The 111,268-nt window shown below is 64.0% G+C and carries 114 protein-coding genes, 1 other RNA gene and 1 pseudogene (2 of these 116 running past the window's edge); 61 read left to right on the top strand and 55 right to left on the bottom strand.

Annotated features, from left to right (window positions below; all coding sequences use genetic code 11):
- From IB235_RS02020 to cysE, 7 genes are all read left to right on the top strand, one after another.
- Positions 1-512 carry the 3' portion of a phage tail tape measure protein gene (locus IB235_RS02020; RefSeq protein ID WP_225612059.1) on the top strand. 127 nt of this gene lie to the left of the window's left edge, so 512 of the gene's 639 nt are visible here — the last part of the coding sequence; the start codon falls outside the window, past its left edge; it ends in the stop codon at positions 510-512.
- Positions 513-515: 3 nt separating this feature from the next.
- A complete protein-coding gene (locus IB235_RS02015) occupies positions 516-1,148 on the top strand; it encodes a DUF2460 domain-containing protein (protein ID WP_192335206.1) in 633 nt (210 codons plus the stop codon).
- Positions 1,145-1,969, top strand: coding sequence for a DUF2163 domain-containing protein (locus IB235_RS02010; protein ID WP_192335203.1), 825 nt, complete (start codon positions 1,145-1,147; stop codon positions 1,967-1,969). Before IB235_RS02015 ends, IB235_RS02010 begins: the two co-directional genes overlap by 4 nt.
- A complete protein-coding gene (locus tag IB235_RS02005; RefSeq protein ID WP_192335200.1) occupies positions 1,966-2,394 on the top strand; it encodes an NlpC/P60 family protein in 429 nt (142 codons plus the stop codon). The genes IB235_RS02010 and IB235_RS02005 overlap by 4 nt, the downstream gene beginning before the upstream one ends.
- 15 nt (positions 2,395-2,409) lie before the next feature.
- On the top strand, positions 2,410-6,300 hold the full coding sequence (locus tag IB235_RS02000; protein ID WP_192335196.1) for a glycoside hydrolase TIM-barrel-like domain-containing protein: 3,891 nt from the start codon (positions 2,410-2,412) through the stop codon (positions 6,298-6,300).
- Entirely contained in the window at positions 6,293-7,006 is a 714-nt protein-coding gene (locus IB235_RS01995) for a DUF2793 domain-containing protein (RefSeq protein ID WP_192335193.1), read from the top strand. Before IB235_RS02000 ends, IB235_RS01995 begins: the two co-directional genes overlap by 8 nt.
- Positions 7,007-7,092: 86 nt before the next feature.
- Positions 7,093-7,917 (top strand): serine O-acetyltransferase, encoded by an 825-nt coding sequence (cysE, locus tag IB235_RS01990; protein ID WP_370576828.1) that lies wholly within the window; start codon positions 7,093-7,095, stop codon positions 7,915-7,917.
- Positions 7,918-7,929: 12 nt separating this feature from the next.
- Here the strand turns inward: cysE and IB235_RS01985 are convergent, their stop codons facing one another.
- Positions 7,930-9,000, bottom strand: coding sequence for a quinone-dependent dihydroorotate dehydrogenase (locus tag IB235_RS01985; RefSeq protein ID WP_192335190.1), 1,071 nt, complete (start codon positions 8,998-9,000; stop codon positions 7,930-7,932).
- The gene (locus tag IB235_RS01980) at positions 8,997-9,341 is read right to left on the bottom strand and encodes a DUF952 domain-containing protein (RefSeq protein WP_370576800.1); all 345 of its coding nucleotides are present in this window, start codon (positions 9,339-9,341) and stop codon (positions 8,997-8,999) included. Before IB235_RS01980 ends, IB235_RS01985 begins: the two co-directional genes overlap by 4 nt.
- A gap of 111 nt (positions 9,342-9,452) precedes the next feature.
- On the opposite strand from IB235_RS01980, the gene IB235_RS01975 reads away from it, so the two are divergent.
- Positions 9,453-11,051 carry a bifunctional UDP-sugar hydrolase/5'-nucleotidase gene (locus IB235_RS01975; RefSeq protein WP_192335187.1) on the top strand — a complete coding sequence of 533 codons (1,599 nt, stop codon included), beginning with the start codon at positions 9,453-9,455 and terminating at the stop codon, positions 11,049-11,051.
- Between the two features lie 6 nt (positions 11,052-11,057).
- Here the strand turns inward: IB235_RS01975 and IB235_RS01970 are convergent, their stop codons facing one another.
- Positions 11,058-11,417, bottom strand: a complete 360-nt coding sequence (locus IB235_RS01970; protein ID WP_192335184.1) for a metalloregulator ArsR/SmtB family transcription factor — start codon at positions 11,415-11,417, stop codon at positions 11,058-11,060.
- Positions 11,418-11,603: 186 nt separating this feature from the next.
- Here IB235_RS01970 and IB235_RS01965 point away from each other — a divergent pair, with 186 nt between their 5' ends.
- The 5 genes from IB235_RS01965 (at position 11,604) to IB235_RS01945 (ending at position 14,267) form a co-directional block, all read left to right on the top strand.
- Positions 11,604-11,948: an AtpZ/AtpI family protein gene (locus IB235_RS01965; protein WP_155037931.1), complete on the top strand. Its 345-nt coding sequence runs from the start codon at positions 11,604-11,606 to the stop codon at positions 11,946-11,948.
- A 2-nt stretch (positions 11,949-11,950) separates the two neighbouring features.
- On the top strand, positions 11,951-12,700 hold the full coding sequence (locus IB235_RS01960; RefSeq protein ID WP_170297605.1) for a F0F1 ATP synthase subunit A: 750 nt from the start codon (positions 11,951-11,953) through the stop codon (positions 12,698-12,700).
- A gap of 60 nt (positions 12,701-12,760) precedes the next feature.
- Entirely contained in the window at positions 12,761-12,994 is a 234-nt protein-coding gene (locus IB235_RS01955; RefSeq protein ID WP_114348568.1) for a F0F1 ATP synthase subunit C, read from the top strand.
- Positions 12,995-13,071: 77 nt separating this feature from the next.
- A complete protein-coding gene (locus IB235_RS01950; RefSeq protein ID WP_192335181.1) occupies positions 13,072-13,716 on the top strand; it encodes a F0F1 ATP synthase subunit B' in 645 nt (214 codons plus the stop codon).
- Positions 13,713-14,267: a F0F1 ATP synthase subunit B gene (locus IB235_RS01945; protein ID WP_155037928.1), complete on the top strand. Its 555-nt coding sequence runs from the start codon at positions 13,713-13,715 to the stop codon at positions 14,265-14,267. The genes IB235_RS01950 and IB235_RS01945 overlap by 4 nt, the downstream gene beginning before the upstream one ends.
- 142 nt (positions 14,268-14,409) lie before the next feature.
- Here the strand turns inward: IB235_RS01945 and IB235_RS01940 are convergent, their stop codons facing one another.
- On the bottom strand, positions 14,410-15,066 hold the full coding sequence (locus tag IB235_RS01940) for an OmpA family protein (protein WP_155037927.1): 657 nt from the start codon (positions 15,064-15,066) through the stop codon (positions 14,410-14,412).
- A 267-nt stretch (positions 15,067-15,333) separates the two neighbouring features.
- Between IB235_RS01940 and nth the strand changes: the two genes are divergently transcribed.
- Complete coding sequence (gene nth / locus IB235_RS01935) at positions 15,334-15,978, top strand: endonuclease III (protein ID WP_192335178.1); 645 nt, start codon at positions 15,334-15,336, stop codon at positions 15,976-15,978.
- Complete coding sequence (locus IB235_RS01930) at positions 15,975-16,982, top strand: adenosine kinase (RefSeq protein ID WP_192335175.1); 1,008 nt, start codon at positions 15,975-15,977, stop codon at positions 16,980-16,982. The genes nth and IB235_RS01930 overlap by 4 nt, the downstream gene beginning before the upstream one ends.
- A gap of 59 nt (positions 16,983-17,041) precedes the next feature.
- Here the strand turns inward: IB235_RS01930 and IB235_RS01925 are convergent, their stop codons facing one another.
- From IB235_RS01925 to IB235_RS01895, 7 genes are all read right to left on the bottom strand, one after another.
- Positions 17,042-19,225 (bottom strand): 3-hydroxyacyl-CoA dehydrogenase NAD-binding domain-containing protein, encoded by a 2,184-nt coding sequence (locus IB235_RS01925; RefSeq protein WP_192335172.1) that lies wholly within the window; start codon positions 19,223-19,225, stop codon positions 17,042-17,044.
- Positions 19,222-19,719, bottom strand: coding sequence for a cupin domain-containing protein (locus tag IB235_RS01920; protein WP_155037923.1), 498 nt, complete (start codon positions 19,717-19,719; stop codon positions 19,222-19,224). The genes IB235_RS01925 and IB235_RS01920 overlap by 4 nt, the downstream gene beginning before the upstream one ends.
- Complete coding sequence (locus IB235_RS01915) at positions 19,719-20,930, bottom strand: acetyl-CoA C-acetyltransferase (RefSeq protein WP_192335169.1); 1,212 nt, start codon at positions 20,928-20,930, stop codon at positions 19,719-19,721. Before IB235_RS01915 ends, IB235_RS01920 begins: the two co-directional genes overlap by 1 nt.
- Positions 20,927-21,568 carry a glutathione S-transferase family protein gene (locus tag IB235_RS01910; RefSeq protein WP_192335166.1) on the bottom strand — a complete coding sequence of 214 codons (642 nt, stop codon included), beginning with the start codon at positions 21,566-21,568 and terminating at the stop codon, positions 20,927-20,929. The genes IB235_RS01915 and IB235_RS01910 overlap by 4 nt, the downstream gene beginning before the upstream one ends.
- Positions 21,569-21,819: 251 nt before the next feature.
- Positions 21,820-23,598 carry an acyl-CoA dehydrogenase C-terminal domain-containing protein gene (locus tag IB235_RS01905; RefSeq protein WP_192335162.1) on the bottom strand — a complete coding sequence of 593 codons (1,779 nt, stop codon included), beginning with the start codon at positions 23,596-23,598 and terminating at the stop codon, positions 21,820-21,822.
- Between the two features lie 15 nt (positions 23,599-23,613).
- The gene (locus tag IB235_RS01900) at positions 23,614-24,015 is read right to left on the bottom strand and encodes a MerR family DNA-binding transcriptional regulator (protein WP_192335159.1); all 402 of its coding nucleotides are present in this window, start codon (positions 24,013-24,015) and stop codon (positions 23,614-23,616) included.
- Positions 24,016-24,195: 180 nt separating this feature from the next.
- Positions 24,196-24,597: a MerR family DNA-binding transcriptional regulator gene (locus IB235_RS01895; protein ID WP_155037918.1), complete on the bottom strand. Its 402-nt coding sequence runs from the start codon at positions 24,595-24,597 to the stop codon at positions 24,196-24,198.
- A 134-nt stretch (positions 24,598-24,731) separates the two neighbouring features.
- On the opposite strand from IB235_RS01895, the gene IB235_RS01890 reads away from it, so the two are divergent.
- Genes IB235_RS01890 through IB235_RS01880 form a run of 3 tightly spaced genes read left to right on the top strand, consistent with a single transcriptional unit; the run spans position 24,732 to position 26,992 of the window.
- Positions 24,732-25,166 carry a PaaI family thioesterase gene (locus IB235_RS01890; protein ID WP_155037917.1) on the top strand — a complete coding sequence of 145 codons (435 nt, stop codon included), beginning with the start codon at positions 24,732-24,734 and terminating at the stop codon, positions 25,164-25,166.
- A gap of 1 nt (position 25,167) precedes the next feature.
- Positions 25,168-25,671, top strand: coding sequence for a PaaI family thioesterase (locus IB235_RS01885; protein ID WP_155037916.1), 504 nt, complete (start codon positions 25,168-25,170; stop codon positions 25,669-25,671).
- A 4-nt stretch (positions 25,672-25,675) separates the two neighbouring features.
- Positions 25,676-26,992 (top strand): MATE family efflux transporter, encoded by a 1,317-nt coding sequence (locus IB235_RS01880; RefSeq protein ID WP_192335156.1) that lies wholly within the window; start codon positions 25,676-25,678, stop codon positions 26,990-26,992.
- Between the two features lie 53 nt (positions 26,993-27,045).
- On the opposite strand, the gene IB235_RS01875 is transcribed toward IB235_RS01880, so the two are convergent.
- Entirely contained in the window at positions 27,046-27,360 is a 315-nt protein-coding gene (locus tag IB235_RS01875) for a DUF1476 domain-containing protein (protein ID WP_155037914.1), read from the bottom strand.
- Positions 27,361-27,509: 149 nt separating this feature from the next.
- Between IB235_RS01875 and purC the strand changes: the two genes are divergently transcribed.
- The 9 genes from purC (at position 27,510) to rnr (ending at position 37,803) form a co-directional block, all read left to right on the top strand.
- Complete coding sequence (gene purC / locus IB235_RS01870; protein ID WP_155037913.1) at positions 27,510-28,274, top strand: phosphoribosylaminoimidazolesuccinocarboxamide synthase; 765 nt, start codon at positions 27,510-27,512, stop codon at positions 28,272-28,274.
- An 11-nt stretch (positions 28,275-28,285) separates the two neighbouring features.
- Positions 28,286-28,525 (top strand): phosphoribosylformylglycinamidine synthase subunit PurS, encoded by a 240-nt coding sequence (gene purS / locus IB235_RS01865; RefSeq protein WP_155037912.1) that lies wholly within the window; start codon positions 28,286-28,288, stop codon positions 28,523-28,525.
- A gap of 92 nt (positions 28,526-28,617) precedes the next feature.
- Positions 28,618-29,490, top strand: a complete 873-nt coding sequence (locus tag IB235_RS01860; RefSeq protein WP_192335153.1) for a LysR family transcriptional regulator — start codon at positions 28,618-28,620, stop codon at positions 29,488-29,490.
- A 79-nt stretch (positions 29,491-29,569) separates the two neighbouring features.
- Entirely contained in the window at positions 29,570-30,049 is a 480-nt protein-coding gene (locus IB235_RS01855) for a formate dehydrogenase subunit gamma (protein WP_192335150.1), read from the top strand.
- Entirely contained in the window at positions 30,046-31,572 is a 1,527-nt protein-coding gene (locus IB235_RS01850; RefSeq protein ID WP_192335147.1) for an NADH-quinone oxidoreductase subunit NuoF, read from the top strand. Before IB235_RS01855 ends, IB235_RS01850 begins: the two co-directional genes overlap by 4 nt.
- Entirely contained in the window at positions 31,569-34,448 is a 2,880-nt protein-coding gene (gene fdhF, locus IB235_RS01845; RefSeq protein WP_192335144.1) for a formate dehydrogenase subunit alpha, read from the top strand. Before IB235_RS01850 ends, fdhF begins: the two co-directional genes overlap by 4 nt.
- 7 nt (positions 34,449-34,455) lie before the next feature.
- Positions 34,456-35,274 (top strand): formate dehydrogenase accessory sulfurtransferase FdhD, encoded by an 819-nt coding sequence (fdhD, locus tag IB235_RS01840; protein ID WP_192335141.1) that lies wholly within the window; start codon positions 34,456-34,458, stop codon positions 35,272-35,274.
- Positions 35,264-35,497, top strand: a complete 234-nt coding sequence (locus tag IB235_RS01835) for a formate dehydrogenase subunit delta (RefSeq protein WP_192335138.1) — start codon at positions 35,264-35,266, stop codon at positions 35,495-35,497. The genes fdhD and IB235_RS01835 overlap by 11 nt, the downstream gene beginning before the upstream one ends.
- 44 nt (positions 35,498-35,541) lie before the next feature.
- The gene (rnr, locus tag IB235_RS01830; protein ID WP_192335135.1) at positions 35,542-37,803 is read left to right on the top strand and encodes a ribonuclease R; all 2,262 of its coding nucleotides are present in this window, start codon (positions 35,542-35,544) and stop codon (positions 37,801-37,803) included.
- Between the two features lie 242 nt (positions 37,804-38,045).
- Here rnr and IB235_RS01825 read toward each other — a convergent pair whose 3' ends face one another.
- Positions 38,046-39,644, bottom strand: coding sequence for a phosphoenolpyruvate carboxykinase (locus IB235_RS01825; RefSeq protein ID WP_155037905.1), 1,599 nt, complete (start codon positions 39,642-39,644; stop codon positions 38,046-38,048).
- 209 nt (positions 39,645-39,853) lie between these two features.
- On the opposite strand from IB235_RS01825, the gene IB235_RS01820 reads away from it, so the two are divergent.
- From IB235_RS01820 to IB235_RS01795, 6 genes are all read left to right on the top strand, one after another.
- Positions 39,854-40,294: an HPr kinase/phosphorylase gene (locus IB235_RS01820; RefSeq protein ID WP_192335132.1), complete on the top strand. Its 441-nt coding sequence runs from the start codon at positions 39,854-39,856 to the stop codon at positions 40,292-40,294.
- A gap of 63 nt (positions 40,295-40,357) precedes the next feature.
- On the top strand, positions 40,358-41,302 hold the full coding sequence (gene rapZ, locus IB235_RS01815; protein ID WP_155037903.1) for an RNase adapter RapZ: 945 nt from the start codon (positions 40,358-40,360) through the stop codon (positions 41,300-41,302).
- Positions 41,303-41,327: 25 nt separating this feature from the next.
- Positions 41,328-41,753 (top strand): PTS sugar transporter subunit IIA, encoded by a 426-nt coding sequence (locus IB235_RS01810; protein WP_155037902.1) that lies wholly within the window; start codon positions 41,328-41,330, stop codon positions 41,751-41,753.
- Entirely contained in the window at positions 41,750-42,040 is a 291-nt protein-coding gene (locus tag IB235_RS01805) for an HPr family phosphocarrier protein (protein WP_155037901.1), read from the top strand. Before IB235_RS01810 ends, IB235_RS01805 begins: the two co-directional genes overlap by 4 nt.
- Before the next feature lie 7 nt (positions 42,041-42,047).
- Positions 42,048-42,656, top strand: coding sequence for a TetR/AcrR family transcriptional regulator (locus IB235_RS01800; protein ID WP_192335128.1), 609 nt, complete (start codon positions 42,048-42,050; stop codon positions 42,654-42,656).
- A gap of 84 nt (positions 42,657-42,740) precedes the next feature.
- The gene (locus tag IB235_RS01795; RefSeq protein ID WP_192335125.1) at positions 42,741-43,157 is read left to right on the top strand and encodes a DUF2852 domain-containing protein; all 417 of its coding nucleotides are present in this window, start codon (positions 42,741-42,743) and stop codon (positions 43,155-43,157) included.
- A gap of 37 nt (positions 43,158-43,194) precedes the next feature.
- Here the strand turns inward: IB235_RS01795 and IB235_RS01790 are convergent, their stop codons facing one another.
- Genes IB235_RS01790 through IB235_RS01770 form a run of 5 tightly spaced genes read right to left on the bottom strand, consistent with a single transcriptional unit; the run spans position 43,195 to position 47,501 of the window.
- Positions 43,195-44,574 (bottom strand): glutamate--cysteine ligase, encoded by a 1,380-nt coding sequence (locus tag IB235_RS01790; RefSeq protein WP_192335122.1) that lies wholly within the window; start codon positions 44,572-44,574, stop codon positions 43,195-43,197.
- Positions 44,575-44,622: 48 nt separating this feature from the next.
- Positions 44,623-45,138: a hypothetical protein gene (locus tag IB235_RS01785; protein WP_192335119.1), complete on the bottom strand. Its 516-nt coding sequence runs from the start codon at positions 45,136-45,138 to the stop codon at positions 44,623-44,625.
- Positions 45,139-45,555 carry a GNAT family N-acetyltransferase gene (locus IB235_RS01780; RefSeq protein ID WP_192335116.1) on the bottom strand — a complete coding sequence of 139 codons (417 nt, stop codon included), beginning with the start codon at positions 45,553-45,555 and terminating at the stop codon, positions 45,139-45,141. It abuts the gene before it with no gap.
- The gene (gene dapE / locus IB235_RS01775) at positions 45,552-46,700 is read right to left on the bottom strand and encodes a succinyl-diaminopimelate desuccinylase (protein WP_192335113.1); all 1,149 of its coding nucleotides are present in this window, start codon (positions 46,698-46,700) and stop codon (positions 45,552-45,554) included. Before dapE ends, IB235_RS01780 begins: the two co-directional genes overlap by 4 nt.
- Positions 46,701-46,727: 27 nt before the next feature.
- Complete coding sequence (locus IB235_RS01770) at positions 46,728-47,501, bottom strand: sulfite exporter TauE/SafE family protein (protein WP_192335110.1); 774 nt, start codon at positions 47,499-47,501, stop codon at positions 46,728-46,730.
- A gap of 174 nt (positions 47,502-47,675) precedes the next feature.
- Here IB235_RS01770 and IB235_RS01765 point away from each other — a divergent pair, with 174 nt between their 5' ends.
- Positions 47,676-48,101, top strand: coding sequence for an META domain-containing protein (locus tag IB235_RS01765; protein ID WP_192335107.1), 426 nt, complete (start codon positions 47,676-47,678; stop codon positions 48,099-48,101).
- 3 nt (positions 48,102-48,104) lie between these two features.
- Complete coding sequence (locus IB235_RS01760; protein WP_155037893.1) at positions 48,105-48,521, top strand: META domain-containing protein; 417 nt, start codon at positions 48,105-48,107, stop codon at positions 48,519-48,521.
- Here the strand turns inward: IB235_RS01760 and recO are convergent.
- Entirely contained in the window at positions 48,518-49,231 is a 714-nt protein-coding gene (recO, locus tag IB235_RS01755; protein ID WP_192335902.1) for a DNA repair protein RecO, read from the bottom strand. The genes IB235_RS01760 and recO overlap by 4 nt on opposite strands.
- A 63-nt stretch (positions 49,232-49,294) precedes the next feature.
- On the opposite strand from recO, the gene IB235_RS01750 reads away from it, so the two are divergent.
- Positions 49,295-51,070: an adenine deaminase gene (locus IB235_RS01750; protein WP_192335104.1), complete on the top strand. Its 1,776-nt coding sequence runs from the start codon at positions 49,295-49,297 to the stop codon at positions 51,068-51,070.
- On the opposite strand, the gene recF is transcribed toward IB235_RS01750, so the two are convergent.
- The 6 genes from recF to mutM all read right to left on the bottom strand — a co-directional run bounded on the left by recF (position 51,067) and on the right by mutM (position 57,416).
- A complete protein-coding gene (recF, locus tag IB235_RS01745; RefSeq protein ID WP_192335101.1) occupies positions 51,067-52,137 on the bottom strand; it encodes a DNA replication/repair protein RecF in 1,071 nt (356 codons plus the stop codon). The genes IB235_RS01750 and recF overlap by 4 nt on opposite strands.
- Complete coding sequence (gene dnaN / locus IB235_RS01740; RefSeq protein WP_192335098.1) at positions 52,134-53,252, bottom strand: DNA polymerase III subunit beta; 1,119 nt, start codon at positions 53,250-53,252, stop codon at positions 52,134-52,136. The genes recF and dnaN overlap by 4 nt, the downstream gene beginning before the upstream one ends.
- A 106-nt stretch (positions 53,253-53,358) precedes the next feature.
- Positions 53,359-54,735 carry a chromosomal replication initiator protein DnaA gene (gene dnaA / locus IB235_RS01735; protein WP_225612018.1) on the bottom strand — a complete coding sequence of 459 codons (1,377 nt, stop codon included), beginning with the start codon at positions 54,733-54,735 and terminating at the stop codon, positions 53,359-53,361.
- A 509-nt stretch (positions 54,736-55,244) separates the two neighbouring features.
- Positions 55,245-55,511: a 30S ribosomal protein S20 gene (gene rpsT, locus IB235_RS01730; protein WP_155037889.1), complete on the bottom strand. Its 267-nt coding sequence runs from the start codon at positions 55,509-55,511 to the stop codon at positions 55,245-55,247.
- Between the two features lie 153 nt (positions 55,512-55,664).
- Positions 55,665-56,441, bottom strand: coding sequence for an enoyl-CoA hydratase (locus tag IB235_RS01725; protein ID WP_192335092.1), 777 nt, complete (start codon positions 56,439-56,441; stop codon positions 55,665-55,667).
- Between the two features lie 129 nt (positions 56,442-56,570).
- Positions 56,571-57,416: a bifunctional DNA-formamidopyrimidine glycosylase/DNA-(apurinic or apyrimidinic site) lyase gene (gene mutM / locus IB235_RS01720; RefSeq protein WP_155037887.1), complete on the bottom strand. Its 846-nt coding sequence runs from the start codon at positions 57,414-57,416 to the stop codon at positions 56,571-56,573.
- A 76-nt stretch (positions 57,417-57,492) separates the two neighbouring features.
- On the opposite strand from mutM, the gene ubiE reads away from it, so the two are divergent.
- The 4 genes from ubiE to IB235_RS01700 all read left to right on the top strand — a co-directional run bounded on the left by ubiE (position 57,493) and on the right by IB235_RS01700 (position 62,548).
- Entirely contained in the window at positions 57,493-58,245 is a 753-nt protein-coding gene (ubiE, locus tag IB235_RS01715; protein WP_192335089.1) for a bifunctional demethylmenaquinone methyltransferase/2-methoxy-6-polyprenyl-1,4-benzoquinol methylase UbiE, read from the top strand.
- A 3-nt stretch (positions 58,246-58,248) separates the two neighbouring features.
- Entirely contained in the window at positions 58,249-59,787 is a 1,539-nt protein-coding gene (ubiB, locus tag IB235_RS01710; RefSeq protein WP_192335086.1) for a 2-polyprenylphenol 6-hydroxylase, read from the top strand.
- 51 nt (positions 59,788-59,838) lie between these two features.
- Positions 59,839-60,669, top strand: coding sequence for a TIGR00282 family metallophosphoesterase (locus IB235_RS01705; RefSeq protein ID WP_192335083.1), 831 nt, complete (start codon positions 59,839-59,841; stop codon positions 60,667-60,669).
- Positions 60,670-60,769: 100 nt separating this feature from the next.
- Positions 60,770-62,548 carry an SLC13 family permease gene (locus tag IB235_RS01700; RefSeq protein WP_192335080.1) on the top strand — a complete coding sequence of 593 codons (1,779 nt, stop codon included), beginning with the start codon at positions 60,770-60,772 and terminating at the stop codon, positions 62,546-62,548.
- Positions 62,549-62,569: 21 nt separating this feature from the next.
- Here the strand turns inward: IB235_RS01700 and IB235_RS01695 are convergent, their stop codons facing one another.
- From IB235_RS01695 to IB235_RS01685, 3 genes are all read right to left on the bottom strand, one after another.
- Entirely contained in the window at positions 62,570-63,424 is an 855-nt protein-coding gene (locus IB235_RS01695) for a 1-acyl-sn-glycerol-3-phosphate acyltransferase (protein ID WP_155037882.1), read from the bottom strand.
- A complete protein-coding gene (locus IB235_RS01690; protein ID WP_192335901.1) occupies positions 63,421-64,203 on the bottom strand; it encodes a GNAT family N-acetyltransferase in 783 nt (260 codons plus the stop codon). The genes IB235_RS01695 and IB235_RS01690 overlap by 4 nt, the downstream gene beginning before the upstream one ends.
- Before the next feature lie 145 nt (positions 64,204-64,348).
- On the bottom strand, positions 64,349-64,525 hold the full coding sequence (locus IB235_RS01685) for a DUF3553 domain-containing protein (protein WP_155037881.1): 177 nt from the start codon (positions 64,523-64,525) through the stop codon (positions 64,349-64,351).
- Between the two features lie 42 nt (positions 64,526-64,567).
- Here IB235_RS01685 and IB235_RS01680 point away from each other — a divergent pair, with 42 nt between their 5' ends.
- The gene (locus tag IB235_RS01680) at positions 64,568-65,224 is read left to right on the top strand and encodes a histidine phosphotransferase family protein (protein ID WP_192335077.1); all 657 of its coding nucleotides are present in this window, start codon (positions 64,568-64,570) and stop codon (positions 65,222-65,224) included.
- On the opposite strand, the gene IB235_RS01675 is transcribed toward IB235_RS01680, so the two are convergent.
- From IB235_RS01675 to IB235_RS01640, 8 genes are all read right to left on the bottom strand, one after another.
- The gene (locus IB235_RS01675; protein WP_192335074.1) at positions 65,221-66,165 is read right to left on the bottom strand and encodes a hypothetical protein; all 945 of its coding nucleotides are present in this window, start codon (positions 66,163-66,165) and stop codon (positions 65,221-65,223) included. The genes IB235_RS01680 and IB235_RS01675 overlap by 4 nt on opposite strands.
- A 9-nt stretch (positions 66,166-66,174) precedes the next feature.
- The gene (locus tag IB235_RS01670; RefSeq protein WP_192335071.1) at positions 66,175-67,446 is read right to left on the bottom strand and encodes a glutamate-5-semialdehyde dehydrogenase; all 1,272 of its coding nucleotides are present in this window, start codon (positions 67,444-67,446) and stop codon (positions 66,175-66,177) included.
- Between the two features lie 67 nt (positions 67,447-67,513).
- Positions 67,514-67,867, bottom strand: a transfer-messenger RNA (tmRNA) gene (ssrA, locus tag IB235_RS01665).
- A 187-nt stretch (positions 67,868-68,054) separates the two neighbouring features.
- Positions 68,055-69,104, bottom strand: coding sequence for a PotD/PotF family extracellular solute-binding protein (locus IB235_RS01660; protein ID WP_192335069.1), 1,050 nt, complete (start codon positions 69,102-69,104; stop codon positions 68,055-68,057).
- A 123-nt stretch (positions 69,105-69,227) separates the two neighbouring features.
- Positions 69,228-70,133, bottom strand: a complete 906-nt coding sequence (locus tag IB235_RS01655) for a YgcG family protein (protein WP_192335066.1) — start codon at positions 70,131-70,133, stop codon at positions 69,228-69,230.
- Complete coding sequence (gene ppk2 / locus IB235_RS01650; protein WP_192335063.1) at positions 70,133-71,044, bottom strand: polyphosphate kinase 2; 912 nt, start codon at positions 71,042-71,044, stop codon at positions 70,133-70,135. Before ppk2 ends, IB235_RS01655 begins: the two co-directional genes overlap by 1 nt.
- A 3-nt stretch (positions 71,045-71,047) precedes the next feature.
- Positions 71,048-71,974, bottom strand: a complete 927-nt coding sequence (gene metA / locus IB235_RS01645; protein WP_155037875.1) for a homoserine O-succinyltransferase — start codon at positions 71,972-71,974, stop codon at positions 71,048-71,050.
- Positions 71,974-72,837, bottom strand: coding sequence for an ATPase (locus IB235_RS01640; RefSeq protein ID WP_192335060.1), 864 nt, complete (start codon positions 72,835-72,837; stop codon positions 71,974-71,976). The genes metA and IB235_RS01640 overlap by 1 nt, the downstream gene beginning before the upstream one ends.
- Before the next feature lie 217 nt (positions 72,838-73,054).
- On the opposite strand from IB235_RS01640, the gene IB235_RS01635 reads away from it, so the two are divergent.
- The 12 genes from IB235_RS01635 to recN all read left to right on the top strand — a co-directional run bounded on the left by IB235_RS01635 (position 73,055) and on the right by recN (position 87,155).
- Entirely contained in the window at positions 73,055-74,224 is a 1,170-nt protein-coding gene (locus tag IB235_RS01635; RefSeq protein ID WP_155037873.1) for a putative peptidoglycan glycosyltransferase FtsW, read from the top strand.
- On the top strand, positions 74,221-75,312 hold the full coding sequence (murG, locus tag IB235_RS01630) for an undecaprenyldiphospho-muramoylpentapeptide beta-N-acetylglucosaminyltransferase (protein WP_225612017.1): 1,092 nt from the start codon (positions 74,221-74,223) through the stop codon (positions 75,310-75,312). The genes IB235_RS01635 and murG overlap by 4 nt, the downstream gene beginning before the upstream one ends.
- The gene (gene murC, locus IB235_RS01625) at positions 75,309-76,736 is read left to right on the top strand and encodes a UDP-N-acetylmuramate--L-alanine ligase (protein ID WP_155037872.1); all 1,428 of its coding nucleotides are present in this window, start codon (positions 75,309-75,311) and stop codon (positions 76,734-76,736) included. Before murG ends, murC begins: the two co-directional genes overlap by 4 nt.
- Entirely contained in the window at positions 76,733-77,011 is a 279-nt protein-coding gene (locus IB235_RS01620) for a DUF2484 family protein (RefSeq protein ID WP_192335057.1), read from the top strand. The genes murC and IB235_RS01620 overlap by 4 nt, the downstream gene beginning before the upstream one ends.
- A 64-nt stretch (positions 77,012-77,075) precedes the next feature.
- On the top strand, positions 77,076-78,014 hold the full coding sequence (gene murB / locus IB235_RS01615; protein ID WP_192335054.1) for a UDP-N-acetylmuramate dehydrogenase: 939 nt from the start codon (positions 77,076-77,078) through the stop codon (positions 78,012-78,014).
- Positions 78,015-78,120: 106 nt separating this feature from the next.
- A complete protein-coding gene (locus tag IB235_RS01610) occupies positions 78,121-79,056 on the top strand; it encodes a D-alanine--D-alanine ligase (protein WP_192335051.1) in 936 nt (311 codons plus the stop codon).
- Entirely contained in the window at positions 79,044-80,093 is a 1,050-nt protein-coding gene (locus IB235_RS01605; protein WP_192335048.1) for a cell division protein FtsQ/DivIB, read from the top strand. Before IB235_RS01610 ends, IB235_RS01605 begins: the two co-directional genes overlap by 13 nt.
- 22 nt (positions 80,094-80,115) lie before the next feature.
- Complete coding sequence (gene ftsA, locus IB235_RS01600) at positions 80,116-81,450, top strand: cell division protein FtsA (RefSeq protein ID WP_155037867.1); 1,335 nt, start codon at positions 80,116-80,118, stop codon at positions 81,448-81,450.
- Between the two features lie 217 nt (positions 81,451-81,667).
- Positions 81,668-83,302 carry a cell division protein FtsZ gene (gene ftsZ / locus IB235_RS01595; RefSeq protein ID WP_192335045.1) on the top strand — a complete coding sequence of 545 codons (1,635 nt, stop codon included), beginning with the start codon at positions 81,668-81,670 and terminating at the stop codon, positions 83,300-83,302.
- A 228-nt stretch (positions 83,303-83,530) separates the two neighbouring features.
- Complete coding sequence (lpxC, locus tag IB235_RS01590) at positions 83,531-84,472, top strand: UDP-3-O-acyl-N-acetylglucosamine deacetylase (protein ID WP_192335042.1); 942 nt, start codon at positions 83,531-83,533, stop codon at positions 84,470-84,472.
- 155 nt (positions 84,473-84,627) lie between these two features.
- Positions 84,628-85,479, top strand: a complete 852-nt coding sequence (locus IB235_RS01585; RefSeq protein WP_155037864.1) for an outer membrane protein assembly factor BamD — start codon at positions 84,628-84,630, stop codon at positions 85,477-85,479.
- A gap of 32 nt (positions 85,480-85,511) precedes the next feature.
- Entirely contained in the window at positions 85,512-87,155 is a 1,644-nt protein-coding gene (gene recN, locus IB235_RS01580) for a DNA repair protein RecN (protein WP_192335039.1), read from the top strand.
- Here recN and IB235_RS01575 read toward each other — a convergent pair whose 3' ends face one another.
- The 5 genes from IB235_RS01575 to IB235_RS01555 all read right to left on the bottom strand — a co-directional run bounded on the left by IB235_RS01575 (position 87,156) and on the right by IB235_RS01555 (position 92,271).
- Complete coding sequence (locus tag IB235_RS01575) at positions 87,156-87,479, bottom strand: hypothetical protein (protein WP_155037862.1); 324 nt, start codon at positions 87,477-87,479, stop codon at positions 87,156-87,158. It lies immediately after the preceding gene.
- A 153-nt stretch (positions 87,480-87,632) separates the two neighbouring features.
- The gene (gene mmsB / locus IB235_RS01570) at positions 87,633-88,508 is read right to left on the bottom strand and encodes a 3-hydroxyisobutyrate dehydrogenase (RefSeq protein ID WP_192335036.1); all 876 of its coding nucleotides are present in this window, start codon (positions 88,506-88,508) and stop codon (positions 87,633-87,635) included.
- Positions 88,505-89,512, bottom strand: coding sequence for an enoyl-CoA hydratase/isomerase family protein (locus tag IB235_RS01565; RefSeq protein WP_192335033.1), 1,008 nt, complete (start codon positions 89,510-89,512; stop codon positions 88,505-88,507). The genes mmsB and IB235_RS01565 overlap by 4 nt, the downstream gene beginning before the upstream one ends.
- Positions 89,512-90,657, bottom strand: a complete 1,146-nt coding sequence (locus IB235_RS01560) for an acyl-CoA dehydrogenase family protein (protein WP_192335030.1) — start codon at positions 90,655-90,657, stop codon at positions 89,512-89,514. Before IB235_RS01560 ends, IB235_RS01565 begins: the two co-directional genes overlap by 1 nt.
- A 114-nt stretch (positions 90,658-90,771) precedes the next feature.
- Positions 90,772-92,271 carry a CoA-acylating methylmalonate-semialdehyde dehydrogenase gene (locus IB235_RS01555; protein WP_192335027.1) on the bottom strand — a complete coding sequence of 500 codons (1,500 nt, stop codon included), beginning with the start codon at positions 92,269-92,271 and terminating at the stop codon, positions 90,772-90,774.
- 108 nt (positions 92,272-92,379) lie between these two features.
- Here IB235_RS01555 and IB235_RS01550 point away from each other — a divergent pair, with 108 nt between their 5' ends.
- From IB235_RS01550 to coaD, 3 genes are all read left to right on the top strand, one after another.
- Positions 92,380-93,297, top strand: coding sequence for a LysR family transcriptional regulator (locus IB235_RS01550; RefSeq protein ID WP_192335024.1), 918 nt, complete (start codon positions 92,380-92,382; stop codon positions 93,295-93,297).
- 59 nt (positions 93,298-93,356) lie between these two features.
- Positions 93,357-93,794, top strand: a complete 438-nt coding sequence (locus IB235_RS01545; protein WP_155037856.1) for a CBS domain-containing protein — start codon at positions 93,357-93,359, stop codon at positions 93,792-93,794.
- Between the two features lie 96 nt (positions 93,795-93,890).
- Complete coding sequence (coaD, locus tag IB235_RS01540; protein ID WP_155037855.1) at positions 93,891-94,385, top strand: pantetheine-phosphate adenylyltransferase; 495 nt, start codon at positions 93,891-93,893, stop codon at positions 94,383-94,385.
- A gap of 185 nt (positions 94,386-94,570) precedes the next feature.
- Here the strand turns inward: coaD and IB235_RS01535 are convergent, their stop codons facing one another.
- The 7 genes and pseudogenes from IB235_RS01535 to pyrC all read right to left on the bottom strand — a co-directional run bounded on the left by IB235_RS01535 (position 94,571) and on the right by pyrC (position 101,853).
- Complete coding sequence (locus IB235_RS01535; protein ID WP_155037854.1) at positions 94,571-95,083, bottom strand: polymer-forming cytoskeletal protein; 513 nt, start codon at positions 95,081-95,083, stop codon at positions 94,571-94,573.
- Complete coding sequence (locus tag IB235_RS01530; RefSeq protein WP_155037853.1) at positions 95,073-96,365, bottom strand: M23 family metallopeptidase; 1,293 nt, start codon at positions 96,363-96,365, stop codon at positions 95,073-95,075. The genes IB235_RS01535 and IB235_RS01530 overlap by 11 nt, the downstream gene beginning before the upstream one ends.
- A gap of 415 nt (positions 96,366-96,780) precedes the next feature.
- The gene (locus tag IB235_RS01525) at positions 96,781-97,989 is read right to left on the bottom strand and encodes a multidrug effflux MFS transporter (RefSeq protein WP_192335022.1); all 1,209 of its coding nucleotides are present in this window, start codon (positions 97,987-97,989) and stop codon (positions 96,781-96,783) included.
- Positions 97,990-98,070: 81 nt separating this feature from the next.
- A pseudogene (locus IB235_RS01520) lies at positions 98,071-98,415 on the bottom strand (DMT family protein); the annotation flags it as partial.
- The gene (locus IB235_RS01515; RefSeq protein ID WP_155037850.1) at positions 98,412-99,911 is read right to left on the bottom strand and encodes a replicative DNA helicase; all 1,500 of its coding nucleotides are present in this window, start codon (positions 99,909-99,911) and stop codon (positions 98,412-98,414) included. The gene IB235_RS01515 and the pseudogene IB235_RS01520, both read right to left, overlap by 4 nt.
- A gap of 230 nt (positions 99,912-100,141) precedes the next feature.
- Positions 100,142-100,813 (bottom strand): orotate phosphoribosyltransferase, encoded by a 672-nt coding sequence (locus tag IB235_RS01510; RefSeq protein ID WP_155037849.1) that lies wholly within the window; start codon positions 100,811-100,813, stop codon positions 100,142-100,144.
- Positions 100,810-101,853 carry a dihydroorotase gene (gene pyrC, locus IB235_RS01505; RefSeq protein ID WP_155037848.1) on the bottom strand — a complete coding sequence of 348 codons (1,044 nt, stop codon included), beginning with the start codon at positions 101,851-101,853 and terminating at the stop codon, positions 100,810-100,812. Before pyrC ends, IB235_RS01510 begins: the two co-directional genes overlap by 4 nt.
- A gap of 127 nt (positions 101,854-101,980) precedes the next feature.
- Between pyrC and IB235_RS01500 the strand changes: the two genes are divergently transcribed.
- Positions 101,981-102,295: an antibiotic ABC transporter gene (locus tag IB235_RS01500; protein ID WP_155037847.1), complete on the top strand. Its 315-nt coding sequence runs from the start codon at positions 101,981-101,983 to the stop codon at positions 102,293-102,295.
- A 63-nt stretch (positions 102,296-102,358) separates the two neighbouring features.
- Here the strand turns inward: IB235_RS01500 and gap are convergent, their stop codons facing one another.
- The 4 genes from gap to purB form a co-directional block, all read right to left on the bottom strand.
- Positions 102,359-103,360: a type I glyceraldehyde-3-phosphate dehydrogenase gene (gap, locus tag IB235_RS01495; protein WP_155037846.1), complete on the bottom strand. Its 1,002-nt coding sequence runs from the start codon at positions 103,358-103,360 to the stop codon at positions 102,359-102,361.
- 153 nt (positions 103,361-103,513) lie between these two features.
- Positions 103,514-103,657 carry a hypothetical protein gene (locus tag IB235_RS01490; RefSeq protein ID WP_170297586.1) on the bottom strand — a complete coding sequence of 48 codons (144 nt, stop codon included), beginning with the start codon at positions 103,655-103,657 and terminating at the stop codon, positions 103,514-103,516.
- A gap of 63 nt (positions 103,658-103,720) precedes the next feature.
- A complete protein-coding gene (locus IB235_RS01485; protein WP_192335018.1) occupies positions 103,721-104,758 on the bottom strand; it encodes a FliG C-terminal domain-containing protein in 1,038 nt (345 codons plus the stop codon).
- Positions 104,759-104,818: 60 nt separating this feature from the next.
- Complete coding sequence (gene purB / locus IB235_RS01480; protein ID WP_155037844.1) at positions 104,819-106,135, bottom strand: adenylosuccinate lyase; 1,317 nt, start codon at positions 106,133-106,135, stop codon at positions 104,819-104,821.
- A gap of 76 nt (positions 106,136-106,211) precedes the next feature.
- Here purB and IB235_RS01475 point away from each other — a divergent pair, with 76 nt between their 5' ends.
- The 3 genes from IB235_RS01475 (at position 106,212) to IB235_RS01465 (ending at position 108,755) form a co-directional block, all read left to right on the top strand.
- Positions 106,212-106,997 carry a DUF3445 domain-containing protein gene (locus IB235_RS01475; protein ID WP_192335015.1) on the top strand — a complete coding sequence of 262 codons (786 nt, stop codon included), beginning with the start codon at positions 106,212-106,214 and terminating at the stop codon, positions 106,995-106,997.
- A 107-nt stretch (positions 106,998-107,104) separates the two neighbouring features.
- Positions 107,105-108,169, top strand: coding sequence for an alkene reductase (locus IB235_RS01470; RefSeq protein ID WP_225612016.1), 1,065 nt, complete (start codon positions 107,105-107,107; stop codon positions 108,167-108,169).
- Between the two features lie 175 nt (positions 108,170-108,344).
- On the top strand, positions 108,345-108,755 hold the full coding sequence (locus IB235_RS01465; RefSeq protein ID WP_192335012.1) for an ester cyclase: 411 nt from the start codon (positions 108,345-108,347) through the stop codon (positions 108,753-108,755).
- Between the two features lie 8 nt (positions 108,756-108,763).
- Here IB235_RS01465 and IB235_RS01460 read toward each other — a convergent pair whose 3' ends face one another.
- The 3 genes from IB235_RS01460 to IB235_RS01450 form a co-directional block, all read right to left on the bottom strand.
- Positions 108,764-109,240: a MarR family winged helix-turn-helix transcriptional regulator gene (locus IB235_RS01460; protein ID WP_192335010.1), complete on the bottom strand. Its 477-nt coding sequence runs from the start codon at positions 109,238-109,240 to the stop codon at positions 108,764-108,766.
- 116 nt (positions 109,241-109,356) lie between these two features.
- Positions 109,357-110,088, bottom strand: a complete 732-nt coding sequence (locus IB235_RS01455) for a FadR/GntR family transcriptional regulator (RefSeq protein WP_192335007.1) — start codon at positions 110,086-110,088, stop codon at positions 109,357-109,359.
- 34 nt (positions 110,089-110,122) lie between these two features.
- Complete coding sequence (locus IB235_RS01450; RefSeq protein WP_225612015.1) at positions 110,123-110,926, bottom strand: NAD(P)-dependent oxidoreductase; 804 nt, start codon at positions 110,924-110,926, stop codon at positions 110,123-110,125.
- Positions 110,927-111,100: 174 nt separating this feature from the next.
- Here IB235_RS01450 and kduI point away from each other — a divergent pair, with 174 nt between their 5' ends.
- On the top strand, positions 111,101-111,268 hold the 5' end (the start) of the coding sequence (gene kduI / locus IB235_RS01445) for a 5-dehydro-4-deoxy-D-glucuronate isomerase (RefSeq protein ID WP_192335005.1). The gene runs 657 nt beyond the window's last position; only the first 168 of its 825 coding nucleotides appear in the window; it begins with the start codon at positions 111,101-111,103; its stop codon lies off the right edge, out of view.

Here is a 111,268-nt window from a genome sequence, read left to right as displayed (position 1 = left end):
CGCTGAGTTCGGGGATCAGCAGCGGGTTGCGCAGGGCCTTTGCCGGTCTGGTGCTGGACGGGGCGAAGCTGTCCGATGCCTTGCAGACCGTCGCGCGTAGCATGGTGGACACGGCCTTTTCGCTGGCGATGAAGCCGGTCAATCAGGCGCTGGCCGGGGCAATCTCGGAAGGGGTGACGGGGCTGGTTTCGGGCGCGATGCCCTTTGCCGATGGCGGGGCCTTTACGCAGGGGCGGGTGATGCCCTTTGCCAAGGGCGGTGTGGTCGGTTCGCCGACCTATTTCCCGATGCGCGGCGCGACCGGGCTGATGGGTGAGGCCGGGCCCGAGGCGATTATGCCGCTGCGTCGAGGTGCGGATGGCAAGCTGGGCGTCGCATCGGCGGGGGGCGGTCGGCCCGTGAACGTCACATTCAACATCTCGACCCCCGATGTCGCGGGCTTTCAGCGGTCGCAATCGCAGATGGCGGCACAGCTTGGCCGTGTGCTGGCGCAGGGCGAAAGGAACAGGTGAGACATGGCATTTCACGAGGTGAGTTTTCCGGCCAACCTGTCATTCGGCTCGTTGGGTGGACCAGAACGGCGCACCGAGATTGTCGCGCTGACGAATGGCCACGAGGAGCGCAGCACACCTTGGGCCCATTCCCGACGGCGCTATGACGCGGGGATGGGGCTGCGGTCGCTGGACGACGTGGCAAGACTGATTGCGTTTTTCGAAGCGCGTGCGGGTCAGTTGCACGGATTTCGCTGGAAGGATTGGGCGGACTTCAAATCTTCGACCCCCAGCGCGGCGCCGGGTCCGCAGGATCAGCAGATCGGACGCGGTGACGGGGTGCGGAGGAGCTTCGCGCTACGCAAATCCTATCAGTCCGGGCCGGCCCGCTACTGGCGACCTATCGTGAAGCCGGTGGCGGGGACAGTGCTGATGGCTGTCGGTGGCATCGAATTGCGCGACACGGTGGACTTCAATGTCGACCCCGCGACCGGCACGCTGACCTTCAGCGCGCCGCCCGAGGACGGGGCCGAAATCACTGCGGGTTTCGAGTTCGAAGTGCCGGTGCGCTTCGATACAGACCGCATCGCGGTCTCGGTGTCGTCGTTTCAGGCGGGTGAGTTGCCTCAGGTCCCGGTGATCGAGGTGCGGATATGAAGGGCGAGACAATCGCACGCGCATGGGGCGTGACCCGTCAGGACGGCCTTGTTCTGGGCTTTACCGATCACGACCGGGTGCTGGAATTCGAGGGGATTTCATTTCGTCCTGAAAGCGGGCTGAGCGCCAAGGCGGTAGTCCAGTCCTCGGGGCTTTCGGTCGACAATACCGAAGCGGTCGGCGTCCTGTCGGACGGGGCCATCACCGAGGTTGATCTGCTGGCAGGACGCTGGGACAGCGCCGATGTGCGGCTGTGGGATGTCGATTGGAGCAATCCCTCGAACCGCAGGCTGATCTTTCGCGGCAGATTGGGAGAAGTGTCGCGAAGCGGCGGCGCCTTTAAGGCGGAATTGCGTGGGCTGTCCGAGCCGTTGAACCGTACGCAGGGCCGCGTTTATCATCCGCGTTGTTCGGCAGAATTGGGTGACGGGCGTTGCTGCTTTCAAACTGAAAAGCCAGGTTACTGGGCCGAGGGCGTGATCCACAGCCATGATGAGGGACAGAGTTTCAGGCTGACGGGCATTGCCGGGCATGAGGCGCGGTGGTTTGAGCGCGGCGAGTTGATCGTCCAGTCTGGCGCTGCAGAGGGCCTGCGCGGTGTGGTCAAGCTGGATCTGCCTCAATCCGGAGGGCCGCGTGAGGTTGAGCTTTGGAGCGGGCTTGGGCTGCATCCGCAGCCCGGTGACCGTGTCAGGTTGATCACCGGCTGTGACAAACGCGCCGAAACGTGCCGTCTGAAATTTTTGAATTTCATGAATTTCAGGGGCTTTCCTCATTTGCCGCCCGAGGATTGGCTGATCGCGCCGCAGGTGAACCGATGAGTGCAGCGATCGTGGCTGCGGCCCGTTCGTGGATCGGCACGCCCTATGTCCATCAGGCCTCGGCCAAAGGGGCAGGCACGGATTGTCTGGGCCTGATCCGGGGCATCTGGCGCGAGTTTCACGGTGCCGAGCCGATGGTGCTGCCAGCCTATACGCCCGACTGGGGCGAAACGGATGATGAGGAATTGCTGATCGGCGGGGCGCTGCGTTTTCTGCGTCCCACCTCTGACGAAGCCCCTGGCGACGTGCTGATCTTTCGCATGCGATCGGGGGCCATCGCGAAGCATATGGGAATTCTGGCGCATACCGGAGCCGAGGCCAGCTTCATCCATGCCTATGACCGGCATGGCGTGGTGGAAAGCCCGCTATCGGCACCCTGGCGGTCACGGATCGCCGGAAGGTTCAGGTTCCCGCCAACGATCTAAGCGGAGATAAGCGCAATGGCGACGTTACTGCTGGCTGCCGCCGGTGCCTCTTTGGGTGCGGGTTTCGGTGGCACTGTCCTTGGCCTGTCGGGGGCCGTTATCGGCCGTGCGGTCGGCGCGACCATTGGCCGGGCGCTGGATCAACGGCTGCTCGGATCGGGATCAAAGGCGGTCGAAACGGGTAGGGTTGATCGCATGCGGATTCAGACCGCGGGCGAGGGCACACCCATTCCGCGGATCTGGGGACAGATGCGCGTACCGGGTCACACGATCTGGGCCGGACCGTTGGTCGAGGTGCGCAGCAAACAGGGTGGCGGCAAAGGCTCGTCGCCCAGCGTGACCGAGATCGGCTACCGCTTGAGCTTTGCCTTGGCCCTATGTGAGGGGCCGATCCTTGGCGTGGGACGGGTGTGGGCGGACGGCGAGGAGGTCGCGCCGGATGAGCTGAACATGCGTGTCTATCGAGGCGATGAACAGCAACTGCCCGATCCGGCCATCCGCGCGCAGGAAGGTGACGACGCCCCGGCCTATCGCGGTATCGCCTATGTCGTGCTGGAGGATCTGGGGCTTGAGCGCTGGGGAAACCGCGTGCCGCAGTTGTCCTTCGAAGTGACGCGTGCCGCACGTGAGGGACGCGGGCTTTCGCGTGAGGTCAGGGCGGTTGCGATCATCCCCGGCACGGGCGAGTATTCGCTGGCCACGACTCCGGTCAGCCATGATTTCGGTCTGGGTGAAACGCAGGTGGTCAACCGCAACACGCCTCTGGCACCGACCGATTTTGAAGCGTCGATGCGCACGCTGGGTCGAGAGCTGCCGAATGTCGGCTCGGTGTCGCTGGTTGTGTCCTGGTTTGGCGATGATCTGCGTGTTGGTCAGTGCCAAATCCGACCCAAGGTCGAGGACGTGACCCGCGATGGTCGCGAAATGGGCTGGCGTGCAGGCGGGATTGACCGCGATGACGCGATGGAGGTCGCCCGACTCGACGGACGGCCTGTCTATGGCGGAACACCTTCGGACGGATCGGTGATCGAGGCCTTGCGGGCGATTGCGGGGGATGGCCGCAAGGCAGTTTTTTATCCTTTCATTCTGATGGAACAGCTATCCGGCAACGGTAAGCCTGACCCGTGGAGCGGGGCCTCCGATCAGCCGGTCATGCCATGGCGTGGCCGGATGACCAGCAGCATTGCGGCGGGTCGGCCCGGTAGCCCTGCGAAAACCAAGGCTGCAACCGAAGAAGTCTTGCGGTTTTTCGGGACCGCGCGGGCGGTCGATTTCACGCGCTCGGGTGATCGGATCAGCTATTCGGGGCCGGATGAATGGTCCTATCGCCGCTTCATTCTGCATTACGCTCATCTATGTGCGGCTGCGGGCGGGATCGACGCATTCCTGATTGGCTCGGAGATGATCGGGCTGACCCAGATCCAAGGCGAGGGGGCAAGCTTTCCCGCTGTTGCGGAGTTGCGCAGACTGGCCGCTGATGTGCGCGGCATTCTTGGGGATGCGGTCAAGATCGGCTATGCGGCTGATTGGTCCGAATATTTCGGATACCACCCGGCGAATGGCGATGTGTTCTTTCACCTCGACCCGCTTTGGGCGGACGCGAACATCGATTTCATCGGCATCGACAATTACATGCCGCTGTCGGACTGGCGCGAGGGCGAAGACCATCTGGACGCCCATTGGGAGCGCATCGACAATCCCGCCTATCTGAAAAGCAATATCCTCGGCGGTGAAGGCTACGACTGGTATTATGCGCGGGACGAGGACCGGCAGGCGCAGGTCAGAAGCCCGATCCGGGACGGGCAGTTCCACGAACATTGGTTGTGGCGTTTCAAGGATATCCGGAACTGGTGGCTGAACGAGCACCATGACCGGGTGGGTGGTCGACGCCTGACGCAGCCCAGTGATTGGGTGCCCGGTTCGAAACCGGTCTGGTTCACCGAGATGGGCTGTGCGGCGATCGACAAGGGCACGAACCAGCCCAACAAATTCCTTGATGCGATGAGTTCGGAATCGTCGTTGCCCTGGTTTTCGACTGGGCGGCGCGATGATCTGGTCCAGGCAGCCTATGTCCGCGCCATGACCGAGTTCTGGTCGGATCCGGCAAATAACCCGGCCCGTGCTGCCCGCGGGCGGACGACTGCGGGTCGGATGATCGACATGGATCGCGCGCATGTCTGGTGCTGGGATGCCCGGCCGTTTCCTGCCTTTCCGGCGCGTCGAGATGTCTGGTCAGACGGCCCCGCATGGGAGCGTGGTCACTGGCTGAATGGCCGTGCGGGGGCCGTGCCCTTGACTGATGTCGTTGCCGAAATCTGCGCCGAGGCAGGTGTCGCCGCATTTGATGCCGAGGGGCTTTCGGGACTGGTGCGCGGCTATGCGATCAGCGGTGCGGAAAGCGGGCGTGCCGCGTTGCAACCGCTGATGCTCGCGCATGGTTTCGATGCGGTCGAAAGGGACGGCGTCCTGCGTTTCATGATGCGCGATGCCCGCATCGACGCCAAGCTGACGATAAATGATACGGCTGAGGCTGACGATGTGTCAGGTATCGAGCTTGCTCGATCGGGCGACGCCGAGCAGCCCGGTCGTGTCCGACTGACCCATGTCGAGGCCGAAAGCGACTATTCCACGCGGACGGCCGAGACACTGGTTCCCGGCGCTGAGTTCCTTGCCGTGTCGGATAGCGAATTGCCGATGGCAATGACGCGGGCCGATGGACAGGCGATGACCGATCGTTGGTTGTCGGAAACGCTGGTGGCGAGGGATACGATGCGCTTTGCCCTGCCGCCTTCAAAGGGGCATCTGGGGCCGGGGGATGTCGTGTTGATGGAGGATCGGCGGGGTAATACTCGTCGATGGCGCATTGACCGGCTTGAGCGAGCAGGCGCGCTGACGGTCGACGCAGTTCGTGTCGAGCCGGCAGTTTATCGCCCCTCAGTCTCTGTCGAAAGCGATAGCCGTGCGCGTGCCTTCGTGCCCCCCGTTCCGGTTCTGCCGGTGTTTCTGGACCTGCCGCTGCTCAGGGGCGACGAGAAGCCTCATGCACCACATCTGGCTGTCACTGCAACGCCTTGGCCAGGTTCGGTGGCGGTCTGGGTCGCGCCAGAAAGTACGGGCGGTTATGCCCGCAACATCGTGGTTCCCACGCCGTCTGTCATCGGGGTGACGCTGTCGCCGCTTGCCGCCGCGCGTCCCGGTGTGTGGGACAGGGGTGCGCCGCTGCGGGTAAAGGTCAAGGGCGGCACGCTGGAGGCTGCGACCGAAACCGCGTTGCGCAGTGGCGCAAACCTGCTGGCCATTGGCGACGGCTCGCCCGAAGGGTGGGAGTTGTTGCAGTTTCGCGATGCAACGCTGATCTCGGCGGGCACGTGGGAGATATCGACCCGATTGCGCGGGCAGGCAGGCACCGATGCGTTCATGCCAAATGTCTGGCCCTCGGGCAGCATGGTCGTGCTGCTGGACGGTGCGGCTGAGCAGGTTGAACTGGCCCCCAGCTCGCGCAATCAGATGCGCTATTGGCGGGTGGGTCCGGCGACGCGCAGTCCCGACGACCCTAGCTACCGTTCCGTGGCTGGGGCATTTCGAGGCGCGGGCCTGCGACCCCTGTCGCCCTGCCATCTGGCGGTCTCAGGGACGACCATCAGTTGGATCCGCCGTACGAGGATCGACGGCGACGGCTGGGACGGTCCCGATGTGCCCCTGGGTGAGGCCGAAGAACGCTACTCGGTCAGGCTGGTGCGCGATGGGGCCGTGCTTGCGCAATCGCTGACCGACGCCGCCCGTTGGACCGTACCTGCCGCGACATGGGCTGCGGCCCGCGCTGGCGGGAATTTTGTCGTGGAAGTCGCTCAACTCTCCGATGCCTTCGGGCCGGGACCCTTTGCGAGGATGCCGATCAATGTCTGATAACTCGACCACCAATCTGGGCTTGCCTCTGCTGCAACCGGCACAGGCACAAAAGCATGTCACGGTGAACGACGCGCTGATGCGTCTGGACGGGATGATGGACTTGGTTCTGCAAAGCACGACGCGCAATATGCCGCCGACCGTTGTTGTGGACGGGCAATGCTGGGCCGTACCTGCTGGCGCCATCAACGCATGGGAGGGGCAGGGCGGCAATGTCGCCATTGGCTCAAACGGCGGCTGGGTATTCGTGAAACCCGTTTTCGGGCGACGTGCCCTTATCGCCGATAAGGGTGTGATTGCGATCCATGACGGAACCGCCTGGGTTTTGGGTGCCGTCAGTCTGGGCCAGCACGGTTCGGGCATGATCGCGAACCAGTTGTCCGAAGACCTGACGCTGGGCACCGGCACCTCGACCACGACCAGTATCAGTATCCCGGCAGGGGCCATGGTGATCGGAGCAACAGCGCGGGTTCTGACGGCAATTACCGGCACGCTGAGCACATGGCAGCTTGGCAATGCGGATTCCACAAACCGTTTCGGAGAGGGGCTGGGCAAAGGCGTGGGTTCCTGGTCGCGGGGCATCCTCTCGGCCCCGATGACCTTCTGGAACGCGACTCCCCTGCGGTTGACCGCGACAGGGGGGCAATTCACCGGTGGAGTGGTCCGTATCGTCATCCATTGGTGGGAGTTGCGCCTGCCCAATTGAGCGGGTCTTTCGGCTGCCGCGGGTTTAAGCTAAAATCTTGTCCTGAACTCATGGACGGACGGCCCGCGATGAACCTGCATAACGAGATGGTCGAACCGCTTTCAGACGAGACGGGCGAGGGATCGCGCGTCTCGGTCTGGGCGCGGATCCAGCGCGAAGCACGGATCGCCGTTAGGGACGAGCCGCTGCTGGGTGCCTTGATCCATGCCGGATTGCTGCACCATTCAACCTTCGAGGCGGCGCTGGCCTATCGTTTCTCGCTCAAGCTTGCCTCACGCGAGATGAGCGAACAGATCCTGCGGGAAATCGCGGATGACGCGTTTTCCTGCGCGCCCGAACTGGGATTGGCCGCGAAGGCCGACCTGCTTGCGGTCTATGACCGCGATCCGGCAACGCATCGGCTGATGCAGCCGATCCTGTTCTTCAAGGGTTATCAGGCCCTGCAATCCTACCGGATCGGGCATTGGTTGTGGCAGCAAGGCCGTCACGACATGGCTTATTTCGTGCAGATGCGCTGCTCGGAGGTGTTTGGCGTCGATATTCACCCGGCGGCTCGTATCGGAACCGGCGTGATGATCGACCACGCGCATTCCATCGTCATTGGCGAAACCGCGGTTGTCGGCAATGATGTGTCCATGCTGCATTCGGTTACGCTGGGTGGAACCGGCAAGGAGGATGGCGACCGTCATCCCAAGATCGGCAACGGCGTGATGATCGGGGCAGGGGCCAAGGTTCTGGGCAACCTGCAGATCGGACACCATTCGCGGATCGCTGCGGGATCGGTCGTCCTGATGGATGTGCCGCCCTGCAAGACCGTAGCAGGCGTTCCCGCCCGCATCGTGGGCGATGCGGGCTGCGCCGATCCCTCGAACAGCATGAACCAGCTTCTGGGTCGCGAGGACCTTTTCTAGGGCGGTACCGCCCTAGAGCCAATCCTTGATGCCGCTGCCGGTCAGCTCGGGCAGGGTGATCTTTTCGCGAGCCAGCCGGTCGTCAAGTTCACGCGCGATCCGGTCGGCCAGCGAGAAGCCCTGATAGATCAGCGCCGAATAGATCTGCACCGCCGAGGCCCCTGCGCGCAACTTCTGCCATGCGTCCTCGGCCGACGAAATCCCCCCTACACCGATGATCGGCAGGCGTCCGGCGACCAGTTGGCTAAGCTTGGCCAAGACATGCGTCGAGGGACGCATCAGCGGTGTACCGGAGAGACCGCCGGTTTGCGGTGCGTGAGCCGACATCAGTCCTTCACGCGATAGCGTCGTGTTGGTCGCGATAATGCCATCGACCGGCGCAGCCAAGGCGACTGCCGCGATGTCGGCCAATCCCGCATCGTCCAGATCGGGAGCAATCTTGACGAAGACGGGCGGGCGGTTCGGCAGCGTGTCGCGCGCCTTGATGACCCCATCCAGCAAAGCGGCCAGTGCCTCCGGCCCCTGAAGATCGCGAAGCTTTTCGGTGTTGGGCGATGAGACGTTCACCGTCAGGAAGTCGGCGGTTTCCCCGGCCACGCGGACCACGGCGGCGAAATCGGCGCTTTTGTCAGCGCTGTCCTTGTTCGCTCCGATGTTCAGGCCGACCGGAATGCCGGCCGGATAGGCATTGGGGCGGCGCGCCATCCGCTCGGCGATGCGCTCGGCACCTTCATTGTTGAAGCCGAAACGGTTGATGATCGCGCGGTCCTCGGTCAACCGGAACAGGCGCGGCTTGGGATTGCCGGGCTGCGGGCGCGGGGTAGCCGCGCCGACCTCGACAAAGCCAAATCCTGCACGCATCAGCGCCGGCAGGGTGCGGGCGTTCTTGTCATAGCCGGCGGCCAGCCCGACCGGGTTTGCAAGCTCCAACCCCGCCAGTCGCAACCGTAGACGATCCGAGGTCGCAGGCTTGCCGGGCAGCGGCACAAGTCCGCGCTCCAGTGCCATGATCGACAAGTCATGCGCCTTTTCGGGGTCCAGCAAATGCAGCGAGGACAGGCCGATCCGCTCGATCAGGTTCATGCGAGGTCTCCGGTTTCGTGACCGTTTGGGCCAAGGGCGATAGGGCGCGACCAGATCACGTCATCGGCGCGCAGCTCTCGGTATAGATGCGGGAACAGGTCGCCGCCGCGCGAGGGCTCCCATCGGATACTATCCAACTCCTCGGATTCCAACGCCAGCAGGTGCAACCCGTCTTCGGCCGCGAAGTGCTTGGCCAATGTTCCGGGCAGTTGCTGTGCCGTGGACAGGTGGATGTAGCCGTCGGTCAGATCGACCGGGGCACCATGAGTGTGACCGTCGCGACGAAAGGCCGCGAACTCGGGTTCTCGAAGGACTTTATAGATCAGCATGGCGCGGTTCATGCGCCCCGTCCGCCGCCTCGTCAAGCGTCAAGCGCGTGCCGTTCCATGGTTGACGCATGACGACCCATCCCTAAGCTCGGCCCGAACAATTATCGGCGACGAGAGGGAATGATGAAACGCGCATTTCTGGTATCTGTGGCAAGCCTTGCCCTGAATGCGGGCGCAGCGCAGGCGGATTACACGCTGCATGTCCTGCATATCAATGACTTCCACAGTCGGATCGAGTCGATCAACAAATATGACGCGACTTGCGACGCCGAGACCTTGGCCAAGAACGAATGCTTTGGAGGCGTGGCGCGGCTGGCGACCAAGATCAACGAGCTGCGCAACCAGTTGAAATCCGAGGGGCAGAACGTGGTCGTCCTTGATGCGGGCGATCAGTATCAGGGCAGCCTGTTCTATACGACCTACAAGGGCAAGGACACGGTCGAGTTCATGAACGCGATCGGGTTTGACGCGATGGCGGTCGGTAACCACGAGTTCGATGACGGACCTGCCGGGCTGCAACTGCTGGCCGAGGGCGTCAAGTTTCCGGTTATCTCGGGCAATCTCGACCTGTCGCAGTCGCCGGAACTGAAGGGCAAGGTTGGTGACAAGCTGACGCTAGAGGTCGGTGGCGAAAAGATCGGCATCGTTTCGGCTTTGGCGATGGACACGCCCGAAACTGCCTCGCCCGGCGATAAGGTGATTTTCCAGGACGACATCGACAGCCTCAAGGCCAATGTGCAGGAGCTGACCGATGCCGGTGTCAGCAAGATCCTTGCGTTGACCCATGAGGGCTACAAGCGCGATCAGGAAATCGTTGCCGAGGTCGGCGGCATTGACGCGTTGATTGGCGGTCACAGCCATACGCTTCTGGGCGATATGGACGGAGCGGAAGGTCCCTATCCGACGGTTGCCAAGGGGCCGGATGGAGAAGTGCCGATCGTGACAGCCTATGCCTACGGCAAATATCTAGGCCATCTGACGCTGACCTGGGATGACACTGGCACGCTGGTCAAGGCCGAGGGGCAGCCGATCCTGCTGGACGGCTCAATCGCCGAGGATCCGACCCTCGCCGCCCGCGTCAAGGAAATGGCCGCTCCTATCGAAAAGCTGAAGCAGAAGCTGGTCGCCGAAACCAAGGCCCCCATCGACGGCAGTCGCGAGACCTGTCGTCAGAAGGAATGCGAGATGGGCGTGGTCGTCGCCGACGCCATGCTGGATCGCGTCAAGGCGCAGGGCGTGACGGTTGCCATCGCGAATGGCGGCGGCTTGCGCGCGTCGATTGATGCCGGGCCGGTGACCATGGGCGAAGTCCTGTCGGTCCTGCCTTTCCAGAACACGCTGTCGACCTTCAAGTTGAAGGGCGCGGATATCGTCGCGGCGCTGGAAAACGGGGCGAGCCAGTATGACGACCAAGCGGGCCGTTTCGCGCAGGTTGCAGGGTTGAAATATACGGTCGATCCCAAGGCCGAAGTCGGCAAGCGGATTTCTGATGTGCAGGTCCGCGACGGCGATGCCTGGAAGCCGATCGACCTGGCCGCCAGTTATGGCGTGGTGTCCAACAATTACATGCGCGGCGGCGGAGACGGCTACAAGATCTTTGCGACCAATGCGACCGAGGCCTATGACTTCGGTCCGGACCTTGCGGATGTACTTGCCGAGTACCTGGCCAAATCCGGACCGGGCTTTGTGCCCGAGCTTGACGGGCGCATTACCGTTAAATGATCCCGCTCAGGGCTGCTCCTTCCGTTCGGAAGGGGCGCCCTCCAGTTCGGCCAGCAGAAAGCGTTCGAAATCGTCCAGATCCACGGGCTCGAACTGGCCGAAGCCCTGCATCCAGACCGAGGCGCTGCGCAGCCCTTCGGGTTCCAGCTTGCACCAGATGATCCGCCCGCGCCGCTCTTGCCGGATCAGTCCCGCCGTCACCAGCACGGCAAGGTGCTTCGAGATCGCAGCCAAGCTGACCTCGAATGGCGCGGCCACATCCGTCACCGCCATGTCATCCTCCAGCAACATGCCAAGGATCGCCCGCCGCGTCGGATCGGCTAGGGCGGCGAAAATTATGTCCAGACTGGGGTTTTGCGGGGCCATCTATGCTTACTTAACTGCTGGGTTGAATATGGACCCTTGCACCTCCGGCCCGCAACCCTTGGAAACCGTTCAGCACCGGTGACGCTAAACATAACAAAGTCAGATAGTTGCGCAAAACCTCTGCTTGCTTGACTTAAACCCCTCCAGCACCTATCACCGCGCCAACCGATAACGGGGGTGTGAGCCATGGCCGAAGATGACGACCATGAAGCTGCGCGTGCCCGAGACGCGGAGCGACTGCGCCAGCTGGAAGCCAAATTGGGCGACAAGGTGGTGCGGGAAGCGGGCTCGCGCGGAGAGGAACATTTCAGTCAGGCCAATATGGCTTGGCGCATGGTGACCGAACTTGTAGCCGGACTGGGCATCGGGTTCGGGATCGGATTTGGGCTGGACACCTTGTTCGGCACGACGCCGCTCCTGATGGTCGTCTTCGTGCTTCTGGGCCTTGCGGCCGGGATCAAGACGATGATGCGGACGGCGAAAGAGATTGGCAAGGAGCCGGGGCACGCCGGCGACGACGAGGGTAAATGACGATGGCGACAGAAGAACACAGTGAAGGTCTGGTTTTCCACCCGATGGACCAGTTCACCGTCAAGCCGCTATTCGGCGGCACCGACGTGCATTGGTACACGCCGACCAACGCCACGCTGTGGATGGGTCTGGCCGCGCTGTGCATCATCGGTCTGCTGGTCTTCGGGACCCGTGGTCGCGCCATCATCCCGAACCGTATCCAGTCCATCGCCGAGCTGATGTACGGCATGGTCCGCAAGATGGTCGAGGATATCACCGGCAAGGAAGGCCTGAAGTACTTCCCGTACATCATGACGCTGTTCTGCTTCATCCTGTTCGCTAACGCTCTGGCCCTGCTGCCGATGTCCTTCTCGCCGACCTCGCAGATCGCCGTCACCGCCGTCCTTGCGCTGTTGGTCTTTGTTGGCGTCACCGTTCTGGGCTTCGTCAAGAACGGCACTCATTTCCTCGGCCTGTTCTGGGTCAGCTCGGCTCCGGCGCTGATGCGCCCCGTGCTGGCGGTGATCGAACTGATCTCGTACTTTGTGCGCCCGGTCAGCCATTCCATTCGTCTTGCCGGCAACATCATGGCAGGCCACGCCGTCATGAAAGTGTTCGCGGCCTTCGCCGGCGCGGCCCTGCTTGCGCCCGTGTCGATCCTGGCGATCGTCGGCGTCTATGCGCTGGAGGTGCTTGTCGTCACCATCCAAGCCTATGTCTTCACTATCCTGACCTGCGTCTATCTGAAGGACGCCCTGCATCCGTCGCACTAAGCGCCGGACCCGCAAATCAGGAAAATCGAAACCCTTTCCAAAGCCTCAAGGAGCATGAATATGGAAAATCTGGGTCAACTGGGACAGTACCTCGGCGCCGGTCTGGCTTGCATCGGTATGGCCGGCGCTGCCATGGGTGTGGGCAACGTTGCTGGCAACTACCTGGCCGGCGCTCTGCGTAACCCTTCGGCTGCTGCTTCGCAAACCGCCACGCTGTTCATCGGCATGGCCTTCGCTGAAGCCCTGGGCATCTTCTCGTTCCTGGTCGCGCTGCTGCTGCTGTTCGCAGTCTGATCCTTTTGCCATCCTTGCGGTTGGGTGGGGGCGTTGCGCGCCCACCCGATTGTGAAACGACCGGCATGGGGTAGGAAATGTTCAGCCTGTTGCAACAGACCGCGCCTGTCGTGGTCGAACACTCAGAAACGGTGGTCTCCACCGAGACCGCCCAGGTGGCGGCGCACGGTGCCGACGCGGCCCATGTCGCTACCGCTGCGGATGCGGCACATGGCGCCAGCAGCGCCGGCATGCCGCAGCTGGATATCAGCACCTTCGGCAACCAGATCGTCTGGCTGCTGCTCGTGCTGGCCGCGATCTACTGGGTCCTGTCGCGCGTGGCCCTGCCGCGCATCGGCGGGATCATCAGCGACCGTCAGGGCGCCATTACCGGCGATCTGATGGCGGCCGAGGAATTCAAGCAAAAAGCCAAGGACGCGGAAGCGGCCTATGACAAGGCGCTTGCCGACGCCCGCGCAGAAGCCAACAAGATCATCGCGGCGAACAAGGCCGAGATGCACAAGGAACTGGATGCCGCCATCGCTCACGCGGATGCGGAAATCGCAGCGCGCTCGGCCGAGTCCGAGAAGCGTATCGGTGAAATCCGCGCAACCGCTGTCGAGGATGCTCGTGCCGTCGCCCGCGACGTGACCGAGTCCCTCGTGCAGAATTTCGGTGGCTCGGTTGACCAGAACCTGATCAACGATGCCGTCGATCAGCGGCTGAAGGGGGCGCTGCAATGAAACGTCTGAGCCTTCTTTTCGTCCTGATGGCCAGCCCGGCCTTCGCGGCTTCGGGTCCGTTCTTCTCGCTGCGGAACACGGATTTCGTCGTTCTGCTGGCCTTCCTGCTGTTCGTCGGCATCCTGGTTTACTACCGGGTGCCGCAACTGATCGGTGGGCTTCTGGACAAGCGCGCCGAAGGCATTCGCAATGATCTGGCCGAGGCCCGTCGCCTGCGCGAGGAAGCCCAGGAGATCTATGCAAGCTACGAGCGTCGTCAGCGCGAGGTGAAAACCCAGGCCGCCGACATCGTCGCCAATGCGAAACGCGAAGCCACGCTCGAGGCCGAAAAGGCCAAGAACGCGTTGAAAGTCTCGATCGAACGTCGCCTGAAGGCGGCCGAAGACCAGATCTCCAGCGCCGAGGCTGATGCCGTTCGCGCCGTGCGTGACCGTGCGATCCAGACGGCCATCGCGGCTGCGGCCGAGATCCTTGGCAAGCAGGGCTCTGCTGCTCAGCGTAGCGCCGGCATCGACAAGGCGATCGACGACGTGGCGAGCCGCCTGAACTGAATGAACGAACAGGGCCGTTAAGGCTCGTCGGGACTGTGGTCTGACCCCGGATGGCAACATCCGGGGTTTTTCCATGTCCAAGCCCCACCCATGAAAAAAGGGCCGGTGCAGACCGGCCCTTTCGGAATGTCGCCGTTCCGCCTTAGCGGTTCGGGATGATCAGGATCTCGACGCGGCGGTTCTGCGCGCGACCCGAAGCGGTGTCGTTCGACGTGACCGGGGCGCTTGCGCCGCGACCAGTGGTCGTCAGGCGCGAGCCAGATACGCCGCCCGCCGACAGGATGCCCGAGACCGAACGTGCACGACGCTCGGACAGGTCTTGGTTGTAGGCAGCCGAACCGGTGCTGTCGGTATGGCCGATGACCTGCACGCGGCTGTTCGGGTATTGGTTCAGGTTCTGCGCGATCGTGTACAGGTCGTTCTGGCCCTGCGCACCGACGGCAGCCGAATCCGTCGCGAACAGCGTCGATTCCGGCATCACCACGGTCAGGTAGCTGCCATTGTTGACGATGCGGATATTGGGGTTGTTCAGCGACTGCTGCAGGGCTTTTTGCTGCTGGTCAAGGATCGAGCCGCCGACCGCGCCGGCCGTGGCGCCGATGACCGCGCCCTTGATGGCATTTTCACGGCTTTCGCCGGCGCCGACCAGTCCGCCGACGACCGCGCCTGCGATCGCGCCCTGCTGGGCCTTGCTCATGCCCCCGGTCGTGGGATTCCCATAAGGATCGGTGGTGGTGGCACAGGCGCCAAGCGCCAGCACACCCGACGCAGCCAGAAGCAGCGAGATACGTGTTTTCATTTTTATAGCCTTTCCTTCAGGGGCGATCCGCCGTCGCCTGTCCTAACGACTGCCGGCCTCTCCCAAGGCCGGGCTGATGCCCAAACGTGGGGAACATGACACGGGTTCCGGGCCAACTCCACAGGAATGCATGATAAATCCGTGATCTTGCCGAAAAATCGGGCCGTGTTCCGGGTGCCAGCTTTCGCTGCGTTCCACCGTTCGGCGCTTGAACTGTGAAGCGGCTCGGGGCATCTGGTCGCTATGGCCCGCTCAGCTTCATCCCGCATGTCCCAAGCCCTGCCTTATTCGACGCAGGTCGAGATCTTTTCCCGCTTCCGCGAGGCGAACCCCGCCCCGGTGACCGAGTTGGAATATGTGAACGCCTTCACCCTGCTGGTCGCCGTGGCGCTGTCGGCGCAGGCGACCGATGTGGGGGTGAACAAGGCGACCAAGAACTTGTTTCGCCGGGTGACGACACCGCAGCAGATGCTGGAACTGGGCGTCGAGGCGCTGACCGAGGAAATCAAGACCATTGGCCTGTTCCGCCAGAAGGCCAAGAACGTCATCGCCCTGTCGAAGCGTCTGGTCGAGGAATATGGCGGCGAGGTTCCCCAGTCCCGCGCCGCGCTGATGACCCTGCCGGGCGTCGGTCGCAAGACCGCGAATGTGGTCCTGAACAGCACCTTCAATTTTCCGGCGCAGGCGGTCGACACGCATATCTTCCGCGTCGGCAACCGCACCCGCATCGCACCGGGCCGCGATGTCGATACTGTGGAACGCGCCATCGAGGACAATGTCCCCGTCATGTTTCAGCAGAACTGCCATCACTGGCTCATCCTGCATGGCCGCTACGTCTGCCAGGCGCGGCGTCCCCGCTGCATGATCTGCCCCATCCAAGACCTTTGTCCCTATGAGGAGAAGACCGAATGACGACCCCCTATGTGATCGGGATCGGCAATGCCATCATGGACGTGATCGCGCCGACCTCTGATGCCAGCCTTGGCCGTCTGGCCATCGAAAAGGGGATCATGCAGCTGATCGACCGCGAACGGTCCGAGTTCCTGATGGCCGCGCAATCCGCCGATGCCGAGGCGTCCAAGGCCCGGCTGGTTCCCGGCGGTTCGGTCGCGAACACGCTGGCGGGGATCGGCATGATGGGTCTGCGCACCGCCTTTATCGGGCGCGTCGCGGGCGATCCCTTGGGTCTTTCCTATGCCGAGCAGACCGAGGCCGCTGGCACGGTCTTCGTCAATCCGCCGCTGGCCGGAGAGGTGCTGCCGACCTCGCGTTCGATCATCTTCGTCACGCCCGATGGCGAGCGGTCGATGAACACCTATCTCGGGATTTCCGCCGAGCTTGGGGCCGAGGATGTGAACCCGGCCACTTTCAGCGGCGCGGATTGGCTGTTCCTTGAAGGCTATCTGTTCGACAAGGACATGGGCAAGGCCGCGTTCCTGAAGGCTGCTGACGCCTGCCACAAGGCGGGCGGTCAGGCTGGGATTGCGCTCTCGGACCCGTTCTGCGTCGACCGCCACCGCGACGGCTTCCGTCGTCTGATTGCCGGGCCGATGGACTATGTCATCGGCAATGTCCATGAATGGACTTCGCTTTATCAGGTCACCGATCTGGACGAGGCGCTTCGTCTGGCATCGGCGGATTGCGGCACGGTGATCTGCACCCGCTCGGGCGAGGATGCGATCCTGATCCGTGGGGATGAGCGGGTGACGGCTCCGGTTCACCGGGTCGTGCCAGTCGATGCGACCGGGGCGGGGGACCAGTTCGCGGCGGGGCTGATCTATGGCTTAGCGACCGGGGTGCCGCTGGCCGTGGCCGGGCGGATGGGCTGCATCGCTGCGGCCGAGGTCATCAGCCATGTCGGCGCACGTCCGGAAGGCGACCTGAAGGCGGCCTTCCGCGCGGAAGGGCTGATCTGATCCGCCGCCTTCCGTGATGGAATTGGGACAGAGGTTCGCACCTCTGCCCCTTTCTTTTGTCAGGCGGCGACTTTGCCTGCGCCGAACTTGCCGTAGAAGCTTTCGCCCTTGGCGGCCATGTCGCTCAGCAGCTTGGGCGTGGCAAAACGCGGGCCGAATTTCGCGGCAAGCCCATCGGTGATTTCCGCCGAACGCGCCGCGCCCATGATGTCGAGCCAGCTGAACGGGCCGCCCGACCACGGCGCGAAGCCCCAGCCAAGGATCGCCCCGACATCGCCTTCGCGGATGTCTTCCAGCACGCCTTCCTCAAGCGCGCGGACGGCTTCCAGCGACTGGATGTACATCAGGCGGTGCTGGATCTCGGTCAGCTCGGGCTGGGTATCGGCCTCGGGCCATGCCTGCGCGATCCCGGACCACAGACCCTGCCGCTTGCCCGCTTCGTCATAGTCATAGAAGCCGGCCTTGGATTTGCGGCCCAACCGGCCCGCATCGGCCAGTTTGAAGATCACCTCATCGACCGCGCCATCGGGATAGGCATCGCCCATTGCCGCGCGCGTCGCCTTGGCGATCTTGACGCCCAGATCGATCGAAGTCTCATCCACCAGTTGCAGCGGACCCAGCGGCATCCCCATCATCTTGGCGGCATTTTCGATCAGCGTGGGGCTGACGCCCTCGGCCACCATGCGGATGCCTTCGTTGATATAGGGGATGATGCAGCGGTTGGCGTAGAAGAAGCGCGCGTCATTGACGACGATGGGCGTCTTCTTGATCTGGCGGACGAAATCCAGCGCCTTGGCGACGGCGCGGGGGCCGGTCTGCTTGCCCTTGATGATTTCGACCAGCAGCATCTTGTCCACGGGGCTGAAGAAGTGGATGCCGATGAACTGCTCGGGGCGCGCGCTGGCCTTTGCAAGCCCGCTGATCGGCAGGGTCGAGGTATTGGTGGCAAAGATCGCGTCCTCGGGGATCACCGCCTCGGCGCGCTTGGTGACCTCGGCCTTGACCGAGGGGTCCTCGAACACGGCCTCGACGATCAGGTCGCAGCCTTGCAGCGCCGCGTAATCGGTCGTGGCGGTGATGCGGGCCAGAACCTCGGCCTTCTTCTCTTCGCTGGCTTTCTTGCGGCTAATTGCCTTGTCCAAAAGCCCGGTCGAGTAGGACTTGCCACGATCGGCGGCCTCTTGGGCATTGTCGATCAGAACGACCTCGATGCCCGCCATGGCGCTGACATAGGCGATGCCCGCACCCATCATGCCCGCACCGATAATGCCGACCTTTTTCACCGTCTGGTCGGGGGCTTCGGGACGGTTCGCGCCTTTTTCCAGCGCTTCCTTGTTGATGAACAGGCTGCGGATCATCGCCGAGGAGCTGGGGTTCATCAGCAGGTTGGTGAACCAGCGCGCCTCGATCTTGAGGGCAGTGTCAAAGGGCACCAGCGCGCCTTCATAAACCGCCGACAACAGGGCCTTTGCCGCCGGATAGACACCCATGGTCTTGCCATGGATCATCGCACTTGCGCCGACGAAGGTCATGAAGCCCGCCGGGTGATAGGGCTCGCCGCCGGGCATCTTGTAGCCCTTGGCGTCCCACGGTTTCACCAGATCGGCATCGGTGGCCTTCAGCACCCATTCGCGGGCGGCGGCCACAGGATCGGCCGCGACCTCATCGATCAGGCCAGCGGCCTTGGCCTTGGCGGGGTCCGACAGCTTGCCTTCCAGCAGGAAGGGGGCCGCGGCCATCGCGCCAAGTTTGCGGCTCAGGCGGGTGGTGCCGCCGCCGCCGGGGAAGATGCCGACCATGATCTCGGGCAGGCCGATCTTGGCCTTCGGGTTCTCGGCGGCAAAGATGCGATGCGTGGCCAGCGGCAGTTCCAGACCGATCCCCAAAGCGGTTCCGGGCAGGGCGGTGGCGATCGGCTTGCCGCCCTTCTTGGTCTTGAAGTCCATGCCGGCCAGTTCGATCTTGCGCAGCAGATGGTGCAGGCCCATCACGCCGTCGAACACGCCCTGTGCGCCGCCCTGCTTCATGCCGGCGATGACGTTCAGGTCCATCCCCCCGGCAAAATCCTTCTTGCCCGAGGTGAGGACCACGCCCTTGACATCAGCGTCGGCCAGCGCGTCGTCGATCAGCGCGTTCAGCTCCGCCGCGCCCTTCATGGTCAGCACGTTCATCGACTTGCCCGGCAGGTCCCAAGTGATGATCGCGACGCCCTCGGCGTCCTTCTGCATGGTGAAATCGGTCATTCTGTCTCTCCCTTCGGCGCGAGGTCACGGGGTCCGGTCCAGTCGCTGCCGTCATGATAGGTGAAGCGGGGCTTTTCGCCCTCAAGCACGAGTTTCAGGTCCACGTCGGAATAGGTGCAGACCTCATCCGCGGCCTTGCTTCCGACGATCAGGAAGCTGGCCGGGGCGTCCGAGCGGTTGATGAAGCGGTGGCCATTGGGCGCACCCGCTTTCCACGCGGCGCAATCGCCGGGAGCCATGGCAGTCTCACCCTCATCCTCGACCAGCACCAGTGCGCCGGTCAGGACGATGGCGAATTCGTCCTCGCGCAGGTGCCAATGGCGCAGCGAGGCGACCGCCTTGGGTTCCAGCGTCACGATATTGACCCCGAACTGGGTCAGCCCGGCAAGCTGGCCCAGCCGCAGGGATGAGCGCCCCTCCATCTGGGCGGCATAGGGCTCGGGATAGATCGAGCCCGTCTTGCGCGGGGCCTGACCAAGATCGAGCTTGGGCATCACACCCTCTCGATGATGGTGGCGGCACCCATGCCGGACGCGATGCAGAGCGTCGCAAGGCCGATGTTCTTGTCCTGACGTTCCAGTTCATCCAGCAGCGTGCCGATGATGATCGCGCCTGTCGCGCCCAAGGGATGGCCCATCGCGATCGAGCCGCCATTGGGGTTGATCAGCGCCGGATCGACTTGGAAGGCCTGCTGGAAGCGCAAGACGACCGAGGCAAAGGCCTCATTGACCTCGAACAGGTCGATGTCGCTGATCGACATGCCGCTGTCCTTGAGGATCTTTTCCGTCACCGGAACCGGGCCGGTCAGCATGATGGTCGGATCGGTGCCGATCTTGGCAGTAGCGCGGATGCGCGCGCGGGGCTTCAACCCGTAGGCCTTGCCGAACTCGGCATTCCCGATCAGCACGGCGGCGGCCCCGTCCACGATGCCCGAAGAGTTCCCGGCATGGTGGATATGGTTGATGTGATCCAGATGCGGGTATTTCAGCATCGCCACCTTGTCGAAGCCGGGCATCATCTCGCCCATGTCCTTGAAGCTGGCCTTCAGCTTGGCAAGGTCTTCGATGCTGGTGCCGGGGCGCATATATTCGTCGCGGTCCAGAATGGTCAGGCCGTTCTGATCCAGCACCGGCACGATTGACTTGGCGAAACGGTTGTCGGCCCAAGCGGCAGCGGCGCGGCGCTGCGATTCCACGGCCAGCGCATCGGCATCCTCGCGCGAGAAGCCGTATTCGGTGGCGATAATGTCGGCCGAAATGCCCTGGGGCACGAAATAGGTGCCAAAGGTCAGGCTGGGGTCGACGGCAATTGCCGCGCCGTCGCTGCCCATGGCCACGCGGCCCATCATCTCGACGCCGCCCGCGATATAGGCCTGACCCGCGCCGCCTTTCACTTGGTTCGCGGCGAGGTTCACGGCCTCCATGCCAGAGGCGCAGAAGCGGTTGATGGCAAGGCCAGGGATGGATTCGTCGAGATTGGACGCCAGCACCGCCGAGCGCGCCAGACAGCCGCCCTGCTCCTTGACTTGGGTGACATTGCCCCAGATCACGTCCTCGACGGCATGGCCTTCCAGCCCGTTTCGTTCCTTGACGGCGTTCAGAAGCCGGGCAGAAAGCGCGACCGAGGTGACTTCGTGCAGGCTGCCGTCGGGGCGGCCCTTGCCGCGCGGTGTCCGGGCGGCGTCATAGATATAAGCGTCGGTCATGCGTCCTCCTTCGCGGCCCGGTCGGCAGGATTGCCGGGCATCAGGTCATAGGGGTGTTTCCAGCCGGGCTGCGTCTGAATGCGCATCAGCCAGGCATCGAGATTGGGCCATTCGGCACGGTCGAAACCGAACGGCTCGGTATAGAAAAGATAGCCGCAGCAGGACAGGTCGGCGACGGTCAGGGCATCGCCCGCCAGCCAGTCGCGGCCTGAAAGATGGGTATCGAGGGTCTTCAGCGCCGCGCGTACGCGGCCCTGCATGAAGGCGATCACTTCGGCGGGGCGCTTTTCTGGCGGCAGAAAGTTCATCAGGAAGCGCAGCGTCCCGAATTGGCCCGACCCCTTATGGTTGTCCCAGAACAGCCAGCGCAGGATCTCGTTGCGGTCGCCATCAAGGAAGCGTCCGGTCCTTTCGGCCAGATGCAGCAGGATGACGCCCGATTGGGTCAGCGCCTGGCCGTCCTCGATAAAAACCGGGGCCTCGCCCATCGCGTTCAGCGCGCGGTATTCCGTGCTGCGGGTCGCGCCGCCGAAGAAATCCACAAAGATCGGCCGCCAGTCATAACCGGCAAGCTGCATGAACAGCGCCACTTTGTAGGAATGGCCGGATTCTCCGAAACAATGAAGCTCTGCCGTCATTGGCCCTCTTTCGCAGGTATCGCGGATGTCGCGGTTGCAGTTGGGTATTTTTGAAACGGAGAAATCGTTAGGCGTTTGTTAACCGACCGGCGCTAGCGTGGGCGTCGCGGTACAGGCTGGGGAGCCGATGACCGCAAACGGAGAAGTCGCCCCGGATATCCGGCAGTGTCTGCCCGATGATCCGGGGTCGACACCTCACGACTTCTTCGTTTCTTAAATACCCATGCTGCGCCTTCAGTTGGCGTTACGGTTCAGAACTGGTCCTCGGCCAGTGCCATGACCGGCTCGCTGCCGGTACGGATCCGCGCCAGATGGGTTGCGGTGGCCGGAAGCTGGCGGCTCATGTAGTAGCGTCCCGTCGCGATCTTGCTTTGATAGAAGTCGCGGTCGGATGCGCCGGATGCAAGGGCCTGACGGGCGGCAGCCGCCATGCGGGTCCAGACCAGGCCAAAGGCGACATGACCGAACAGGTGCATGAAATCGTAAGACCCGGAGAGTGCCGCGTTCGGATTTTTCATCCCTTGTTCGACGAAATACATCGTCGCCGTCTGCAGGTCCTTCGACGCGGCCTTGAGCGGTTCAAGGAAGCCCGCGCGCAGGTCCTCATCGGCTTCATGGGCCTTGATCGTGCCTTTGACCAGTTCAAAGAAGGCCATCATCGGCTTGCCGCCATCGGCAGCCAGCTTGCGCCCGACAAGGTCAAGGGCCTGCACGCCATTCGCGCCTTCGTAGATCATGGTGATACGGGCGTCGCGGACGAACTGCGACATGCCGTGTTCCTCGATATAGCCATGGCCGCCAAAGACCTGCTGGGCCTGAACAGCGGTGTCGAAGCCCTTGTCGGTCAGGAAACCCTTGACCACCGGGATCAGCAGCGAGACCAGCGCCTCGGCCTCGGCGTCACCTGCCAGATGGCTGCGGTCGATCAGATGGGCGCACCATGCGATCAGGGCGCGGGCACCTTCGACGAAGCTTTTCTGATCCATCAGGTTGCGACGGATGTCGGGATGGACGATCAGCGGATCAGCCGGCGCATCGGGGCGGGCGGCACCGGTAATCGCGCGCCCTTGCAGGCGGTCGCAAGCATAGGCGACGGCGTTCTGATAGGCGGCATCGGCGACCGCGAGACCTTGCAGGCCGACGCCCAGACGGGCCTCGTTCATCATGGTGAACATGGCGCGCATGCCTTTGTGCAGGTCGCCCAGCAGCCAGCCCTTGGCACCGTCATAGTTCATCACGCAGGTCGAGTTGCCGTGGATGCCCATCTTGTGCTCAAGGCTGCCGACGGAAAGCGCGTTGCGGTCGCCCAGCGACCCATCCGCGTTCACAAGGAATTTCGGCACGACGAACAGCGAGATGCCCTTGGTGCTTTCGCCGCCGCCCGGTGCCTTCGCAAGGACCAGGTGGATGATGTTTTCCGACATGTCGTGATCGCCGGCCGAGATGAAGATCTTCTGCCCGGAAATCAGGTAGCTGCCGTCATCTTGCGGTTCGGCGCGGGTGCGCAGCAGACCCAGATCCGTGCCGGCATGCGGCTCGGTCAGGTTCATCGTGCCGGTCCATTCACAGCTGACCATCTTGGGCAGGTACATCGCCTTCTGCTCATCCGTGCCATGCGTGTGGATGGCCGAATAGGCACCGTGGGTCAGGCCCTGATACATGGTGAAGGCGACGTTGGCGGCCGAGAACAGCTCGCCCGTGGCGCAGCCGATGACCTTGGGCATGCCTTGGCCGCCAAATTCCGGATCGCAGTCCAGCGCGGTCCAGCCGCCGTCGCGCATCTGATCGAAGGCACCCTTGAAGCCCTCGGGGGTGCGGACGATGCCGTTTTCCAGCTTGCAGCCCTGCTGGTCGCCGATGATGTTCAGCGGCGCCAGCACTTCGGAGGCCAGTTTGCCCGCAGCTTCAAGCACAGCCTGGGTGAATTCCCGGTCCAGATCGGCATGACCGGCAAGATCCTGCTGCGAGATCTGCAGCAGATCATGCAGCACGAACTGGATGTCGCGGACGGGGGCGTTATAGGCAGTCATGTGTCCTCCGGGAATTCAGGCAGATTGGCGGTTGCCGGATTGCAGGTCTTGAAGCCACAGCTCGCCCTCGGCGATCTGCTGGCGCAGGTCGGTGATGGCGGCGGCCAGCTCGGTCTGCTGGCGCTCCATGTCGGATAGGCGTTCACGCGCGGTGTCGATGATCGCCCGTGTCTGGGTCACGTTGCGCTCGGCCGGGTCGTAAAGTTCCAGAAGCTGGCGGATCTGTTCCAGCGAAAAGCCGAAGCGCTTGCCGCGCAGGATCAGCTTCAGCCGGGCCCGGTCGACGCGGTTGTAAAAGCGGTTCAGACCGCGCCGTTCGGGAAAGATCAGCTCGCGTGATTCATAGAAGCGCAAGGTGCGTGGCGTGACATCATATTCGTCACACATTTCGCGGATGGTCATTGACCGATCGCTCATGGCCGTCCCTCCCCAAGGCTCCAGATGCTGTGAGGATGACTATATGCGCGGTTTACGTTCACGTAAGCTGCGACGTGGCGTCATAAGTTCAAGACCGGTTCCGGGCAAAGGAAAAGGCGACGCATCAGGGATGATACGCCGCCTTATCAATGTGTTGTGCATGGGGTGGTCGAAACGGACCTAGGCCGACTTCTGGTCGCCTTCGTCCATTTTATCCAGCAGGCGCAGGGTTTCGTCCCTGAGTTCGCCCAGATCGGTGATCGCATTATCGATCTCGGATCGCTGCTGGTTGAGCACCTCAAGCTGGCGATTGGCCAGGTCGACCCAGACGCGGTACTGTTCCTGCGTCCCTTTCTCGCCATAGATCAGCAGCCATTGCCGAATATCCTCAAGCGAGAAGCCGAAGCGTCGGCCGCGCAGGATCAGCTTCATGCGCGCGATCTCTCGGGCGCCATAGAAGCGTGAGCGGCCTTCCTTCTTGGGGCTGAGCAGCTCGATATATTCGTAATAGCGCAGCGTGCGCGGGGTCACGTCGAAACGTGCGCACATCTCTTTGAAACTGATGTAATCGTCGTCTGTCATGGAAGATCCCGTCAGGATTGAGCAGAGCCTAACCGAGGGTCGGCGCAAACTCAACCACGCGACGTCATGCCGACTTGTGACATATTGACCCGTAGGCCAAGCTGGCGCGAATCCATGAACTGCAAGGGAAAACGATGGCCAAGGAAACCACCGATCAACAGCAGCACCGCATTGCCCGCCAGTTCATCGAGGCCATTCCCCATGCCCGCGCCCTTGGCATGTCGCTGGACGAGTTGACGCCGGGCGGGGCGGTGATTTCCCTGCCGTGGAACCCGGATCTGGTCGGTGATCCGCGCAGCGGGGTGATCCATGGCGGCGTGATCTCGGCCTTGATGGATACCTGCTGTGGTGCGGCAGTGATGTCCCATCCCGAGGGGCCGAATGTCACCGCGACCATTGACCTGCGGATCGACTACATGCGCAGCGCCACGCCCCGGCAGGGGATCAAGGCCCGTGCCGAATGCTATCACGTCACCCGCTCGGTCGCCTTTGTGCGCGCATGGGCGATGGACGAGGACGAAACCCGACCCGTGGCATCCGCCACCGGGGCCTTTACCTGCGGGCGCTAAGATGATGGACCGCAACGAACCGCTGGCCGCGATCAAGAACCGCCGCAACACCACGCTGAACGCGCTGTTCGCCGGTGTGCCCTATATCCGCTGGCTGGGCATCCAGTTCGACCGCCGCGGGGATGAGCTGACCGCCATCCTGCCCTTTGACGAAAAGCTGATCGGCAATCCGATGCTGCCCGCCATTCATGGCGGCGCGACGGCGGCCTTTCTTGAAGTCGCGGCGATTGTCGAGCTGACATGGTCCGCGATCTGGGAGGATATGGAGCAAGGGCGTATCGCCCCGGATGCCGACGTGCCGGAAACCATGCCGCGCCTGCCCAAGACCATCGACTTCACCGTCGACTACCTGCGCTCGGGTCTGCCGCGCGACGCCTATGCGCGGGCCAAGGTCGTGCGCTCGGGGCGGCGCTATGCCAGCGTGCAGGTCGAGGCATGGCAGGATCAGCGCACCAAGCTGTTCGCGCAGGCGACCGGGCATTTCCTGATGCCGCAAAGCGACTGATACCATGACCGGGGTCGGGGCAGGGCGCGCGCTGACGCATCGCCGCGTTCTGGCCATTGCGCTACCCATCGTCATCTCGAATGCGACCGTGCCGCTGTTGGGGGCGGTCGATACCGGCGTCGTCGGCCAGCTGGGGCAGGCCGCGCCGATCGGTGCAGTGGGCATCGGGGCGGTGATCCTGACCTCGATCTACTGGATCTTCGGCTTTCTGCGCATGGGCACCTCGGGGCTGGTCGCGCAGTCGCATGGCGCGGGCGAGGTCGGCGAGACCGGGGCGCATCTGCTGCGGGCCTTGGCGATCGGACTGGCGGCGGGGCTGGGTTTCATCCTGCTGCAAGGCGCGGTCTTTGCCGCTGCCTTTCGCCTTGCCCCGGCATCCGACGAGGTCGAGGCGCTGGCCCGGCAATATCTCGCGATCCGCATCTGGGGCGCGCCAGCAACCATCGCGCTTTACGCCATCACCGGCTGGCTTATCGCGCTGGAGCGGACCCGCGCCGTGCTTGTCCTGCAACTTCTGATGAACGGACTGAACGTGGCGCTGGACCTGTGGCTGGTGCTGGGCCTTGGCTGGGGCGTGCCCGGCGTGGCGCTGGCCACGCTGATCGCGGAATGGTCGGGGCTGGCGCTGGGCCTGTGGTTCGCCCGCGATGCCCTGCGGTTGGGGCTGCGGCGGGGCGGGTGGCTGGCGGCACAGCGCCTGCGCGAGATGGCGCAGGTCAATGGCGACATCATGATCCGTTCGGTACTGCTGCAGGCCAGCTTCACCACCTTCATGTTCATGGCGGCGGGGCAGGGCGATGTCACGCTGGCCGCCAATCAGGTGCTGCTGCAGTTCCTGTCGATCACCGCCTTTGCGCTGGACGGCTTTGCCTTTGCCGCCGAATCGCTTGTCGGGCAGGCGGTCGGTGCGCGCCGTCCCGACCGGTTGCGGCGGGCGGCGTGGCTGACATCGCAATGGGGCGTCGGTGGCGCGGTCGGGCTGGCGCTGGTCTTTGGCTTTGGTGGTCCGGTGCTGATCGACCTGCTGACCACCGCGCCCGGCGTCCGGGCCGAGGCGCGGGAATATCTGCCCTGGGTGGTTGCCGCGCCGCTTTTCGGCATCGCGGCATGGATGCTGGACGGCATTTTCATCGGCGCCACCCGGACCCAAGAGATGCGCCGCGCGATGATCCTGTCGGTCGCGATCTATGTGCCGCTGCTGGTGCTGCTGCCACGGCTGTTCGGCAATCACGGGCTGTGGGCGGCGCTGATGGTTCTAAGCCTGCTGCGCGGGCTGACGCTGTGGCGGCTGTATCCGCGGGTCGAGGCTGCCGCCGGCTGACATGCGAACGCCCCGCGGAAACGGGGCGTTATCAGGTGGTTGGATGCTGAAGTTCAGTTCTCGTTCAGGATCTGCTCGCGCGCGGTGACGCGCAATGCGACCATCTTGGAGCGGATCGTTGCCTCATCCGTCTTGTCGGCAAGGTCCTTGGCCAGCTTGCGAAAGACATCCTCATCGCCCGGCTCGTCGAAATCGGAAGTGACCACGGTCAGCGCGTAGGATCGTGCATCGTCGCCGGATTTGCCCAGAAGTGCTGCCGCCCATTCGCCAAGCAGCCGGTTGCGCCGCGCCTCGGCCTTGAAGTTCAGTTCCGCATCGCGGGCGAAGCGGGCCTCATAGGCGCGTTCGCGGTCGTCGAAAGTGGTCATGTCGGCCCTCCCCGTCGCGTGTCCGGATAAACACCCCTTCACGGTATGCCCGCGGGGCTGCTGATCGCAAGCCCGTATTGCCCCTGACCCCGTTTCTGCCCTATAGCCCCAGAGGAATAGCACTGACCTTGCGACGGGAGACGCGCAGCATGGCACCAAGGCGCAAGAAAATCTACGAAGGCAAGGCGAAGATCCTTTACGAAGGCACCGAGCCGGGCACCCTGATCCAGTATTTCAAGGACGATGCCACCGCCTTCAACGCCCAGAAGAAAGCCACGATCGAAGGCAAGGGCGTGCTGAACAACCGCCTGTCCGAGTTCTTCATGACCGGGCTGACCAATATCGGCGTGCCGAACCACTTCATCCGCCGCATCAACATGCGCGAGCAGCTGATCCGCCAGGTCGAGATCATCCCGCTGGAAGTGATCGTGCGCAACTTCGCTGCCGGTTCGATCGCCAAGCGTCTGGGCATGGAAGAGGGCACGCCCCTGCCGCGTCCGATCGTCGAATACAGCTTCAAGAACGATGAGCTGGGCGACCCCTTCGTCTCGGAAGAATATGTCATCGCCTTCGGCTGGGCCAGCCAGCAGGATCTGGACGACATCGTCAGCCTTGCGCTGCGGGTGAACGACTTCCTTGCCGGTGTGTTCTTCGGCGTCGGCATCAAGCTGATCGACTTCAAGATCGAGATCGGCCGGATCTGGGATGGCGATTTCATGCGCCTTGTCGTCGCTGACGAAATCAGCCCCGACAGCTGCCGCCTGTGGGACGTCAAGACCGGCCAGAAGCTGGACAAGGACGTGTTCCGCCGCGACCTTGGCAGCCTGACCGACGCCTATACCGAGGTTGCCCGTCGGCTGGGTCTGCTGCCCGCCAACACGACCAACCTGACCAAGCCTACCCTGATCAACTGAAAGGCCTGCCAATGAAAGCCCGCGTCACCATCATGCTGAAGGACGGTGTTCTGGACCCTCAGGGCGAGGCGATCCGTCACGCGCTTGGCGGTCTTGGTTTTGCAGGTGTCTCGGGCGTGCGTCAGGGCAAGGTGATCGAGCTGGACCTGACCTCGACCGAGGCCGAGGCGGCCAAGGCTGAAGTCGCGCGCATGTGCGAGGGCCTGCTGGCCAATACCGTGATCGAGAAATACGCCGTCGAGATCATCTGATCTGCCGCGCCGGGGGCTTCGCGCCCCCGGACCCCCGCGGGGTATTTTTCGAAACGAAGAAGACTGGCGCTTGGGGGAGGGCGTGGCCTCTCGTGATCGACAAACTCTCCATGTTCATGGTTCTGGCGCGCGAAGAGCATTTCGGTCGCGCGGCAGAGGCGCTGGGGATTACCCAGCCGACACTTTCATCCGCGATCAAGGCCCTGGAAGAACAGCTGGGCGTCCAGCTGGTCCGGCGCGGATCGCGCTTTCAGGGCCTGACCCCCGAGGGTGAGCGCGTGCTGGACTGGGCGCGCCGCATTGTCGGCGATGCCCGTGCCATGCAGGCCGAGATGGAGGCCAGCCGCAAGGGCGTCTCGGGTTTGCTGCGCATCGGCGTGATCCCGACCGCCATGCCGCGCATCGCCGAACTGACCGGGCCGTTCCTGCGTCGCCACCCCAATGCCCGTGTGTCGATCCTGTCGCGATCCTCGGATGAGATCCGCGAGCAGATCGAGGCATTGGAGCTTGATGCCGGTGTCACCTATCTGGACAGCGAGCCTCTGGGTCGGGTGCAGAGCCTGCCGATCTATCGCGAGACCTATTGTCTGGTCGCGCGCGGTGAGGATCTGGGCCCGGTTGGCTGGGCCGAGGCGGCGCGGCTGCCCCTGTGCCTGCTGACCCCGGATATGCAGAACCGTCGCATCGTGACCCGTCACCTGCTGGCAGCCGGGGCCGAGGCGATGCCGCGGGTCGAGTCGACCTCGATGCTGGCGATCCTGTCTCATGTGGCAACCGGGGATTGGGCCGCGATCCTGCCGCGGGGCGTGGCGCGTGGTTTGCCATTGCCCTATGGCGTCACCGCCCGCGATCTGACAGGCGAGGGGCATATGGTCGGGCTGATCACCGCGCGGCGCGAACCGCATCCGCCACTGGTCGAGGCGCTGCTGAAATCGGCCGGTTTGATAGAAGCTTCCTATCAATAGACGGGACATCGCGATTGCTGTGACTATTGTCGGGCTCTAGTCTGTTCATTGACTGACCAGAGCCCGGATTGACCTAGCCATGAGCCACGCAGCGATTTCCGCTGATTTTTCAGACCGTCTTGATGCGATCATCGCGTTTCACAAGGAGCGCGAGGGACCGCTTTTGCCAATCCTGCACGATATTCAGGCGGAATGGGATTATATCCCCGAGGAGGCGCAGCCGGTGATTGCCGCCGCCTTGGGCATGACCCGTGCTGAAGTGCATGGCGTTGTCAGCTTCTATCACGATTTTCGCGACCATCCCGCGGGGCGGCATGTGCTGCGCCTGTGCCGGGCCGAGGCCTGTCAGTCGATGGGCGCGGATGCCTTGGCCGATCAGGTGCGCGCGGCCTTGGGCATCGATTTCCACGAGACGACCCCGGATGGGCGGCTGACGCTGGAGCCGGTGTTTTGTCTGGGGCTTTGCGCCTGCGGACCCTCGGCGCAGATGGGTGATAGGCTGCTGGGGCGGGCGAATTTGGCCAAGGTCCAGAAGCTGGTGGCGGAGGCGGGTGCATGAGGGTCTGGGTTCCGCTGGATGCCGCCGCGAAGGCTTTGGGCGCGGATGAGGTGGCAGGGGCGCTGGCGCGCGATTTCGAGGTGACGCGCAACGGCACGCGCGGGATGGTCTGGCTTGAGCCTTTGGTCGAGGTCGAGCGGGACGGTATTCGCTACGGCTATGGTCCCGTCGAGCCGGATGATGTGGCCGGGCTGGTCGATGCGCTGCGGTCCGACGCGGACCATTCGCTGGCGCTGGGGCCGGTCGAGGATCTGCCTTGGATGAAGGCGCAGAAGCGGCTGACATTTGCCCGCGTTGGTGTGATTGATCCGCTTTCGGTGGCGGAATATGAGGCGCAGGGCGGCTTTGCCGGTCTGCGTCGGGCGATTGCGCTGGGGCCTGAGGCGATTGTCGATGAGGTCACCCAATCGGGCCTGCGCGGGCGTGGCGGCGCGGGTTTTCCGACGGGCATCAAGTGGAAAACGGTCGCCGGGGCCAAGGCCGATCAGAAATATATCGTCTGCAATGCCGACGAAGGCGACAGCGGCAGTTTCGCCGACCGGATGCTGATGGAAGGCGATCCCCTGACCCTGATCGAGGGCATGGCGATTGCCGGGATCGCGGTCGGGGCAACGCGCGGCTACTGCTACATCCGCAGCGAATACCCCGATGCCATCCGCGTGATGGAAGCCGCGATCACGCTTGCCCGTCAGGAGGGGATGCTGGGTGGGTCAGTGCTGGGTTCGGCTCATGCCTTCGACATGGAGGTTCGCGTTGGCGCGGGGGCCTATGTCTGCGGCGAGGAAACCAGCCTGTTGAACAGCCTTGAGGGCAAACGGGGTACGGTGCGCGCGAAGCCCCCGATCCCGGCGCTGGAGGGGTTTCTGGGCAAGCCTACGGTGGTCAACAACCTGATCTCGCTGGGGACGATCCCGTGGATTCTGGCCAATGGCGGGGCGGAATATGCGAAACTCGGCATCGGGCGGTCCAAGGGCACCATCCCGATCCAGATCGCGGGCAATGTCAAACATGGCGGGCTGTTCGAGGCGGCCTTTGGCCTGACGCTGGACCAGATCATCAATGAGATCGGCGGCGGGACCGCCAGTGGACGCCCCGTGAAGGCGGCGCAGGTCGGCGGGCCTTTGGGGGCCTATATCCCGGCCAAGGATTTCGACGTGCCCTTCGGCTATGAGGAACTTGCCGGCCGCGAGGGGCTGCTGGGTCACGCTGGCATCACCGTCTTTGACGACAGCGCCGACATGCTGAAACTGGCGCGGTTTGCGATGGAGTTCTGCGCGGTCGAAAGCTGCGGGAAATGCACGCCCTGCCGGATCGGCTCGGTCCGGGGTGTCGAGACCATCGACCGGATTGCGGCGGGGGATGCGGATGCGATCCCGGTGCTGACCGACCTGTGCAACACGATGAAATGGGGCTCGCTTTGCGCGCTGGGGGGCTTTGCGCCCTTCCCGGTCATGTCCGCATTGACCCATTTCCCTGATGAATTCAGCGGGCGGGGAACCCCTCGCAAGGAGGCCGCAGAATGAAGGACTTCATTATCCCCGACCGCGATTACGGCACGCCTGCAGCGAAATCCGCGGTCACCGTCAATCTGCTGGTCGATGGCATTCCGGTCTCGGTGCCCTCGGGAACATCGGTGATGCGGGCGGCGGCGGTGGCCGGGATCTCGGTTCCGAAGCTGTGTGCGACCGATCATGTCAGCGCCTTCGGGTCCTGCCGGCTGTGCGTTGTCCAGATCGATGGCATGCGCGGCACGCCAGCCTCCTGCACGACGCCGGTGGCCGAGGGCATGGTCGTCCATACCCAGACCGATGACATTGCCCGCATCCGCAAGGGCGTGATGGAGCTTTACATCAGTGACCACCCGCTTGATTGCCTGACCTGCGCCGCCAATGGCGATTGCGAGTTGCAGGACATGGCCGGGGCGGTCGGGTTGCGCGAGGTCCGCTATGAGCCGGGCGCGAACCATTTCGCCCGCCGCTCAAGCGAGGGGCCGAACCCGGAATACCGGCCCAAGGATCAGTCGAACCCCTATTTCACCTTCGATCCAGCGAAATGCATCGTCTGCTCGCGCTGCGTCCGGGCTTGCGAGGAAGTGCAGGGCACATTTGCGCTGACCATCGAGGGGCGGGGTTTTGACAGCCGCGTCTCGGCGGGGATGATGTCGGACAGCTTCCTCAGCTCGGATTGCGTCAGTTGCGGGGCCTGCGTGCAGGTCTGCCCGACCGCCACGCTGATCGAGAACAAGGTGATCGAGATCGGCACGCCCGAGCATATCGTCAAGACCACCTGCGCCTATTGCGGCGTCGGCTGTTCCTTTGATGCGCATATGCGGGGCGAGGAAGTCGTGCGCATGGTGCCCAGCAAGGACGGCAAGGCGAACCGCGGCCATAGCTGCGTCAAGGGCCGCTTTGCCTGGAGCTATGCCACCCATCAGGACCGCAAGCTGGAACCGATGATCCGCGAAAAGATCACCGATCCGTGGCAGGTGGTGACGTGGGATGAGGCGCTGGAATTCGCAGCCAATCGGATGCGGCAGACGCAGGCCGCGCATGGCGTGGATTCCGTTGGCGTCATCACCTCGTCGCGCTGCACCAATGAGGAAACCTATCTGGTCCAGAAACTGGCTCGCGCCGTTTTGCACACCAATAATACCGATACCTGCGCGCGCGTCTGCCATTCGCCGACCGGCTATGGGCTGCGCACGACATTCGGGACCTCGGCGGGGACGCATGATTTCGACTCGGTCGAGGATACCGATCTGGCGCTGGTCATCGGGGCGAACCCGACGGATGGGCATCCGGTCTTTGCCTCGCGTCTGCGCAAGCGCCTGCGGCAGGGAGCGGGGCTGATCGTCATCGACCCGCGCGAGATCGACCTGCTGAAGACCCCGCATATGGGGCAGGGGCTGCATCTGCCCCTGCGGCCCGGCACCAACGTCGCCGTGCTGACCTCGATCGCGCAGGTCATCGTGGCCGAGAAACTGTATGACGAGGAGTTCATCCGCACCCGCTGCGATTGGGACGAATTCCTTGGCTACGCCGAGTTCCTGATGGACCCGCGCCATTCGCCGGAAGAAGTCGAGAAGCTGTCAAAGGTTCCCGCCGATCTGATCCGGCAGGCCGCCCGCGCCTATGCCGCCGCGCCGCGCGGCAGCATCTATTACGGGCTGGGCGTGACCGAACATTCGCAGGGCTCGACCACGGTCATGTCGATTGCGAACCTTGCCATGCTGACCGGCAATATCGGCGTGCCGGGGACGGGCGTGAACCCGCTGCGCGGTCAGAACAACGTGCAGGGTTCCTGCGACATGGGCAGCTTCCCGCATGAATATCCGGGCTACCGCCATGTCTCGGACAAGGCCACGCGCGAGATCTATGAAAAGGCTTGGGGCGTGCCGCTGTCGCCGGAGCCGGGCCTGCGCATTCCCAACATGTTCGACGAAGCCCTGGCTGGACGCTTCCGTGGTCTTTACTGCCAGGGCGAGGATATCGTGCAATCCGACCCGGATACGCGGCACGTGACCTCGGCTTTGTCGGCCATGGACATCGTCATCGTCCATGACCTGTTCCTGAACGAGACCTCGAACTACGCGCATGTCTTCCTGCCGGGATCGTCCTTCCTAGAAAAGGACGGGACCTTCACCAATGCCGAGCGCCGCATCAACATGGTCCGCCGCGCCATGACGCCCAAGAATGGCTATGAGGACTGGCAGATCACCCAGATGCTGGCCAATCGCATGGGCGCGAACTGGGGCTATACGCATCCCAGCGAGATCATGGATGAAATCGCCATGACCACGCCCAGCTTCGCCGGTGTCAGCTACGATCTGCTGGACCGCGAAGGCTCGGTGCAATGGCCCTGCAACGAAAAGGCACCGTTGGGCACGCCGCTGATGCATGTCGACGGCTTCGTGCGCGGCAAGGGGCATTTCATCCATACCGAATACGTCGCGACCGAGGAGCGCAGCGGGCCGCGTTTCCCGCTGCTGCTGACCACCGGGCGGATTCTGTCCCAGTACAATGTCGGCGCGCAGACGCGTCGCACCGACAACCTTGTCTGGCATCCCGAGGACATTCTGGAAATCCACCCTTCGGATGCGGAAAACCGGGGCGTGCGCGACGGGGACTGGGTGCGGGTTGCCTCGCGTTCGGGGGAAACCACGCTGCGCGCGGTCCTGACGGAACGGGTCGCGCCGGGTGTGGTCTATACGACCTTCCATCACCCGACGACTCAGGCCAATGTGGTGACCACGGACAATTCCGACTGGGCCACCAATTGCCCCGAATTCAAGGTGACGGCCGTGCAGGTCAGCCCCTCGAACGGCCCGTCGGAATGGCAAGAGGAGTATGGCAGCCATTCCGAACGATCCCGCCGCATCCTTCCCGCGGCCGCCGAGTGAGGCGAGCATGAAGGACCAACCCTCAGGCCCGCTGCGCTGGGACGGTGGCTGGCATCATGCCTCAGCACCGCCCGCGCCGCAGGAATGCCCGGTGGCGGTGGTCATCGACGGCATGTCGCAGGCGGTGCTGATGGCAACGCCTGCCGACCTGATGGACTTCGTCTTTGGCTTTGCCCTGACCGAGGGGCTGATCGCCAGCCCCGCTGACGTGACCGATTTCGAGGAAGCGACGGTCGAGGCGGGCGGCTTTCCCGCGCGTGAGGCGCGGCTGTGGCTGCGTCCCGGCCTGGCTGCTGGTCTGGCCGAAAGGCGGCGCAGCATGCTGGGCCCGGTCGGCTGCGGCTTGTGCGGTGTGGACAGCATCGCGGCAGCGCTGCCCACGGTCAGGACGGTCGGCTCGGATTGGGGCATGACGCCGGCGCAGGTGGTTGCCGCCATGCAGGCGCTGGGTCAGGGCCAGATCCTGCGCCGGGACACGCCCGCGATCCATGGCGCGGGCTTCTGGGACGGTACGCAGATGCTGGTGCGCGAGGATGTCGGACGCCACAATGCGCTGGACAAGCTGGCCGGGGCCTTGGCCCGCGCGGGCAGGCCGGGTGGGCAGGGGGCGATCGTCATGTCCTCGCGCCTGTCGGTCGATCTGGTGCAAAAGGCGGCGCGGATCGGATCTCCGGTCCTGATCGGGGCCAGCGCGCCGACCGATCTCGCGCTGGAATGGGCCGAGCGCGCCGGGATCACCCTGATCGCCCGTGCCCGAGGCGATGCCTTTGACCTTTACACCCATCCCCGGCGCATTGCCGCAACCCGAGACCTAGATGATGCATAGCGACGACAAGCTGATCCGGATGGCCGGACAGATGGCGGATTTCTTTCGCAGCCAGCCCGGTGCACCTGCCGAGGCCGTGGCCGGTCACATCAACTCTTTCTGGACGCCCCGCATGCGGAAGGATTTCGTCCGCCATCTGGCCGAGGGCGCCGAGGCCGATCCCATCGTTCGTGACGCGGCGCGCTTTGTGCGTCTGCCGGAACAGACGCCGGCAAGGGCCTGATTTTGCCTCTGCCACCCGGTCGGGGGGCATGATAGCTTGGCCGCATGGCACAGCTTCCCTCCCGACAACAGATTCTCGACTGGGTGCATGCGCACCCGGACGCCACCGCGAAACGCGACATCGCCAAAGCCTTCGGCATCAAGGGTGCGGAACGCATCGAGCTGAAGCGCATGCTGAAAGAGCTTGAGGCCGAGGGTCTGCTTGAACGCCGCCGCCGTCACTATCACGACGCCGAGCGCCTGCCCCCCGTTTCGGTCATCCAGCTTCTGCCGCCGGACAAGGACGGCGACATCTTCGCCAAGCCGCTGGAATGGAATGGCGACGGCCCGATGCCGCGCATCCTTTACGCGCCGCTGAAAGCCGATCCCGCCACCGCGCCGGGCGAGCGTATCCTTGCCCGCCTGATCGAGACGCATGGCGAGGATCACCAGTATCAGGCCCGTCTGATCCGCCGCATCGGCACGGTTCAGCACAAGGTCGTCGGCATCTTCCGCCGCAGCTCCGCCGACCCCGAGGCCAGCGGACGCATCCTGCCGATCGAAAAGGGCTCGGACAAGGAATGGCAGGTCCCGCCGCACGAGATCCATGGCGCACAGAATGGCGAGCTGGTCGAGGCCGAGCAGATCGGCCCGCGCGGCCGGATCGGCCTGCCCGTTGCTCGCGTCCTTGAACGGCTGGGCGATCCGTCGGCCCCGCGCGCGGTCAGTCTGATCGCCATCCATCAGCACGGAATTCCCGACGACTTCCCCGATGAGGTCATGGCCGAGGCCGATGCCGCCAAGCCCGCTGGCATGAAAGGCCGCGAGGATCTGCGCCATCTGCCTTTGGTTACCATCGACCCCTCGGATGCGCGCGACCATGACGATGCCGTCGCCGCCGAGATCCGCGTCGATGGCGGCGCCGATATCTGGGTCGCCATCGCCGATGTCGCCTATTACGTCCGCCCGAACTCGCCACTGGACCGCGAGGCGCGGAAGCGCGGCAATTCGTCGTACTTCCCCGACCGCGTCGTCCCGATGCTGCCCGATATCCTGTCGGGCGACCTGTGTTCGCTGCACGAAGGCGTTGACCGTCCGGTGATCGCCGTGCGGATGCGGCTGGATGCGCAGGGCAATAAGGTCAGCCACACCTTCCATCGCGGCATGATGCATTCAGCCGCCAGCCTGTCCTATGAACAGGCGCAGGCGGCGGCGGATGGCAATGCTGACGATCAGACCGCGCCGCTGCTGGATTCGGTGATCAAGCCGCTATGGCACGCCTATGAGTTGCTGAAGGCCGCCCGTGCCCGCCGTCAGCCGCTGGAACTGGACCTGCCGGAACGCAAGATCATCCTGACCGCCGATGGTCGGGTGAAATCGGTCAATTTCCGCGAACGCTTCGACGCCCATAAGCTGATCGAGGAGTTCATGGTGCTGGCCAATGTCGCCGCCGCCGAGGAACTGGAACATCTGCGCCGCCCGCTGCTGTATCGCGTCCATGAGGAACCCAGCGCCGAGAAACTGGATGCCCTGCGCGAGGTGGCCGAGGCTTCCGGCTTTACGCTGGCCAAGGGGCAGGTCCTGCAAACCCGCCACCTGAACCGGCTGCTGGAACAGGCCGAGGGCTCGGATTTCGACGAGCTGATCAATATGACCGCGCTGCGTTCGATGCAGCAGGCCTATTATCACCCGGAAAACTACGGCCATTTCGGCCTGGCTTTGAAGTCCTACGCACATTTCACCTCGCCGATCCGCCGCTATTCCGACCTGATCGTGCATCGCGCGCTGATCTTGGGGCACAAATGGGGCGATGACGGGCTGTCGCATTGGGATGTCGAGAATCTGGGCGAAACCGCCAAGCAGATCTCGGATACCGAGCGCCGCTCGATGGCGGCCGAGCGCGACACCACCGACCGCTATCTGGCGGCCTATCTGGCCGACAGGGTCGGGGCCGAGTTCGCAGGTCGGGTCAGCGGCGTCCAGAAGTTCGGCGCCTTCATCCGGCTGGATGAAACCGGCGCGGACGGGTTGCTGCCCATCCGCGAAATCGGGCGCGAGTATTTCCATTATGACCCGGAAGCGCAGATGCTGATCGGTTCGGAAACCGGCATGGAAATCGGCATCGGCCAACGCGTCACCGTGCGCCTGTCCGAGGCCGTGCCGCTGACCGGTGGCCTGATGCTGGAACTGCTGGAGGTCGAGGGCAGGGCCATGCCGCAAGGCGGCGCGGGCCGTCGGGGCAAGGGCCCGATCCGCAAGCGCGCGACCCAATCGCGCCTGTCCGAGGTCAAGCGCGCCCAGAAGCGCAAGCGAATCCGCAAGAGTTAGCAAGGTGGGGGCTTTGCCCCCGCGCGTTCCGCGCTCCCCCAGGATATTTAAGCAAGAAAGAAGCGCTTTGAGGTTTTCCTTGGAGCGCTTCTTTCTTTGTCCAGATACCAGCGGGGGGTCCGGAAAGAGTCCGGGGGGCCTTTTCCAAGAACGGGCGCAAAGCCCCCGGCGCGAGGGGCGGTCCTGCCGAATGAAAAAGGGCGACCCTTGGGCCGCCCTGTTCCGTCAATGCGTATTCGCAATCAGCCGATGGCGGCGGCGCGAACGTCGTCGTCGATCTTGTCGGCGTATTGGGCGAAGTTGTCGCTGAACATGCCGACCAGTTTCTTGGCCTGCGCGTCATAGGCATCGGCATCGGCCCAGGTCTGGCGCGGGTCCAGCAGCTTGTCCTCGACGCCCGGAACCGAGACCGGAACTTCGAAGCCGAAATTCGGGTCCTTGCGGAATTCGACTTCGTTCAGCGAGCCGTCAAGTGCTGCGGTCAGCAGGGCGCGGGTCGCCTTGATCGGCATACGCTTGCCGGTGCCGAAAGCGCCGCCGGTCCAGCCGGTATTGACCAGCCAGCAGGTCGCGCCCGTGGCGTTGATCTTTTCCTGCAGCAGCTTGCCGTAAACTTCCGGGCGGCGCGGCATGAAGGGCGCGCCGAAGCAGGTCGAGAAGGTCGGGGTCGGCTCGACGATGCCCACTTCCGTACCCGGGGTCTTCGAGGTGAAGCCCGACAGGAAGTGATACATGGCTTGCGCCGGGGTCAGGCGTGCGATCGGCGGCAGGACGCCATAAGCGTCGCAGGTCAGCATGATCACGTTTTTCGGCATGCCGCCCAGCGAGGTCTCGGAAGCGTTCGAGATCTGCTCCAGCGGATAGGCGCAGCGCATGTTGTCGGTGATCGAGTTGTCGTTGAAGTCCAGCTCCAGCGTGTCTTCGTTGAAGACCATGTTCTCGATCACGGTGCCGAACTTCGAGCAGGTCGCGTAGATTTCCGGCTCGGCTTCGGCGGACAGGTTGATGGTCTTGGCGTAGCAGCCACCTTCGAAGTTGAAGATGCCGTGATCCGACCAGCCATGCTCATCGTCGCCGATCAGCGTGCGCGAGGGATCGGCCGAGAGCGTGGTCTTACCGGTGCCCGACAGGCCGAAGAAGATCGCGCTGTCATCGGGATTGCCGATGGCGTGGTTGGCCGAGCAATGCATCGGCATGACGCCCTTGGACGGCAGGATGTAGTTCAGCAGCGTGAAGACCGACTTCTTGTTCTCACCGGCGTAAGCGGTGTTGCCGATCAGGATCAGCTTCTTGTCGAAGTTCAGCGCGATCACGGTTTCGCTGCGGCAGCCGTGGCGGGCCGGGTCGGCCTTGAAGCTGGGGCAGTTGATGATGGTGAATTCGGGCAGGAAGGTCGCGAGTTCAGCGGCCTCGGGGCGGCGCAGCAGGTGGCGGATGAACAGGTTGTGCCAGGCCAGTTCGGTCACGACGCGCACGTCAAGGCGCAGCGCCGGGTCAGCACCGCCGAACAGATCCTGCACGAAGTAGTCCTTGCCCTTCATATGCGCGAGCATGTCGGCGTGAAGGGTGTCGAAGGCCTCGGGGGACATCGGCTTGTTGTTTTCCCACCAGATCGAATCTTCGACCGAAGGGGTGCGGACGACGAACTTGTCCTTGGGCGAGCGGCCGGTATGCGAGCCGGTCGAGACCAGGAAAGTGCCGCCATTGCCCAGCTTGCCTTCGCCGCGCTGCAGGGCGGCTTCGATCAGGGCAGGCTCGATCAGGTTGTAATGGACATTGCCAAGACCGGTGATCCCCTGATCCTCGAGACGGCAATTCGGATTAACGCGCGGTTCGGACATGTCCTGAAAGCTCCTGATGATCGTCTGACCCCAGCGGGATCTTCCCGAGTGCTATATCATGGCAACCGGGTGACGGAACCGTCCCAAAGACAACGTTTAGCGCAACCACACCGTGTTCGCGCCAACATTTCCGTGCAGAGGGCATTATGTAAACGGAATCGAAAGCCCTTAGGCGGCATTTTCATCAGGATGAGAGGAAAGTTTCAAGCATGAGCGTGGGTTTCGACGCGATCCTTCATGCCAGCTCGGTGGCGGTCCGGGGTCGGGCGCTATTGATTCTCGGAGGGTCGGGATCGGGCAAGTCGACGCTGGCTCTGGGGATGATGGCGCTGGGGGCGGGGCTGGTCGCCGATGACCGGACCGGGATCTGGGTCAGGGACGGGCGGCTGATGGTCGATTGCCCCGAACCGATCCGGGGCCGGATCGAGGCGCGAGGGGTGGGCATCCTCAATGCGCGCCCCCTCGGCCCGACCGAATTGGCGCTGGCGGTCGATCTGGACCGGCCCGAGCCCGAGCGTCTGCCGCCGCATCGCCTTGCGGAGTATCTTGGCTATTGGGTTCCTTTGGTGCTGGGACAGGGGCATCCGCATCTTGCACCGGTGCTGATGCAATATCTGGTTGCAGGCCGCTGGGATCGGGACCAAGGTTGACGTCGGACTTTCCTCCCGGCCCTGTTGGACCGGACGGCCCACCACAGGCCCAAGATGAATGGCATGACCGAGAACACGAAACCCGACGAGATGACCCAGCGCGTGGTGCTGGTCACCGGCCCTTCCGGGGCGGGGCGCTCGACCGCGATCAATGTGCTTGAGGATCTGGGGTACGAATCCATCGACAACCTGCCGCTGTCGCTGGTGCCACGGCTGCTGGACGGCCCGGCGCGCGGTGTGCCGCTGGCGCTGGGTCTGGATGTGCGCAACCGCGACTTTTCCGCGACGAACCTGATCGAGTTGATCGACCGGCTGACGCGTCTGCCCGATTACGATCCCGAGGTGCTGTATCTGGACTGCGCGCCGGAACAATTGTTGCGGCGTTTCAACGAAACCCGCCGCCGCCATCCCTTGCGCAGCGAAGGCGCGCCGCTGGACGCCATTCTGGCCGAACGCGACATGCTGGCGGCGGTGCGGGCGCGTGCCGATGTGCTGGTCGATACCTCGGAACTGTCGCCTCATGACCTCAAGGCCGAACTGGCGCGCTGGTTCGATGTCGAGCCGGGCCACCGGCTGACGGTCTCGGTCCAGTCGTTTTCCTACAAGCGGGGCGTGCCGCGCGGCGTCGACATGATGTTCGACTGCCGCTTCCTTGCGAATCCCCATTGGGAGCCGGAATTGCGTCCGCTTGATGGCCGAAATCCGCTGGTTCAGGATTACGTTGCGTCAGATCCGCGATTCGGTGAGTTCTTCGACAGGGTCCGGGATCTTGTGCTTTTTGCGCTTCCGGCCCATCTAGAAGAGGGTAAAGCCCATCTGGTAATCGGCTTTGGTTGTACCGGGGGGCAACATCGTTCCGTCACACTGGCGGAAAAAATGGCAGACGCGCTTGCGAAAGGCGGCTGGCAGGTGTCAATTAGACACAGGGAACTTGAACGCCGTGAAAAGGCGCCGGCACCCGATGACGGTCTTATGACAGGACCTCTCGCGGTGACTGCTACGCTTTGACGGCAGACCTGCGTGGTGGGGTACATTGATCGGAATTGTCATCGTGGCGCACGGGGGGCTCGCGCGGGAATATCTCTCGGCAGTCGAGCACGTGGTCGGGCCACAATCGGGAATTCGAGCCGTTGCAATCGAGGAGAATCACGACCGGGGGGAAAAGCAGGCTGAAATCTGCGCCGCGGCTGATTCCGTCGATACCGGGGATGGCGTCGTGGTGGTCACGGACCTGTTCGGAGGCTCGCCTTCGAACCTGTCGCTGATGGCCTGTCATGCGCGCAACCGTTCGATTCTATACGGGGCCAACCTGCCGATGCTGGTCAAGTTGGCAAAGTCCCGGAAATTGCCGGTGGCCGATGCGGTGACACTGGCCAAGGACGCAGGTCGCAAGTACATCAACAGCTATGATGTACTGCCCGCCGATATCATTCCCGTGCCGAACCGCGCTGCCTCATGAATGACATGAGCAACGGGTCCGTCACCCGAGAGTTGAAAATCATCAACGAAAAGGGCCTGCACGCGCGGGCCAGTGCCAAATTCGTTGAGACCGTCGAGAAATTCGACGCCAAGGCCACCGTCGAAAAGGACGGGATGAGCGTTTCTGGCGATTCGATCATGGGCCTGCTGATGCTGACCGCGCCGCGCGGCAGCACGATCCGGGTGACCACGCGTGGCGAGCAGGCCAATGAACTGGCCGAGGCGCTAAGCGCGCTGGTCGGGGATTATTTCGGCGAAGGCATGTAAGGGCGACGTGGCCCGCGACTCATACCATCACGGCAATCTGAGGCAGGCTCTGGTCGAGGCGACCGTGCGCCTGATCGAGGAAAAGGGGCCGCAGGGCTTTACCCTGGCCGAGGCCGCGCGCGCGGTCGGCGTCAGCGCCGCCGCGCCCTATCGCCATTTCACCGGCCGGGACGAGCTGCTTGAGGAAATCGCCCGGCAGGGTTTCGAGGAATTCGCCGAACGCCTGAGCGCCGCCCTGAAGCAGGGCCGGACGCCGCTTTCGGCCTTTCTGGGTATGGGACAGGCCTATCTGGGCTTTGCCGCCGAGCGGCGCGGCTATTACATCGCCATGTTCGAATCCGGGATCTCGATCGCCGGGAATTCCGGCCTGACCCAAGCCGCCGACCGGGCGCGCGGCACGCTGGTTCACGCCGCCGAGGCGCTGTTCCAGCGCATCCCCGACAGCCGCCGCCCGCCTGCGGGGATGGCCGCCGACCATATCTGGGCGCTGAGCCATGGCGTGGTCGAGCTGTTCAGCCGCGGCAAGCCCGGCGGCCGCTCGCCCATTTCGCCGGCGGACATGCTGGAAAGCGGCACGCTGATCTATCTGCGGGGCCTTGGCGTCATCACCGACTGATTTTTTGCGGCAGGGCTATTGAACGCGGATTGCGGCGCTCCATCTATGTAAATGTGATTAACATTCACATCGAAAGGGACCGTAATGAACAGCTATATCGAACCTCGACCGTCCGTCATGGACCGGATCGGCCAGACCTTGGCCGGGGTCCGGGACTGGCTGGACGACCGGGGCAAGGCGGCCTGGATCGTCGCCATGATCCTGGGCTTTATCGCCTTCTGGCCCGTGGGCCTTGCCACTCTTGGCTACATGATCTGGAGCAAACGCATGTTTTCCTGCCGCCATCGCCATGACCGCCACGCCCGCTTCAGCGCGCCGCATTTTGCCGCGCCGACCGGCAACGCCGCTTTTGATGCTTACCGCAGCGAGACGCTGAAGCGTCTGGAGGACGAGCATCGCGAATTCCTCGACTTCCTGCAGAAGCTGCGCGAGGCCAAGGACAAGGCCGAGTTCGACCAGTTCATGGCAGGCCGCAAGGAACCGCCGGCACTGCAATCGTGATGCGAAAAGGGCCGGGGATGACCCGGCCCTTTTGTCGTCAGTAGGAATATTCGTCGTAGATCCGGCTGAGGTCACCGCCCCATTCGCCGTGATACTTGGCCAGAAGCTCGTCGGCGGGGGCCTTGCCGCTGTCGACGCTTTCCTTGAGCGCATTCAGGAAATGGGTCTCATCGGGGACCAGACCGCCTGCGCCGACACGCGCGCGTGCCTTCAGCCCGAATTCAGCGATCTCCAGCACGTCGCGGGCGATGTCATGCAGACGCAGCCCGTCGAACTCTCCTTGCAGACCCTGACGGGCGGCAGCGACGCGCAGACCATCGCGCTGCTCGGCAGACCAGCCGCGGCACAGATCCCAAGCGGCATCCAGCGCGTTCTGGTCATAGATCAGCCCGACCCACAGCGCGGGCAGGGCGCAAAGACGCCGCCACGGACCGCCATCGGCACCGCGCATTTCGATGAACTTCTTGACGCGGGCTTCGGGGAAGACGGTGGTCAGGTGGTCGGCCCAATCCGACAGGGTCGGAACCTCGCCCGGCAGTGCCGGAAGCTGGCCCTTCATGAAGTCGCGGAAGCTTTGCCCCAGCGCGTTGATGTATTTGCCGTCGCGATAGACGAAATACATCGGCACATCGAGGACGTAATCCACCCATGCCTCGTAGCCCATGCCGCTTTCAAAGGCGAAAGGCAAAAGGCCGGTGCGGGCGTCGTCCAGATGCTGCCAGATATTCGCGCGCCAGCTTTTCATCCCGTTCGGCTTGTTGTCGAGGAAGGGCGAATTGGCAAACAGCGCGGTCGCGATCGGCTGCAGAGCTAGCGCCACCCGCAGCTTCTGGACCATGTCGGCCTCGGATCCGAAGTCCAGGTTCACCTGCACGGTGCAGGTGCGATACATCATCTGGGTGCCAAGCTCACCCACCCGGCCCATGTAATCGGTCATCAGCCGGTAGCGGCCTTTGGGCATCATCGGCATCTGGTCCTGCGACCAGATCGGTGCCGCACCAAGGCCGATGAAGCCCGCGCCCAGATCGTCGGCGACGGATTTCACCTCGGCCAGATGGCTGTTCACCTCGTCGCAGGTCTGGTGGATGGTCTCGACCGGTGCGCCGGACAGTTCCAATTGCCCGCCCGGTTCCAGACTGACATTGGCGCCGTCGCGCTCCAGTCCGATGATATGTTCGCCTTCCAGCACCGGCTTCCAGCCGAAGCGGTCGCGGATGCCTTCCAGCATCGCCTTGACCGTCGGCGTGCCCGCCGGACCGTCATAGGGCAGGGGCATCAGGTCGGAATGACGATAGCCGAATTTCTCGTGCTCGGTCCCGATGCGCCAATTGTCCTTGGGCTTCTCACCCGAGGCGATATATTCGGCCAGCTGTTCGGGACGTTCGATCGGGCCGCCGCCCTGTTGAGGAATGGACATCGGTGGCCTTTCATTTGCCTGAGTGCCACAGGTGGCAAGAGCGGCGCGTCAAGTCAAGCGGGCGCGATCCGACCTCGTCCAAAGGGTTTGAATCGTTGGCCCTTCGCCCGCAAGTGCCGCGGAAATCCGGCCCATGTTCAGCCCCGGAAGCGAGGCGAATGCGCTGGCCAGAAGTTCGGCCCCCGCGGCATCGACGGGAATCAGAAGTGCCTGACCATCAAGGCTTTTCAGCCGCCAATGCAGGCGATTGTTCAGCCGCAGCAGTCGGATTTCGGCCAGATCGCGCAGGGCAATCTCTCCGCCCAGCACGCGGTCGGGGGCAAGGTAGCGGATCGCCCCCTCATCCAGCTCGACGACGCCGGGCGCGGTGGCCTTGCTGCGGAAACGCATCCTGCGGCGTGCATCCAGCGCCCAGATACCCGCGATGATGGCAATGACGCTGCCAAGGGGCTGGTAGATCCAGCCCCCCAGCCAGATGACCCACAGCCCGAACGCGACCAGCACAAGGGCCGAGAGCGTCTCGGCCCAGGGGCGCAGGGTGGCGGCAAGCTCGGGCCGGATCAATCACAGCTCCCGTGACATGTCGCGATGGGGGATGCCCGCATCGTCATATTCGGGGCCGTAGGCGGTGAAGCCCAGCTTTTCATAGAAGCCGATGGCATGGGTCTGTGCGCCCAGCTTGGCCCGGGTGATGCCGGGCAGGGCACGCAATTCGTCCAGCGCCGCAAGGATCAGCGCCGCGCCCGTGCCGGTGCCGCGTGCCGATTTCAGCACGGCGACGCGGCCGATCTTGCCGGTGTCGCCGATCAGCAGGATGCGCGCCGTGCCGATGGCCGCGCGCTGATCGTCGCGGGCGATCAGGTGGATCGCCTCGCCGTCCTTGCCGTCCCATTCCTCGGCCTCGGGGACCAATTGCTCGATCACGAAGACCTCGCGGCGGATGGCGCGGCAGGTCTCAAGGTCGTCGGTCTTTTCGATCATGCGAAGTAACGCTCCAGAATGCGGCGATAGATGCGCGAGAGTTGCCGGACCTGATCGGCCGGGACGCGCTCATCCACCTGATGCATGAAATGGCCGACAAGACCGAATTCAAGGACCGGGCAGTGATCCTTGACGAAACGCGCGTCCGACGTCCCGCCCGAGGTCGACAGCACCGGGTCCAGCCCGGTCTCATCACGCACGATGTCGCGCACCATTTCGACGAAGGGGCCGGGGCGGGTCAGGAAGCTTTCGCCCGAGACATCGGTCTCGATCGCGAAGGTCACGCCGGTCTCGGCCTCGATGCCCGCCGCCTTGTCGCGGATCATCCGGTCCAGCGTGTGCGAGGCATGGGCGTCGTTGAAGCGGATATTGATCGTGGCGCGGGCCTTTTCCGGGATCACGTTCGAGGCCGGGTTGCCGCAATCGACGGTGGTGATCTGCAGGCCGGACGGGTCGAAATGCTCGGTCCCGTGATCCAGCGGCTCGGCGGTCAGTTCGTTCAGCAGGCGCACCAGCGCGTGCAGCGGGTTCTTGGCGCGATGCGGATAGGCGGCATGGCCCTGCTTACCCTTGGCGTTGATGTTCAGCGTCATCGAGCCGCGACGGCCGATCTTGATCATCTCGCCCATGCGGTCGGGGTTCGAGGGCTCGCCGACGATGCAGACATCCATCTGTTCGCCCTGCGTCCCCATCCAGTCCAGCAGCGCCGTGGTGCCGTCCTTGCCGGGGCCTTCTTCGTCGCCGGTGATGGTCAGGATGATCGCGCCATCGGGCGGAGTCTCGCGGGTAAAGGCGATGGCGGCGGCGGCAAAGGCCGCGACGCCGGATTTCATGTCGGTCGCGCCCCGGCCCCAGATCCAGCCGTCTTCCTCATGACCCGAGAAGGGCGGATGGGTCCAACTGGACATGTCGCCGGGCGGGACCACATCGGTGTGGCCGTTGAAGCCAAAGGTCTTGGCGGCGCCCTTGGCGCCCCAGCGTGCGAAAAGGTTCGGCACGCCACCCCGGTCAACGCGGTGGCATTCGAAACCGGCCTCGGTCAGCGCCTCGGCCAGCAGGACCAGCGCGCCGCCCTCCTCGGGGGTGACCGAGGGGCAGCGGATCAGGCGGGCCGTCAGATCGGCCGGGTCCGGAAAAGAGGTCATTGTCGTCTCCTGTCTTCGGGCGCCCGGTTACACCGGTCGGCCCAGCAATTCCAGCGCCCTGCGCACAAGGTTCAGCCCGGTCAGCACCAGCAGCACCAGAGTCCAGCGCCGGAATTGCTGCAGGTCCAACCGGTCATGTGCCAGATAGCCCAGCCCCATGCCGATCAGTGCGGGTATCACCATGATCGCGGACAATGGCAGGGTCTGGGCGTTCAGCACGCCCGAATGCAGATGCGCCGCCGTCAGCACCACTGCGCCCATAAAGAACACCACGCCCTGCGCGCGCATCTGTTCGTCCTTGGGGGCGCCGATCGACAGCAGATAGACGATCAGCGGCGGTCCCCAGATCCCCGAGATGCCACCGTAAAGCCCGCCGATGATGCCGGTGACGATCTCGACCCGGCGACGATGGTGGATCGGGATCACAAGGCTGCGCCCGGCCAGTTGCCAGAACGCGAACAGTGTGATCGGCGCGCCCAGCAGCGCATACATCACCCATTGCGGGACACGGGTGGCAAAGACCGCGCTGATCGGGATGAACAGCGCGACCATGGCGATATGCCAGCGATAGTCGCGGGTGGTCTGCCAGGCGGGGCCAATGCCTTGGCGCAGCGCCTGCCGGATATTGGTAACCAGCACCGGCAGGATCAACGCCGCCAGCGCCTGCTGCGCGGTCAGGAACGATCCCAGCGCCGACATCATGATCATCGGCATGGCAAAACCGATCGCGCCTTTGACAAAGGCGGAAAACAGGGTGACCGCGATGGCGATCCAAAAAAGTGTGGGGTCAAGTCCGAACATGGGCGACAGCCATAACCGCCCGTCAGCGGGATGCAACGGAAAGGCGTGCCGCGCGCATATGTCGCGGCAAGGCCATTGCATACAGGTGACTGTCCTGTCAGGAAAAATCCCCCGATGCTGGACAGTTTCACCTGTTCAGGCATTATGGAGGAAACATTCAAAACGGAGCTGCCCATGAGCCGTATTGCCATTCTTGCCGCCGCAGCGGCCTCACTGACCACGCTTGCTGCCTGCGAACCGACCACCGGGGGCGGTGGTCCTGGAAGCAATGTCCCCACCGGTCCCTATGTTCTGGTCGGCATTGCCGACGAGACCGTGCCGCAGCGCAATGTCGGCCTGACCATCGAATCCGATGGCTCGGTCTCGGGTCAGGCACCCTGCAACCATTATGCGGCGGCGCAGACGGCCGAGCCTCCGGGCTTCAAACTGGGTGAGATCAAGACCAGCGGCGCAGGCTGTGGTGGCAATGCCGGCGCGCTCGAATCGCGCTATTTCGCGGCGCTGCGTCAGGCTGACGGCATCACCTATACCGGTGGCGTGCTGAAGATCACCGGCCCGACCTACCTGACCTTTGAGCCCGGCTACCGGAAGGAAAAATAAGCCATGCTGCGTCGTCTTGCCCTTGTCCTTGCCTGTGGCTGCCTTGCGTTGGCCATGGTTGGGACTTTCCTTGTCGCCGCCCGCGCCGAGACCCGCGAGGTCACCGGCGATTATGAGCTGATCGAGATCGAGGGCAAGACGATCACCGGCACGGCCACCGCCCGGCTGGCCCCGGATGGCGCGATTTCCGGGCAGGGTCCGTGCAATCGCTATACCGGCCCGAATCGCGCCACGCTGCCGGAACTGCTTTACGAAAACCTTGCCACCACCCGCCGGGCCTGTCTGGTGGAAGGGGGCGAGGCCGAGTTTCTGGCCGCCCTTGGTGCCGTCCGCCATGCGAAATTCGTGGGCGAGGATCTGGTGATGACCGGACCCGAGGTCACGATCCGCTGGCGTCCCGTCGCCAAGACCGCGCCTTAACCCGGCTCGGCCAGCCGGGTGACCAGCCGCGCCCTTGCGGCGGGCAGGGGCTTGCCAGCATGGGACTCGGCCAGCCGGGTCTCAAGGAAGAACCCGGTCAGCGCCAACGCCTCGGCCAAGCCACCATTGCCTTGCCCGCCCAGACAGGCGGGCAAGGGCAGCAGCTTCGGGGCCCATTCCCCTGCAGCAGCCGCACTGACCGCCCGGCCGGATCGCGGGCTGACATAGGCCAGCCCATGGCGCGTGCCGGTCACCGCGCAACTGGACAGGTCGAGGCCAAAGCCCAGATCGTCGAGCAGCCGCATTTCCCATTGCAGATAGGCCGTGCCCCAGTCGCCGCCCTCATCCATCAGATCCAGAAGCGCTTCCGTCAGGTCAGTCAGGCGCGGATGCGGATCGCGTTCGGGCAGGGCATAGACCAGAAGCGAGGTCACCGCATTGACCCCGGCCAAAGCGTTGCCCGCAGACAGCAGGCCGGGCCGGGCGCGGGCGGGTTCAACGGTGAAGGTGCCCAGTTGATCCTCGACCCGCGCGCGCCAACGCAGGCTGAGGCGGTTGCCGGGTTGCAGGATGGCGGCGCGGCGCGCGCTGGCCCCGCCGGGCACGATGCCGGTGACAAGGCCCTGATCGCGTGACAGCACCGTCAGGATCACGGCATTCTCGCCATGCCTCCGCAGCGTCATCACGCTGGCCTCGCCCTGCCATTCCATCGTCACGCCTTTCCTTCGCCGCCACCCTGCCGCAAATTGGGCAGAACGAACAAGGAGAGTATTATGTTGAAACCCTGGATCGAGGCTCAGGCGCGGCTGGTCGAAGTGGCGGCGGGTCGGGCCCATGCGGATCTGGTCATCCGGGGCGGGGTCTGGGTCAATGTCCATACCCGCGAGACGATTCCGGGCATGGATGTTGCCGTGGCGGATGGGCGCGTCGCCTATGTCGGGCCGGATGCGGCGCCGTCCATCGGGCCGCAGACGCAGGTGATCGAGGCGAATGGCCGCTACATGGTTCCCGGCCTGATCGACGCGCATATGCATGTCGAATCGGGGATGCTGACCCCTGCCGGTTTCGCGGGTGCGGTGATCCCGCATGGCACGACGACGATCTTCCACGACCCGCATGAGATCGCGAATGTGCTGGGTTTGGACGGTGTGCGGATGATGCGGGATGAATCGTTGCTGCAACCGATCAGCATGTTCACCCAGATGCCCAGTTGCGCACCCTCGGCCCCCGGTCTGGAAACCACCGGCGCGCCCATCACCGAAGGTGAAGTGGCCCAAGCCATGGGCTGGGACGGCATCATCGGTCTGGGCGAGATGATGAATTTCCCCGGCGTTGCTGCCGGTGATCCGCAGATGCTGGGCGAGATTGCCGCGACCCGCGCGGCGGGCAAGACCGTCGGCGGCCATTACGCCAGCCCTGATCTGGGTCGTCCCTTCCACGCCTATGTCGCGGGCGGTGCAGCGGATGACCACGAAACCACCAGTGAGGCGCAGGGCATTGCCCGCGTCCGTCAGGGCATGGGCTGCATGATGCGGCTGGGTTCGGCTTGGTATGACGTGGAAACCCAGATCACCGCGATCACCCAGAAGGGCCTTGATCCGCGCTTCTTCATCCTGTGCACCGATGACAGCCATTCCGGCACTTTGGTCCATGAGGGCCATATGAACCGCGTCGTGCGTCACGCGATTGCATGCGGCTGCGACCCGCTGATCGCGATCCAGATGGCGACGATCAACGCCGCCAGCCATTTCGGGCAGGAACGCGAGCTGGGCTCGATCACGCCGGGCCGTCGGGCGGATGTGATCCTGACCTCGGACCTGCGCGCGCTGCCAATCGAGGTGGTGATCGCGCAAGGGCAGTTGGTGGCCGAGGGCGGCCGGTTGCTGGTCGACTGCCCCCGCATCGACTGGCCCGAGCGGGCGCGGAACTCGGTCCGTTTGGGCAAGGAACTGGCGGCGGAAGATTTCGAGGCCCGCGCGCAGGGCGATCAGGCCCGCGTCCGCGTCATTGGCGTCGTCGAAAATCAGGCCCCGACCAAGGCACTTGAGGCTGACTTGCCGATCCGCGACGGCGTGATCGAGGGCGCGGGCGATGTCTGCCAGATTGCGCTGGTCGAACGCCATCGCGGCACGGGCGGCGTGGTCAATGGGTTTGTGTCAGGTTTTGGCTATCAGGGCCGGGTCGCGGTCGCGTCCACGGTCGCGCATGACAGCCACCACATGATCGTCGTTGGCACCGATCGCGCCACCATGGCGGCGGCGGCGAACCATCTGGGCGTGGTCGGCGGTGGCGTCACCGTCTTTCGTGATGGCGAGGAACTGGCAACGGTCGCCTTGCCGATTGCCGGGCTGATGTCCGACCTGCCCGCGACCGAGGTGGCCGAGGCGGCGCAGGCTATCGTCAAGGCGATGCAGGATTGCGGCTGCAACCTGAACAACGCCTATATGCAGCACTCGCTGCTGGCGCTGGTGGTGATCCCGGAACTGCGGATTTCGGATCTGGGCATTGTCGACGTGCGCAGCTTCGAGCTGGTCGACCTGATCGTCTAAACTAGCATTGAGGCGTCGCCGTCGCGGGCGACGCTCAGGAATTGTGCCCGGTCCCGAAGCGTGTCGAACAGGTCGGGGCCGGTGCCGGTCAGGAAGCACTGCGCATTCAGCGCGCAGATTTCGTCATGCAGCGCGGCGCGGCGCTGGGCATCCAGATGCGCCGCCACCTCATCCAGCAGCAGGACCGGAGATTCCCCGGCCAGCGCGCGGGCATTGGCAAGGATCAGCGACAGCAGCAGCGCCTTTTGTTCGCCGGTCGAGGACAAAGCGGCAGGCATCGACTGCGGCCCCCAATGCGCGCCCAGATCGGCGCGATGCGGGCCGGACAGCGTGCGTCCGGCGGCCATGTCGCGCGAACGGCCCTCGGCCAGACGGGCGGCGATGCTGTCGGGGTCAGGGTCATCCGCCGCGCCCTCGCCGGGCAGCAGGGTCAGGATCGCGGCGGGAAAGGCGGTCTCGGCTCCGTCCTGCGCCGCCATGATCCGGGCGATGGCGTCCAGCCGGTTGCGGGTCAGTGCCGCGCCCATATCGGCCATCTGCGCCTCCAGCGCGCGATACCAGCCGGCGTCACGCACCTCATCCTTGAGCAACCGGTTCCTTTCCCGCATGGCCTTGTCATAGCCCAAGGCATCCTCGGCATGGCCGGGGGTGAAGCTAAGGGTAATGCGGTCAAGGAAGCGGCGGCGGGCCTCGGGGGCGTCGGTCCAGATCCGGTCCATGGCGGGGGTCAGCCAGATCACCCGCATCAGGCTACCCAAGGCCACCTGCGTCGCGGGCTTATCGTCGATCATGACCTCGCGCGGCTGGGCGGGCAGGGCGCGCGTCGCCACCTGCCTGTCGTCGATCAGGGCGCGGATCTGCCAGCCAACATCCGGGCCACGCCTTGCCTGATCGGAGGGAGCCGCGCCCCGCATCCCGCGACCGGGCGAGAGCATGGAAATCGCTTCAAGGATATTGGTCTTGCCAGCGCCATTCGGCCCGTGGATTGCCACGGGCCGTTGGTCTGGTTCGATTTCAAGACGTGCCCAGCTGCGGAACTGGGTCAGATGCAGGCGTGTGAGCGTCACACGCGCATCGGCATGACGACATAAACGGCGGTGGTGTCGCCACCCTCGCGGATCAGCGCCGCATCGCCCGAGCCGTTGAACAGGAAGACGGCATTCTCACGGTCGATCTGGCCCGCGATTTCGTGCAGGTATTTGGCGTTGAAGCCGATTTCCAGCGGCTCGTCGGCATAGGCCACGGGCAGTTCCTCTTCGGCCGCACCAGCATCGGGGGCGTTCACCGACAGGACCAGACGATCCTCATCCAGCGACAGCTTGACGGCGCGCGAACGCTCGCTGCTGACGGTGGCGACGCGGTCCACGGCCTTGGCGAAATCGCCGGCGTCCACTTCCAGCTTGCGGGTATTGCCCGAGGGGATGACGCGGCTGTAGTCCGGGAAGGTCCCGTCGATGACCTTCGAGGTCAGAGTGATCGTCGGCGTGGCAAAGCGGATCTTGGTTTCGCTGACCGACACGGCGATCTCGGTCGAGTCGTCGTCCAGCAGCTTGCGCAGCTCGGTCACGGTCTTGCGCGGCACGATGACGCCGGGCATTTCAGCCGCGCCTGCGGGCAGGGTGGCATCGATCCGGGCCAGGCGGTGGCCGTCGGTCGCCACGCAGCGCAGGGACGGGCCGTCCTCGGCCTGCGCCACATGCATATAGACGCCGTTCAGGTAGTAACGGGTTTCCTCGTTCGAGATGGCGAATTTCGACTTGTCGAACAGCCGACGCAGGACCGAGGCCGGGGCCGAGAAATTCGCCGAATATTCCGACGAGGACATGACCGGGAAATCCTCGCGCGGAAGCGTCGCGAGGTTGAAGCTGGACCGCCCGGCCTGAACCGACAGCCGACCCGAGGCCGGTTCCAGATCCAGTTGCACCAGCGCCCCGTCGGGCAGCTTGCGGGCGATGTCATTGAGCATGCTGGCCGAAACCGTCGTCGCACCGGGGCGCTCGACCTGTGCATTGGTCAGGTAGACGATTTCGGTATCCAGATCGGTGGCGCGGAAGCTGACGCCATTCGGCGTCGTTTCGATCAGGACGTTGGCCAGAATTGGGATGGTGTTCCGCCGCTCGACAACGGACTGGGCCTGAGAAACTGCCTTCACCAGATCGGCACGTTCGATAGCAAATTTCATGGTCGGTCCTTATGTCATTCTGGCGGCGGGAAGGCCGACTATAAGGCCCAACCCGGTGCCGGGCAATTTCGCAGATTTGCCCGGCTGGTCAAGCGGATCGAAGCGTTCAGGCCTCCAGAAGACGACGCAAAAGATCGATGTCCTCAGCGAGGCTGCGATCGGCCGAGCGCAGCTCTTCGATCTTGCGCACGCCATGCATGATCGTGGTGTGATCACGGCCGCCGAAACGCCGCCCGATCTCGGGCAGCGAACGCGAGGTCATCTGCTTGGCCAGATACATTGCGATCTGGCGCGGACGGGCGACGGTGCGCACCCGCTTCGGCCCGATCATGTCCGACAGGCGGATGTTGTAATGCTCGGCCACCTTGCGCTGGATTTCCTCGATCGAGACCTTGCGGTCATTGGCGCGCAGGATGTCGGCCAGACATTCCTGGGTCATGTCCAGCGTGATCTCGCGGCCCATGAGGCTGGCGAAGGCGAACAGCCGCTGCAGCGCGCCTTCCAGCACGCGTACGTTCGAGGTGATGCGATGGGCCAGGAATTCCAGCACGCCCGGTGCCAGTTGCAGGCCGGGATACTGGGTGCGGAAGGTGTCGGTCTTGGATTGCAGGATGCCCAGCCGCAGCTCGTAATCGGTCGGGTGCAGGTCGACGACAAGGCCGCATTGCAGGCGCGACTTGATGCGCTCTTCCATGTCCTTGATTTCGCCCGGCGCACGGTCGGCCGAGATGATGATCTGCTTACCCTGATCGACCAAGGTATTGAAAGTATGGAAGAATTCTTCCTGCGTGGAATCCTTGCCAGCGATGAACTGCACGTCATCGACCATCAGGACCGAGACGGTGCGGAACAGTTCCTTGAAGTCCATGACGGTGCGGTCGCGCAGTGCTTGCACGAAGCGATACATGAACTGCTCGGCCGACAGGTACAGCACCTTGGCTTCGGGCTGGCGGGCCTGAATCTCGCGCGCCATCGCATGCATCAGGTGGGTCTTGCCCAGACCGACGCCGCCGTAAAGGAACAGCGGGTTGAAGGTCACCGGGCCGCCTTCGGCCACGCGGCGCGCGGCGGCATGGGCCAGCTCATTGGGCTTGCCAACGACGAAGTTGTCGAAGGTGAAGCGTTGGTCCAGCGGTGCGGTCAGCTCATCATCGGTGGCGGTGGCGGTGGCGGTGGCGGTGGCGGCGGCGCGCGGGGCGGGGCGCTTGGGCTCGGAGTTGGCCGCGGCGACCTGACGGCTGGTCTGGCTGCGCGTCTCGAACGAGATGCGATGCACAGGCCCTTCGATCCGGTCGAGCACCTTCAGGATGTCGTCGCTGTAATGGCGCGACACCCAGTCCGACAGGAAACGCGTCGGGCACAGGATGACCGCGGTGCCCTCGTTCACGCCACTCAGGCGTAGCGGTTCGATCCAGGTCGCGAAACTGTCGGCACCGACGATTTTCTGTAATTCCTCACGTGCCTGCCCCCAAATCTTGTCCATCTCGCCCAAGTCCGTTTCTTTGCCCATGTTCCGACGGGTTCGCCCCGGCGGCAGTTGATTCGGCATCGGTACCCGGCTGGACACAAAGACAAGACAACAGGACCACCCGCCGCCAAAGCGACGTGCAAGCCGTCCTGCGGCTTTGCCTCCGTATATGACTCGCAACGGGCAAATTGCCCGCTGACATGTGTCATGGTCGCTGATCGTCCCCCGATCAAGCTTCCTGCCCGTATTCCGGCGGCAGTGCCGGTCCACGGGGCTTGTCCCCCAGGTGCGATGTGAATCGCTGGACCGAAGCTAGCAAGAAGGATGCTCTGCCGACAACCGATCTTCGCGCTTGACAGAACAGTTTACCTCTCGAATCTCACGAGCGGGTGACAGTCCTGTGACGGCGCGAAAGCCTATTTTTTTCAATGAATTGGCCCATCAGGTTTAATGGAAAAGGGCACGCCCTGAAGGAGCGCGCCCCAGCCAATTCTACTGGTAGTTGCGTAAATGCCGCAGCCTTATCAGGCCGTCAGGGCTTTCACGCGCGATGCCAGACGCGAAACTTTACGCGAGGCGGTGTTCTTGTGAACGACGCCCTTGGTCACGCCGCGCATCAGCTCGGGTTGAGCAGCTTGCAGGGCAAGACGTGCAGCAGCAGCATCGCCCGAGGCGATGGCTTCTTCGACCTTGCGCAGGAAGGTACGGATGCGCGAGCGGCGTGCTTTGTTGACTTCGGTCTGGCGCTCGATCTGGCGAGCGCGCTTCTTCGACTGGGGCGTGTTGGCCATGGGTGCGGTCCTGTCTCGTGTTTCAAATCTCGATCGCGCAAAAGCCCCATGGCACCGTCCTTGAAGGGACGGTCATGATTCTTGCCTTAAGCGGGCCCACGCGCATGTAAGTCCGGCCCTATATAGGGGTCTCCGGACATTGCCAAGCGCAAATCAGCGGTCGCGGAACTGCGGCTCGCGCTTTTCAAGGAAAGCGGCCATGCCTTCCTTTTGATCCTCGGTCGCGAACAGCGCCTGGAAGGTGCGGCGCTCGAACAGCAGCCCCTCGCGCATCGTGGTCTCATAGGCGCGGTTGACGGCTTCCTTGGCGGCGATGACGGCGATCTGGGATTTCTCGGCGATCTTCTTGGCGGTGGCCAGAGCCTCGGCGATCAGCTTGGGCGCGGGTACGACCCGACTGACCAGGCCCGAACGCTCGGCCTCGGCGGCGTCCATGAAGCGGCCGGTCAGGTGCATCTCCATCGCCTTCGACTTGCCGACAAAGCGGGTCAGGCGCTGGGTGCCGCCGATTCCGGCGATGACGCCCAGATTGATCTCGGGCTGACCGAATTTCGCATTGTCGGCGCAGATGATGAAATCGCAGGCCATAGCCAGCTCGCAGCCACCACCCAGCGCATAGCCGGACACGGCGGCGATGATCGGCTTGCGGGTGGCGGTGATGCGGTCGATGCCGGCTCCGAACAGATCCTCGGTATAGACATCGACGTAGCTTTTCGTGGACATCTCCTTGATGTCGGCCCCGGCGGCGAATGCCTTCTCGCTGCCGGTCAGGACGATGCAGCGCACCTTCTCATTGCGGTCGGCATCGGTCAGGGCATCGCCCAGTTCCTCGAGCAGCTGAGAGTTCAGGGCATTCAGCGCCTCTGGCCGGTTCAGCCGGATCAGCGCAACATAGTCGTCGATCTCGACGGAGAGGGTCTGGTAAGCCATTCAAACCTAGCCTTTCGAATTGAAGCTGGTCGCGACTCGTAACAAAGCCGCGGGCATCTGGCTAGCACCCGGCGCCCTTCGCTGTTTCCGAAATACCCCTGCCAGAGGCAGCTGCGCCAAAGCGCTGCTTCACTTCTGACAAATCGGGCAGAAAAAGCTCGACCGCCCGGATTGCACGATCCGCTGGACTGTTCCGGCGCACCCCGGCGTCGGGCATGGCCCGCCCTCGCGGCCATAGACACGGAAGGAATGCTGGAAATATCCCAGCTCACCGGTGGCCTGCCGATGGTCGCGCAGCGAAGACCCGCCCGCGGCGATGGCCTCGACCAGCACTTCCTTAATATGGCCAACCAAGGCCTCCATCCGCGCCGCCGGGATCTGCCCGGCCTGACTGCGCGGATCGATCCCTGCGCGGTGCAGCGCCTCGGAGACATAGATATTGCCCAGTCCCGCGACGATCCGCTGATCCAGCAGCGCTGCCTTGATCGGGGCTTTGCGCCCGGACAGCGTCGCGATCAGCAGGGGCGGGGTGAAGTCATCCGACAGCGGCTCGGGGCCCAGATGGGCCAGCATCGGATGTTCGGCCCCCGGCGCGACCAGATCGACCATGCCGAATCGCCGGGCGTCGTTGAAAGTGATCTGCGTGCCCTCGTCGTTCCAGAAGACGACATGGTCATGGCGCGGCAGGATTGCCGGGTCGCGATGGAAATCGCCTTGGATCGCGCCTTCGATCAGCATCCGGCCCGACATGCCCAGATGCAGCAGGATGCTGCCGCGATCCTGCAAGTCGACCAGAATGTATTTCGACCGACGCCGCAGACCGGTCACCCGCGCGCCGGTCACCACCTGCACCAGATCGGGCGGCAGGGGCCAGCGCAGGTCGGGGCGGCGGGCCTCGGCACGGGTGATAATGTGGCCTTCAAGATGGGGAAGAAGTCCCCGGCGGACGGTTTCGACCTCAGGCAGTTCTGGCATTTCCGTTCCATTCGTCGCATGGTGCGCGGCGCGCGTCCGGCCTATCTGGGCGCGAAACGACGAATGGACAAGCATGATGACCGATGACCAGCGCAAAGAAACCCATTTCGGCTTCCGCACCGTGGCGGAAGAGGAAAAGGCAGGGCTGGTGCATGGCGTGTTCTCTCGTGTGGCCTCGCGCTATGACGTGATGAACGACCTGATGAGCGTGGGCATCCACCGCGTCTGGAAGACCGCGATGATGGATTGGCTGGCGCCGCGCGACGGCCAGCACCTTCTGGATGTGGCGGGCGGTACCGGCGACGTGGCCTTCCGCTTCCTGCAGCGCGCCTCGGGGGCGCGGGTCACCGTCTGCGACATGACCGAATCCATGCTGGTCGAGGGCCGCAAGCGCGCCGAGGCAAGCCGTCTGGCCGACCGCCTTGCATGGGTCACCGGCGATGCCATGAAGCTGCCCTTTGCCGATGAAAGCTTCGACCGCTACACGATCAGCTTCGGCATCCGCAACGTCACCCGCATTCCCGATGCCTTGGCCGAGGCGCGCCGCGTGCTGAAGTCCGGCGGGCGGCTGATGGTGCTGGAATTCAGCCAGATCCCGGTCCCGATGCTGCAATGGCTTTACGACCGCTACAGCTTCAACGTCATTCCGAAAATGGGCGAGATCGTCGCCAATGACCGCGACAGCTACCAGTATCTGGTCGAATCGATCCGCAAGTTCCCCGATCAGGAGAGCTTCGCGACGATGATCCGCCATGCGGGCTTTGGCCGCGTGCAATATCGCAACCTGTCCATGGGGATCGCCGCGCTGCATTCCGGCTGGAAGGTCTGATCCATGCGCGGCCCTCATAATATCTGGCGCCTGATCCGCACCGGCGCCACTTTCGAACGCACGGGCGCGATGCGCGCGGTGCTGGATGCGGTGAACGCTCCGGCACGGGTGCGGTTGGCCGCGCATGTTCTGGGCTGGCCCTTTGCATGGCTGGGCTACAAGGGCGATCCGAACCTGCCGCCGATCACCCGTGCCATCACCGCTTTGGGTCCGGCCTATATCAAATTCGGCCAAATTTTGTCGACCCGGCCCGATGTCGTAGGCCCCGAACTGGCCGAGCAACTGTCGATGCTGCAGGACCGCCTGCCGCCCTTCCCGCAGGAACAGGCCGTCCGTATCGTCTCGGATGCGCTGGGGCAGCCGGTCGATGTCCTGTTCAGCGAGTTTTCCGAACCCGTCGCCGCGGCATCCATCGCGCAGGTCCATCGCGCCCGCCGCGCCGACAATGGCCGCGAGGTCGCGGTCAAGGTGCTGCGGCCCTCGGTCGAGGCCGGGTTCCGCCGCGATATCGACGCCTTCCATTTTGCCGCCTCGATGATCGAACTGATCTCGCCCGCGACGCGCCGCCTGCGTCCGCGCGACGTGGTCACGCATTTCGAAACCGTGGTCATGGGCGAGCTGGACCTGCGGCGAGAGGCGGCTGCCGCATCAGAGTTCGCGGAAAACACCCGCGAGGATCAGGGCATGCGCGTGCCGCATCCGCATTGGCACCTGACCGCGCGCCGCGTTCTGACCAGCGACTGGGCCGAGGGCATCCCGATGGGCGACGTGGCCCGCCTGAAGGCCGAGGGGCAGGACATGCCTTTGGTCGGTGCGCGAGTCCTGCAGCTGTTTCTGCAGCACGCCCTGCGCGACGGCTATTTTCACGCCGACATGCATCAGGGCAACCTGAAGGTCGCGCCGAACGGCGATATCGTCATCTATGATTTCGGCATCATGGGCGAGATCGACGAATATACCCGTCGCGTCTATGCCGAGATCCTGATGGGCTTCATTCGGCGCGACTACATGCGCGTCGCCCGCGTTCATTTCGAGGCGGGCTATGTGCCCCGCGACCGCGACATGACCGAATTCGCCCGCGCGCTGCGTGCGGTGGGCGAGCCGATCTTTGGCGCGGATGCCAGCCAGATCTCGATGGCGAATCTGCTGGCCTATCTGTTCGAGGTGACCGAGCGTTTCGGGATGCGCACCCGGACCGAACTGATCCTGCTGCAACGCACCATGGTCGTGGTCGAGGGCGTGTCCCGTTCGATCGATCCGCAGATCAATATCTGGGAAGTCGCCCGGCCCGTCGTCGAAAGCTATATCCGCGACAATCTGGGGCCAAAGGCCGCCGCGCGCGATCTGGGTCGCTCGGCGCAGGTTCTGGCGCGATTCGCGCCGCTGCTGCCGGAATTTCTGGAACGCCGCATGCCCGAGATGCTGCGCGACTCTGATGCGGCGCCCCATCCGCGCGAAAGCCGTGCCGGTCTTCTAGGCGGAATCGCCATCGGTGCCGTCGTGGCGCTGGCCTCGGTCTTCTTTGGTGCATGGCTGGGTTGACGCGGCTCCTCGGCTCTTGAGGGCGGGGGCAGATTGCCCTAATCCGCAAGGATGCGAATTCTGTATCTTGGGGACGTGATGGGCCGTTCAGGCCGTCGCGCGATTGCCGAAGGGCTTCAACCGCTGAAACAGCGGCTTGGGGCGGATTTCACCATCGTGAACGGGGAAAACGCCTCGGGGGGGATGGGGCTGACCGGTGGTCACGCCAAGCTGATCCTCGATTCCGGGGCGGATTGCATCACGCTGGGCGACCATGCCTTCGACCAGAAGGAAATGCTGACCTATATCGAGTCCGAGCCGCGCATCATCCGCCCGCTGAACTATTCCAAGGTCGCGCCGGGCAAGGGCGCGCGGGTGTTCGAGGCGACGCGTGGGCGCAAGATCCTGGTCGCGCAGATCCTGGGTCAGGTCTTCATGAAGCGGCCCTTCGACGATCCGTTCTCGGCCATCGACACGGTGCTGCGCACGCATCCGCTGGGTGGGCTGGTGCAGGCCTCGGTCGTCGACATCCATGCCGAAGCCACCAGCGAGAAGATGGCCATCGGCCATTGGTGCGACGGGCGTGCCAGTCTGGTTGTCGGCACCCATACCCATGTGCCCACCGCCGACACGATGATCATGGCGCGTGGCACCGGCTATCAGTCCGATGCAGGCATGTGCGGCGACTACGACAGCGTCATCGGCATGGATAAGGCCGAGCCGCTGCGCCGCTTCCTGACCGGCATGGTGTCCGAACGTTTCACCCCTGCCGAGGGCGAGGCCACGTTGTCCGGCGTCCTTGTCACCACCGATGATCGCACCGGCAAGGCCACCGCGATCGAGGCCGTCCGGCAGGGCGGAAAACTGGCACAAACCCATGGTGCTGCGCCTACCGCAGGTTGAAAACCCGGTGCGGGGGCGCTTTTACTTGCGACCGATTAGAAAAAAATTCTAAAACCCATCGAAACAGCCGTGTTTTATCGGCGCATGCGACAGGGACCTGATGCTCGGCTTCGAACTGACCGGAACCAACGCGGCGATTGCTATGCTTGTGATCGTCGCCATCACCTTCATCCAGTTCATCCGCGAGAAACACCCGCCCGAGGTCGTGGCCATCGGCTCGGCTGCGGTGATGATGCTGCTGGGATTGCTGCCCGTCAAAGACGCGGCCAGCGTCTTGTCGAACGCGGCACCTTGGACCATCGCCTTCATGTTCCTGATCATGGGTGGTCTGCTGCGCACCGGCGCGCTTGAGATGATGTCGCGGGCGGTGTCCGCACATGCCACAGACCGGCCCGTCCTGACCGTCTGCGCGCTGTTCGGTTTCGTGATCCTTTCCTCGGCGATCATGAACAACACGCCGGTCGTGGCGGTGATGATCCCGATCTTCATCCAGCTGGCGCTGCGCATCGGGGTATCGCCGTCGAAACTGCTGATGCCGCTTAGCTATTTCACCATCCTTGGCGGTATGCTGTCGCTGATCGGCACATCCACGAACCTGCTGGTCGATGGCGTCGCGCGTGAAGCGGGGCTGGCGCATTTCAGCATCTTTGAAATCGCCCCGGTCGGCGCTGCCGTCACCGTCGCGGGCATCATCTATTTCGCGCTGATCGGGCGCAAGCTGCTGCCCGATCGCACTTCGCTGGCCGGTTTCCTCGGCACCCCGCGCGAGATGAAATACTTTACCGAAGTGGCCATCCCCGAGGATTCCACTCTGGTCGGCCAGAACGTCACCGAGGTCCCGCTGTTCAAGCGCGAGGCCGTGCGGCTGGTCGATGTGCTGCGCGGCGATGCCTCATTGCGCCGCAATCTGGCCGAAGTCGTGCTGGAGCCGGGCGACCGCGTCGTTCTGCGTACCGAGATGGCCTATCTGCTGGAAATGCAGGCCAACAAGAACCTGCAGATGGTCGACAAGCTCAGCTCGGTCGCCACCGAGACGGTCGAGGTGCTGATCTCGCCCGGTGCGCGGCTGATCGGTCGGCGTCTGGGCGACATGCGCCTGCGCCGCCGCTACGGCGTTTATGTTCTGGCCGCCCACCGCCGCAGCCAGAATATCGGTCGCCAGCTGGACGATCTGGTCGTGCGCGTCGGTGACACGCTGCTGCTGGAAGGCGCGCCCGAGGATATCGCCCGTCTGGCCGTCGATATGGAACTGGTCGATGTCTCGCGCCCCTCGACGCGCGCCTATCGCCGCGACCGCGCGCCCATCGCGATCATCGCGCTGCTGTCCGTGGTGGTCTTGGCCGCGCTGGATGTCGCACCCATTCAGGCGCTGGCCTTCATTGCGGCGGCGGTGATCCTTGTCACCCGCTGCGTCGATGCCGAAGAGGCGTTTTCTTTCGTCGATGGCCGTTTGCTGGCGATGATCTTTGCCATGCTGGCGGTGGGCGAGGCGCTGGAACATACCGGCACGGTCAACCTGATCGTCGATAATGTCGCGCCGTGGATGCAGGGGCTGCCGGCCTTTGCCACGCTGATCTGCGTCTATTTCCTTGGTCTGATCATGACCGAGATCCTGTCGAACAACGCCGTCGCCGTGCTGCTGACCCCCATTGCAATCGCGCTGGCGCAGTCTTTGGGCCATGATCCGCGGCCCTATGTGGTGGCAGTCATGTTCTCGGCCACGGTCGCCTTTGCAACGCCCATCGGCTACCAGACCCATATGATGGTCTACGGCCCCGGCGGCTACAAGTTCAGCGACTTCATGCGCGTCGGCATTCCCTTGGACATCATCACCGGCATTGTCGCCTGCCTGACCATCCCGCTGATCTGGCCGCTGTAAGAAGTGACGGGCGCGGCGGTTTCAGCCGCGCTCAAAGCCTTCGCGGATGGCCGTTTCGGCCTTTAGGGACAGGGTCTTGCGGTTCTCGCCCCGGACCGGGATCGGTTCCAGCAACCGGACGGTGACGCTGCCCTGACGCGGCTGGGCCAGAACCGCCAGCAGATGCGGAGCCAGACCCATATTCGCGAACCAGCCATAGAAGCGCGGGTCGCGGTCCCGCGGCGCGCTATAAACCGCGGTCATCGGCTGGATCGCCAGATCCTCGGGCAGGGCCGGGTCAAGGAAGCCCTGAAACAGCGTCGGCTTGAAGGGCAGGACGCGGCGACCGTCGGTGCTGGTTCCTTCGGGAAAGAACAGCAGGCGGTGGCCCGCACGGGTGCGCGCGGCGAATTCCTGTGCCTGCGCCCGGGCCAGCCGCGGATCTCGGGTGACGAAATGGGTATCGGTCACGCGCGTCAGGATATTGATGCCGGGCCAGCCCGCGACCTCGGCCTTGGAGACGAAGAACACGGGCATTGCCGCGTTCAGCACAAGGATGTCCAGCCAACCGGAATGGTTCGCGACCACCGCGCCGGGGCCGCGCATGGGTTCGCCCTCGCGCCGCCATTTCATGCCCATGATCCATACGCACATCCGGCAGACGCCCTGCACCCACGGCCCGGTGATCGGGCGGCGGGGGCCGGAAAACAGCCGCTCAATCCCGCGCAGCGGCAGGATCAGCAGGACGCCGATCAGCAGGACCGAGATGATGCCGAAGCCACGCGTGGCCACAAGGAACCAACCCAAGATGCTGGGTCGGGGCAGCGCCGGTGCAGGATCATCGCCATGCCATGCGTGGCGGGACGCGCCGCCGGGTTCACCAATCGCCTCGCTCATTGTGCCTGCCAACGTGCCTCATAGAATTTCTTGTGCTTGGCCGACATGGCCGCCGTATCGACCAGCAGGAACACGTCGGTGGTATTGAAGTCGTGGTCCACGAAGGCGCCTTCGCCAATCGTGCCACCCAGCCGCAGATAGGCCTTGATCAAGGGTGGCATCCCGGTCATTGCCGCGCGCCGGTCCAGAGCGTCCGGGGCGATCAGGTCCATCCGGTGATGACCCGGTGCACGCGCCACAGGTCGCAGTGCGGGTGCCGCAAGATGGTGGTGATGCAGCCAAGACAAAGGCTGCGCCAGCGCGTCCACATCCGTGCCATGAAAGGATGCCACGCCGAACAGCAACTGGATCTCGCGCTCCAGCACGTAATCGGCCAGCGCGTTCCACAGCAGGAACATCCCCGCGCCGCCACGAAATGCCGGATCGACGCAGGACCGCCCCAGCTCCAGCAGCGACCGATCCGAGCGGCGCAGCGGGTCCAGATCATATTCGGCATCGCAATAGAAGCGGCCAAAGCCGGAGGCACGTTCACCCGGCAGCAAACGATAGGCCCCGACGACATGGTCCAGATCAGCGGTCGGGCGGCGGGTATCGACCAGAACCAGATGATCGACGACCTCGTCGAACTCATCGCGCTCCAGCCGGTTCTGATGATCGACCAGCGCGCCGTCTCCGCCCAGTTCCTCGACAAAGACACGGTAGCGTAGGCGTTGGGCTGACAGCAGATCCGCCTGATCCGTGGCAAGGCGGGTCTCAAGATAGGTGCTGTCGGGGGTCATTGTCGGGCGCGGAACCTGATCCATTTCTCTGGTTCCGTAACTAGGCACAGGTTCGGGGCATTGCAACAAGGCCGGATGGGCCGGGCGCGGCGGAGTTCGGGTCGGTTGACTCTATCATAGGTTGTATTAATGTTTGTCTAATAACTCAGGAGTGTTCCGTGACCAATTGCAGGTCGACATGGCGTCCGTCCAGCACCTGCTTGCCCGCATTGGCAAAATTGACCGTGATGCGGTCGCCGATGCGGGATTGGACCTGTCCCAGCCCCCATTCCGGGGCGCCGGGATGGCGGACGATCATACCGGGTTCGAGAATCTCATTCATATGTCGCGACCTTTCCAGCGGCGCAGCCAAGGCTAGACCTCGATGGACGATCTGACAATCGGCAGAACCTCAACTTCCCAAGAACCGCTCTCGCCCGAGCGTTTGGCGGCGCTGGTCAGCGCGCGGCTGTGCCATGACCTGATCTCGCCCTTGGGTGCGATCGGCAACGGGCTTGAACTGCTGCAGATGTCGGGCGAGTTCCGGGGCATTGCCAATAGTCCCGAATTTCAGCTGATGGCGGAAAGCGTTCAGGCGTCCCGCGCGCGCATTCGCTGGTTCCGCATGGCCTTTGGCCACGGCTCTGCGGATCAGCGGGTCGGTTTGGGTGAACTATCCGCGATCCTTGGCGATTTCGAGAAATGCGGGCGGCTGCGCGTCCGGATCGAGGCCGAGGGCGACCTGGCGCGATCCGAGGCTCGGCTGATCCTGCTGTCGCTGATGTGCCTGGAAACGGCGCTGCCCTGGGGTGGCAGCGTTCTGGTCTGTCGCGGGGCCAGCGGTTGGCGGCTGGTGGCCGAGGCCAGCCGCACCAAACCCGACCCGGCGCTGTGGTCATGGCTTGACCCGCAAGGATCGGTTGCGCGACCCGATCCGTCGCCCTCCGAGGTGCATTTCGCCATGCTCGCCAGCTTTGCTGCAAGCGAGGGTCGACAACTGGGTTGGGAACTGGACGCCGCCGGGGGCGAGATTTCCTTCTAGAAGGTGCCGTCATCCAGCGCGGCCTGCAGCCTGCGCGCCCATGAGGCGGGGATGTCGGGCAGGCCGTCGAACAGATTGTTCAGCGCCTTCATGGCTGGGGCCCGATCCAGTGGCAGCAGCGCCAACCCGGCCTCGAAGCGCACATGATCGCTTCCGTTCTGGGCCAGCGCCAGCAGCTCTTGCCGGGCGCGGTCAGGGTGTCGGGCCACGGCGGCCCGTGCCAGATGCAGGTGATAGCGCGGCGATTCCCGCCGTGCCATCCGATGCCTGCGCCGGATTTCCTTCAGCCGCAGCCGCCCCTCGACCAGCATGATCGAGACCTTGCCAACCTGACCTTTTTCACCCAGCACGCTGGTGGCCGGATGGCCACCATAGGGCAAGGCCAGCAGCCGCAGCCGGGGAAAAACGTGGGTGATCCGGGCGGCATGTTGCCGGTCGGCGGAAATCGAAGGGTCATAGATCAGCACGCCGCGCAGATCGGTATCGCCCCATTCCTCGGGGCGCGGCATGTCCTGACCAATGCGGCGGAACTTGTCGTGTCGGTCGGGATCGTAGGGCGCAATCCGGGGATCGATCGAATATTGCGGAGAAACCAGCAGCGCCCGACTGACCCGCGCCGCCCGCGAATACAGCAGCGCGCCATAGCCGCCCATTGAGAATCCGGTGGCAGTGACCTCGTCATAGGCAGCGGTCGCCGCGCTGAGCGCCTTGGCCAGATGGTCGCTGCCCTTGGACAGAAACCAGTCGCGGCGCGCCGATTGCACCATGATCGCATCGATCCCCGCCCGAACCGCGAAACCCGGACAGGCGGTCGGTACAAAACCGTCCATGATATCGCGCCCGGCCTCAAAGCAGATCACCGCCCGGCGACTGCCACCGGGTGCCGCGAACAGGGTTGCCCGGTGGTGCGAGTCGTCATGAAGGGTCTGGGGCAGGTGCAAGCGACGGCCTCAGCTGCGGATCGCGCCGTCGCCAGTCACCAGATACTTGAAGCTGGTCAGCTGCTCGGCCCCGACCGGCCCGCGGGCATGCATCTTGCCGGTGGCGATGCCGATTTCCGCGCCCATCCCGAATTCGCCACCATCGGCGAATTGGGTCGAGGCGTTGCGCATCAGGATCGCGCTGTCGAGCGACTTGAAGAAGCGCGCGGCGGTGGCGTCACTCTCGGTCAGGATCGATTCCGTATGGCCCGAGCCATAACGGCGGATATGGGCAATCGCCTCATCGACACCATCGACCAGCTTAGCCGCGATGATCATGTCCAGGAACTCCTGCCCGAAATCCGTGGGTTGGGCAGGGACAGTACCGGGGATCTCGGCCAACTCGCCCTCGGCCCGCACCTCGACGCCCGCATCCAGCAGATCCTGCACCAGAACCGCGCCGTGCTGCGCATAGAATTTCCGGTCGATCAGCAGGCATTCTGCCGAGCCGCAGATGCCGGTGCGCCGGGTCTTGGCGTTCAGGACCACGCGGCGGGCTTTCTCCAGATCGGCGTCGCCATCGGCATAGACGTGGCAGATACCTTCAAGATGAGCAAAGACGGGGACGCGGGCCTCGCGCTGGACCAATCCGACCAGCCCCTTGCCGCCGCGCGGCACGATCACGTCGATCAGCCCTTGGGCGCGTAGCAGGGCGGCGACGGCCTCGCGGTCGCGGGTGGGGACAAGCTGGATCGAGGCCTCGGGCAGTCCGGCCTGACGCAGACCGGTGGCCAGCGCCTGATGGATCGCCTCGGAACTGTTCAGGCTTTCCGAGCCGCCGCGCAGGATCACCGCATTGCCGGACTTCAGCGCAAGCGCTGCGGCGTCGGCGGTGACGTTCGGTCGGCTTTCATAGATCACGCCGATGACGCCCAAGGGCGTCGCTACGCGCTGGATATGCAGCCCGTTCGGACGGTCCCATTCGGCCAGAATCCGACCGACCGGATCGGGCTGGGCCGCGACTGCGCGCAAGCCATCAGCCATGGCGCGGATGCGCGACGAGTCCAGCTTCAGCCGATCCAGCATCGAGGGGCTAAGACCCTTTTCTGCCGCGAAATCCATGTCCAGCACATTGGCGTCCAGAATGGCCTGCTCCGAGGCGATGATGGCATCCGCAGCCCCGATCAGCGCGGCATGCTTGCGCTCGGCCGAAGCCTCGGCCAAGGCCAGCGCGGCTTCGCGCGCGGCGGTGCCAAGCTTGGCGATCAGCGCATCGGCATCGGTCTGGGTCAGGTCTTTCATCGCGGTTCCCCCTAGCTTGGCCCTGAAATAGGCCGGGGATGGGCGAAAAACCAGAAGGAAAGGGGAAGGTGCAGGATTCTGTTGCCAGGCTCCTGCGGGCCCCGCCTTACGCTGCTAGGCGCAAGGGCTTAAGTTTCGGTAACTCGAACTGCTTACGCAGCCAGAGCGACCGGAGCACGGTTGTCGTTGGCAACTGTACAATTTGCACCGATAACGGTGGTAGCTCACCGAGACAAAGCAAACAGCTTTAGACGTTCGTCGATCCTGTTTCGACCCCAAGTGCCCCCAACGAGGGAGTTTGGTGGAGTCGCCGGGTACCGCCCCCGGGTCCGATCCGCTTATTACCTGCGCGTTTATGTCCATAGTCCGGGCGAACCCGAACAGGGGCAATATAGGCGGGGGCCGTGCCAGCCGCAAGGGAGGGGAACGCTGTTCCCCTCTTGGCCCGCAAGCGGTCCAATTCACCCCTTGGGGTATTTCTCAAACGAAGAAACACCAAGGGGCGGCGCGGGACCTGACGGCTTCACCGTTTCACAAATACCCATTGCAAGGCTGGCAAAAGCGAAACGCCCCGCACAAAGGCGGGGCGTTCGGGTTGGCGTCTGGAGTTAGAAGCCGGCTTTGATCTTTTCGAACTCGGCCAGCTGCTTTTCGCGCTGCGCCGGGTCATTCGGGGTCTGCGCGAGGATCGGGACGTCGATCTCTGACAGGCCGTTCTTGACAGCGGGCTCGTCCTTGATCGTCTCCATCGCCACGGTCGAGGTATGGCCGTAGCCGATGGTTTCCAACAGCGCCTTGGCCGAGGTGGGGGCAAGCCAGGCGTTCATGAAGTCATGCGCCTTTTCTTCGCTGCCGGGGCCGTTCTTCATGTTGATGTAGCCGCAGAAGAAGGTCGAGGAACCCTCTTTCGGGGCGCGCTGGAAGCCGACGGGGAAGCCGTCGTTTTCCAGGAGCACCACGCCGTCATTCCACGACCACGCGATGTCGACCGCGCCCGAGGCCATCAGCTGTGCCTGTTCCGAGGGGTCGGCCCAATAGGCGGCGACGTTCACATGCGCCTTGCGCAGCCAGTCGGCGGCCGCCGTGAACTGCTCATCCGTCACCTTGGTCCAGTCGGTCACGCCGGTCGCCAGATAGGCCAGCGCCCAGACGTCATCGGCCGAATCGGGTAGCGAGGTGCGGCCCTGGTATTTCGGGTCGAGGAACACGTTCAGGCTGGCCACGTCCTCGGCCGGGACGGTCTCGGTGTTATAGGCGATGGCGGTGGCGCCCCAGTCGGTGGGGACGAACCAGACGCCCTGATCGTCCTTGAAGATCGGGCTGTCGAGGAACTTCGGGTCGATATCGGCGAAGTTCGGGATCTTCGAGACATCCCAGGGTTCGATCAGCCCGGCATCGCGGTATTTCGAGATCATCTGCGAGCAGGGATGGGCGACATCGGCTTTGAAGCCCGAGGCGAGCTTCTGATAGGCCTCGTCGTCATCGCCGTAGAAGGCATAGGTCGGGCTATCGCCATATTTGTCGATATAGCCCTGAAAAATCGAGGGTTCCTCGAATCCCGCCCAGTCGAAGACGGTCAGTTCGGAATCGGCAGCAAGAGCGGGCAGGGCAGCGCCCGACAGGACAAGGGCGAGGGCGGAGGAGCGCAGAAGTTTCATCTGTGACCTTTGGATGGGTAGTCGATGACATGGACGCTAGCGGCCCCGCCGCAGCCTCGCAAGCGTTCGGTGACAGGGATTTGCCCGTTCCGGGAGCACTGCCGCATAATATTGCAGGCGGGTCTACCAGCGCCCGGAAGCTCCGCCGCCTCGCGATGAGCCGCCGCCAAAGCCCGATCCGCCCCCGCGTGAGGCGGCGCGATAGGCCGGGTTGCGTTCGCGTCGCAATACGCGGTCGTCAGGACCATAGAAGATGCGCTGGGGCATCGGTGCCGGGCGGGATTCGGACCAGTCGCAATGCGGGCAGCGACGGGTCACGTCGGTCTGGGCGATCATGTAGCCGCCCTCGGGCTGGGTTTCGCGATGCGGGCTGCGGGTGGTGGTGATGCCGCCTTTGCCGCATTGCGGGCAATGGCGTCGACGCCAGTGCTTGATGCCGATGGCGGCAAAGATCGCGGCGAAGGCGCCAAAGAAAACAAGGTTTAGCGCCCGGTCCACCCAATTCGTCCGGGGCTTTTGCGGGGGTGGCAGGCCCTGCGCATGGGGGCGGGCGATCAGGGAAATGACTGCCTCGGTCCCGTCGCGGATGCCTTGCGACATATGCCCGGCGCGATAGGCGGGCAGCATCGTGCCCCGCATGATGTCCTGCGCGCGGATATCGGCATCGTTCGGGTAGCCTGCGCCAAGCTCGATCCGGGCCTCGCGGTCCTGCGCCAGAACAAGGATCATGAAGCCGTCATTGCGAGTGGCATCACCCACGCCCCAATGGTTGAAAAGTCGGGTGGCAAAGGGTTCCAGCCCGTCGGTTCCGCCGTAGCTGGCACGGTCGGACAGGGTGACCACCGTGCCTTCGACACCGGTGCTATTGCGAAGTTCGGTCAGGGCGCGGTCAAGCTCGGCCTCATCATCGGGGTCGATGATCTGGGCGAAGTCGTTGACGGTGGTCGAGGTCCAGTCGGGCAGCGCCTCGGCCAGCGCCGCCTGTGTCAGCAGCGCAAGGCCAAGAAGCAGGGCTGCCAGCCCGCGCATCAGTTGGCCAGAATCTCGGGGCCGCCGCAGATCTTGGGGTCCGGGTGACCGATCAGCGCATCGTCGCGGCCGACGAAATCCACCGCATGCAGGATGGTCTGGATCGCGGCGATCCGGGCCCGGCGTTTGTCATCCGAGCGGATCACCGTCCATGGCGCGACCGCGGTATGGCTGCGCGACAGCGTGTCATGGATGGCGTCGGTATAGTCGTCCCATTTCGCCAGCCCGTCCACGTCGATGGAACTGAGTTTCCACTGCTTCAGTGGGTCCTGCTCGCGGTCGAGGAAGCGCTTGAGCTGTTCGGCCCGGTCGACGCTGAGCCACAGCTTGACCAGCGTGATGCCGTCATCGGCGAACATCGCCTCGAATTGCGGAAGCTGGCGAAAGAAGGTCTCGCGCTCGTCCTTGCCAGAAAAGCCGAAGACCCGCTCGACGACGCCGCGATTGTACCAGCTGCGGTCGAACAGCGCGATTTCGCCCTTGGCGGGCAGCCAGTCGACATAGCGCTGAAAGTACCATTGCCCGGCCTCGCGCTCACTGGGCTTGGGCAGGGCCACGATATAGGCCGAGCGCGGGTTCAGGTTCTCGCGCACGCGCTCGATGGTGCCGCCCTTGCCGGCGGCGTCGCGGCCCTCGAACAGGACCACGACACGTTTCCCGGTATGGATCACGTCGCGCATCATGCGGACGAGCTGCTGTTGCAGCACCTCCATATGGGCATCGTAATCCTTGGATTTCATTTCCTCGGGATAGGGGTAGCTGTCGCTGAGGATGTCGTCCTTGTCGGCCTTCTGGATGGCCTTGCGGACGTCCGGGGGCGCATCCTTTTCGAAAAACCGCGTGATCGCGCCGACATAGGGCAGATCAGGATGCCCCTGACCAATGGCCTTGTCCCCGGACTTTTTCGCCACGGCTTACCCTTTCCCGATCAGATCCATGTCGTATTCGGTCGTCTGGTAGATCTCGTTGATCCAGTTACCGTAAAGCAGGTGGGCGTGGCTGCGCCAGCGGTTCGTGGGGGCAAGGCTGGGATCGTCGTCGGGATAGTAATTCACCGGGACGTTGATCGGTTTCCCGGCCATGACGTCGCGGTCATATTCGTCCTTCAGCGTCGTGCTGTCATATTCGAAATGATTGAAGACATAGAGCGCGCGGCGGCTTGGGTCCTCGATCAGGCAGGGGCCGGACTGTTCCGAGGCGATCAGCGTGCGCAGCGCCGGGATTGCGTCGACTTCATCCTGACGCACCTCGGTCCAGCGGCTGACCGGGACCAGCACGTCATCGGAAAAGCCGCGCAGATAGGGGCTGGCGGGGGCAAGATTGCGGTGCCGGAAGCAGCCGAATGCCTTGTGGTCAAGGATGTGCTTTTCCAGCCGGTTGAAATGCCATGCCATCGCCATGCCGCCCCAGCAGACGCCAAAGGTCGAATGCACATGCGTCTGGGTCCATTCAAAGACGCGGGTCAGTTCGTCCCAATAGGTCACCTCCTCGAAGGGCAGATGCTCGATCGGTGCGCCGGTGATGACCAGGCCGTCGAATTTCTCTCCGGTCGCTTCGACATCGCAGAAACGGCGATAGAAGCTTTCCATGTGGTCGGCGGCGGTGTTGCGGCTTTCGTGATCCGACATGCGGATCAGCTGGAAGTCGATCTGCAGGGGAGTCGCGCCGATCAGCCGGGCGAACTGGTTCTCGGTCTGGATCTTTTTCGGCATCAGGTTCAGCAGCCCGATGCGCAGAGGCCGGATATCCTGGGTCGCAGCCCGACCCGGCGACATGACCATGACGCCTTCATTCGACAGGATGTCAAAGGCGGGCAGGTCATTCGGTAGGGTAATGGGCATCATGCGTCCTTTCTGTCGATGGCGCGACCGATCAGGGCGATCAGGTCGGCCGGCGTTCTGACCTCGGCGACTTCCTCGGCCAGCAGCGTCACACCGCGCCGCGCCATCGCCTCGTAGCGGGGCTGGCGATGGGCCAGCGCGCGGGCATAGGTCCAGCGGATGAAATCATCGGGATTGACCTGTTCCTCGGTCAGACCTTTTTCAACCCGGTAATCGGTCCAGGCGCGATCAAGAAACTGCGGTTGGTAATACATGGGCTTCGGCGCGCGGTCGAAGCGACGCACCAGTTCCGCCGTGTGGTCGTCCGAGCCCTTGATCCAGACCAGCAACAATTCACGCTGCAGCGTGTCCAGCACCGGGTCCGTATCGGCGAAAGGATCGACCACCTCGCAGATTGAGCCACCCGAATCGCAGACGAAATTCGGAATGCCGTAGATGTCCTTGCCGCGACGGATGAAATGGCCGGTATCCAGCAGCGACGATATCTCGGCCGTGCGGTGCTGATCCTGTCGGCGCATGTATTCCTCGAAATCGAGGCCGCCGCGCGACGGGCTGCCGGGCTTGCCCAGATAGGTGGACAGCGGCGCGAGGTTCTCGAACGTGATGTTGCTGGCGATATAGACCGAATCCGACAGCAGGAGTTCGCGCAGGAAAGGGACCTTCATCGCCTCGCGCTTGAAGTTGTCGGCGATCAACTCGCCCATGTAACGCGTGCCGATGCGGTAATCGACCGAGTAGTGGAACCAGTCGCCCGCATTGCGCAGCATGGTCGCCAGATAGGTCTTGCCCAGACCCGACATGCCGAAAAACAGCACGCGCCTGCGCTGTGCGTTCAGCCATTCGGCTTGTGTCCTGTAAAGCATGGGCATTCCTTTTCGCGGTTGCGCGATAGTTAGAACCCCGCGCGCCCGGTGAAAAGGGGGAGGCCGTTCGCCGTGCCATCGGGGCGCGCAAAGCGGGTGCGCGGCCCGCATCAATCCGCTGTAGCGCGACCAGTGCAATCGCGCTATCATCCGCGGCAGACCCGGAAAACGGGCTCCCGGCAACGGGATAAACAGAGGCAGTGACGGCGGTTCATCCATGACCGAGATGGTCTTTGGCACCACACCCGTTCGGGCTGGTGATCCGATTCTTCCACGCTGGTGGCGCACCGTCGACCGATGGTCCTTGGCCTGCGTGCTGGGCCTGTTCGCGATGGGCCTGCTTTTGGGGCTGGCGGCCTCGGTTCCGCTGGCGGAAAAGAACAACCTGCCGCAGTTCTATTATGTGACGCGTCAGGCGATCTTTGGCAGCATGGCGATTGGCGCGATGCTGGTCGTGTCGATGTTCTCGCCTCGCTTCGTGCGGCGGATCGGCGTCTTTGGCTTTGCCATCGCCATTGTCGCGATCGTGCTGCTGCCTTTCATCGGGACGGATTTCGGCAAGGGCGCCGTGCGCTGGCTGCGCCTTCCGGGCGGCATGTCGGTGCAGCCCTCGGAGTTCCTGAAGCCCTGCTTCATCGCCATCTGCGCATGGTTCATGGCCGCAAGCCAAGAGGTCGGCGGCCCGCCGGGCAAGATCTACTCTTTCGGCATTGCCGCGACGGTGGTGCTGCTGCTGGCGATGCAGCCGGACTTCGGACAGGCCTCGCTGGTGCTGTTTTCGTGGTGCGTGATGTATTTCATTGCCGGTGCACCGATTGCGCTGGTGATCGGGGTCATCGGTCTGGCGATGATCGGCGGGGTATTCTCATACGGCGCGTCCGAGCACTTCGCCCGCCGCATCGACGGCTTTCTGGCGGCTGAGGTCGATCCGCGCACCCAGATCGGCTATGCCACCAATGCCATCCAGGAAGGCGGCTTCTTTGGCGTCGGCGTGGGCGAGGGCTCGGTCAAGTGGTCGCTGCCGGACGCGCATACCGACTTCATCATCGCGGTCGCGGCCGAAGAATACGGCCTGATCATGGTGCTTGCGATCATTGTGCTGTACATGACCGTGGTCGTGCGCTCGCTTCTGCGGCTGCGGCATGAACGTGACCCCTTTGCCCGCATCGCCGGGACGGGGTTGGCCTGTGCCTTTGGGGTGCAGGCATTGATCAATATGGGCGTGGCCGTGCGGCTGCTGCCCGCAAAGGGGATGACCCTGCCTTTCGTCAGCTATGGCGGCTCATCTGTGATTGCCTCGGGCATCGCGGTGGGCATGCTGCTGGCGCTGACGCGGTCGCGCCCGCAGGGCCGGATCGCCGATGTACTGGGAAGGGGTCGCCGATGACCGTGATGATACCTTATTGCCTGATCGCGGCAGGCGGCACCGGTGGACATATGTTCCCCGCACAGGCCCTGGCGGAAACCCTGCTGGCCCGCGGCTGGCGGGTGAAGCTGTCGACAGATGAGCGGGGCGCGCGCTATGCCTCGGCCTTTCCAGAACAAGTCGTGCGCGAGATCGTGGCCTCGGCCACCACGGCGCGGGGCGGGGCGGCGGACAAACTGGCCGTGCCCTTCCGCATCGGCTCGGGGGTGATGTCGGCCATGCGCGCGCTGAAGCAGGACCGGCCCGCCGTGGTCGTGGGCTTTGGCGGCTATCCGACGATTCCGGCGATGTCGGCGGCGCTGGCGCTGCGCATTCCTCGGATGATCCACGAACAAAATGGCATCATGGGCCGGGTGAACACGGCCTTTGCGCGGCGGGTGCAGAAGATCGCCTGCGGAACATGGCCCACCCAACTGCCCGAGGGCGTCACCGGCATCCACACCGGAAATCCGGTCCGTCAGGCGATACTGGACCATGCCGCGGCGCCTTACGTCGCGCCCGCTGATGGCCCGCTGAATGTGCTGGTCATTGGTGGCAGCCAAGGCGCGCGGGTGCTGTCCGATGTCGTCCCCGACGCCATCATCGGCCTGCCCGAGGACATCCGCGCGCGGCTGAATATCAGCCAGCAGGCCCGCGCCGAGGATCTGGAGCGGGTCACCGCCGCCTATGCCACTGCTGGCATCAAGGCCGAGGTGAAACCCTTCTTCGACGACGTGCCGCAGCGGCTGGCCGATTGCCAACTGGTGGTCAGCCGGGCCGGGGCCTCGTCGCTGGCGGACATCACCGTGATCGGGCGTCCCTCGATCCTGATTCCCTTCGCAGCCGCGACCGGGGACCATCAGACCGCCAATGCGCGGGCGCTGGGGGAATCCGGTGCGGCAATGGTGCTTCCCGAATCCGTGCTTGACGCCGAGAGCCTCAGGCGCGACATGCGGGACATTCTTTCGGACGGTGCCCGCGCCTCCAACATGGCTGCGGCGACTCTTGCCCTTGGCCGCCCGGATGCGGCGCAGCGACTTGCAGATCTAGTTACGGAATTGACCGCATGAACGCAGCGACCAAACTGCCGGGCGAACTTGGGCCCATCCACTTCGTCGGCATCGGCGGCATCGGCATGTCGGGCATTGCCGAGGTGCTGATGACGCTGGGCTATGCGGTGCAGGGCTCGGACGCGAAGCGCTCCAAGATCACCGACCGTCTGGAAACGCTGGGCGCGACGATCTTTGAAGGCCAAAGCGCCGAGAATATCGGCGATGCGGGCGTGGTCGTGATCTCGACCGCGATCAAGAAGGGCAACCCCGAACTGGAGGAAGCCCGCCGCCGTGGCCTGCCCGTCGTGCGCCGCGCCGAGATGCTGGCCGAACTGATGCGGCTGAAATCGAACGTCGCCATTGCCGGAACTCACGGCAAAACGACGACGACCACCATGGTCGCAACGCTGCTGGATGCGGGCGGGCTTGATCCGACCGTCATCAATGGCGGCGTGATCCATGCCTATGGCTCGAACGCGCGTGCGGGTGCGGGTGAATGGATGGTGGTTGAGGCCGACGAATCCGACGGCAGCTTCAACCGCCTGCCCGCGACCATCGCCATCGTCACCAATATCGACCCCGAGCATATGGAGCATTGGGGTTCCTTCGATGCCTTGCGCAAGGGGTTCCAGGATTTCGTCTCGAACATCCCGTTCTATGGCCTTGCCGTCTGCTGCACCGACCACCCCGAGGTGCAGTCGCTGGTCGGCAAGCTCAGCGACCGCCGCATCGTGACCTTTGGCTTCAACGCGCAGGCCGATGTGCGCGCCATGAACCTGACCTATGAAAACGGCGTCGCCCATTTCGACATCGCCCTGCAAGGCGAGACCGAGCTGAACGACGGCGAGACCCCGGTGATCGAGGGCTGCACCCTGCCGATGCCGGGCGATCATAACGTCTCGAACGCGCTGGCCGCCGTGGCCGTTGCCCGCCATCTGGGCATGAAGCGCGCCCAGATCCGTGAGGCTCTGGCCAAGTTTGGCGGCGTTGGCCGTCGCTTTACCCGCGTGGGCGAGGTGAATGGTGTCACCATCATCGACGATTACGGCCACCACCCGGTCGAAATCGCCGCAGTCCTGAAGGCCGCGCGTCAGGCGACCAAGGGCCGCGTCATCGCCGTCCACCAGCCGCATCGCTATTCCCGGCTGTCGAGCCTGTTCGATGATTTCTGCACCTGCTTCAACGAAGCCGATGTGGTCGGCATCGCCGAGGTCTATTCGGCGGGCGAAGACCCGATTCCCGGCGCATCGCGCGACGATCTTGTGGCAGGGCTGATCGCCCATGGCCACCGCCACGCCCGCGCCGTGATCGACGAGGCCGATCTGGCCCGTCTGGTCGGCGAGCAAGCCCGTCCGGGCGACATGGTCGTCTGCCTTGGCGCAGGCACGATCTCGGTCTGGGCCAACAACCTGCCAGATCTTCTGGCGGAGAAGGCGGCGTGATCGTCTTGGAAAGCCATCCCGGCTTGGCGGCGCTGTTTGCCGCCATCTGGGCCATTCTTTCCTGTGCGATTCCCCTGATGCGCATGAACTGGCGCCACACGGCAACCTGCATGCTGGTTCTGGCCGGTGTGCCGCTGCTGGGCTGGCTGACCTATCTGTGCGGCCCGGCGCTTGGCGTGCTGTTCCTGTCGCTTGGTCTGTCGATTCTGGTCTGGCAGCCGCTGGACCTGCTGCTGCGCCGTCGCCGCCGTCCGTCCCGGCAAGGCGCGCAATAGCCGGGGTTTGCGTGCTGCGGCGCTTTGGTTTACCAAGCCCGCCGATTGCCCGAAGGAGCCCGCAATGTCCGACCGCGCCCCGAACCATGCCGTTCTGCCCCAGACCCGCGGCGCGCTGACGCCCGATCGTGCGCTGGCCGATCTGACATGGCTGCGCGTTGGCGGACCTGCCGATTACCTGTTCCAGCCCGCTGATCAGGCCGATCTGGCCGATTTCCTGCAGGGTCTCGATCCCGCCGTTCCGGTGTTTCCGATGGGCGTCGGCTCAAACCTGATCGTGCGCGATGGCGGTATCCGTGGTGTGGTGATCCGGCTGGGGCGCGGCTTCAACGGGATTTCCTGCGATGGCGGCATTGTCACTGCGGGCGCGGCCGCGCTGGACGCCCATGTTGCGCGCCGCGCAGCCGAGGCGGGGCTGGACCTGACCTTTCTGCGCACCATTCCCGGCAGCATCGGCGGTGCGATCCGCATGAATGCGGGCTGCTACGGTGCCTATGTCGCCGATCACCTGATCTCGGTCCGGGCTGTGGCAAGGGACGGCTCCGTCCACGACATCTCTGCCGCCGATCTGCGCTTTGGTTACCGCCATTCCGATCTGCCCGAAGGCTGGGTGGTGACCGAGGCCCGCTTCCGCGCCGAAGCTGGCGATCCCGCCGAGCTTGCCGCGCGGATGGAGGATCAGCTGGCCCGCCGCGACGCGAGCCAGCCGACCAAGGATCGCAGCGCCGGTTCCACCTTCCGCAATCCGGCGGGGTTTTCCTCGACCGGGCGGGCGGATGATACGCATGAGCTGAAGGCATGGTCGCTGATCGACGCGGCGGGCCTGCGCGGCCACCGTCTGGGCGGGGCGCAGATGTCGGAAAAGCATCCGAACTTCCTGCTCAATGCCGGAGGCGCCACCGCAGCCGAGCTTGAGGCCCTGGGCGAACTGGTCCGCAAGCGCGTCCATGAGACCAGCGGCCATGATCTGCAATGGGAAGTCATCCGCATCGGTGAGCCGTAAACCGCCGCTCTGTCTGGAAAAATCGCCTAAAAGGCGAAATAGGGACTTTTGCGAACACGGATCAGCCGCTATCCTCAAGGCATAAATACCCGGATCAACCGGGTGCATGAGGCAGAAATTGGCGGGCAGGTCGAGCAGGACAGCCCCGAAAGTCGCAGTTCTCAAGGGCGGACCCTCGGCCGAGCGCGAGGTGTCCCTGTCCTCGGGGCGGGAATGCGCGCAGGCGCTGCGGCAGGCGGGCTATGAAGTCACCGAGATTGATGCGGGCAGGGATCTGCCCGAGCGTCTGGCCGATGCCGCGCCCGATGTCGTATTCAATGCATTGCATGGTCGCTGGGGCGAGGATGGCTGCGTTCAGGGTCTGATGGACTGGCTGGGCTATCGCTACACCCATTCGGGCGTGCTGGCCTCGGCCCTTGCCATGGACAAAAGCCGCGCCAAGCAGGCCTTCCGCGAGGCCGGGCTGCCTGTCGTCGAAAGCCTGATCGCCGATCGCGACGAGGTCCGCGCGCGTCATGTCATGGCCCCGCCCTATGTGGTGAAGCCGAATGACGAAGGCTCGTCGGTCGGCGTCTATATCGTGCATGAGGCCGCCAACAGCCCGCCGCAATTGTCCGAACACATGCCCGCCCGCGTCATGGTCGAAACCTATGCGCCGGGCCGCGAGCTGACCACCGCCGTGCTGGGCGACCGCGCCCTTGGCGTGACCGAGATCAAGACCACCGGCTGGTATGATTACGACGCGAAATACAAGCTCGGCGGCTCGACCCATGTCATCCCGGCGGAAATCCCGGCCGAGATCATGCAGGCCTGCCACGATTACGCTGTCCGCGCCCATCAGGCGCTTGGATGCCGTGGTCTGAGCCGCACCGATTTCCGCTGGGACGAACGCCGCGGTCTGGACGGGTTGATCATTCTTGAGGTCAACACCCAGCCCGGCATGACCCCCACCTCGCTTGCGCCGGAACAGGCCGCGCATGTGGGCATGGATTTCCCTTCGCTCTGCTCGTGGATCGTCGAGGAGGCGCTATGCAGGGACTGAACCCCTTTGGGCATCGCGATGCCGATCAGGGTCGTCCCGCACCGGTGCGGCATGTGCCGTCGCGTCCCGCGCCTCAGGTCGGTGCTGCCAAGGCCGCTCCGCGTCGCGATCCTGCTCCGTCCCGTCTGGCCTATCGCCTGAACCGGATGATGCTGCGCCCGTTGATGCGGCGTCTGATCCGGGTGGGTCTGCCGGCCTTCCTGATCGCCATGGTCGGCGGGATCTGGCTGTCGGACGAAACCCGGCGCGCAAACCTGTATAGCGGCGTCGATGGGGTGGTGGACAAGGTCCAGCACCGCGACGCTTTCATGGTGCAGTCGATGCGGATCGAAGGCGCGTCCGAGGTCGTGGACAAGGCGCTGCGCGCCATGCTGCCGGTCGAGCTTCCGGCGTCGAGCTTCGATATCGACCTGGCCAAGCTGCGCGAAAAGGTCCGCATGCTGGATGCTGTCGAGGCAGTCGACCTGCGCATCACGCCGGGTGGCGTGCTGACGGCGGTGGTCACCGAACGCGTGCCGGCCGTGCTGTGGCGCCATGCCCGCGGGCTGGAATTGCTGGACAAGACCGGCCACCGCGTCGCCTCGGTCACCGCGCGCGATGTGCGCAAGGACCTGCCGATCATCGCGGGCGAGGGTGCCGACCGCGCCGCGCCCGAAGCCATGGCCCTGATCGAGGCCGCTGGCCCGATCCTGCCGCGTCTGCGCGGGCTGGAGCGTGTGGGCGAGCGGCGCTGGGATCTGGTGCTGGATAATGGCCAGCGCGTGAAACTGCCCGAGGACGGTGCGCTTCGTGCGCTGGAACGGGTGATTGCCCTGAACAAGGCGCAGGATCTGCTGTCGCGCGACGTGGCCGAGATCGATCTGCGCAACGAATTCCGTCCGGTCCTGCAGATCGGCAATGAGGCCCAGAACGCCATCCGCCGCGCCCGCGGTCAGGCCGAGATCGGCCCGGATGGCAAGCCGCTTGAGACCAATCCCAGCGTCGCCGCTGGCCAGAAGAACAGCACGAAGACCGGAACCAACCCAAAAAAGACCTGAATAAGAACAGAGAGGGCAGGGAATGAAGGATCTCTACCAGGGCCAGAGGGCAATGCGGAACATGCGCCGACAGGCCATGCAGCGCGGCGTCATCGCGGTGCTGGACATCGGGACCTCGAAGATCGCCTGCCTTGTCCTGCAATTCGACGGCCCCGGCCAGTTCCGCGAGACGGACGGCGTCGGCCCGATGGCCGGGCAGTCGAATTTCCGTGTCATCGGCATGGCCCATACCCGCTCGCGCGGGATGCGCTTCGGCGAAATCCAGACCATGGCCGAGACCGAGCGCGCCATCCGCACCGTCATCCAGTCGGCGCAGAAGGCGGCGAATGTCCGGGTCGATCACGTGATCGCCTGTATCTCGGGCGCGCGTCCGGCCTCCTACGGGCTGGCCGGAGAGATCGGGCTGGACGCAGGCAAGGTGGCCGAGAATGACGTGTCGCGTGTCCTTGCGGCCTGCGAAGTCCCCGATTTCGGTCGCGGCCGCGAGGTACTGCATGCGCAGCCGGTCAATTTCGCCGTTGATGGCAAGTCCGGCCTGTCCGATCCGCGCGACCATACCGGCGACAAGCTGGCGGTCGATATGCATGTTTTGACCATCGATGGCGATGCCGCGGGCAATCTGGTCCATTGCATCCGCCGCTGCGACATGGAGCTGGCCGGGGTGGCCTCGGCCTCTTACGCGTCGGGGCTGGCGGCGCTGGTCGAGGATGAACAGGAACTGGGTGCGGCCTGCATCGATCTGGGCAGCGGCACCACGGGCGTCTCGGTCTTCATCAAGAAGCACATGATCTTTGCCGATGCGGTGCGTTTTGGCGGCGACCTGATCACCCAGGACATCGCCAAGGGGCTGCGCATCAGCTACGCGCAGGCCGAGCGGCTGAAGACCCTGCATGGCGGGGTTGAGGCGACTGGTCGTGACGATCACGAGATGATCGATCTGGGCGGCGATACCGGCGATTGGGAAACCGACCGCCGTCAGGTCAGCCGGGCCGACCTGATTGGCATCATGCGTCCCCGCGTCGAGGAAATCCTTGAAAATGTCGCCGGGATTCTTGAGGCGGCGGGTTTTGATTTCATGCCCTCGCGGCAGGTGGTTCTGACCGGCGGCGGCAGCCAGATTCCGGGTCTGGATACGCTGGCCGCGCGGATGCTGGGCCATAACGTCCGCATCGGTCGCCCGCTGCGCATTCAGGGCCTGCCCCATAACGCAACCGCACCCGGTTTCTCCTCGGCCATCGGGCTGGCGCTGCTGACGGCCCATCCGCAGGACGAGTGGTGGGACTTCGAAATGCCTGCCGAGGCCTATCCCGCGCGCAGCATAAGGCGCGCCTACCGGTGGTTTAAAAACAACTGGTAGTAGAAAAGAAACTTGATAATGTGCTGGTGGAGGCATGCGCCCACCACATGCTGAAGAATGGGCAAGATACCGCCGAAATTACTCTGGTGTTTAGGTACATTTTGTGTGAAGCGCGTGATTTTTGGATGACGCTTGGGCCGAATCTGGCTAGGCTTTCTTTGATACGGGGATTCGACCGGACTCCGCACTGTCCGGCGCAAACAACAAGGCAGGCGAAATGGAACGGCAGATCCACCTGATGCTCAACGATGACCAGGAATTGAAGCCGCGCATCACCGTCTTCGGCGTCGGTGGTGCGGGTGGCAACGCGGTCAATAACATGATCGACAAGCAGCTTGAGGGCGTCGATTTCGTCGTGGCCAATACCGACGCCCAGGCCTTGCAGAACTCCAAGGCCGAGCAGCGCATCCAGATCGGTCCGAAGGTGACCGAAGGCCTTGGCGCCGGCGCGAAACCGTCGATCGGTGCCAAGGCCGCCGAAGAAACCATCGAGGATATCGTCGATCATCTGATGGGCGCGCATATGTGCTTCATCACTGCCGGCATGGGTGGCGGGACCGGGACTGGTGCGGCCCCGATCATCGCCCAAGCCGCGCGAGAGATGGGCATCCTGACCGTCGGCGTCGTGACCAAGCCCTTCCAGTTCGAAGGCACCAAGCGCATGCGTCAGGCCGAGGACGGGGTCGAGGCCCTGCAGAAGGTCGTCGATACGCTGATCATCATTCCGAACCAGAACCTGTTCCGTCTGGCCAACGAAAAGACCACCTTCACCGAAGCCTTCGCCATGGCCGATGACGTTCTGTATCAGGGCGTCAAGGGCGTGACCGACCTGATGGTGCGTCCGGGCCTGATCAACCTCGACTTCGCCGACGTCCGCGCCGTGATGGACGAGATGGGCAAGGCGATGATGGGCACCGGCGAAGCCTCGGGCGAGAACCGCGCCGTGCAGGCCGCCGAAAAGGCGATCGCGAACCCGCTGCTGGACGAAATCAGCCTGAACGGCGCCCGCGGCGTCCTGATCAACATCACCGGCGGCTACGACCTGACCCTGTTCGAAATGGACGAGGCGGCCGAGAAGATCCGCGAGAAGGTCGATCCCGAGGCCAATATCATCGTTGGTTCGACGCTGGACCCGTCGATGGAAGGATCGATCCGCGTGTCGGTCGTGGCGACCGGAATCGACTCTTCGGCAGCCGAACTGCCCGCGCCGCGTCGCGGCATGAAAGAGCCGCTGACCCAGACGCCGAACGTGTCGCAAAAGCCGGTCGACGAACCCGAGCCGGTTCCGGCACGCCGCGCTCCGGTCGAAACCATCGATCCGGTGCAGCATGTCGCCGCCCGTTCGCAGCATCCTGCCCAGCCGGACCACCGTTATGTCGAAGACGACATGCCGCGCCCGGCCTACCAGCCCGAGACTCGTCAGCCCTCGCATCCGCAGGGTGATGCGCTGCACGGCGATACCGGCAGTTTCATCCCGCCGCGTCGCCCGGCTGCCGCGCCCGGCACGCCTTCGGATGCCGCAATGGCCCGCCTTGCGCAGGCCGTGCAGCGCGCGCCCGAGCGTCAGGCCGCACCGCAGCCGCGTCAGCCCGCGCCGCAACCGCAGCAGGACGTGGCCAGCCGCGTGCAAAGCCGCATGGGTGGCCTCAGCCGCATGCTTGAGCGTATCTCGGGCCATTCGGATCATTCGGCCGAAAAACCCGCCGCCTCGACCATCGCCGAGCGCGTGAATGAGCGTGTCGCAGCCCGCCGCAGCGGCGGATACGATGCCGGTTTCGACGATCTCTCCAGCCCCGACCGGGCCGATGACAATGTCGAAATTCCGGCCTTCCTGCGCCGTCAGGCAAACTGAGCCGATCACAAGTTTTTCGGCAAGAATCCAGAAGGGACCGCTTCGGCGGTCCTTTTTTCTTTTCCGGATCAGCGCTTTGCCGCCGATCGGCTGTTTGGTCACACGGACGGGGCTGCTTTGTTTCATCCCGTCACAAATCGTTAATTGTGACTTTCCCGCGACGCGCCTAACTCAGTCTCAAGACCGGAAGGGGCACTCCCTTCACCACAGAATAAGACAGGCAAGACCATGCAGACGACCATTGCTCAGAAAGCTCAGTTCCGCGGCGTAGGGCTGCACTCGGGTGCGGCGGTGCGTCTTGCGATTCTGCCGGCACCCGCCGGTCACGGCATCGTGTTCGCACGCACCGATCTGGGTGGCGTGCGGATTCCGGCGCGATGGGACCATGTGACCCCTTCGCAGCTTTGCACGCTGCTGGACAATGGCGCGGGTGCGACCGTCTCGACCGTCGAGCACGTGATGGCGGCGCTGGCCGGAACCGGAATCAATAATGCGCTGGTCGAAGTCAACGGCCCCGAGGTTCCGATTCTGGATGGCTCGTCCGAGCCCTTCGTTCGCGGCATCATGGAGGCGGGCATCCGTCGCCAGCCCGAATCCGAACTGCGCGCCATCCGCGTGCTGCGCACCGTTGAGGTGCATCACGGTCAGGGCTTTGCCCGGCTGACGCCCTCGGACCGGCTGGAGATCCATTTCGACATCGACTTCACCGATGCCGCGATCGGCCATCAGGAAAAGCGGCTGGATATGGCCAATGGCAGCTTCGTGCATGAGCTGATGGACAGCCGCACCTTCTGCCGTCAGGCCGATGTGGTGCAGATGCAGCAGAACGGGCTTGCCCTTGGCGGGACCTATCTGAACGCGGTTGTGATCGACGGAGACAAGGTGCTGTCGCCCGGCGGTCTGCGCCATTCGGACGAGGCCGTGCGCCACAAGATGCTGGACGCGATGGGTGACCTTGCGCTGGCGGGCGCACCGCTGCTGGCGCGCTATACCGGCCATCGGGCGGGTCACGCCATGACCAACAAGTTGCTGCGTGCGCTTTTCGCGGCGCCGGATGCGTGGGAATGGGTCACGGTGACGCCTTCGATGCAGGACCATCTGCCGGGTGCCGGCGTGGTGGCCGAGATGGGTGCGGTCTTTGACCCGGCCCATCATCTGGCCGTCGCCTGAGGCGCGGCTGTCCTGCCGGCGAAATGGCGCTCAAGCTCTCGACCTCAAGCGTATTTTGGCATTTTGCGCAGCCGGATTTTCTGTGCTAGGACGACCGGGCCGTGGGGGTGCAAGCCCGCGCGGCCCAAAGTAATTTTGACGGGCAGGTAGCAGGCATGGCGGGCATCAGATCGGCGGGTTCCTTGGTCGCGGTGGCTCTGTCAGTCGGACTCTTGGCGGGCTGCGGCGGCGGCGGAGACACCAGCAAGGTTCCCGAATCGCTTGAAAGCTTCACCGCCGAGGAAATCTACAAGCGCGGCGAATACGAGCTGGAGAACACCCGCAAGCCCGAGGCGGCGGTGAAATATTTCTCCGAGGTCGAGCGGCTGTATCCCTATTCCGAATGGGCCAAGCGTGCGCTGATCATGCAGGCCTATTCCTATCACCGTGCCCGCGACTACGAAGAGGCGCGGGGCGCGGCGCAGCGTTTCATCGACACCTATCCGGGGGATGAGGACGCGGCCTATGCGAAATATCTGCTGGCGCTGTCCTATTACGACCAGATCGATGAGGTCGGCCGTGACCAGGGCCTGACCTTCCAGTCGCTGCAGGCGCTGCGCGAGGTCATCGAGCAATATCCCGACAGCGAATATGCGCGCTCTTCGATCCTGAAATTCGATCTGGCCTTCGACCATCTGGCGGCCAAGGAGATGGAGATCGGGCGCTATTACCTCAAGCGCGGGCATTACTCGGCCGCGATCAACCGCTTCCGCGTCGTGGTCGAGGATTACCAGACCACGACCCATACGCCCGAGGCGCTGATGCGTCTGGTCGAGGCCTATCTGGCGCTTGGCCTGAACAATGAAGCACAGACCGCTGGCGCGATTCTTGGCCATAACTTCCGGTCCTCGCCCTTCTATCTGGATGCCTATGCGCAGCTGCGCGGGGCCGGGCTTGCCCCCGCGGTGGCGGGTGACAGCTGGCTGACCGCCGTGTACCGCCAGGTCATTCAGGGCAAATGGTTGTGATGGTGCGCTGAAGCGCACCCTACGGGGGCTGAATGCTTCGTTCGCTGGACATTCGCGACATGCTGCTGATCGACCGGCTGGAATTGGACTTCCGGCCGGGTCTGAACGTGCTGACCGGCGAGACCGGGGCCGGTAAGTCGATCCTGCTGGATTGCTTGGGCTTTGTGCTGGGTTGGCGCGGTCGTGCCGATCTGGTCCGCAATGGCGCGAGCCAAGGCGAGGTGACCGCCGTTTTCGACCTGCCCCAAGCCCATCCCGCGCGTCCGCTTCTGACCGAGGCCGGGATTCCTGTCGGAGATGAGCTGATCCTGCGTCGCGTGAACGGCGCGGATGGTCGCAAAACCGGCTATATCAACGATCGCCGCGCCTCGGGTGAAGTGCTGCGGGCACTGTCGGAAACACTGGTCGAACTGCATGGCCAGCATGACGATCGCGGCCTGCTGAACCCGCGGGGGCATCGGCTGCTGCTGGATGCCTTTGCGGCAGTGGATCTGTCGGCAGTGCGTTCAGCTTGGGCCGAACGACGTGAGGCCCGTGGAGCGTTGGCCGGGGCCGAGGCGAACCTTGCTGCTGCGAAGGGCGAGGAGGAATTCCTGCGCCATGCCGTGGCCGAACTGGACAAGCTGGATCCGCAACCGGGCGAAGAGGCTGAACTGGACACGCGCCGCCGCGCCATGCAGGGGGCCGAGCGCATCCGTGGCGATGTCGCGCGCGCGCTGCATGCATTGGGGTCAGAGGGGGCCGAGGGCGCGATGCTCGACGCCGGTCGCTGGCTTGACGGCGCGGCCGAGCGTGCCGAGGGGCGGCTCGAGGCCGCATCAGCCGCCCTTCAGCGCGCGCTGATCGAGCTGTCCGATGCCGTGGCCGGGGTCGAATCGGCGCTAGAGGCGATGGAGTTCGACCCGCGCGATCTGGAAAAGACCGAGGAGCGGCTGTTTGCGCTTCGGGCCTTGGCGCGCAAGCATGATGTGCTGGCGGACGAACTCTCCGGGCTTGCCGATGAGTTGCGCGCGCGCCTCTCGCGTATCGACGCGGGCGAGGGTGATCTGGCGCGCCTGACCGAGGCGGTGGCTGCGGCTGACGCGCATTACAACGCGATGGCATCCGGGCTGTCCGAGACGCGCGCCACGGCCGCCAAGCGGCTCGATGCCGCGATGGCGGCCGAACTTGCGCCGCTGAAGATGGAGCGCGCCGTTTTCGAAACCGTGCTGTCGGATGCCGAACCCGGACCCGAGGGCAGGGACGCCGTGGCCTTCACCGTCGCCACCAACCCCGGTGCACCATCCGGCCCCTTGGATCGCATCGCCTCGGGCGGCGAGCTGTCGCGCTTTTTGCTGGCGCTCAAGGTCTGCCTGGCGCGCGGCAACGATGCGCTGGTGCTGATCTTTGACGAAATCGACCGGGGCGTTGGTGGTGCGACTGCGGATGCCGTGGGGCGTCGTCTGGCCCGTCTGGCCGAGGGTGCACAGGTTCTGGTGGTGACCCACAGCCCGCAGGTCGCGGCGCTTGGCGGGCATCACTTCCGAGTCGCGAAATCGGTGACGGACGGGATGACCACCTCACGCGTGACGGCGCTGAACGATCCCGAACGCATCGAGGAGATTGCCCGGATGATCTCGGGCGAGACGACGACCTCGGCTGCGAAAGAGGCCGCGCGGGCGCTGCTTCAGGGTTGATCAGTCCAGGATGTGATCGACTTCGCGGATGATCGACTGCACCTGCAGCGTCTCGGCGTCATAGCGCACCAATCGGCCATCGATCACACCATATTCACTGCCCGCAGGCGGTCGGCTGATTCCGTAAAGGCCGGGGCGACTGATGCGATGCAATTGCTCGGCATCGATATGTTGTCCGACCCGCAGCTTGCGGGCCGGATGGGCCGAGGCATCCTGTGCAAGGAAGGTCTGGCCGTCCTCACCGCCCATATGCTGGGCCAAAGCCATGGTGCATGCCGCAAGTCCAAGTGCGGCAGCCAGGGTGTATTTGTGTATGCGGTTCATGATCGTTACAATCTAGCACTCGCTTCTTGCCAAGTCGTAAACAAGCATCGACCCGGCAGTCGCGTTTCCAGACCAACGATGCGACAGGCGTCATGGATCCATCACGCACGTGTTTTTGCGTGAAACGGCGCGCATGGCTGTGTCATTTCCGCATCAGTCCCGGCGGTGTAGCCCTTCGAACCGAGGCAGCATGGCCGAGAAATCCTTGCCGCGCCCGTCTTCGTCCTCGACGAAACGGGCGTAAAGCGCGGCGGCCAACTCGCCCATCGGGGTTGGCGCGTCCGCGGCCTCGGCTGCCTGCTGGCTTAGCCGCAGGTCCTTGAGCATCAATTCGGCGGCGAAGCCCGGCTTGTAGCCATTGTCGGCGGGCGATTGCGGACCCACCCCAGGGGCGGGGCAATAGGTGTTCATCGTCCAGCTGGAACCGGATGAAGTCGAGACCACGTCGAACAGCCGCCCGCGATCCAACCCCAGCCGGTCGGCCAGCGAGAAGGCCTCGCAGGTGGCGATCATCGTCACGCCAAGGATCATGTTGTTGCAGATCTTGGCGGCTTGACCGGCGCCTGAATCGCCGCAATGAACCGCCTTTTGCCCCATGATCTGGAACAGAGGCTGGACCTTGGCGAAATCCGCATCGCTGCCGCCGACCATGAAGGTCAGCGTCCCCGCTGCCGCGCCGCTGATGCCGCCGGAAACCGGCGCATCCAACGCCCCCAGCCCTGCGGCGACGGCCTGCGCCGCGACGGCGCGTGCGCTTTCGACATCGACGGTCGAGCAATCGCAAAGGACCGCGCCGGACGCCATGGCCGGGATCAGATCGCCTGCGACACGACGCAGGATCGCACCGTCGGGCAGCATGGTGATGACGACATCGGCCCCGCGCGCTGCCGTGGCCGCATCCGGCGTGGCAGTCACGCCCTGCGGCATCGGGGCGACCGGGTCAAAGCCCGCGACCTCATGCCCTGCTGCGGCCAGATTGCGCGCCATCGGCCCGCCCATATTGCCCAATCCGATGAACCCGATCTTCATGCCCTGTCCTCCCAGTCCAGTTCCGCATCGCCCAAGCTGTCCAGCATCGCGCGCACCTTCCCCTCGGCGGATGACGCGGCCCAGACCGGATTACGGTCCTTGTCGATGATCTGTGCGCGGACACCTTCCAGAAAATCGCTTTCGGCGGTGGCGCGATAGGTGAAGCGGTATTCGCGCGCGAGGCTTTCGCGGATCGAGCGGTCGCCCCGCGCCGCGCGAACCAGCGCCAGCGTCGCGGCCATGGACAGCGGCGAATTGCGGCGCAGGGGGGCAAGCGTGTCATCTGCACCCGCAGCGGCAAGCGTGGCCATGATGTCCTCGACCGTGCGCCCGCCGAAAACCGACAGATCGGCATTTTCCAGCGGTGCCTCGGGGCGTGGTTGGCCCTTGATGCAGGCGGGATCACCGGTTTCAGCAAGCCGTTCGATCAGCGCGGGCCATTCCTCGGCCGGCAGATAGGTATCGGCAAAGCCCGCATGGATCGCGTCGCCCGGTCCCATCCGCGCCGAGGTCAGGCCCAGATATTCCCCGATCCGGCCTGGCGCATGGCCCAGCAGCCAACTGCCGCCGACATCGGGGATCAGGCCAATCCCGGCCTCGGGCATGGCGATGCGGGTGCTGTCGCAGACGATGCGGTGGCTGGCATGGCCGCCCACACCGACCCCGCCGCCCATGACGAAGCCCTGCATGAAGGCCACCACGGGTTTCGGATATTCGGCAATCCGCGCATTCATCCGGTATTCGTCGCGAAAGAAGTCGCGGCCCAGTTGGTGATCGCCCGCCAGCCCGGCGCGATAGACCGCAGCCACGTCGCCGCCCGAACAAAAGGCGCGGTCGCCTTCGGCATCGATGACGACCAGCGCCACGTCGGTGTCGTCCTGCCAGCCCCGAAGCGCCGCGTTGATCGCCAGCGCCATGTCATGGCTGAGCGCGTTCAGTGCCTGCGGGCGGGTGAAGGTGATCCGCCCGGCGCGGCGGTCCTTCAGGATACGGATATCGGTCATCATCCCCGCTCCGCCAGCAACGCGCGGCTGATGATCAGGCGCATGATCTCATTCGTGCCCTCAAGGATCTGGTGGACACGCAGGTCGCGGACGAGCTTCTCGATGCCGTAATCGGCCAGATAGCCATAGCCGCCATGCAGTTGCAGGCATTGGTTCGCGACCTCAAAGGCGCGGTCGGTGACATGCAGCTTAGCCATGGCGCAGAACTTGCTGGCATCGGGTGCGCCGTGATCCAGCTTCCATGCCGCCTGCCGCAGGAAGATGCGCGACGATTGCAGCGCGGTCTCCATCTCGGCCAGTCGGAATTGCAGCGCCTGAAACTGGTCGAGGCTTTGGCCAAAGGCCCGCCGTTCGCCCATATAGCGCAAAGTGGCGTCCAGCGCTGCCTGCGCGCCGCCAAGGGCGCAGGCCGAGATGTTCAGCCGCCCCCCGTCCAGCCCCGCCATGGCATAGCTGAATCCTCGGCCTTCATCCCCCAGCAGATTCTCGGTCGGGATCAGGCAGTCGTCGAATTGCACCTGCGAGGTCGGCTGCGATTTCCAGCCCATCTTGCGCTCAAGCGCGCCGAAGCTCAGGCCGGGCGTGCCGTTTTCCACCACGACCGAGGAGATGCCCTTGGGCCCGTCCTGCCCGCTGCGGACCATGCAGATATAAGCGTCAGAATAGCCCCCGCCCGAGATGAAGGCCTTGGTCCCGTTGAGCCGCCAGCCGTCGTTCGTGCGTTCGGCCCGTGTGCGCAGGGCGGCGGCGTCGGAACCCGATCCCGGCTCGGTCAGGCAATAGGAAAAGATTGTAGTCATGGCGCATAGGCCGGGCAGCCAGCGCGCCTTGCTGTCCTCGGACCCGAATTTCTCGATCATGCCGCCGCACATGTTGTGGATCGACAGAAACGCCGCGACCGAGGGGCAGGACATCGCCAGTGCCTCAAAGACCAGCGTGCCGTCCAGCCGCGAAAGCCCCGTTCCACCATGATCCTCAGAGACGTAAAGGCCGCCGAAACCCAATTCGGCGGCTTTGGTCCACAGATCGCGGGGGATGGTTCTCGCTTCCTCCCATGCTTGGGCATGTGGGGCGATATGTTCGGCCCCGAATGCGCGGGCCATGTCGAAAATGGCCTCTTGCTCGTCGCTCAGCGCGAAATCCATGCCCTCTCCCTCATGTCTTTCGTAGGCTTCCGGGTGTGGCCCGGAAATGTTGCGCCAGTGTTGCACCCGCGCAAAAGGAAAGGCGAGGGCAATTGCCCCCGCCTTTGACCCTTGTCAGTCCAGCGCTTTGAAGTTCAGGGCAGCGCCGTCCTTGATGCCCGAGAACCAGCGGGCGGTGACCGTCTTGGTCTTGGTGTAGAAGCGGAAGGCGTCGGGCCCGTATTGGTTCAGGTCGCCAAAGGCCGATTTCTTCCAGCCGCCGAAGGAATAGTAGCTGAGCGGCACCGGGATCGGGAAGTTGATCCCGACCATGCCGACATTGACCCGGCTGGCAAAGTCGCGCGCGGTGTCGCCATCGGCGGTATAGATCGCCGTGCCATTGCCATAGTCATTGTCCATGACCAGCTTCAGCGCGTCCTCATAGTTGTCGGTGCGGACGGTGGTCAGGACCGGGCCAAAGATCTCTTCCTTGTAGATCTCCATGTCCGGGGTGACACGGTCGAACAGCGACGGACCGCAGAAGAAGCCGTTCTCATAGCCCTGGATTTTCAGATCGCGGCCATCGACGACCAGATCCGCGCCCTGTTCCACGCCCGAGGCGATCAGGCGGTTGATGCGTTCCTGCGAGGCCTTGGTGATGACCGGACCGAAATCGACATCGTCGCCCGCGGTATAGGGGCCGACCTTCAGTTTCTCGATGCGGGGAACCAGACGCTCGATCAGCGCGTCGGCGGTTTTCTGGCCGACCGGAACCGCAACCGAGATCGCCATGCAGCGTTCGCCCGCAGCGCCGTAACCCGCACCGATCAGCGCGTCGGCGGCCTTGTCCAGATCCGCGTCGGGCATGATCAGCATGTGGTTCTTGGCGCCGCCGAAGCATTGCGCACGCTTGCCGTTGGCGGCGGCGCGGCCATAGATGTACTGCGCGATCGGGGTCGAGCCGACAAAGCCCACGGCCTGAACGGTCGGGTGGTCAAGGATCGCGTCGACGATTTCCTTGTCGCCATTAACGACCTGCAGCACGCCATCGGGCAGACCGGCTTCCTGCGCCAGCTTCGCCAGCATGATCGAGGTCGAGGGCACGCGCTCGGACGGCTTCAGGATCATCGCATTGCCCGCGACCAGCGCCGGGCCCATTTTCCACAGCGGGATCATGGCGGGGAAGTTGAAGGGCGTGATGCCCGCGACCACACCCAGCGGCTGGCGCATGGCATACAGGTCGATGCCCGGACCGGCATTGTCGGTGAACTCGCCTTTCAGCATCGCAGGCGCGCCCATGCAGACCTCGATCACCTCAAGGCCGCGCTGCACGTCGCCGCGCGCGTCGGGCAGGGTCTTGCCATGCTCGCGCGAGACGATCTCGGCCAGCCTGTCCATGTTCTCGTTGATGAGTTGGCCGAACTTCATCATCACCCGCGAGCGGCGCTGCGGGTTGGTGGCACCCCAGATCTGCTGGGCGCGCTCGGCGCTGGCGATGGCGGCATCAAGTTCGGCCGGGGTGGCCAGCGGCACGCGGGCGATGATCTCGCCGGTGGCCGGGTTGTAGACATCGCTGAAGCGGCCGGAAGTGCCTTTGACTTCCTTGCCGTCGATCCAGTGGTTCAGTTCTTCCATGATGACCTCCCATCGGGAATTTGCGTTGGGACGGATCATAGACTTGCAACATTGCCGGATAAAGACAAAGTCTGGCAAAAGCGTTTTGCGTTTTTGCAAAGGTGAATGATGGACTGGGACGATCTGCGCATCTTTCTGGCCGTGGCACGCGCCGACAGTCTGTCGGGGGCCAGCAGGCGGCTGGCCATTGACGCCTCGACCGTCGGGCGGCGCATCGTGCGGCTGGAACAGGTGCTGGGGGCCAAGCTGTTCGTGAAGACCCCGCAGGGCTATGCGCTGGCCCCCGAGGGCGAACGCCTGCTGCCCCATGCCGAGGCGGCCGAGGCGGCGCTGTCGGATGCGCGCGAGGCATTGTCCGGTCCCGGCGACCTGACCGGCCAGATCCGCATCGGCGCGCCGGATGGCTGTGCCAATTACCTGCTGCCGCAGATCTGCGCGCGGCTATGCGAGGATCATCCGGGGTTGGAGATCCAGATCGTCGCCTTGCCGCGCGTCTTCAACCTGTCCCGGCGCGAGGCCGACATGGCCATCGCCGTGTCGCAGCCGCAGGCCGGGCGGCTGGTGGTGCAGCGCTTGACCGATTACCAACTGCATCTGGCCGGGCACGAGGATTACCTGCACCGCCATCCCCCGATCCTGACGCGCGAGGATCTGCGCGGCCATCGCATGATCGGCTATATCCCCGACATGATCTTTGACCGCGAGCTGGACTATCTGACCGAGACCGGGGCGGATTGGGCGCAGCTGACCTCGAACTCGGTCTCGGTGCAGATGCAGGCGGTACGGACGGGGGCGGGCTTGGGGATCGTGCATGACTTTGCCATTCCCTTCTGTCCGGGTGTCCGTCGGGTGCTGACCGATGCGATTTCGCTGACGCGCAGCTTCTGGCTGATCCGGCATGCCGACGACCGCCGCTCGCAGCGGATGAACCGGATCGCGGATGCGCTGGCGCAGGGAATTCGCGCCGAGGTGGCACGTTTGCAAGGGTTGATCGGCCTTGATGGCCCCAGCCAAGAGTGGGCTTGACGGAAGCGCGCCTTGGGGCAACCTTGAAATCAAGCAGATTTCGCCGAGGAGGAACCACCATGCTCGTGAAGCAGATCCTGTCGATGAAAGCCAGCGGCGAGGTCATCACCATCGCCCCGACCGCCAGCGTGGCCGATGCCGCGAAGATGCTGTCGGACAAGCGCATCGGTGCGATCGTGGTGCTCGGGGATGCGCCGCAGCCGCTTGGCATCATCTCGGAACGCGACATCGTGCGCGAACTTGGCAAACGCGGTGCCGGGGTGCTGGCGCTGACCGTGGGCGACCTGATGACCCGGAACCTGATGACCTGCACCACCGGCGAGGATACCCGCGCCATCCTTGAGCGCATGACCGAAGGGCGCTTCCGCCACCTGCCAGTGGTCGATGCCTCGGGGGCGATGATCGGACTGGTCTCGATCGGGGATGCGGTTTCGGCGCGGCTCAAGGAATTGCGGGCCGAGCGTGACGCCCTGACCGGGATGATCATGGGGAACTAGAGTGGTTGCCGCGCGGCGTGACCGCGCGGAACCCCTTGCAATCTTGCGCCAAAACCTGTTTCGGTTGGCCGTTTCGTGGAACAGGGGGGCAGGTCCATGCGTATCGGACTTTATCCGGGCACTTTCGATCCGATCACGCTGGGGCATGTCGATATCATCGAGCGCGCATTGGCGCTGGTCGACCGCCTGGTGATCGGGGTTGCGATCAACCGCGACAAGGGGCCGCTGTTCAAGTTGGATGAGCGCGTCGATATGGTGCGCCACGAATGCGACGCGATCACCCGCCGTCTGGGCGGCGAGATTCTGGTCCATCCGTTCGAGAACCTGCTGATCGACTGCGCCCGCGACGTGGGCGCCACGGTGATCGTGCGCGGCCTGCGCGCGGTGGCCGATTTCGAATATGAGTTCCAGATGGTCGGCATGAACCGCACGTTGGATTCGACGATCGAGACGGTCTTCCTGATGGCCGATGCGCGGCGTCAGGCCATTGCCTCGAAACTGGTAAAGGAAATCGCGCGGCTGGGCGGCGATGTCAGCAAGTTCGTTCCCCCCGCGGTCAATGAGGCGTTGATCGCCCGCTTCCCGGCCTGAGCCGGGCTGCCGGGCCTGTGCAGGAGAGACAGATGCCCGCCATCCCCGCCCGAGAGCCGCTGCCGATCCCGGAACCGGAACGGCAGCCCTTGCCCGATCCGTCACCCGATCCCGGACCCGAGGATGAGGCGTAATGCAAAAGGGCGGCCCTATGGCCGCCCTTTGTCAATTCCGGTAACTGACGATCAGTCGTCGTTCTGGACCTTGGCGACCGGCGGGGCCAGCTTCGGGGTCACGCCATTGGCCAGCGGATCTTCCTGACGCTGCACCGAGCCTTCGAAATGCGCGCCCGATTCGATGGCGATGGTCTTGTGGATGATGTCGCCTTCGACGCGCGCGGTGGCGGTCAGGCGGACTTTCAGCCCGCGGACACGGCCGACGACACGGCCATTCACCACGACTTCCTCGGCCACGATTTCGCCACGGATGGTGGCGCTTTCGCCGACGATCAGCTGGTGGGCGCGGATGTCGCCTTCGATCGTGCCTTCGACCTGGATGTCGCCCTGGGTCTTGATATTGCCGGTGACGGTCAGGTCAGACGACAGGATCGAGGGCGCGGTGCGCGTGCGCGGGGTCGCAGTGGGCGAGGCCGGCACGTCGATATTCGTCTTTTCCAAGCTCCGCGGTGCTTCGGCTTCGGGGGCCGGCTGCGGCTGGGTCCTGGGTCCGGGTTCAGTTACGCGGGTCTTAGAAAACATTCTGGGCTGCCTTGATGAAGCTCATAGGGTTCATGGCGCGACCTTTCACGCGAACTTCATAGTGAAGATGCGGTCCGGTCGACCTTCCGGTATTGCCCATAGCACCGATAAGCGCTCCGCGCGATACCTTTTGACCCACCTTGACCTTAATCTTGGACAGGTGACCGAAACGGGTCTCGACGCCCATTTCGTGCTGGATCTTGATCAGGTTCCCATAGGCACCCATGCGCCCGGCATGGATCACGACGCCGTCGGCGGTCGCATAGATCGGGGTTCCGACCGGCCCGGCCATGTCGATCCCCTCATGCGCGCGGCCCCAGCGGCGGCCAAAGGGCGAGGTGTAGCGGAAGGCCGATTTCACCGGCATGGCCAGCGGCATCTTCTCGACAGCGATCCGGTAGCTGTTCATCTTGTCCAGCGTGACCATGATCTCCTTGGCCTTCGCCTCGCCCTGCGAGATCTCGGCGTCACCGCTGGAGGAGTAGCTGACCGGGTTCAGCGGTCCGCCTTCGCCCGAATAGCCGCGGCGAATGGTGCTAAGGACGTCATCCGGGTTCATGCCGACATTGCGGAACATGTCGTCCAGCGGCTTGACCGAAACGGTCACGGCGTCTTCCAGTTGGTTCAGGATCTCATCGTTGTTGGCGATGATCCGGTCACGCTCGACGGTCAACGCCTCGGCCTTGCGCTTGGCCTCATTCGCTTCGGTCATGGCGTCATTGCGCTGGGTCGAAGCCTGCTGAAGCTCACCCGACAGAATGTCGAAAGCGGTCTGCAGCTCGGCGGTCTTTTCGGCGCTGACGGGCTTGCCCGCCAGAGCGGTGCGGCCAAGCGCGTCGTCGCGTTCGCGGACGGCGGTTTGCAGGCTGTTCTGCACGGCCTCAAGCCCGGTCTCCAGCTCGCGGCGGCGGGCCTCGGATTCCAGAAGCTGCGACTGCATGTCCGACACCTGATCCAGCGCGACGGTAAAGCGCTGCTGGGCGGCGACGGCCTCGGAAGCGCGGCTGTCGCGCTCATGCGAGAGATCCGTCAGCCGGGTCTCGAACGCGTCCTGAGCCATGCGGGCCTGATCGCGGTTGCCATGGGCGCTGATCGCGTCGATCGCGAGGATCGAACTGGCAATCACCGCCCAGCCGAAGAAGACAGCAGATCCGCCAAGTGCAACAAGCTGGGTCATCGGGCTGAGCCTGATGAAGCGGGTCGTGCTGTCCGATTTCAGAAAGAGACGCTGTTCTGGCAGCCAGCGCTCAAGCACCGAATTCAGACTTTGAGTGATGCGCAATGTCCCTGATCCATTCTGTGGCTTCGCGTCCAGACCGAGCAGAGGCGGCCGCGTTGGCATTCATAAATCCGAGCTGTGCTTAAAGCGCAACATTCGGGAAATATATGCCCCTATTGTGGGCGGATAGATGCCGATCAAACCGAGGTCAATCAGTCAAGAATTGCCGGTAGTCGCCCCTCGCGCGAGTGTTACCGTTAGCGGGTCGAAATCAGGTATGGCCGCTAGCCGACTGATCTTTTGCCGAAAAAAAAGACAGTTGCGACTGGAGCACCTCAACTTGGCGGAAAACCGGTTCGTTTAGTTGCAAGGCCGGTTCTGCCGCACAATCGGGCAGATGCGGGCCTGGAGAGACGCTGCGCCCCCCGATGGCTGGGAACCCGGTCGGCCCTGTCGCGTTGGGCGGGCTTTTTCGGCCCTATCCCTGACGCAGAATCTGCCTTTCGCGGGCCATGACCCACAGGGTCGACAGGATCGAACCCGCCGAAACCACCACCATGATCGCCAGCAAGGGCGCGGCCCCGGCGTCGTCATGCAGAAAGACTCCGGCCAAGGCAGCAAGGCCTGCGCCGCCCGCGACCGCCATTGAGCCGCCCAGACCGCTGGCCGTTCCGGCCAGTTCGGGCCGCACGCTCATCATGCCGGCATTGGCATTGGGCAGAAGCATGCCGTTGCCCAGTCCCATGAAGGCAACCGAGCCGAAGAACACCAGTGGCGATTGCGCGCCGCTCAGGTCGGCCAGCAGTGCCAGTCCCAGCGGCAGCGTGGCGATCACCGCGCCAGCAAGGATCATCCGGTTCATCCCGATCCGGGTCGAGAAGCGCGCCGAGGTGAAGTTCCCTAGCGCGTAGCCAAGCGAGGGCGCCGCAAACCAGTAGCCGACCTCGGCCGGGGTCAGATGCAGCACCTTCTGCCCGACAAAGGGTGCACCGCCCAGATAGGCATAGAAGGCTCCGGCGCTCATGGTGGCGGCCAGCGAATAGCCCCAGAAGCGATGCGAGCGTGCCAGTTTGGGATAGCTTGCGATCTGCTGGCGCAGCGGCGTGCCCGCGCCTCGGGCGGTCTCGGACAGGTCGAACCAGCACAGGACAAAGACCGCGCAGCCCAGCACGCCCATGGTCACGAAGCTGGCGCGCCAGCCAAAGCTTTCGTCCAGCACACCGCCAATGGTCGGCGCGATCATCGGAACCAGCGACATGCCCATGGTGACATAGCCGATCATGCTGGCGGCGCGCTCGGCCGGTACCATGTCGCGCACGACGGCACGGCTGAGGACAAAGCCCGTGGTGATCACCGCCTGAACCATGCGGAAGAACAGGAACCAGCCCGCCGTGGGCGCCAGCAATGTGCCCAGCGTCGCCATCAGGAAGATCGCAAAGGCACCCAGCAGCACCGGCCTGCGTCCGATCAGGTCGCTGATCGGACCGCAAAGCAGCTGCAAAACCGCGCTGACCCCCAGAAAGGCCGACACGGACAGCTGCATCACGGCGTAATCCACGCCAAAGTCCCGCGCCATGCCGGGCAGCGAGGGCAGGAAGATGTTCATTGAAAGCGCGCCGACACCGGTGATCGACACCAGCGTCAGCAGGCTGGGCCGCCGGGCGGCCGGTTCAGGTTGCGGCGTCATGCCGATCTATTCGCGCGTCTCCGCGGGAATGACAACGGGCTGATTGTATGGAAGTGCTTCTTCGTGGTGCGAGGAACCACCGAAGTTCGAAAAGATCAAAAAGGCCCCCAGGCAGATCAGTCCAAAGCCCAGCATGACATTCCAGGTGATCTTCTCGCCCAGATAAAGCCACGAGAAGATGACAAAGATCGACAGGCTGATCACCTCCTGAATCGTCTTCAGTTGGGCCGCGTTGAAATGCCCATAGCCGATCCGGTTGGCCGGAACCTGCAGCAGGTATTCGAAAAACGCGATGCCCCAGCTGACCAGCACGACGATGAACAGCGGTGCGGCCTTGAACTTCAGGTGCCCATACCAAGCGAAGGTCATGAACACGTTCGAGGCCAGCAGCAGCCCAACGGTGGTGACGGGAACGGGCAGGTTCATTCCGAACGGTCCCAGCTGCGGTGTTTTTCAAGATTGCCGAAGCGGGTGAAGCGGCCCTCGAAGGACAGTTCCACCGTGCCGATCGGCCCGTGGCGTTGCTTGCCGATGATGACCTCGGCCTTTCCATGGCAGGATTCCATGATCTGTTGCCATGCGGCCATCTTGTCCAGCTCATGATCGGCGGGCTTTTCGCGTTCGCGGTAATATTCCTCGCGGAAAACGAACATCACGATATCGGCGTCCTGCTCGATCGAGCCGGATTCGCGCAGGTCGGACAGCTGCGGACGTTTGTCCTCGCGGTTTTCGACGGCCCGCGACAGCTGCGACAGCGCAATGACCGGGATGTCCAATTCCTTGGCGATGGCCTTGAGCCCCTGCGTGATCTCGGAAACCTCGTTCACCCGGCTGTCCTTGGCCGAGGCGGCGCGCAGCAGCTGCAGGTAGTCGACGATCAGCACATCCAGCCCCATCGTCCGCTTCAGCTTGCGGGCGCGGGCGGCCAATTGGTTGATCGGCAGGGCGGGGGTGTCGTCGATGTAAAGCGGGCAGTTCTGCAGGTCATGCGCGGCTTTGACGAAACGGCGGAACTCGTCCTCGGTCATGTCGCCGCGACGGATCGATTCACTGGGAACCTCGGCCGCTTCGGACAGGATCCGCGCGGCCAGCTGTTCGGCCGACATCTCGAGGCTGAAAAAGCCGACGACGCCCCCGGTCAGCGTACCCTCGGTCCCGTCAGGCAGTTGACCCTTGCGGTGAACCTTGGCGACGTTGAAGGCGATGTTGGTGGCCAGCGAGGTTTTCCCCATCGAGGGACGCCCGGCCAGAATGATCAGGTCCGAACGGTTCAGACCGCCCATCTTGGCATCAAGGTCGATCAGGCCCGAGGAAACACCCGAAAGCCCGCCGCCCCGGCTGAAGGCCGCATTCGCCGCCGTCAGCGCGCCGCTGACCGCCGACAGGAAGCTTTGGAAACCGCGCTCGGCGACGCCCTGTTCGCCCAGCTTGTACAGGACCTGCTCGGCTTCCTTGATCTGTTCTTCGGCCGAATCCGACACCGAGACGGTCGAGGCCCGCGCGGCAATGTCCTGACCCAGGCTGATCAGGTCGCGGCGCATGGCGAATTCGCGGATCATCTGGGCATAATCGCGCGCCGCATGGGACGAGATCGCCGCCCCGGCCAGCCGCGCCAGATAGGGCGGGCCGCCCAATTCCTTGAGCCCCGCGTCATTTTCCATGAAGGCCTTGATCGTCACCGGGCTGGCCAGTGCGTTCCGGGCGATGCGCTCAATGCTGATCTCATAGATGCGGCGGTGAACCGGATCGTAGAAATGCCGCGGCTGGATGATGCGCGAGACGTGGTCATAGACCTCGTTATTGGTCAGCAGCGCACCCAGCAGCTGCTGCTCTGCCTCGATCGAGAAAGGCACCGCTTGCGCGGCGACGGCCTCGGCGATTTCGCTGGGGTTTCTGATTTCGACGGCGCGTAGCTCGCTCATCCCTTGATGGCTCCGGATGTTCGACTCGGGTGAGGGTTGTTATCCACCTTAGATGGAAGGCGGTCCATCTGGATATCCTGTGGATAGGCTGGGGACAAGATTGCCGCCCGCGGCGATGTGGCACGGGCGGCTTGGGTATTTGGATAACGGTGAAGATCTGGGCGCGGCGAACGGATTTTCACCGTTTCACAAATACCCATTCTAACTTGCGGGCAGAAGTCGCGCCCCGATCAGGGGTGGGCGGCCTGCCAGGCACGGGGATCGGTCAGGAAGCTTTCGACCTCGGCCAGCGTTTCCTGATCGTAGAAACCCTGCGTCTTGGCTTCGGCCAGAACGTCCCACCAGGTGCACAGGTGGTGCAGTTGCACACCGTGATCGGCAAGGCGCTGCGTGGTTTCCGGGAAAATGCCGTAATAGAAGATCACCGCCGTATGGGCGCAGCTTGCCCCGGTCTCACGGATCGCATCGACGAAGCTAAGCTTCGAGCCACCATCGGTGGTCAGGTCCTCGACCAGCAGCACGCGCTGGCCTTCGGTCATGGCGCCTTCAATGCGGGCGTTGCGTCCGTAACCTTTGGGCTTCTTGCGCACATAGGTCATCGGCAGTTCCAGCCGCTCGGCGACGAAAGCCGCAAAGGGGATGCCCGCCGTTTCGCCGCCGGCGATATTGTCGAAGGCGTCGAAGCCCGCATCGCGCAGCACCGTCGCCGACAGGAAATCCATCAGCGTCGAGCGGATGCGCGGGAAGCTGATCAGCTTGCGGCAGTCGATATAGGTCGGTCCCTTGAGGCCGGAGGCATAGGTATAGGGCTCGGCCGCGTTGAAGTGGACGGCCTTGATTTCCAGAAGCATCCGGGCGGTCAGGCGGGCGATTTCCTCGCGCGGGGGGAAGGGCAGGGTCATGCGGGGTCCTCGACATGCCAGTAGAGCGGGAAGCCGGGATCGAACACGGTGACGGTCTCGTCTCCGGCAGGGATATGGGTCGGATAGGTCGCGGGCGTGTCGCGTTTGACCAGACGGATCATGTCCTCATTTGCGGGCAGGCCGTAGAAGGCCGGGCCGTTGAGCGAGGTGAAGCCTTCCAGCCGGTCCAGCGCGCCGTCTTCCTCGAAGACCTGAGCAAGGATCGACATGGTGTTCGGCGCGGTGAAGCAACCGGCGCAGCCGCAGGCCGATTCCTTGGCGCGGTCCGGATGCGGGGCCGAGTCGGTGCCCAGGAAGAAGCGCTGATCCCCCGAGGTCGCGGCGCGGCGCAGCGCCAGCCGGTGGCTTTCGCGCTTGGCGACGGGCAGGCAGTAGTAATGCGGCTTGATGCCGCCGACCAGGATATGGTTGCGGTTGATCACCAGGTGATGGGTGGTGATGGTCGCGCCGATATTCTGGTTCGCGCTGACATAGTCCACGCCGTCCGAGGTGGTGATGTGTTCCATCACCACGCGCAGACCGGGGGTCGCGCGGCGGATCGGGTCCAGCACCTTGTCGATGAACACGGCCTCGCGGTCAAAGATGTCGACGGCGGGATCGGTGACTTCGCCATGCGTGCAAAGCGGGATGCCGGCCTCGGCCATGGCTTCCAGCACCGGGCGGACCTTGTCGAAATCACGCACGCCCGAGGCCGAGTTGGTGGTGGCCCCGGCCGGGTAAAGCTTCACCGCCGAGATGATTCCATCGCGGTGAGCGGCGATCAGATCGGCCGGATCGGTGGTCTCGGTCAGGTAGATCGTCATCAAAGGACGTAGCGTCACTTCTGGCGGCAGGGCTGCCAGAATGCGGTCGCGATAGGCTGCCGCCTGCGCCCCGGTCACCACCGGCGGAACAAGGTTCGGCATGATGATCGCCCGGCCGAAATGGCCGGAATATGCTGCAACTGCGGCCAGCATCTCGCCATCGCGAAGATGCAGATGCCAGTCGTCGGGGCGGCGGAGCGTCAGGGAATTTGTCATGGCATCCCTCTATACCGACGGTCCGGTCATGAAAATAGGGGCTGTGCGTCTGACGAAGGAATGACTTGGCATTCCGCCTCGCGAGTCGCAGATTCAACAAAGGGGGGCAGTGAAAGCGGAGTTGCGAATGGCATACGGCAGGCTGAACCCGTTCGGGCTGGGCAATCCTGTGCTGCTTTGGCAGCAGATGGCACGCATCGGCTGGGAATCGCAGATGGTCATCGCGATGCGCATGGCGGGAATGATGGGCATGGTGCCGCAGGACGCGGCCGAACCGACACGCATGGTCGCCGAAAAGGCCGATGCGGCGTCCGAGGCGATGTTTGCGGCGTTGAAATCGGCAGGGCGGGGTGACCGCGCTGACCAAGTGATGGCGGCGGCCTTGCGGCCCTACCGCCGGCGCACCAAGGCCAATGTCAGGCGGCTGACGAAAAAGACCTGAGGCAGCCCCTGAAATGCGAAACGCGCCCCGAAAGGGGCGCGTTCGTCATTCGATCGGGCGTGATCAGATCAGCTTGCCCATCGCGACGGCGGTATCCGACATGCGGTTCGAGAAACCCCATTCGTTGTCGTACCAGGTCAGGATGCGGCAAAGCTTGCCTTCCATGACCTTGGTCTGGTCCATGTGGAAGACCGAGCTGTGCGGGTCGTGGTTGAAGTCGGTCGAGACCAGCGGCTCCTCGGTGTAGCCCAGAATGCCCTTCAGCGGACCATTGGCGGCAGCCTTGATCGCGGCGTTGATTTCCTCGACCGAGGTGTCGCGGGCGGCTTCAAAAGTCAGGTCGACGACCGAGACGTTCGGGGTCGGCACGCGGATCGCGACGCCGTCCAGACGGCCTTTCAGTTCCGGCAGGACCAGACCCACGGCCTTGGCGGCACCGGTCGAGGTCGGGATCATCGACAGCGCGGCCGCGCGGGCGCGGTACAGATCCTTGTGCATCGTGTCCAGCGTGGGCTGGTCGCCGGTATAGCTGTGGATCGTGGTCATGAAGCCACGGGTGATGCCGATGGTGTCGTTCAGCACCTTGGCGACCGGCGACAGGCAGTTGGTGGTGCAGCTGGCGTTCGAGACGACGATATCGTCCTTGGTCAGCGTGTCGTGGTTCACACCGAAGACGATGGTCTTGTCGGCATTGTCGCCGGGGGCCGAGATCAGCACGCGTTTCGCGCCGGTCGACAGATGCGCCTGCACCTTTTCTTTCGAGGTGAAGATGCCGGTGCATTCCATGATGACATCGACGTCACCCCAGGGCAGCTCGGCGGGGTTGCGGATCGCGGTGACCTTGATCGGCCCGCGGCCGACATCGATCGAATCCGCAGTGGTCGTGACCTTGGCCGGGAAGCGCCCGTGAACCGAGTCGTAGCGCAGCAGATGGGCATTGGTTTCCACCGGGCCCAGATCGTTGATTGCGACGACCTCGATATCGGTGCGGCCCGATTCGATGATCGCGCGCAGAACGTTCCGACCAATACGGCCAAAACCGTTGATTGCCACCTTTACAGCCATGGGGTCCCTCCGGGCGCTGATGATGTTCGGGTGGCAGATAGCGCGCAATCGCCGGAGAATGCAAATGGCTGAAACCGGGATTGCACCAAAAGTTTTGTCAAATAACCATGTTAGCGCCCAGAGTTTTCAGCGCTTTCGCGGGTGAATGGGATGTTAGCGCCAGAAACTCAGATATTCGATCAGCGTGGCAAACTGCTTTCCCAGAAAGACCGGCAGCGTTCCCTGAAAGAATACCGCGTCCAGAACGAACAGGGTCAGAATCAGCAGCCCCAGACAAAGGGCGATTACATTGGTCATCAGCGCGTCCCGGCTGGAAACTTTGGACCAGAGCTAGGCGACCGGGCGGGCATGGGCAAGCGTTCAGTCCAACCCTTGCCCGGCATCTTCGCTGTCCTGCGCGATCAGGAACAGGTCGCCATCGGCCTCCATCCGGCGGATGGTGGTGACGACATTGTTCATCGCGGTCTCGGCATCCTTGGCGGTGACGGCATTGGTATTCTCGACCTCTTCGCGGATGCTTTCCGCCAGCCGCGAGGGCAGGCCCGAGAGCAGGAATTCCACCGTCGGCTTGTTGCGGCCCTTGGCCCCGGCCATGGCGGTGATCATGATCGGGCCCACGACCTCACGTGTGATGCGGGGAATGTCGCGTGGATCGACGCGGGTCGGGATATTGGCCCAGGTGAAGATGGTCTTGCGCACTTCGGTCGCGAATTCGGCGTCGTCGTCATCCAGCCCGGCCAGAACGTCGTCGCGGGTCGTGGAGGGTGAGCCGTTCAGGATCGCGCCAACCTTATCGACTACCTTGCCCTCGATCGCGGGGCGCGGCACGGCGTCGGCGGCCTGGATCAGCGCCCGGCCGATACGGTGCAGGGCCTTTTCCTCAATCATGCCGGTCAGCGACATCGCATAGGCGATCTGGCGCGAGCGTTGGGAATCCAGCAGGCCAAACACCTCGGCCGCGCGCGGCACCGGCAGTTTTGAGAACATGACCGCCGCAATCTCGATCGCTTCGGTCCGGGCCAGTTCGGCAAGCAATTGCGGGGTGAAATGGGCAATACGCTCCCACGGGTCGCCCGAGCCGTTCAGCGCGGCCAGACGGCGCAGCCTATCGGTGGTATCGGCAGAGAGATGTCCGTCCAGCAGGTCCAGCGTGCCGTCGATATCGCCGGGAAAGCTGAGCCCCACGGCTTCGAGCCGGTCGCAGAATTCGGCGATGACGGTATTGCGCGTGTCGCGGTCGACCAGACCCATCAGCGCCATTTCCTGCGCCAGATCGGTCTGCAACCCCGGCGGGATGCGCGACAGGTCCAGATCCTCGCCTTCGCCCAGAACGACGCGGACGATGATCGCGGCTTTCTGCCGGGCGCTGAGCGCGGGATTTGCGGGTTGTGGGATCATGTGACGGCCCCCGATTCCTAGGTCTCGGGGGCAGTCTGGCATCAATTCAAGAACGGTCGGTTAATGCGCGCCGTTTTCACCGAAGACACGGCGGAAAATCGTGTCGACATGCTTGGTGTGGTAGCCCAGATCGAACTTTTCCTCGATCTCGGCGGGGGACAGCGCGGCGGTGACTTCGGCATCGGCCAGCAGCTCGGTCTTGAAGTCCGCGCCTTGTTCCCAGACCTTCATCGCGTTGCGCTGGACCAGACGATAGGCGTCCTCACGCGACACGCCAGCCTGCGTCAGTGCCAGCAGCACGCGCTGCGACATGACCAGCCCTTTGAACTTGTTCATGTTCCGCAGCATGTTTTCCGGATAGACGACCAGCTTTTCGACGACGCCAGCCAGACGGTTCAGCGCGAAATCCAGCGTGATCGTCGCATCGGGGCCAATAGCGCGCTCGACCGAGGAATGGCTGATGTCGCGTTCATGCCAAAGCGCCACGTTCTCCATCGCCGGGATCACGGCCATGCGAACCAGACGGGCAAGGCCGGTCAGGTTTTCGGTCAGGACCGGATTGCGCTTGTGCGGCATGGCCGACGAGCCCTTCTGGCCGGGGCTGAAGAATTCTTCGGCTTCCAGCACCTCGGTGCGCTGCATGTGGCGGATCTCGATGGCGACGTTCTCGATCGACGAGGCGATGACGCCCAGCGTCGCAAAGAACATGGCGTGACGGTCACGCGGAATGACCTGCGTGCTGATCGGCTCGGGCTTCAGGCCCAGTTTCGCGCAGACATGTTCCTCGACCGCCGGGTCGATATTGGCGAAGGTGCCGACAGCGCCCGAGATCGCGCCGGTGGCGATTTCTTCGCGTGCGGCGACCAGACGGGCGCGGTTGCGGTCCATCTCGGCATAGAAGCGGGCGAAGGTCAGGCCCATCGTTGTCGGCTCGGCATGGATGCCGTGGCTGCGGCCGATGCGGACGGTGTCTTTATGCTCAAAGGCGCGGGTCTTCAGCGCGGTCAGAACGCGGTCCATATCGGCCAGCAGGATGTCGGCGGCGCGGACCAGTTGCACGTTCAGCGTGGTGTCCAGCACGTCCGAGCTGGTCATGCCTTGGTGAACGAAGCGGGCCTCATCGCTGCCGATATGTTCGGCCAGATGGGTCAGGAACGCGATAACGTCATGTTTTGTAACGGCTTCGATCTCGTCGATGCGGGCGACGTCGAACTGGACATCGCGGGCTTTCCAGACCGCCTCGGCATTCGCGCGCGGGATCACGCCCAGATCGGCCTGAGCGTCGCAGGCATGGGCCTCGATCTCGTACCAGATCTTGAACTTGGTTTCGGGCGACCAGATGGCGACCATTTCGGGGCGGGAATAGCGCGGGATCATCGGATTCTCCTGTATTTGCGGGGCTTTTAGCCGTCAAACCCCTTGCCCGCAACCGCGCTGCACGCATGATGCCGACATGAGCGAGATCCTACAGAAGCATCTGGGCTTTGCGCCCTGGACCGACCCCCGCACGCGGCGTCTGCCGGGGACGGTTCCCGTGACCGAGGATGATTGGCTGGTGCAGGATGACGCATTCGCCAAGCAATTGGAATTGCGGGAAAATCTGATCGTTGAGCGTACACAGGCCGTCCACCGGCTGCACACAGGCTGTACACCGGCGGCGCAGGAACTTTACGACTGGATCATGCGGCTGCTGCCTGCGCGCGGTTATGACATGGGCGAGGTCATTCGCCGTCCCGATGGCGGGATGGTGCGTGCCGACCGTGATCAGCCCTTGCTGACCTTGGGGCGGCTGGTGGCCGAGGACCTGTGCCTGATGGTGCCGGGCGAGGGCGATGAGCATATCCTTGGCGGCGCGATCCTGTGCTTTCCGGCGGGCTGGACGCTGGATCAGAAGTTCATGCGCCCGATGATGCGCATCCACAAGCCGGTGGCAAAATATACCGAGGATGTGGGTAAGCGGGTGCAGCGCCTGCTGGATGGCATCCGGCCGGGGATCGGGATGATGCGGGGGACCGCGCATCATTCCAACGCGCCCCTGCACAATCCCCGGACCGAGGAGCAGGGCCGCGCCCCCGAAGGCGCGCTGCCCTTCATCCGGGTTGAGCGGCAATGCCTGTTCCGGCTGCCGGAAACCGGGGCTGTGGTGTTTTCCATCCATACCTCGGTGATCCGGCCCGAGGATCTGAGCCCTGAGCAGCAGGCGGCGCTGGAGGAATTCCCGATTCGCGAGGCAGCATGAACTGCCGAGCTATTCGCCAGACGCGGACCCGCCTTGCATCCTGCGACATTGTGTCGCCAAGGTGCGGCCCACAATTCTGACATCCAAGCAATTCATCAAGAGGGCAGATGATGCCGACGCTTTTCGATCCGCTGACGCTGGGCGCAGTGACACTGAAAAACCGCATCGTGATGGCGCCGTTGACGCGCAGCAGGGCGGTCGATGATCGCGTCCCCAATGCCCTGATGGCCGAATATTACGGCCAGCGCGCCGAGGCCGGGCTGATCCTGTCCGAGGCGACCGCCGTGACGCCGATGGGCGTGGGTTACGCCAATACGCCGGGCATCTGGAGCGATGCGCAGGTCGAGGGCTGGAAGCAGGTCACCAAGGAAGTGCATGACCGCGGCGGGCTGATCTTCCTGCAATTGTGGCATGTCGGGCGGATTTCGGACCCGATCTTCCTTGACGGGGCGGCTCCGGTCGCACCAAGCGCGATCCGGCCTGCGGGCACGGTCAGCCTTGTCCGTCCGAAGCGCGAATATGTGACGCCCCGGGCACTGGAAACCAATGAGATTGCGGGTGTGGTCGAGGCCTATCGCCTTGGTGCGGAAAACGCCAAGCGCGCCGGGTTCGACGGCGTCGAGATCCATGCCGCCAATGGCTATCTGCTGGACCAGTTCCTGCAGGACAGCACCAACCAGCGTACCGACGCCTATGGCGGCTCGCTGGAGAATCGCACGCGGTTGCTGGAAGAAGTCACCGATGCCGCGATCGGCATCTGGGGCGCGGACCGGGTCGGTGTCCACCTGTCGCCGCGGGGCGATCAGCATGACATGGGCGACAGCGATCCCCGGGCGCTGTTCGTGCGCGTGGCGGAACAGATGCGCCAGCGTGGCGTCGCTTTCCTTGCGCTGCGCGAGCATCTGGCACCGGACAGCGTGCTGGGCGACGTGAAGGCTGCCTTTGGCGGCCCGGTCATCGCCAATGAGCGCCTGTCGCGCGAGGCGGCTGCAGGGCTGGTGGCCGAGGGCCGTGCCGATGCGGTGGCCTTTGGCGTCAATTTCATCGCCACGCCCGATCTGCCGCGCCGTCTGCGCGATGGGTTGGATCTGAACCCCGTCGATCCGGCGACCTTCTATACCAGCGGCGCCGAGGGCTATACCGACTATCCCTTTGCCGAGGAACTGGCCTGAGCGAAAATGAAAGGGCGCCGCGCGGCGCCTTTTTTTTCCTGATATCAGGGGTTGGATTGAAGGGACGCGCGTGTGCGTCCCGATGCAGGCCCGGTTGGAAAGATCCCCAAATGCTACTCGACAATTTATACAGTTTACCTGTATAAATTGTCTTACTCACTTGAAGGGATCGATTATGCCCGCCGATCAAAAAGAGGTGGTTCGCCGCTTCAACATCGAGGTCATACAAAATGGCAACGAAACCGCATTCCGTGCCTTGATGGCTGCCGATTTTATCAATCACTCTGCGCCGCAAGGAATGCCGAACGGCCCGGAAAGCATGTGGAATACCTTCCAGCATGTTCTTCGCCCGGCTCTTTCACACCTGACGGTGACGCTTCACGACCAGATCTCCGAGGGGGATAAGGTCACGACCCGAAAGACCATAAGCGGCGTTCATACAGGCACCTTTCTGGGCGTTCCTGCGACAGGGCGGGACGTTGCGATCAGCGTTATAGACATTGTGCGGGTTCAAGACGGAAAATATGCCGAGCATTGGGGGGTGAACACCTTGCCGAATGTTCTTGCCGCATTGTCGAAGGCTTGATCCGGCAGTCAGCACAGCCGCTCGATAACGAGAATCGCTGCCGCAAGGGTTCGTTTGTCCTGCTCGGACAGGCGCTCCTCGATCAGGTCGGCGATCTGACACGTTCGAGCTTCGCGCGAGCTGGAGAGTTTTTCCTGCCCTTTTGGAGTGATAGATAGAAGTTGGCTGCGCCCATCCGCTGGATTGGGCAATTTGCTGATCAGGCACTCAGCCTCCAACTGAGCGGCAACCAATCGCATGCTTTGATGCCTTACATTGCGACGTTCTGCGAGTTCGGCAACACTGAGCGGCCCGGCCTGATCCAGAAGCGACAGCGTTTCCGACTGGGGAGTGGTCGGGGTATTTGCCTGTGTCTTTACGCCACGAACAAATCTGCCGAGCGTGATCCGAAGACTTTCCGCAAGCGCAAGCGCGTCGAAACGGTTCTCGGCGCTGGCTTCTTTGCTTGGCATTTTTGTTTCCTGCAGTTGAAAGATGCGGCGCATCTTTCCTTAGGCCGAGAGGCACGGGAGCCAGAATAGCGTTCCGGTCTTGGTGCCTATCCAACATTCCGCATTTCAGATCACGCGGTGCTGTCGGGCGTGACCCTATTGCACCGCTATCACGAAGTCAGATTACCGGTGCGCAGTTGCTGGCGATAGCGCGTCTGGCTGTTTTTCAGATGCCTTACCATGGCCTGACGCGCGGCCTCGGGGTCGGTCATCTGGATCGCGGCGAGGATCGCGCCATGCTCCTGTTCCAGCAGGCGAACGTAATCCGGGCTGACCGGAACCTCGCCTTCCTTGTTCAGCATCCGGCGCGGGATCATCGCGGCGCCGATCAGCTGCAGCATCTCGGGGAAGCGGGGATTGTTCGTCGCTTTCGCGATGGCGAGGTGAAAGGCGAAATCGGCCTCGGCCGTGGGCTTGTTCAGGCGGGCCAGATCGGTCAGGCGCTGATAGGCCTCGATGATCTCTTCCTCTTGCGCGGCAGAATGGCGGGTGGCGGCCAAAGCCGCGCCGTCGCCTTCAAGCGCGGTGCGCAGTTCAAGGATTTCGATGATCGAGGACACCCGGTCGGGGTCCACGTCGCGAAAGGCGGGCGCGGTTTCCGAGGGCGGCAGGACAAAGACCCCCGCGCCCTGCTTCGGTTCGACCACGCCATCGGCGCGAAGGGCGGCAATCGCCTCGCGCACGACGGTGCGGCTGACGCCGAAATCCTGCGTCAGGCGCGATTCCGATGGCAGGCGGTCGCCGGGCTTGTATTCGCCCGCCTGAATCTGGCGGCGCAATTCATCGCGCACGGTCACGACCAGTGTCGGGCCGGGCTGGGTCACGCCGTCATCCGCTTTCATCCTTGGCTTCATCCCTGTTGGGTTCCGAGGCAGGTCATGTATCGGATTTCTGATAGATCGGGTAGGTGGTGAAGACGCCGCCCTGATAGACCAGCACCGGATCGTCATCTGCCGGGCGCGGCACGGTGGCGTCGATCTGTGCGCGGAAGCTTTCCGCATTGTCGCGGGGCTGCCACAGATCGGCGATATGGCTGTTGTCCCACCAGCCCGCGTCATTGTTCGACGCACCCCAGATCACCGGGCAGCCAAGGCGGGGGGCGGCAAAGACGGCGCCGATCAGCGACAGGAAGTCCTCATGCGAAAACCAGCTGCCCAACATCCGGTGGTTTTGCGGTTCCGGCGTGCAAGAGCCGATGCGGACCAGCGCGGTTTCCTGCCCGAACTTGTCGAAATAAAGCCGCGCCACCGCTTCGCCGAATATCTTCGAGACGCCGTACAGGCTGTCGGGGCGGAAGGTGCAGTCGGGGCCAAGGCGCTCGCTTTGCTTGTGAAAGCCGACGGTGTGGTTGGAGCTGGCAAAGATGATGCGCGGCTGACCGTTCAGGCGCGCGGCCTCATAGAGGTTATAAAGGCCGATGATATTGCCCTGCAGGATCGGGTCGAAGGGGCGCTCGACCGAGATGCCGCCCAGATGCAGGATGCCGTCGCAGCCCGCGACCATGGCATTGACCGCCGCGGCATCCGCCAGATCGCATTGCACCACGTCATCGCCGGGCAGGGTGTCGGGCACGGGGACGATATCGGCAAGGCGAAGGCTTTCGGCCATGTCGCGCAGGCGTGGCGTCAGCGCGCGGCCCAATCCGCCTGCGGCCCCGGTGATCAACAGTCGCTTCAGCATGAATCCTAACTCCCGGAAGAAATCCCCAACCCATCGCGGCAAAGGGTCTGTCCGGTGCCGGTTCCTTCCGGCGACAGGACTTCTCCCGTCTTGCCGTCAGATGGTCCTTGCTGTAGTCAACACATAATACAAGGTCTGTCAACCTATATGACATTACGCAGCACGGAGGATACTATGCTGACCGTCGAGACCCGCCAAGCCGTCAATCCCGAATATGCCAAGACCATGGATACCGAGGCCCTGCGCCGCAATTTCTTGGCCTCAGACATGTTCCGCGACGGCGAGATCCGCCTGATCTATACCCATTACGATCGCTTCGTCATGGGCGGCGCGGTGCCGGCA

The organism is Paracoccus sp. PAR01 (genome assembly GCF_014851995.1).
GTDB lineage: Bacteria > Pseudomonadota > Alphaproteobacteria > Rhodobacterales > Rhodobacteraceae > Paracoccus > Paracoccus litorisediminis.
This window is presented reverse-complemented; position numbering and strand designations above follow the sequence as displayed.

Coding starts and splice junctions, on each gene's coding strand:
- mmsB (WP_192335036.1), bottom strand. CDS start 88,508: ATGAAGATCGGGTTCATCGGATTGGGCAATATGGGCGGGCCGATGGCG.
- IB235_RS01605 (WP_192335048.1), top strand. CDS start 79,044: ATGCAGGGACTGAACCCCTTTGGGCATCGCGATGCCGATCAGGGTCGT.
- metA (WP_155037875.1), bottom strand. CDS start 71,974: ATGCCCATTACCCTACCGAATGACCTGCCCGCCTTTGACATCCTGTCG.
- IB235_RS01900 (WP_192335159.1), bottom strand. CDS start 24,015: ATGAGCGATCGGTCAATGACCATCCGCGAAATGTGTGACGAATATGAT.
- IB235_RS01825 (WP_155037905.1), bottom strand. CDS start 39,644: ATGTCCGAACCGCGCGTTAATCCGAATTGCCGTCTCGAGGATCAGGGG.
- IB235_RS01790 (WP_192335122.1), bottom strand. CDS start 44,574: ATGTCCATTCCTCAACAGGGCGGCGGCCCGATCGAACGTCCCGAACAG.
- IB235_RS01780 (WP_192335116.1), bottom strand. CDS start 45,555: ATGATCGAAAAGACCGACGACCTTGAGACCTGCCGCGCCATCCGCCGC.
- IB235_RS01805 (WP_155037901.1), top strand. CDS start 41,750: ATGAATGACATGAGCAACGGGTCCGTCACCCGAGAGTTGAAAATCATC.
- IB235_RS01545 (WP_155037856.1), top strand. CDS start 93,357: ATGCTCGTGAAGCAGATCCTGTCGATGAAAGCCAGCGGCGAGGTCATC.
- IB235_RS01705 (WP_192335083.1), top strand. CDS start 59,839: ATGCGAATTCTGTATCTTGGGGACGTGATGGGCCGTTCAGGCCGTCGC.
- fdhF (WP_192335144.1), top strand. CDS start 31,569: ATGAAGGACTTCATTATCCCCGACCGCGATTACGGCACGCCTGCAGCG.
- nth (WP_192335178.1), top strand. CDS start 15,334: ATGTCCCAAGCCCTGCCTTATTCGACGCAGGTCGAGATCTTTTCCCGC.
- IB235_RS01460 (WP_192335010.1), bottom strand. CDS start 109,240: ATGCGCCGCATCTTTCAACTGCAGGAAACAAAAATGCCAAGCAAAGAA.
- IB235_RS01930 (WP_192335175.1), top strand. CDS start 15,975: ATGACGACCCCCTATGTGATCGGGATCGGCAATGCCATCATGGACGTG.
- IB235_RS01995 (WP_192335193.1), top strand. CDS start 6,293: ATGTCTGATAACTCGACCACCAATCTGGGCTTGCCTCTGCTGCAACCG.
- IB235_RS01455 (WP_192335007.1), bottom strand. CDS start 110,088: ATGAAAGCGGATGACGGCGTGACCCAGCCCGGCCCGACACTGGTCGTG.
- IB235_RS01975 (WP_192335187.1), top strand. CDS start 9,453: ATGAAACGCGCATTTCTGGTATCTGTGGCAAGCCTTGCCCTGAATGCG.
- IB235_RS01700 (WP_192335080.1), top strand. CDS start 60,770: ATGCTCGGCTTCGAACTGACCGGAACCAACGCGGCGATTGCTATGCTT.
- ftsZ (WP_192335045.1), top strand. CDS start 81,668: ATGGAACGGCAGATCCACCTGATGCTCAACGATGACCAGGAATTGAAG.
- murC (WP_155037872.1), top strand. CDS start 75,309: ATGAACGCAGCGACCAAACTGCCGGGCGAACTTGGGCCCATCCACTTC.
- IB235_RS01980 (WP_370576800.1), bottom strand. CDS start 9,341: ATGAACCGCGCCATGCTGATCTATAAAGTCCTTCGAGAACCCGAGTTC.
- IB235_RS01960 (WP_170297605.1), top strand. CDS start 11,951: ATGGCGACAGAAGAACACAGTGAAGGTCTGGTTTTCCACCCGATGGAC.
- IB235_RS01885 (WP_155037916.1), top strand. CDS start 25,168: ATGATGGACCGCAACGAACCGCTGGCCGCGATCAAGAACCGCCGCAAC.
- IB235_RS01680 (WP_192335077.1), top strand. CDS start 64,568: ATGGACGATCTGACAATCGGCAGAACCTCAACTTCCCAAGAACCGCTC.
- IB235_RS01920 (WP_155037923.1), bottom strand. CDS start 19,719: ATGCCCAAGCTCGATCTTGGTCAGGCCCCGCGCAAGACGGGCTCGATC.
- IB235_RS01565 (WP_192335033.1), bottom strand. CDS start 89,512: ATGACCGATATCCGTATCCTGAAGGACCGCCGCGCCGGGCGGATCACC.
- IB235_RS01850 (WP_192335147.1), top strand. CDS start 30,046: ATGAGGGTCTGGGTTCCGCTGGATGCCGCCGCGAAGGCTTTGGGCGCG.
- IB235_RS01925 (WP_192335172.1), bottom strand. CDS start 19,225: ATGACCGATTTCACCATGCAGAAGGACGCCGAGGGCGTCGCGATCATC.
- IB235_RS01875 (WP_155037914.1), bottom strand. CDS start 27,360: ATGACCACTTTCGACGACCGCGAACGCGCCTATGAGGCCCGCTTCGCC.
- ubiB (WP_192335086.1), top strand. CDS start 58,249: ATGCGCGGCCCTCATAATATCTGGCGCCTGATCCGCACCGGCGCCACT.
- lpxC (WP_192335042.1), top strand. CDS start 83,531: ATGCAGACGACCATTGCTCAGAAAGCTCAGTTCCGCGGCGTAGGGCTG.
- murG (WP_225612017.1), top strand. CDS start 74,221: ATGACCGTGATGATACCTTATTGCCTGATCGCGGCAGGCGGCACCGGT.
- IB235_RS01945 (WP_155037928.1), top strand. CDS start 13,713: ATGAAACGTCTGAGCCTTCTTTTCGTCCTGATGGCCAGCCCGGCCTTC.
- cysE (WP_370576828.1), top strand. CDS start 7,093: ATGGTCGAACCGCTTTCAGACGAGACGGGCGAGGGATCGCGCGTCTCG.
- IB235_RS01965 (WP_155037931.1), top strand. CDS start 11,604: ATGGCCGAAGATGACGACCATGAAGCTGCGCGTGCCCGAGACGCGGAG.
- ftsA (WP_155037867.1), top strand. CDS start 80,116: ATGAAGGATCTCTACCAGGGCCAGAGGGCAATGCGGAACATGCGCCGA.
- IB235_RS01475 (WP_192335015.1), top strand. CDS start 106,212: ATGAGCGAGATCCTACAGAAGCATCTGGGCTTTGCGCCCTGGACCGAC.
- IB235_RS01725 (WP_192335092.1), bottom strand. CDS start 56,441: ATGGCTTACCAGACCCTCTCCGTCGAGATCGACGACTATGTTGCGCTG.
- IB235_RS01905 (WP_192335162.1), bottom strand. CDS start 23,598: ATGACTGCCTATAACGCCCCCGTCCGCGACATCCAGTTCGTGCTGCAT.
- purS (WP_155037912.1), top strand. CDS start 28,286: ATGAAAGCCCGCGTCACCATCATGCTGAAGGACGGTGTTCTGGACCCT.
- rnr (WP_192335135.1), top strand. CDS start 35,542: ATGGCACAGCTTCCCTCCCGACAACAGATTCTCGACTGGGTGCATGCG.
- IB235_RS01855 (WP_192335150.1), top strand. CDS start 29,570: ATGAGCCACGCAGCGATTTCCGCTGATTTTTCAGACCGTCTTGATGCG.
- gap (WP_155037846.1), bottom strand. CDS start 103,360: ATGGCTGTAAAGGTGGCAATCAACGGTTTTGGCCGTATTGGTCGGAAC.
- mutM (WP_155037887.1), bottom strand. CDS start 57,416: ATGCCAGAACTGCCTGAGGTCGAAACCGTCCGCCGGGGACTTCTTCCC.
- IB235_RS01695 (WP_155037882.1), bottom strand. CDS start 63,424: ATGAGCGAGGCGATTGGTGAACCCGGCGGCGCGTCCCGCCACGCATGG.
- IB235_RS01450 (WP_225612015.1), bottom strand. CDS start 110,926: ATGCTGAAGCGACTGTTGATCACCGGGGCCGCAGGCGGATTGGGCCGC.
- IB235_RS01490 (WP_170297586.1), bottom strand. CDS start 103,657: ATGACCAATGTAATCGCCCTTTGTCTGGGGCTGCTGATTCTGACCCTG.
- IB235_RS01635 (WP_155037873.1), top strand. CDS start 73,055: ATGACCGAGATGGTCTTTGGCACCACACCCGTTCGGGCTGGTGATCCG.
- IB235_RS01765 (WP_192335107.1), top strand. CDS start 47,676: ATGAGCCGTATTGCCATTCTTGCCGCCGCAGCGGCCTCACTGACCACG.
- IB235_RS01890 (WP_155037917.1), top strand. CDS start 24,732: ATGGCCAAGGAAACCACCGATCAACAGCAGCACCGCATTGCCCGCCAG.
- IB235_RS01685 (WP_155037881.1), bottom strand. CDS start 64,525: ATGAATGAGATTCTCGAACCCGGTATGATCGTCCGCCATCCCGGCGCC.
- purB (WP_155037844.1), bottom strand. CDS start 106,135: ATGATCCCGCGCTATTCCCGCCCCGAAATGGTCGCCATCTGGTCGCCC.
- IB235_RS01585 (WP_155037864.1), top strand. CDS start 84,628: ATGGCGGGCATCAGATCGGCGGGTTCCTTGGTCGCGGTGGCTCTGTCA.
- IB235_RS02005 (WP_192335200.1), top strand. CDS start 1,966: ATGAGTGCAGCGATCGTGGCTGCGGCCCGTTCGTGGATCGGCACGCCC.
- IB235_RS01510 (WP_155037849.1), bottom strand. CDS start 100,813: ATGACCCTGCCCTTCCCCCCGCGCGAGGAAATCGCCCGCCTGACCGCC.
- rapZ (WP_155037903.1), top strand. CDS start 40,358: ATGACCGAGAACACGAAACCCGACGAGATGACCCAGCGCGTGGTGCTG.
- dnaA (WP_225612018.1), bottom strand. CDS start 54,735: ATGGACAAGATTTGGGGGCAGGCACGTGAGGAATTACAGAAAATCGTC.
- IB235_RS01575 (WP_155037862.1), bottom strand. CDS start 87,479: ATGAACCGCATACACAAATACACCCTGGCTGCCGCACTTGGACTTGCG.
- ubiE (WP_192335089.1), top strand. CDS start 57,493: ATGACCGATGACCAGCGCAAAGAAACCCATTTCGGCTTCCGCACCGTG.
- IB235_RS01465 (WP_192335012.1), top strand. CDS start 108,345: ATGCCCGCCGATCAAAAAGAGGTGGTTCGCCGCTTCAACATCGAGGTC.
- recO (WP_192335902.1), bottom strand. CDS start 49,231: ATGGAATGGCAGGGCGAGGCCAGCGTGATGACGCTGCGGAGGCATGGC.
- IB235_RS01940 (WP_155037927.1), bottom strand. CDS start 15,066: ATGAAAACACGTATCTCGCTGCTTCTGGCTGCGTCGGGTGTGCTGGCG.
- IB235_RS01795 (WP_192335125.1), top strand. CDS start 42,741: ATGAACAGCTATATCGAACCTCGACCGTCCGTCATGGACCGGATCGGC.
- pyrC (WP_155037848.1), bottom strand. CDS start 101,853: ATGACAAATTCCCTGACGCTCCGCCGCCCCGACGACTGGCATCTGCAT.
- murB (WP_192335054.1), top strand. CDS start 77,076: ATGTCCGACCGCGCCCCGAACCATGCCGTTCTGCCCCAGACCCGCGGC.
- IB235_RS01525 (WP_192335022.1), bottom strand. CDS start 97,989: ATGACGCCGCAACCTGAACCGGCCGCCCGGCGGCCCAGCCTGCTGACG.
- IB235_RS01770 (WP_192335110.1), bottom strand. CDS start 47,501: ATGTTCGGACTTGACCCCACACTTTTTTGGATCGCCATCGCGGTCACC.
- IB235_RS01550 (WP_192335024.1), top strand. CDS start 92,380: ATGGACTGGGACGATCTGCGCATCTTTCTGGCCGTGGCACGCGCCGAC.
- IB235_RS01555 (WP_192335027.1), bottom strand. CDS start 92,271: ATGGAAGAACTGAACCACTGGATCGACGGCAAGGAAGTCAAAGGCACT.
- recN (WP_192335039.1), top strand. CDS start 85,512: ATGCTTCGTTCGCTGGACATTCGCGACATGCTGCTGATCGACCGGCTG.
- IB235_RS01660 (WP_192335069.1), bottom strand. CDS start 69,104: ATGAAACTTCTGCGCTCCTCCGCCCTCGCCCTTGTCCTGTCGGGCGCT.
- dapE (WP_192335113.1), bottom strand. CDS start 46,700: ATGACCTCTTTTCCGGACCCGGCCGATCTGACGGCCCGCCTGATCCGC.
- dnaN (WP_192335098.1), bottom strand. CDS start 53,252: ATGAAATTTGCTATCGAACGTGCCGATCTGGTGAAGGCAGTTTCTCAG.
- coaD (WP_155037855.1), top strand. CDS start 93,891: ATGCGTATCGGACTTTATCCGGGCACTTTCGATCCGATCACGCTGGGG.
- IB235_RS01515 (WP_155037850.1), bottom strand. CDS start 99,911: ATGAGCGAGCTACGCGCCGTCGAAATCAGAAACCCCAGCGAAATCGCC.
- IB235_RS01760 (WP_155037893.1), top strand. CDS start 48,105: ATGCTGCGTCGTCTTGCCCTTGTCCTTGCCTGTGGCTGCCTTGCGTTG.
- IB235_RS01485 (WP_192335018.1), bottom strand. CDS start 104,758: ATGATCCCACAACCCGCAAATCCCGCGCTCAGCGCCCGGCAGAAAGCC.
- IB235_RS01655 (WP_192335066.1), bottom strand. CDS start 70,133: ATGCGCGGGCTGGCAGCCCTGCTTCTTGGCCTTGCGCTGCTGACACAG.
- IB235_RS01915 (WP_192335169.1), bottom strand. CDS start 20,930: ATGACCGACGCTTATATCTATGACGCCGCCCGGACACCGCGCGGCAAG.
- IB235_RS01500 (WP_155037847.1), top strand. CDS start 101,981: ATGGCATACGGCAGGCTGAACCCGTTCGGGCTGGGCAATCCTGTGCTG.
- IB235_RS01470 (WP_225612016.1), top strand. CDS start 107,105: ATGATGCCGACGCTTTTCGATCCGCTGACGCTGGGCGCAGTGACACTG.
- IB235_RS01880 (WP_192335156.1), top strand. CDS start 25,676: ATGACCGGGGTCGGGGCAGGGCGCGCGCTGACGCATCGCCGCGTTCTG.
- IB235_RS01835 (WP_192335138.1), top strand. CDS start 35,264: ATGATGCATAGCGACGACAAGCTGATCCGGATGGCCGGACAGATGGCG.
- IB235_RS01690 (WP_192335901.1), bottom strand. CDS start 64,203: ATGACCCCCGACAGCACCTATCTTGAGACCCGCCTTGCCACGGATCAG.
- IB235_RS02010 (WP_192335203.1), top strand. CDS start 1,145: ATGAAGGGCGAGACAATCGCACGCGCATGGGGCGTGACCCGTCAGGAC.
- IB235_RS01820 (WP_192335132.1), top strand. CDS start 39,854: ATGAGCGTGGGTTTCGACGCGATCCTTCATGCCAGCTCGGTGGCGGTC.
- rpsT (WP_155037889.1), bottom strand. CDS start 55,511: ATGGCCAACACGCCCCAGTCGAAGAAGCGCGCTCGCCAGATCGAGCGC.
- IB235_RS02015 (WP_192335206.1), top strand. CDS start 516: ATGGCATTTCACGAGGTGAGTTTTCCGGCCAACCTGTCATTCGGCTCG.
- IB235_RS01950 (WP_192335181.1), top strand. CDS start 13,072: ATGTTCAGCCTGTTGCAACAGACCGCGCCTGTCGTGGTCGAACACTCA.
- purC (WP_155037913.1), top strand. CDS start 27,510: ATGGCACCAAGGCGCAAGAAAATCTACGAAGGCAAGGCGAAGATCCTT.
- IB235_RS01610 (WP_192335051.1), top strand. CDS start 78,121: ATGAGGCAGAAATTGGCGGGCAGGTCGAGCAGGACAGCCCCGAAAGTC.
- IB235_RS01970 (WP_192335184.1), bottom strand. CDS start 11,417: ATGGCCCCGCAAAACCCCAGTCTGGACATAATTTTCGCCGCCCTAGCC.
- IB235_RS01985 (WP_192335190.1), bottom strand. CDS start 9,000: ATGAACCTGATCGAGCGGATCGGCCTGTCCTCGCTGCATTTGCTGGAC.
- IB235_RS01955 (WP_114348568.1), top strand. CDS start 12,761: ATGGAAAATCTGGGTCAACTGGGACAGTACCTCGGCGCCGGTCTGGCT.
- IB235_RS01910 (WP_192335166.1), bottom strand. CDS start 21,568: ATGACGGCAGAGCTTCATTGTTTCGGAGAATCCGGCCATTCCTACAAA.
- IB235_RS01670 (WP_192335071.1), bottom strand. CDS start 67,446: ATGAAAGACCTGACCCAGACCGATGCCGATGCGCTGATCGCCAAGCTT.
- IB235_RS01560 (WP_192335030.1), bottom strand. CDS start 90,657: ATGGATTTCGCGCTGAGCGACGAGCAAGAGGCCATTTTCGACATGGCC.
- fdhD (WP_192335141.1), top strand. CDS start 34,456: ATGAAGGACCAACCCTCAGGCCCGCTGCGCTGGGACGGTGGCTGGCAT.
- IB235_RS01895 (WP_155037918.1), bottom strand. CDS start 24,597: ATGACAGACGACGATTACATCAGTTTCAAAGAGATGTGCGCACGTTTC.
- IB235_RS01640 (WP_192335060.1), bottom strand. CDS start 72,837: ATGCTTTACAGGACACAAGCCGAATGGCTGAACGCACAGCGCAGGCGC.
- IB235_RS02000 (WP_192335196.1), top strand. CDS start 2,410: ATGGCGACGTTACTGCTGGCTGCCGCCGGTGCCTCTTTGGGTGCGGGT.
- IB235_RS01750 (WP_192335104.1), top strand. CDS start 49,295: ATGTTGAAACCCTGGATCGAGGCTCAGGCGCGGCTGGTCGAAGTGGCG.
- IB235_RS01535 (WP_155037854.1), bottom strand. CDS start 95,083: ATGTTTTCTAAGACCCGCGTAACTGAACCCGGACCCAGGACCCAGCCG.